At 73.2% G+C, this 111956-nt stretch carries 105 protein-coding genes, 7 tRNA genes and 1 pseudogene (2 of these 113 cut by a window edge); 31 read left to right on the top strand and 82 right to left on the bottom strand.

What is annotated here, in order from left to right:
* From secF to pgsA, 13 genes are all read right to left on the bottom strand, one after another.
* Positions 1-1039, bottom strand: the 5' portion of a protein-coding gene (secF, locus tag IE316_RS23455) for a protein translocase subunit SecF (protein WP_190206416.1). The gene continues 83 nt to the left of window position 1, outside the view; the window shows 1039 of its 1122 coding nt (coding positions 1-1039); its start codon is at positions 1037-1039; its stop codon lies beyond the left edge, outside the window.
* Between the two features lie 3 nt (positions 1040-1042).
* On the bottom strand, positions 1043-2821 hold the full coding sequence (gene secD / locus IE316_RS23450; RefSeq protein ID WP_190206415.1) for a protein translocase subunit SecD: 1779 nt from the start codon (positions 2819-2821) through the stop codon (positions 1043-1045).
* A gap of 132 nt (positions 2822-2953) precedes the next feature.
* Positions 2954-3448, bottom strand: a complete 495-nt coding sequence (yajC, locus tag IE316_RS23445) for a preprotein translocase subunit YajC (protein ID WP_190206414.1) — start codon at positions 3446-3448, stop codon at positions 2954-2956.
* A gap of 176 nt (positions 3449-3624) precedes the next feature.
* Entirely contained in the window at positions 3625-4704 is a 1080-nt protein-coding gene (gene ruvB / locus IE316_RS23440) for a Holliday junction branch migration DNA helicase RuvB (RefSeq protein ID WP_190206413.1), read from the bottom strand.
* Between the two features lie 52 nt (positions 4705-4756).
* On the bottom strand, positions 4757-5362 hold the full coding sequence (ruvA, locus tag IE316_RS23435) for a Holliday junction branch migration protein RuvA (protein WP_190206412.1): 606 nt from the start codon (positions 5360-5362) through the stop codon (positions 4757-4759).
* Complete coding sequence (gene ruvC, locus IE316_RS23430) at positions 5359-5916, bottom strand: crossover junction endodeoxyribonuclease RuvC (protein WP_190206411.1); 558 nt, start codon at positions 5914-5916, stop codon at positions 5359-5361. Before ruvC ends, ruvA begins: the two co-directional genes overlap by 4 nt.
* Positions 5917-6019: 103 nt before the next feature.
* Positions 6020-6772 carry a YebC/PmpR family DNA-binding transcriptional regulator gene (locus tag IE316_RS23425; RefSeq protein ID WP_190206410.1) on the bottom strand — a complete coding sequence of 251 codons (753 nt, stop codon included), beginning with the start codon at positions 6770-6772 and terminating at the stop codon, positions 6020-6022.
* 49 nt (positions 6773-6821) lie between these two features.
* Positions 6822-7430, bottom strand: a complete 609-nt coding sequence (pdxT, locus tag IE316_RS23420; RefSeq protein ID WP_190206409.1) for a pyridoxal 5'-phosphate synthase glutaminase subunit PdxT — start codon at positions 7428-7430, stop codon at positions 6822-6824.
* 7 nt (positions 7431-7437) lie between these two features.
* Entirely contained in the window at positions 7438-8349 is a 912-nt protein-coding gene (gene pdxS / locus IE316_RS23415; protein ID WP_190206408.1) for a pyridoxal 5'-phosphate synthase lyase subunit PdxS, read from the bottom strand.
* 112 nt (positions 8350-8461) lie between these two features.
* A complete protein-coding gene (locus IE316_RS23410) occupies positions 8462-9004 on the bottom strand; it encodes a hypothetical protein (protein ID WP_190206407.1) in 543 nt (180 codons plus the stop codon).
* 357 nt (positions 9005-9361) lie between these two features.
* Entirely contained in the window at positions 9362-10525 is a 1164-nt protein-coding gene (locus IE316_RS23405; protein ID WP_190206406.1) for a glycosyltransferase family 4 protein, read from the bottom strand.
* Positions 10522-11430 carry a phosphatidylinositol mannoside acyltransferase gene (locus IE316_RS23400; RefSeq protein WP_190206405.1) on the bottom strand — a complete coding sequence of 303 codons (909 nt, stop codon included), beginning with the start codon at positions 11428-11430 and terminating at the stop codon, positions 10522-10524. The genes IE316_RS23405 and IE316_RS23400 overlap by 4 nt, the downstream gene beginning before the upstream one ends.
* Positions 11427-12098 carry a phosphatidylinositol phosphate synthase gene (pgsA, locus tag IE316_RS23395; RefSeq protein ID WP_190206404.1) on the bottom strand — a complete coding sequence of 224 codons (672 nt, stop codon included), beginning with the start codon at positions 12096-12098 and terminating at the stop codon, positions 11427-11429. The genes IE316_RS23400 and pgsA overlap by 4 nt, the downstream gene beginning before the upstream one ends.
* A 263-nt stretch (positions 12099-12361) precedes the next feature.
* Here pgsA and IE316_RS23390 point away from each other — a divergent pair, with 263 nt between their 5' ends.
* Both IE316_RS23390 and IE316_RS23385 read left to right on the top strand, forming a co-directional pair.
* Positions 12362-14569: an elongation factor G-like protein EF-G2 gene (locus tag IE316_RS23390; RefSeq protein WP_190206403.1), complete on the top strand. Its 2208-nt coding sequence runs from the start codon at positions 12362-12364 to the stop codon at positions 14567-14569.
* Positions 14570-14732: 163 nt separating this feature from the next.
* The gene (locus tag IE316_RS23385; protein ID WP_190206402.1) at positions 14733-16394 is read left to right on the top strand and encodes an AbeC-like domain-containing protein; all 1662 of its coding nucleotides are present in this window, start codon (positions 14733-14735) and stop codon (positions 16392-16394) included.
* 6 nt (positions 16395-16400) lie between these two features.
* Here the strand turns inward: IE316_RS23385 and IE316_RS23380 are convergent, their stop codons facing one another.
* Positions 16401-16946, bottom strand: a complete 546-nt coding sequence (locus IE316_RS23380) for an HIT family protein (RefSeq protein ID WP_190206401.1) — start codon at positions 16944-16946, stop codon at positions 16401-16403.
* A 77-nt stretch (positions 16947-17023) separates the two neighbouring features.
* Positions 17024-19003: a threonine--tRNA ligase gene (gene thrS, locus IE316_RS23375; protein WP_190206400.1), complete on the bottom strand. Its 1980-nt coding sequence runs from the start codon at positions 19001-19003 to the stop codon at positions 17024-17026.
* Between the two features lie 294 nt (positions 19004-19297).
* Between thrS and IE316_RS23370 the strand changes: the two genes are divergently transcribed.
* Positions 19298-20023, top strand: a complete 726-nt coding sequence (locus IE316_RS23370) for a 3'-5' exonuclease (RefSeq protein ID WP_190206399.1) — start codon at positions 19298-19300, stop codon at positions 20021-20023.
* Between the two features lie 64 nt (positions 20024-20087).
* Here IE316_RS23370 and IE316_RS23365 read toward each other — a convergent pair.
* The 9 genes from IE316_RS23365 to IE316_RS23325 all read right to left on the bottom strand — a co-directional run bounded on the left by IE316_RS23365 (position 20088) and on the right by IE316_RS23325 (position 28316).
* Positions 20088-20162, bottom strand: a tRNA-Val gene (locus tag IE316_RS23365).
* 39 nt (positions 20163-20201) lie between these two features.
* A complete protein-coding gene (locus tag IE316_RS23360) occupies positions 20202-20648 on the bottom strand; it encodes an SRPBCC family protein (protein WP_190206398.1) in 447 nt (148 codons plus the stop codon).
* Between the two features lie 28 nt (positions 20649-20676).
* Positions 20677-23415 carry an exo-rhamnogalacturonan lyase family protein gene (locus tag IE316_RS23355; RefSeq protein ID WP_190206397.1) on the bottom strand — a complete coding sequence of 913 codons (2739 nt, stop codon included), beginning with the start codon at positions 23413-23415 and terminating at the stop codon, positions 20677-20679.
* A gap of 109 nt (positions 23416-23524) precedes the next feature.
* On the bottom strand, positions 23525-24124 hold the full coding sequence (locus IE316_RS23350; protein WP_190206396.1) for a hypothetical protein: 600 nt from the start codon (positions 24122-24124) through the stop codon (positions 23525-23527).
* A gap of 10 nt (positions 24125-24134) precedes the next feature.
* A complete protein-coding gene (locus tag IE316_RS23345; RefSeq protein ID WP_190206395.1) occupies positions 24135-25028 on the bottom strand; it encodes a carbohydrate ABC transporter permease in 894 nt (297 codons plus the stop codon).
* Positions 25025-26026 carry a carbohydrate ABC transporter permease gene (locus IE316_RS23340; protein ID WP_190206394.1) on the bottom strand — a complete coding sequence of 334 codons (1002 nt, stop codon included), beginning with the start codon at positions 26024-26026 and terminating at the stop codon, positions 25025-25027. Before IE316_RS23340 ends, IE316_RS23345 begins: the two co-directional genes overlap by 4 nt.
* Entirely contained in the window at positions 26026-27315 is a 1290-nt protein-coding gene (locus tag IE316_RS23335; protein ID WP_190206393.1) for an ABC transporter substrate-binding protein, read from the bottom strand. Before IE316_RS23335 ends, IE316_RS23340 begins: the two co-directional genes overlap by 1 nt.
* A gap of 414 nt (positions 27316-27729) precedes the next feature.
* Positions 27730-27801: transfer RNA gene (locus IE316_RS23330), tRNA-Val, on the bottom strand.
* A 59-nt stretch (positions 27802-27860) separates the two neighbouring features.
* Complete coding sequence (locus tag IE316_RS23325) at positions 27861-28316, bottom strand: TIGR02611 family protein (RefSeq protein ID WP_190206392.1); 456 nt, start codon at positions 28314-28316, stop codon at positions 27861-27863.
* A gap of 191 nt (positions 28317-28507) precedes the next feature.
* Here IE316_RS23325 and IE316_RS23320 point away from each other — a divergent pair, with 191 nt between their 5' ends.
* Together IE316_RS23320 and IE316_RS23315 are read left to right on the top strand one after the other, a co-directional pair.
* Positions 28508-28921 carry an SsgA family sporulation/cell division regulator gene (locus IE316_RS23320; RefSeq protein ID WP_004002642.1) on the top strand — a complete coding sequence of 138 codons (414 nt, stop codon included), beginning with the start codon at positions 28508-28510 and terminating at the stop codon, positions 28919-28921.
* A gap of 426 nt (positions 28922-29347) precedes the next feature.
* The gene (locus tag IE316_RS23315) at positions 29348-29908 is read left to right on the top strand and encodes a CGNR zinc finger domain-containing protein (RefSeq protein ID WP_190206391.1); all 561 of its coding nucleotides are present in this window, start codon (positions 29348-29350) and stop codon (positions 29906-29908) included.
* A 66-nt stretch (positions 29909-29974) separates the two neighbouring features.
* Here IE316_RS23315 and IE316_RS23310 read toward each other — a convergent pair whose 3' ends face one another.
* The gene (locus tag IE316_RS23310; protein WP_190206390.1) at positions 29975-30142 is read right to left on the bottom strand and encodes a hypothetical protein; all 168 of its coding nucleotides are present in this window, start codon (positions 30140-30142) and stop codon (positions 29975-29977) included.
* 109 nt (positions 30143-30251) lie between these two features.
* A complete protein-coding gene (locus IE316_RS23305; RefSeq protein ID WP_190206530.1) occupies positions 30252-30695 on the bottom strand; it encodes a hypothetical protein in 444 nt (147 codons plus the stop codon).
* A 232-nt stretch (positions 30696-30927) separates the two neighbouring features.
* Between IE316_RS23305 and IE316_RS23300 the strand changes: the two genes are divergently transcribed.
* On the top strand, positions 30928-31443 hold the full coding sequence (locus tag IE316_RS23300) for a DsbA family protein (protein ID WP_190206389.1): 516 nt from the start codon (positions 30928-30930) through the stop codon (positions 31441-31443).
* 120 nt (positions 31444-31563) lie between these two features.
* Here IE316_RS23300 and IE316_RS23295 read toward each other — a convergent pair whose 3' ends face one another.
* The 3 genes from IE316_RS23295 to IE316_RS23285 form a co-directional block, all read right to left on the bottom strand.
* Entirely contained in the window at positions 31564-32388 is an 825-nt protein-coding gene (locus IE316_RS23295; RefSeq protein ID WP_190206388.1) for a GNAT family N-acetyltransferase, read from the bottom strand.
* A gap of 72 nt (positions 32389-32460) precedes the next feature.
* Positions 32461-33282: an aminotransferase class IV gene (locus IE316_RS23290; RefSeq protein ID WP_190206387.1), complete on the bottom strand. Its 822-nt coding sequence runs from the start codon at positions 33280-33282 to the stop codon at positions 32461-32463.
* Positions 33279-34331 (bottom strand): chorismate-binding protein, encoded by a 1053-nt coding sequence (locus tag IE316_RS23285; protein ID WP_190206386.1) that lies wholly within the window; start codon positions 34329-34331, stop codon positions 33279-33281. Before IE316_RS23285 ends, IE316_RS23290 begins: the two co-directional genes overlap by 4 nt.
* 200 nt (positions 34332-34531) lie before the next feature.
* On the opposite strand from IE316_RS23285, the gene IE316_RS23280 reads away from it, so the two are divergent.
* The 5 genes from IE316_RS23280 (at position 34532) to IE316_RS23260 (ending at position 34992) form a co-directional block, all read left to right on the top strand.
* Positions 34532-34604 (top strand) — tRNA-Gly (locus tag IE316_RS23280).
* Positions 34605-34641: 37 nt separating this feature from the next.
* A tRNA-Cys gene (locus IE316_RS23275) sits at positions 34642-34715 on the top strand.
* 1 nt (position 34716) lies between these two features.
* Positions 34717-34788 (top strand) — tRNA-Val (locus tag IE316_RS23270).
* Between the two features lie 23 nt (positions 34789-34811).
* Positions 34812-34883, top strand: a tRNA-Val gene (locus IE316_RS23265).
* A gap of 34 nt (positions 34884-34917) precedes the next feature.
* Positions 34918-34992, top strand: a tRNA-Val gene (locus IE316_RS23260).
* Positions 34993-35060: 68 nt separating this feature from the next.
* Here IE316_RS23260 and IE316_RS23255 read toward each other — a convergent pair.
* The 4 genes from IE316_RS23255 to IE316_RS23240 form a co-directional block, all read right to left on the bottom strand.
* Positions 35061-35342, bottom strand: coding sequence for a TFIIB-type zinc ribbon-containing protein (locus tag IE316_RS23255; RefSeq protein WP_190206385.1), 282 nt, complete (start codon positions 35340-35342; stop codon positions 35061-35063).
* Positions 35343-35421: 79 nt separating this feature from the next.
* Positions 35422-36417: an aminoglycoside phosphotransferase family protein gene (locus IE316_RS23250; RefSeq protein WP_190206384.1), complete on the bottom strand. Its 996-nt coding sequence runs from the start codon at positions 36415-36417 to the stop codon at positions 35422-35424.
* Between the two features lie 689 nt (positions 36418-37106).
* Entirely contained in the window at positions 37107-37274 is a 168-nt protein-coding gene (locus IE316_RS23245) for a hypothetical protein (RefSeq protein WP_190206383.1), read from the bottom strand.
* 202 nt (positions 37275-37476) lie between these two features.
* On the bottom strand, positions 37477-37752 hold the full coding sequence (locus tag IE316_RS23240) for a DUF8836 family protein (RefSeq protein ID WP_190206382.1): 276 nt from the start codon (positions 37750-37752) through the stop codon (positions 37477-37479).
* 197 nt (positions 37753-37949) lie between these two features.
* On the opposite strand from IE316_RS23240, the gene IE316_RS23235 reads away from it, so the two are divergent.
* Complete coding sequence (locus IE316_RS23235) at positions 37950-39467, top strand: serine/threonine-protein kinase (protein WP_190206381.1); 1518 nt, start codon at positions 37950-37952, stop codon at positions 39465-39467.
* An 18-nt stretch (positions 39468-39485) separates the two neighbouring features.
* Here the strand turns inward: IE316_RS23235 and IE316_RS23230 are convergent, their stop codons facing one another.
* From IE316_RS23230 to IE316_RS23190, 9 genes are all read right to left on the bottom strand, one after another.
* Positions 39486-40304, bottom strand: a complete 819-nt coding sequence (locus IE316_RS23230; protein WP_190206380.1) for a TrmH family RNA methyltransferase — start codon at positions 40302-40304, stop codon at positions 39486-39488.
* On the bottom strand, positions 40304-41536 hold the full coding sequence (cobA, locus tag IE316_RS23225) for a uroporphyrinogen-III C-methyltransferase (protein WP_190206379.1): 1233 nt from the start codon (positions 41534-41536) through the stop codon (positions 40304-40306). Before cobA ends, IE316_RS23230 begins: the two co-directional genes overlap by 1 nt.
* A gap of 292 nt (positions 41537-41828) precedes the next feature.
* A complete protein-coding gene (cobT, locus tag IE316_RS23220) occupies positions 41829-45203 on the bottom strand; it encodes a nicotinate-nucleotide--dimethylbenzimidazole phosphoribosyltransferase (protein ID WP_190206378.1) in 3375 nt (1124 codons plus the stop codon).
* A 281-nt stretch (positions 45204-45484) separates the two neighbouring features.
* Positions 45485-46714: a precorrin-6y C5,15-methyltransferase (decarboxylating) subunit CbiE gene (gene cbiE, locus IE316_RS23215; protein WP_190206377.1), complete on the bottom strand. Its 1230-nt coding sequence runs from the start codon at positions 46712-46714 to the stop codon at positions 45485-45487.
* 116 nt (positions 46715-46830) lie between these two features.
* A complete protein-coding gene (locus IE316_RS23210; protein WP_190206376.1) occupies positions 46831-47466 on the bottom strand; it encodes a GNAT family N-acetyltransferase in 636 nt (211 codons plus the stop codon).
* Between the two features lie 142 nt (positions 47467-47608).
* Entirely contained in the window at positions 47609-48436 is an 828-nt protein-coding gene (locus tag IE316_RS23205) for a MetQ/NlpA family ABC transporter substrate-binding protein (protein ID WP_190206375.1), read from the bottom strand.
* Positions 48437-48529: 93 nt separating this feature from the next.
* Complete coding sequence (locus IE316_RS23200) at positions 48530-49267, bottom strand: methionine ABC transporter permease (protein WP_190206374.1); 738 nt, start codon at positions 49265-49267, stop codon at positions 48530-48532.
* Entirely contained in the window at positions 49264-50307 is a 1044-nt protein-coding gene (locus IE316_RS23195; RefSeq protein WP_190206373.1) for a methionine ABC transporter ATP-binding protein, read from the bottom strand. Before IE316_RS23195 ends, IE316_RS23200 begins: the two co-directional genes overlap by 4 nt.
* A gap of 382 nt (positions 50308-50689) precedes the next feature.
* A complete protein-coding gene (locus tag IE316_RS23190; protein ID WP_190206372.1) occupies positions 50690-51340 on the bottom strand; it encodes an HAD family hydrolase in 651 nt (216 codons plus the stop codon).
* 70 nt (positions 51341-51410) lie between these two features.
* Between IE316_RS23190 and IE316_RS23185 the strand changes: the two genes are divergently transcribed.
* Together IE316_RS23185 and IE316_RS23180 are read left to right on the top strand one after the other, a co-directional pair.
* Positions 51411-51770, top strand: coding sequence for a hypothetical protein (locus IE316_RS23185; RefSeq protein ID WP_190206371.1), 360 nt, complete (start codon positions 51411-51413; stop codon positions 51768-51770).
* Position 51771: 1 nt separating this feature from the next.
* Positions 51772-52200 carry a hypothetical protein gene (locus tag IE316_RS23180; RefSeq protein ID WP_190206370.1) on the top strand — a complete coding sequence of 143 codons (429 nt, stop codon included), beginning with the start codon at positions 51772-51774 and terminating at the stop codon, positions 52198-52200.
* Positions 52201-52203: 3 nt separating this feature from the next.
* On the opposite strand, the gene IE316_RS23175 is transcribed toward IE316_RS23180, so the two are convergent.
* From IE316_RS23175 to IE316_RS23165, 3 genes are all read right to left on the bottom strand, one after another.
* Positions 52204-52701, bottom strand: coding sequence for a GNAT family N-acetyltransferase (locus tag IE316_RS23175; protein ID WP_190206369.1), 498 nt, complete (start codon positions 52699-52701; stop codon positions 52204-52206).
* Between the two features lie 58 nt (positions 52702-52759).
* Positions 52760-53260 (bottom strand): sigma-70 family RNA polymerase sigma factor, encoded by a 501-nt coding sequence (locus tag IE316_RS23170; protein WP_190206368.1) that lies wholly within the window; start codon positions 53258-53260, stop codon positions 52760-52762.
* 75 nt (positions 53261-53335) lie between these two features.
* A complete protein-coding gene (locus IE316_RS23165) occupies positions 53336-54505 on the bottom strand; it encodes a glycerophosphodiester phosphodiesterase (RefSeq protein WP_190206367.1) in 1170 nt (389 codons plus the stop codon).
* Positions 54506-54897: 392 nt separating this feature from the next.
* On the opposite strand from IE316_RS23165, the gene IE316_RS23160 reads away from it, so the two are divergent.
* Positions 54898-55572 carry a lysophospholipid acyltransferase family protein gene (locus tag IE316_RS23160; protein ID WP_190206366.1) on the top strand — a complete coding sequence of 225 codons (675 nt, stop codon included), beginning with the start codon at positions 54898-54900 and terminating at the stop codon, positions 55570-55572.
* Positions 55573-55707: 135 nt separating this feature from the next.
* Here the strand turns inward: IE316_RS23160 and IE316_RS23155 are convergent, their stop codons facing one another.
* The 4 genes from IE316_RS23155 to argH form a co-directional block, all read right to left on the bottom strand.
* Entirely contained in the window at positions 55708-57234 is a 1527-nt protein-coding gene (locus tag IE316_RS23155) for an MFS transporter (protein WP_190206365.1), read from the bottom strand.
* Entirely contained in the window at positions 57231-57782 is a 552-nt protein-coding gene (locus tag IE316_RS23150) for a TetR/AcrR family transcriptional regulator (protein WP_190206364.1), read from the bottom strand. Before IE316_RS23150 ends, IE316_RS23155 begins: the two co-directional genes overlap by 4 nt.
* A gap of 79 nt (positions 57783-57861) precedes the next feature.
* On the bottom strand, positions 57862-58812 hold the full coding sequence (locus IE316_RS23145) for an aldo/keto reductase (protein WP_190206363.1): 951 nt from the start codon (positions 58810-58812) through the stop codon (positions 57862-57864).
* Positions 58813-58941: 129 nt separating this feature from the next.
* On the bottom strand, positions 58942-60366 hold the full coding sequence (gene argH, locus IE316_RS23140) for an argininosuccinate lyase (RefSeq protein ID WP_190206362.1): 1425 nt from the start codon (positions 60364-60366) through the stop codon (positions 58942-58944).
* Between the two features lie 169 nt (positions 60367-60535).
* Here argH and IE316_RS23135 point away from each other — a divergent pair, with 169 nt between their 5' ends.
* Positions 60536-61231, top strand: coding sequence for a L,D-transpeptidase family protein (locus IE316_RS23135; RefSeq protein ID WP_190206361.1), 696 nt, complete (start codon positions 60536-60538; stop codon positions 61229-61231).
* A gap of 61 nt (positions 61232-61292) precedes the next feature.
* A pseudogene (locus IE316_RS23130) lies at positions 61293-61631 on the top strand (hypothetical protein); the annotation flags it as partial.
* A 156-nt stretch (positions 61632-61787) separates the two neighbouring features.
* On the opposite strand, the gene IE316_RS23125 reads toward IE316_RS23130, so the two are convergent.
* The 6 genes from IE316_RS23125 to IE316_RS23100 form a co-directional block, all read right to left on the bottom strand.
* Complete coding sequence (locus tag IE316_RS23125) at positions 61788-62330, bottom strand: arginine repressor (protein ID WP_190206360.1); 543 nt, start codon at positions 62328-62330, stop codon at positions 61788-61790.
* A 7-nt stretch (positions 62331-62337) separates the two neighbouring features.
* On the bottom strand, positions 62338-63537 hold the full coding sequence (locus IE316_RS23120; protein ID WP_190206359.1) for an acetylornithine transaminase: 1200 nt from the start codon (positions 63535-63537) through the stop codon (positions 62338-62340).
* Positions 63534-64445, bottom strand: a complete 912-nt coding sequence (gene argB / locus IE316_RS23115; RefSeq protein WP_190206358.1) for an acetylglutamate kinase — start codon at positions 64443-64445, stop codon at positions 63534-63536. Before argB ends, IE316_RS23120 begins: the two co-directional genes overlap by 4 nt.
* A complete protein-coding gene (argJ, locus tag IE316_RS23110) occupies positions 64442-65593 on the bottom strand; it encodes a bifunctional glutamate N-acetyltransferase/amino-acid acetyltransferase ArgJ (RefSeq protein WP_190206357.1) in 1152 nt (383 codons plus the stop codon). Before argJ ends, argB begins: the two co-directional genes overlap by 4 nt.
* Positions 65590-66618 carry an N-acetyl-gamma-glutamyl-phosphate reductase gene (argC, locus tag IE316_RS23105; RefSeq protein WP_190206356.1) on the bottom strand — a complete coding sequence of 343 codons (1029 nt, stop codon included), beginning with the start codon at positions 66616-66618 and terminating at the stop codon, positions 65590-65592. The genes argJ and argC overlap by 4 nt, the downstream gene beginning before the upstream one ends.
* Positions 66619-66714: 96 nt before the next feature.
* Positions 66715-69198, bottom strand: a complete 2484-nt coding sequence (locus tag IE316_RS23100; protein WP_190206355.1) for an alpha-L-arabinofuranosidase family protein — start codon at positions 69196-69198, stop codon at positions 66715-66717.
* 148 nt (positions 69199-69346) lie between these two features.
* Here IE316_RS23100 and IE316_RS23095 point away from each other — a divergent pair, with 148 nt between their 5' ends.
* A complete protein-coding gene (locus IE316_RS23095) occupies positions 69347-69790 on the top strand; it encodes a DUF6314 family protein (RefSeq protein ID WP_190206354.1) in 444 nt (147 codons plus the stop codon).
* Between the two features lie 160 nt (positions 69791-69950).
* Here the strand turns inward: IE316_RS23095 and IE316_RS23090 are convergent, their stop codons facing one another.
* A complete protein-coding gene (locus tag IE316_RS23090; protein ID WP_190206353.1) occupies positions 69951-71402 on the bottom strand; it encodes an aminotransferase-like domain-containing protein in 1452 nt (483 codons plus the stop codon).
* On the opposite strand from IE316_RS23090, the gene IE316_RS23085 reads away from it, so the two are divergent.
* Together IE316_RS23085 and IE316_RS23080 are read left to right on the top strand one after the other, a co-directional pair.
* Positions 71401-72315: a DMT family transporter gene (locus tag IE316_RS23085; RefSeq protein WP_190206352.1), complete on the top strand. Its 915-nt coding sequence runs from the start codon at positions 71401-71403 to the stop codon at positions 72313-72315. The two genes, IE316_RS23090 and IE316_RS23085, sit on opposite strands and share 2 nt — an antisense overlap.
* Positions 72316-72405: 90 nt before the next feature.
* A complete protein-coding gene (locus IE316_RS23080; protein ID WP_190206351.1) occupies positions 72406-72600 on the top strand; it encodes a DUF1918 domain-containing protein in 195 nt (64 codons plus the stop codon).
* 19 nt (positions 72601-72619) lie between these two features.
* Here the strand turns inward: IE316_RS23080 and IE316_RS23075 are convergent, their stop codons facing one another.
* A complete protein-coding gene (locus IE316_RS23075; protein ID WP_229910527.1) occupies positions 72620-73903 on the bottom strand; it encodes a glycoside hydrolase family 10-like protein in 1284 nt (427 codons plus the stop codon).
* A 169-nt stretch (positions 73904-74072) separates the two neighbouring features.
* Here IE316_RS23075 and IE316_RS23070 point away from each other — a divergent pair, with 169 nt between their 5' ends.
* Both IE316_RS23070 and IE316_RS23065 read left to right on the top strand, forming a co-directional pair.
* On the top strand, positions 74073-74945 hold the full coding sequence (locus IE316_RS23070; RefSeq protein WP_190206350.1) for a 3-hydroxybutyryl-CoA dehydrogenase: 873 nt from the start codon (positions 74073-74075) through the stop codon (positions 74943-74945).
* 195 nt (positions 74946-75140) lie between these two features.
* Positions 75141-75398, top strand: a complete 258-nt coding sequence (locus IE316_RS23065; protein ID WP_190206349.1) for a hypothetical protein — start codon at positions 75141-75143, stop codon at positions 75396-75398.
* A 28-nt stretch (positions 75399-75426) separates the two neighbouring features.
* On the opposite strand, the gene IE316_RS23060 is transcribed toward IE316_RS23065, so the two are convergent.
* The 10 genes from IE316_RS23060 to infC all read right to left on the bottom strand — a co-directional run bounded on the left by IE316_RS23060 (position 75427) and on the right by infC (position 86346).
* A complete protein-coding gene (locus IE316_RS23060; protein WP_190206348.1) occupies positions 75427-75972 on the bottom strand; it encodes an NUDIX hydrolase in 546 nt (181 codons plus the stop codon).
* 142 nt (positions 75973-76114) lie between these two features.
* On the bottom strand, positions 76115-77455 hold the full coding sequence (locus IE316_RS23055) for an NsdA family TPR-like regulatory protein (protein WP_190206347.1): 1341 nt from the start codon (positions 77453-77455) through the stop codon (positions 76115-76117).
* Positions 77456-77707: 252 nt separating this feature from the next.
* On the bottom strand, positions 77708-78694 hold the full coding sequence (locus IE316_RS23050; RefSeq protein WP_229910525.1) for a PP2C family protein-serine/threonine phosphatase: 987 nt from the start codon (positions 78692-78694) through the stop codon (positions 77708-77710).
* Between the two features lie 192 nt (positions 78695-78886).
* Positions 78887-81454 (bottom strand): phenylalanine--tRNA ligase subunit beta, encoded by a 2568-nt coding sequence (gene pheT / locus IE316_RS23045; RefSeq protein ID WP_190206345.1) that lies wholly within the window; start codon positions 81452-81454, stop codon positions 78887-78889.
* A complete protein-coding gene (gene pheS, locus IE316_RS23040; RefSeq protein ID WP_190206344.1) occupies positions 81454-82575 on the bottom strand; it encodes a phenylalanine--tRNA ligase subunit alpha in 1122 nt (373 codons plus the stop codon). The genes pheT and pheS overlap by 1 nt, the downstream gene beginning before the upstream one ends.
* Before the next feature lie 128 nt (positions 82576-82703).
* Entirely contained in the window at positions 82704-83840 is a 1137-nt protein-coding gene (locus tag IE316_RS23035) for a sensor histidine kinase (protein ID WP_190206343.1), read from the bottom strand.
* A 50-nt stretch (positions 83841-83890) separates the two neighbouring features.
* Complete coding sequence (locus tag IE316_RS23030) at positions 83891-84736, bottom strand: TrmH family RNA methyltransferase (protein WP_190206342.1); 846 nt, start codon at positions 84734-84736, stop codon at positions 83891-83893.
* 143 nt (positions 84737-84879) lie between these two features.
* Positions 84880-85263 carry a 50S ribosomal protein L20 gene (gene rplT, locus IE316_RS23025; RefSeq protein WP_004002577.1) on the bottom strand — a complete coding sequence of 128 codons (384 nt, stop codon included), beginning with the start codon at positions 85261-85263 and terminating at the stop codon, positions 84880-84882.
* Positions 85264-85363: 100 nt separating this feature from the next.
* Complete coding sequence (gene rpmI / locus IE316_RS23020) at positions 85364-85558, bottom strand: 50S ribosomal protein L35 (RefSeq protein WP_004933563.1); 195 nt, start codon at positions 85556-85558, stop codon at positions 85364-85366.
* Positions 85559-85668: 110 nt separating this feature from the next.
* Positions 85669-86346, bottom strand: coding sequence for a translation initiation factor IF-3 (infC, locus tag IE316_RS23015; protein ID WP_190206341.1), 678 nt, complete (start codon positions 86344-86346; stop codon positions 85669-85671).
* 344 nt (positions 86347-86690) lie between these two features.
* Here infC and IE316_RS23010 point away from each other — a divergent pair, with 344 nt between their 5' ends.
* The gene (locus tag IE316_RS23010) at positions 86691-87056 is read left to right on the top strand and encodes a DUF1844 domain-containing protein (protein ID WP_190206340.1); all 366 of its coding nucleotides are present in this window, start codon (positions 86691-86693) and stop codon (positions 87054-87056) included.
* Between the two features lie 3 nt (positions 87057-87059).
* On the opposite strand, the gene IE316_RS23005 is transcribed toward IE316_RS23010, so the two are convergent.
* The gene (locus tag IE316_RS23005; protein WP_190206339.1) at positions 87060-87791 is read right to left on the bottom strand and encodes an SseB family protein; all 732 of its coding nucleotides are present in this window, start codon (positions 87789-87791) and stop codon (positions 87060-87062) included.
* A gap of 149 nt (positions 87792-87940) precedes the next feature.
* Between IE316_RS23005 and IE316_RS23000 the strand changes: the two genes are divergently transcribed.
* Positions 87941-88930 carry a serine hydrolase gene (locus IE316_RS23000; protein WP_190206338.1) on the top strand — a complete coding sequence of 330 codons (990 nt, stop codon included), beginning with the start codon at positions 87941-87943 and terminating at the stop codon, positions 88928-88930.
* Here the strand turns inward: IE316_RS23000 and mycP are convergent.
* Positions 88915-90090 carry a type VII secretion-associated serine protease mycosin gene (mycP, locus tag IE316_RS22995; RefSeq protein ID WP_190206337.1) on the bottom strand — a complete coding sequence of 392 codons (1176 nt, stop codon included), beginning with the start codon at positions 90088-90090 and terminating at the stop codon, positions 88915-88917. The genes IE316_RS23000 and mycP overlap by 16 nt on opposite strands.
* The gene (locus IE316_RS22990; protein WP_373311266.1) at positions 90087-91082 is read right to left on the bottom strand and encodes a hypothetical protein; all 996 of its coding nucleotides are present in this window, start codon (positions 91080-91082) and stop codon (positions 90087-90089) included. Before IE316_RS22990 ends, mycP begins: the two co-directional genes overlap by 4 nt.
* A 381-nt stretch (positions 91083-91463) precedes the next feature.
* Here IE316_RS22990 and IE316_RS22985 point away from each other — a divergent pair, with 381 nt between their 5' ends.
* The gene (locus tag IE316_RS22985; protein WP_190206336.1) at positions 91464-92666 is read left to right on the top strand and encodes an amino acid deaminase/aldolase; all 1203 of its coding nucleotides are present in this window, start codon (positions 91464-91466) and stop codon (positions 92664-92666) included.
* Positions 92667-92704: 38 nt separating this feature from the next.
* Here the strand turns inward: IE316_RS22985 and IE316_RS22980 are convergent, their stop codons facing one another.
* Genes IE316_RS22980 through IE316_RS22965 form a run of 4 tightly spaced genes read right to left on the bottom strand, consistent with a single transcriptional unit; the run spans position 92705 to position 97089 of the window.
* Entirely contained in the window at positions 92705-93541 is an 837-nt protein-coding gene (locus IE316_RS22980; RefSeq protein ID WP_190206527.1) for a DUF2510 domain-containing protein, read from the bottom strand.
* Between the two features lie 26 nt (positions 93542-93567).
* The gene (locus tag IE316_RS22975) at positions 93568-94350 is read right to left on the bottom strand and encodes a 3-oxoacyl-ACP reductase (RefSeq protein WP_190206335.1); all 783 of its coding nucleotides are present in this window, start codon (positions 94348-94350) and stop codon (positions 93568-93570) included.
* The gene (locus tag IE316_RS22970; RefSeq protein WP_190206334.1) at positions 94347-95720 is read right to left on the bottom strand and encodes an aldehyde dehydrogenase family protein; all 1374 of its coding nucleotides are present in this window, start codon (positions 95718-95720) and stop codon (positions 94347-94349) included. The genes IE316_RS22975 and IE316_RS22970 overlap by 4 nt, the downstream gene beginning before the upstream one ends.
* Positions 95721-95727: 7 nt before the next feature.
* A complete protein-coding gene (locus tag IE316_RS22965) occupies positions 95728-97089 on the bottom strand; it encodes a glutamine synthetase family protein (protein ID WP_190206333.1) in 1362 nt (453 codons plus the stop codon).
* An 86-nt stretch (positions 97090-97175) separates the two neighbouring features.
* On the opposite strand from IE316_RS22965, the gene IE316_RS22960 reads away from it, so the two are divergent.
* Entirely contained in the window at positions 97176-97919 is a 744-nt protein-coding gene (locus IE316_RS22960; RefSeq protein ID WP_190206332.1) for a FadR/GntR family transcriptional regulator, read from the top strand.
* Between the two features lie 124 nt (positions 97920-98043).
* Positions 98044-98751, top strand: coding sequence for a gamma-glutamyl-gamma-aminobutyrate hydrolase family protein (locus IE316_RS22955; RefSeq protein ID WP_190206331.1), 708 nt, complete (start codon positions 98044-98046; stop codon positions 98749-98751).
* An 88-nt stretch (positions 98752-98839) separates the two neighbouring features.
* Here IE316_RS22955 and IE316_RS22950 read toward each other — a convergent pair whose 3' ends face one another.
* Positions 98840-99793 carry a LysR family transcriptional regulator gene (locus IE316_RS22950; RefSeq protein WP_190206330.1) on the bottom strand — a complete coding sequence of 318 codons (954 nt, stop codon included), beginning with the start codon at positions 99791-99793 and terminating at the stop codon, positions 98840-98842.
* 70 nt (positions 99794-99863) lie between these two features.
* On the opposite strand from IE316_RS22950, the gene IE316_RS22945 reads away from it, so the two are divergent.
* On the top strand, positions 99864-101015 hold the full coding sequence (locus IE316_RS22945) for a TDT family transporter (RefSeq protein WP_190206329.1): 1152 nt from the start codon (positions 99864-99866) through the stop codon (positions 101013-101015).
* Here IE316_RS22945 and IE316_RS22940 read toward each other — a convergent pair.
* The 4 genes from IE316_RS22940 to IE316_RS22925 form a co-directional block, all read right to left on the bottom strand.
* Positions 100942-101673, bottom strand: a complete 732-nt coding sequence (locus tag IE316_RS22940) for a helical backbone metal receptor (RefSeq protein ID WP_190206328.1) — start codon at positions 101671-101673, stop codon at positions 100942-100944. The genes IE316_RS22945 and IE316_RS22940 overlap by 74 nt on opposite strands.
* The gene (locus IE316_RS22935) at positions 101670-102239 is read right to left on the bottom strand and encodes a helix-turn-helix domain-containing protein (RefSeq protein ID WP_190206327.1); all 570 of its coding nucleotides are present in this window, start codon (positions 102237-102239) and stop codon (positions 101670-101672) included. The genes IE316_RS22940 and IE316_RS22935 overlap by 4 nt, the downstream gene beginning before the upstream one ends.
* 408 nt (positions 102240-102647) lie before the next feature.
* A complete protein-coding gene (locus tag IE316_RS22930) occupies positions 102648-105263 on the bottom strand; it encodes an ABC transporter permease/substrate binding protein (RefSeq protein WP_190206326.1) in 2616 nt (871 codons plus the stop codon).
* Positions 105256-106341 carry a quaternary amine ABC transporter ATP-binding protein gene (locus IE316_RS22925; RefSeq protein WP_190206325.1) on the bottom strand — a complete coding sequence of 362 codons (1086 nt, stop codon included), beginning with the start codon at positions 106339-106341 and terminating at the stop codon, positions 105256-105258. The genes IE316_RS22930 and IE316_RS22925 overlap by 8 nt, the downstream gene beginning before the upstream one ends.
* 169 nt (positions 106342-106510) lie before the next feature.
* Between IE316_RS22925 and IE316_RS22920 the strand changes: the two genes are divergently transcribed.
* A complete protein-coding gene (locus IE316_RS22920; RefSeq protein WP_229910535.1) occupies positions 106511-107440 on the top strand; it encodes a 5'-3' exonuclease in 930 nt (309 codons plus the stop codon).
* Positions 107441-107603: 163 nt separating this feature from the next.
* Positions 107604-108455 (top strand): siderophore-interacting protein, encoded by an 852-nt coding sequence (locus IE316_RS22915; protein ID WP_190206324.1) that lies wholly within the window; start codon positions 107604-107606, stop codon positions 108453-108455.
* A gap of 81 nt (positions 108456-108536) precedes the next feature.
* Here IE316_RS22915 and IE316_RS22910 read toward each other — a convergent pair whose 3' ends face one another.
* A complete protein-coding gene (locus tag IE316_RS22910) occupies positions 108537-109118 on the bottom strand; it encodes a GNAT family N-acetyltransferase (RefSeq protein ID WP_190206323.1) in 582 nt (193 codons plus the stop codon).
* A 78-nt stretch (positions 109119-109196) separates the two neighbouring features.
* On the opposite strand from IE316_RS22910, the gene IE316_RS22905 reads away from it, so the two are divergent.
* Entirely contained in the window at positions 109197-110159 is a 963-nt protein-coding gene (locus tag IE316_RS22905) for an RluA family pseudouridine synthase (protein ID WP_190206322.1), read from the top strand.
* Here IE316_RS22905 and IE316_RS22900 read toward each other — a convergent pair.
* Both IE316_RS22900 and IE316_RS22895 read right to left on the bottom strand, forming a co-directional pair.
* Positions 110153-111793 carry a cytochrome P450 gene (locus tag IE316_RS22900; protein ID WP_434094227.1) on the bottom strand — a complete coding sequence of 547 codons (1641 nt, stop codon included), beginning with the start codon at positions 111791-111793 and terminating at the stop codon, positions 110153-110155. The genes IE316_RS22905 and IE316_RS22900 overlap by 7 nt on opposite strands.
* Positions 111794-111854: 61 nt before the next feature.
* Positions 111855-111956, bottom strand: partial view of a GTP-binding protein gene (locus tag IE316_RS22895; RefSeq protein WP_190206320.1) — the 3' portion only. It continues 519 nt past the right edge of the window; the window shows 102 of its 621 coding nt (coding positions 520-621); its start codon lies beyond the right edge, outside the window — the gene reads right to left on this strand; it ends in the stop codon at positions 111855-111857.

Here is a 111956-nt window from a genome sequence, read left to right as displayed (position 1 = left end):
TGTCCTCGGGCTCCTCGCCGTGCGCCTCGCCGGTCTCGTCCGCGCTCTCCAGGGAGTCGCCCTTGGCGGCGGCCTGGGCGCGCTTGGCGAGGACGCGCTTCTTGAGCGCCTTCATCTGCGGCTCGCGCTCCTTGAGGTCGGCGACGAGCGGCGTGGCGATGAAGATCGAGGAGTACGCGCCGGCCGCGAGGCCGACGAACAGCGACAGCGAGATGTCGTTCAGCATGCCGGCGCCGAGCACACCGCCGCCGATGAACAGCAGGCCCGCCACCGGCAGCAGCGCGACCACCGTGGTGTTGATGGAACGGACCAGGGTGCTGTTGATCGACCGGTTGGCGATCTCGGCGTAGGTCCAGCGGGTCTGCTTGGTGATGTCCCGGGTCTGTTCCTTGAGGCTGTCGAAGACGACGACCGTGTCGTACAGCGAGTAGCCGAGGATGGTCAGCAGACCGATCACCGTGCCCGGGGTGACCTCGAAGCCGACCAGGGCGTAGATGCCGACGGTGATGGTGATGTCGTGGATCAGGGCGACGAACGCCGCGAGCGCCATCCGCCACTCGAAGGCGATCGCCAGGTAGATCACCACCAGGACCAGGAAGATCCCCAGGCCCTGCCACGCCTTGTTGGCGATCTGGTCACCCCAACTGGGGCCGACCAGTTCGGCGTTGATCTGCTCGGCGTCGATCTTCAGATCGCGGGAGAGCTTCTCCTTGATCTGGTCCGACTTGTCGGTGTCGATCCCGGAGATCTGGATGCGCAGGCTGCCGTCGCCGAGCTTCTGCACGATCGCGTCGTGGCCGGAGGCCCGCTCCGCGTCCTCCTCGGCCCGGGAGACCGAGGCGTTGGTGTTCTTCGGGGTGGTGAAGACGGCACCGCCCTGGAACTCGATGCCCATGTGCAGGCCGCGCACCGCCAGGCCGACGATGGCCGTGATGGTGATCAGGATCGAGATGCCGTACCAGATCTTGCGGTTCTTGACGAAGCCGTAACCGACCTCGCCGTGGTGCAGTCGGGCGCCGAGGCTGCCGAGTTTCGACATCTCTCACGCCTCCTTCGGGTCGACAGGGCCGGCGGGACGGGAGGGACGACGGGTGCGGCGCAGCGGCGGCTTGGCGCCCAGGCTCCGCGGGTCGAGACCGGACCACTTGTGGCCGCTCGCGAAGAACTTCCGGCGGGCCATCAGGGTCAGCAGCGGCTTGGTGAACAGGAACACCACGACCACGTCGAGGACGGTGGTCAGACCGAGCGTGAACGCGAAGCCCTGCACCTTGCCGACGGTGACGATGAAGAGCACCGCGGCGGCCAGGAACGACACGAAGTCGGAGACCAGGATGGTGCGCCGGGCGCGCGGCCAGGCCCGCTCCACGGCGGGGCGCAGCGAGCGGCCCTCGCGGATCTCGTCCCGGACCCGTTCGAAGTACACGATGAACGAGTCCGCGGTGATGCCGATGGCGACGATGGCACCGCAGACGGCCGGCAGGTTCAGCGCGAAGCCGATGGTCGGGCCGAGCAGCGACATGATCACGTAGGTGAGGGCCGCGGAGACCAGCAGCGAGGCCATGGCGATGAAGGACAGGCCGCGGTAGTAGACCAGCAGGTAGACCACGACCAGGGCGAGGCCGATCGCGCCGGCGATCAGACCGGCCCGGAGCTGGTCGCCGCCGAGCGCGGGGGTCACCGTGGTGACGCTGTCCTCCTTGAAGCTCAGCGGCAGCGCGCCGTAGGACAGCATGTTGGCGAGGCTCTGGGCCTCCTCCTGGGTGAAGCTGCCGGAGATCTCGGCGTTGCCGCCGGTCAGCGCCTGGCTGACGTACGGGTCGGAGACGACCTCGTTGTCCAGGACGATCGCGAACTGGTTCTGCGGGGACTGGTTCTTGGCCAGCTTGCCGGTGATGTCCGCGAACTTCTTGGCGCCGCCGTCGGTGAAGTCCATGGTGACGGTCCAGCCGGCGCCGGTCTGGGTGTTGAAGACGGCCTGGGCGTCGTCGACGTCGGTGCCGTCGACCGCGGCGGGGCCGAGGATGTACTTCTGCCACTGGCCCTGGGCGTTCTGCCCGCAGGCGACGGTGGACTCGGAGGGCTTCACGCCCTCGCCGGCCTTGGCGCGGGCCGCCTTGTCGGTGCAGTCGAGCTTGGTGTACGCGGCCTGGAGCTTGCTGTCCGCGTCGCTCGCGGAGGCGCTGGCGCTCGGGGACGCGGAGGCCGAGGCGCTCGCGGAGCCGGTCGCCGACGGGGTGGCGTCGGCCTTCAGGGCGTCGGTGACCGCGCGGCCCTGGGAGGTGGAGCTCGCCGACGGCGAGGCGGAGGCGGACTCGGAGGCGGAGGGCGAGGCGCTCTCGTCGGCGCTGCCACTGGCCTTGTCCGAGGCGCTGCTGGAGGCGCTCGGGGAGGGGCTGGCCGTCGCGTCGGCACCGGAGATCTCGGTGGTGAGGACGGGCCGGAAGTAGAGCTTGGCGGTGGTGCCGACCTGGTCCCGGGCTTCCCTGCTGTTGGTGCCCTTGGGGATGTTGACGATGATGTTCTTGTCGCCCTGGGTCTGGACCTCGGCCTCCGAGACACCCAGACCGTTGACCCGGCGCTCCATGATCTCGACCGCGGTGTCCATGTTGGTCTTGTTGATCGCGGACTCCTGGCCGGGCTCCGCGACGGCCCGGAGGGTGATGCTCGTCCCGCCGGCCAGGTCGATGCCGAGACGCGGAGTGTTGTGTCCGGAGGCGAACATTCCTCCGGTGAGCGCCACGATGGCGATCAGGATCAGGGCCAGCGAGCGCCCCGGCTTGCTCTGGGCGCTCGCGTTCCGGCCCTTTTTAGGTGCTGCCACCTTCTCGTACTCCCTCTCGGGCCGCCGCACGCCGTCTTGGCGTACCGGCGGCCATGACATGGTGTCGGAATCCCGTGGGAGCCGCGCATGTCCGACGGCACGCGGGTGCGGCCCGCGTGCCCCGGGGCACGGCTACTTCGCCTCGGTGTCGCCGTCGGACTTCTTCACCGGCTCCTCGGCGGCGGGCTCGGCGGGCGCGGCGTCGGCGGCGGACTCCCCGGCCGGGTCCTTCTTGCCCAGGTCGACGGGCGTGTCGTCGGAGGCGGCGGCGTCGGGGGCGTCGGTCCCGGTGAGGGAGGAGGCGTCGTCCGGGACGAGGTCCCCGTCGGTCTTCAGGTCGTGCTCGACGCCGTGGACGATGCGGTTGTACTCGTCGTCGGTGAGGACGGCGCCGATCGAGTTCTTGGCGAAGAGCAGTTCGACGCCCGGGCCGGCGTCGAGGAGGACCGTGTCCTCGTTGACCTCCTTGACCGTCGCGTACATGCCCCCGATGGTGCGGACGCCGGAACCGGGCTGCATCTGGTTCCGCATGTCGGCGGCCTGCTGCTGCTTCTTCTTCGCCGACCGGGTCATCAGGAACATGGCCCCGATGAGCACGATGAACGGGAGGAGGGTCACGAGACTCACGGGTCGGTACTTCCTTCACACGACCGCGATGTGAGCGGCCTGATGGTTGGGGGTTGTCGTGCGCCGCTGACAAGGGCGGCATCGGCGGAGTCTAAGCGAGTCCGCGCGCATGGAACAACGCTCAGCATGGCACCGGGGTTCCTCCTCCGGCCAATGCGCTCGCCGACGGTGTGCCGTCACGCCCCGAACAGGTCCCCTTGTCCGTTTCCCGGGGTGTGCGCGCGGGGCGGGGTGAGGCCGAGGTGGGCCCAGGCGGCGGGGGTGGCGACCCGGCCGCGCGGGGTGCGGGCCAGCAGTCCCTCGCGGACCAGGAAGGGTTCGGCCACCTCCTCGACGGTCTCCCGCTCCTCCCCCACCGCGACGGCGAGGGTGGACAGGCCGACCGGGCCGCCGCCGAACAGCTTCAGCAGGGCGTCCAGCACGGCCCGGTCCAGGCGGTCCAGGCCGCGGGCGTCGACCTCGTAGACGGCGAGGGCCGCCGCGGCGATCTCCCGGGTGATCACGCCGTCGGCCTTGACCTGGGCGTAGTCGCGGACCCGGCGCAGCAGCCGGTTGGCGATGCGGGGGGTGCCGCGGGAGCGGCCGGCGATCTCGGCGGCGCCGGCGGTGTCGATCTCGACGTCGAGCAGGCCGGCCGAGCGGTGCACGACCCGCTCCAGCTCGGTGGGCTCGTAGAACTCCATGTGGGCGGTGAAGCCGAACCGGTCGCGCAGCGGGGGCGGCAGCAGGCCGGCCCGGGTGGTGGCGCCGACCAGGGTGAACGGGGGCAGCTCCAGGGGGATGGCGGTGGCGCCGGGGCCCTTGCCGACGATGACGTCGACGCGGAAGTCCTCCATCGCCATGTAGAGCATCTCCTCGGCGGGGCGGGACATGCGGTGGATCTCGTCGAGGAAGAGGACCTCGCCCTCCTGGAGGGAGGAGAGGATCGCGGCGAGGTCGCCGGCGTGCTGGATGGCGGGGCCGGAGGTGATGCGGATGGGGGCGCCCATCTCGGCCGCGATGATCATCGACAGGGTGGTCTTGCCGAGGCCGGGGGCGCCGGAGAGCAGCACGTGGTCGGCGGTGGCGCCGCGGGCGCGGGCGGCGCGCAGGACGAGGTCCAACTGCTCGCGGACCTTCTCCTGCCCGATGAACTCGCCGAGGTCCTTGGGGCGCAGGGCGGCCTCGACGGCCTGGTCCTCGCGGTCGGCGACCGGGCCGACCAGCCGCTCGCCGGCGGCGTCGGTGTCGGGGTCGGTCGTGTCGTCCCAGTTCATGAGTGGTCTGCCTCGGTTCTCGCTACGGACGGGCGGGCGCGGTGACCGCTGCCTATCGGGTGCGGTTCAGCGTCTGGAGGGCCGCCTTGAGCAACTGGCCCACCGGGGGCGGGCCGCCGGCGGCCTCCGCCTGCGGGGCGACGGCGGTCACGGCCTCGTCGGCCTCCCGGGTGGCGTACCCGAGGCCGATCAGGGCGGCGTGCAACTGGTCGCGCCATCCGGTGCTGACCGAGGCGCCGACGGCGGGGGCGCCGACCGGCTCGCCGAGCCGGTCCTTCAGTTCGAGCAGGAGCTTCTGGGCGCCCTTCTTGCCGATGCCGGGGACGGCGGTCAGGGCCTTCTCGTCGCCGGTGGAGACGGCTCTGCGCAGGGCGTCGGGGCTGTGCACGGCCAGCATGGCCTGGGCGAGGCGGGGGCCGACGCCGCTGGCGGTCTGGAGCAACTGGAAGACCTGGCGCTCGTCGTCGTCGGCGAAGCCGTACAGGGTGAGGGAGTCCTCGCGGACCACCAGGGAGGTGGCGAGCCTGGCGGGCTTGCCGACGCGCAGCCCGGAGAGGGTGTTCGGCGTGCACTGGACGGCCATGCCGACGCCGCCGACCTCGATCACCGCGGCGTCGGGGGCGAGGGCGGCGACGGTGCCGCTGACGAAGGCGATCATGCGGGGCGGCCTTTCGGTACTTCGCGTACGGGCGGTACGGAGCGGGCGTGCAGGGCGGCGGCCTGCTGGAGGCGGTTCTGCGCGGGGGCGCGCCAGATGTGGCAGATGGCGAGGGCGAGGGCGTCGGCGGCGTCCGCGGGCTTCGGGGGCGCGGCCAGCCGCAGCAGCCGGGTGACCATGGCGCCGACCTGGGCCTTGTCGGCGCGTCCGGAGCCGGTGACGGCGGCCTTGACCTCGCTGGGGGTGTGCAGGGCGACGGGCAGGCCGCGCCGGGAGGCGCACAGGATGGCGACGGCGCTGGCCTGGGCGGTGCCCATCACGGTGCGCACGTTGTGCTGGCTGAAGACGCGCTCCACGGCGACGTACTCCGGGCGGTGCTCGTCCAGCCAGCGCTCGATGCCCTCCTCGACGGCGACCAGGCGCCGGCCGAGGTCGGCGTCGGCGGGGGTGCGCACGACGCCGACGCCGAGCATGGTCAGCGGCCGGCCCGCCACGCCCTCGACCACGCCGACCCCGCAGCGGGTCAGCCCCGGGTCGACCCCCAGTACGCGCACGCGGCCCCTCCCATCGATCACCTGTTTGTGCAGGCTATCGGGTGGCACTGACAAAGCGACGGGCCGACGGGTGTGTCCCGTCGGCCCGTGGAGTCCGTACGCGCTAGGCGTCGACCTTCTCCATGACCTCGTCGCTGACGTCGAAGTTGGCGAAGACGTTCTGCACGTCGTCGCTGTCCTCCAGCGCGTCGATCAGCTTGAAGATCTTCCGGGCGCCCTCCTCGTCCAGCTCGACCTGCATGGTCGGGACGAAGTTGGCGTCCGCCGACTCGTAGTCGATGCCGGCGTCCTGCAGGGCGGTGCGGACCGCGACCAGGTCGGTGGCCTCGCTGATCACCTCGAAGGTCTCGCCGAGGTCGTTGACCTCCTCGGCGCCCGCGTCCAGCACGGCGGCCAGGACGTCGTCCTCGGTCAGCTCGCCCTTGGGGACGATCACCACGCCCTTGCGGTTGAACAGGTACGACACCGAACCGGGGTCGGCCATGGAACCGCCGTTGCGGGTCATGGCGACGCGCACGTCGGAGGCGGCGCGGTTGCGGTTGTCGGTGAGGCACTCGATGAGCACCGCGACGCCGTTCGGCCCGTAGCCCTCGTACATGATCGTCTCGTAGTCGGCGCCGCCGGCTTCGAGACCGGCGCCGCGCTTGACCGCGGAGTCGATGTTCTTGTTCGGGACCGACTGCTTCTTGGCCTTCTGGATGGCGTCGTACAGCGTCGGGTTGCCGTCGACATCGGCGCCGCCCATCCGGGCCGCCACCTCGATGTTCTTGATCAGCTTCGCGAAGAGCTTGCCGCGCTTGGCATCGATGACGGCCTTCTTGTGCTTCGTCGTGGCCCATTTAGAGTGGCCGGACATCTGCCTGTCTCCTTCGCGTAACCCATCTACTGAACGAACCCCAGAGATCCTACAAGGACTCCGCCGTCCGGTCGGCGCGCACCATGTCGACGAACAGGGCGTGCACGCGGTGGTCGCCGGTCAGCTCCGGGTGGAAGGACGTGGCCAGCGCGTTGCCCTGGCGGACGGCGACGATGTGCCCGTCGTGCTCGGCCAGCACCTCGGCGTCCGCGCCCACGGACTCCACCCAGGGGGCGCGGATGAAGACGCCCTCCACAGGATCGCCCGCGACGCCCTTGACGTCGAGGGCCGCCTCGAAGGACTCGTTCTGCCGGCCGAAGGCGTTGCGGCGCACGATCATGTCGATGCCGCCGATGGTCTCCTGGCCGGAGCGCGGGTCGAGGATCTTGTCGGCGAGCAGGATCATGCCGGCGCAGGTGCCGTAGACGGGCATGCCGTCCCGCACGCGCGCGCGGAGGGGGTCCATCACCCCGAAGAGGACGGCCAGCTTGGAGATGGTGGTGGACTCGCCGCCGGGGACGACCAGGCCGTCCAGCCCGGCGAGTTCGTCGGGGCGCCGGACCGGCCTGGCCACGGCGTCGGCCGCGGCCAGGGCGACGAGGTGCTCCCGTACGTCGCCCTGGAGGGCCAGGACGCCGATCACTGGGGTGTCGCTCATGGGGTGGTCACCAGCCGCGGTTGGCGTAGCGCTCGGTCTCGGGGAGGGTGTCGCAGTTGATGCCGACCATGGCCTCGCCGAGGTTGCGGGACGCGTCCGCGATGATCTTCGGGTCGTCGTAGAAGGTGGTCGCCTTGACGATGGCGGCGGCGCGCTTGGCGGGGTCGCCGGACTTGAAGATGCCGGAGCCGACGAAGACGCCCTCGGCGCCGAGCTGGCGCATCAGGGCCGCGTCGGCGGGGGTGGCCACGCCGCCCGCGGAGAACAGCACCACCGGGAGCTTGCCCAGCTCGGCGACCTCCTTGACCAGCTCGTAGGGGGCGCGCAGTTCCTTGGCGGCGGCGTACAGCTCGTGGTTGTCGTAGCCGCGCAGCCGGGCGATCTCGTTCTTGATCTGGCGCAGGTGGCGGACGGCCTCGACGACGTTGCCGGTGCCGGCCTCGCCCTTGGAGCGGATCATCGCGGCGCCCTCGGCGATGCGGCGCAGGGCCTCGCCCAGGTTGGTGGCGCCGCAGACGAAGGGGGTGGTGAACGCCCACTTGTCGGAGTGGTTGACCTCGTCGGCCGGGGTGAGCACCTCGGACTCGTCGATGTAGTCCACGCCGAGCGACTGCAGCACCTGGGCCTCGACGAAATGGCCGATGCGGGACTTGGCCATGACCGGGATCGAGACGGCCTCGATGATGCCCTCGATCATGTCCGGGTCGGACATCCGGGCCACCCCGCCGTCCTTGCGGATGTCGGCCGGGACGCGCTCCAGGGCCATCACGGCAACGGCGCCGGCGTCCTCGGCGATCTTCGCCTGCTCCGGGGTGACGACGTCCATGATCACGCCGCCCTTGAGCTGCTCGGCCATGCCGCGCTTCACGCGCGCGGTGCCGGTCTCGGGGGCCTGGTTGTCGGGAAGCGTGCTCGCCACGGGTACCTCACTGGTGGGGAAAGAGGATTCTTCGGCCTTGAGGAAACGTGACGGGACCAGGCCACAGCAAGGGCCAATGAGGAGCCGGTGGCTCGTTTTCGAACGGGGTCGGCTAGTTGCCCCGGTCGACCAGGGCCGCCGGGGGCTCGTCGTCCATCTCGAAGGCCAGCGGGAACGGGGCGTGGCCGGCCAGCCGGAACCAGCGGACCTTGCGGTGCTCGCGCAGCCGGCGGGCGGCGCCGACGGCGTCGTTGTGGAAGCGGCGGGCCATCGGCACCCGGCGGACCGCCTCGGTCAGCTCGCCGGCCGCCTCCTCGCCGCCGGGCGCCTCGCGGATCACCTCCACCTGGTGCCGGTCCCCGAACACGGCCCGCAGCGCCTGGCTCAGCTCACTCTCAGCGACCTCCCGCTGCTCCTCCTCGGCCTGCCGGGCGGCGTGCGCGGCCTCGTACAGGACGATCGAGGCGGCCGGGTCCAGGACGCCGGAGGTGGCCAGCTCCTGGGCGACGGAGGCCCGTCGCAGCAACTGGGCGTCCAGCGCGGCGCGGGCGGCGTCGATCCGGGCGTGCAGCCGGTCCAGGCGGCCCGCCGTCCAGCTCAGGTAGAGGCCGACGGCGACGAGGGCGACGAGGATCCAGATCAGGGTTGCGGTCACGCTGCGCCAACTTACCGGGCGGCCCCGGCGCCGTGCCCCGCGGTGCGCACCGGTGCGGCCCGCGCGGGCCGTACCGGCTCAGCCCCGCACAGGCCCGCACCCCGCCCGCTCAGCCCCGCACGAGCCCGAACCGCACCCGCTCAACCCCGCGCCAGCCCGAACCGCACCCGCTCAGCCCCGCACGAGCCCGCCCCGCACCCGCTCAGCCCTCCACGAGCCCGCCCCGCACCCGCTCAACCCCGCGCCAGCCCGAACCGCACCCGCTCAGCCCCGCACGAGCCCGCCCCGCACCCGCTCAACCCCGCGCCAGCCCGAACCGCACCCGCTCGGTCCCGCGCCAGCCCGAACCGCACCCGCTCAGTCCCGCGCCAGCCCGAACCGTGCCCGCAGCCCCGTGGCCCGCTCGTCCGTGGCGACCGCCGCCGCGCCCGCGGTCACCGTCTCGTACACCGACAGGATGTCCGCACCGACCGTCGACCAGTCGAAGCGGCGGACGTGGGCGCTGCCCCGCTCCCGCAGTTCCGCGCGCCGGGCCGGGTCCTCCAGCAGGCGTACGGCCGCGGTGGCGAGGGCGTCGGCGTCCTCGTTGGGGAACAGCTCCCCCGCCGCCCCCCGGTCCAGGACCTGGGCGAAGGCGTCCAGGTCGGAGGCGAGCACCGGCGCCCCCGCCGACATCGCCTCGACGAGGATGATGCCGAAGCTCTCGCCGCCGGTGTTGGGAGCCACGTACAGGTCGACGCTGCGCAGGAAGCGGGCCTTGTCCTCGTCGCTGACCATGCCGAGGAACTCCACCCGGGAGCGCAGGTCGGCGGGGAGCGGGGCGACCGCCTCCTCCTCGTCGCCGCGCCCGGCCACCAGCAGCCGGGTGTCCGGGCGGGCGGCGAGGATCGAGGGCAGGGCCCGCATCAGCACCGGCAGGCCCTTGCGGGGCTCGTCGATGCGCCCGATGAAGCCGATGGTGCCGCCCTGCCACTCGGGGCGGGGCGCGGCCTTGGCGAAGAAGTCGACGTCGACGCCGTTGGGGATGACCACCGCGTCGCCGCCGAGGTGCTCGACCAGGGTGCGGCGGGCGTACTCGCTGACCGCGATGCGGGCGCTGATCTTCTCCAGCGCGGCCTGCAGGATGGAGTACGCGGCGATCATCGCGCGGGAGCGCGGGTTGGACGTGTGGAAGGTCGCCACGATCGGGCCCTGCGCCGCCCAGCAGGCCAGCAGGCCCAGCGAGGGCGAGGTCGGCTCGTGGATGTGGATGACGTCGAAGGCGCCCTCGTGCAGCCACCGCCGTACCCGGGCGGCGCTCAGGAAGCCGAAGTTCAGCCGGGCCACCGAGCCGTTGTACGGCACCGGCACCGCGCGGCCGGCCGAGACGACGTAGGGCGGCAGCGGGGTGTCGTCGTCGGCCGGGGCGAGGACGGACACCTCGTGGCCGAGCCGGATGAAGTACTCGGCCAGGTCACGGATGTGGAACTGGACCCCGCCGGGGACGTCCCACGAGTACGGGCAGACGATGCCGATCCTCACGAGGGCCCCTTCGCGGGGTCGAGGTCGGCGAGCCACAAGCGCTGGAGCATGTGCCAGTCCTCCGGATGGTCGGCGATCCCCGTGGCGAAGGCGTCGGCCAGCGCCTGTGTCATCACAGACGTCTTCTCCCGCCGGGTGCCTGACTCGGGCACCTCGACGGGCGGATGGACCCGGCCGCGCATCACGGGCGTCTCGTCGTACCACAGGGTGACCGGCAGCAGTGCCGCGCCGGTCTGCTGGGCGAGCAGGGCGGGTCCGGCGGGCATCCGGGCCGGCTCGCCGAAGAAGCCGACCTCGACGCCGGAGGCGGACAGGTCCCGGTCGGCGACCAGGCAGACCAGGCCGCCGGCGCGCAGCCGCCGGGCGAGGGTGCCGAAGGCGGCGCCGCCGCTGTGCGGCAGGACCTCCATGCCGAGGCCCTCGCGGTAGGCGACGAACCGGTCGTAGAGCGTCTCGGGCCTGAGGCGCTCGGCGACCGTCGTGAAGGGGATGCCCAGGTGGGTGGTGACCCAGGCGCCGGCGAGGTCCCAGTTGGCCAGGTGCGGCAGGGCGAGGACCACGCCCCGGCCGGCGTCCATGCCCTCGGTCAGGTGGTGCAGGCCCTTGGGGTCGAAGGCCGCCGCGATGCGCTCCCGGCTCCAGACCGGCAGCCGGAACGACTCCATCCAGTACCGCAGATAGGACCGCATGCCCGCGCGGGAGAGCGCGGCGAGCCGCTCGGGGCCCGCGCCGGGCACCACGCGCGCGTAGTTGCCCTCCAGCCGCAGCACGCCCTTGCCGCGCCGCTTCCAGGCGAGGTCGGCGATGGTCCGGCCGAGCCGGGCGGCGACGGGCTCGGGCAGCTTCTTCACGGTGCCCCAGCCGGCGCCGTACAGCGCGTCGGTCAGGCGCTCCTGGGCGCTCACTGGGCCGCCTCGCTCCCCTGCGTCTCCCGGTCCGCGGCGGCCTCCGCCTCGGCGGACTCCCGGCGCACCGTGACCACCCGCTGGACCAGCGTCACCAGGCTGCCGACGGCGACGATCCACAGGGCCACCGGCAGCAGGTACTGGATGCCGGGCACACCGAACTTGTGCAGACCCGCGAAACCGGCCGCGACCAGCGAGATCACCAGCCGCTCGGCCCGCTCCACCAGTCCGTTGACGGCGACCGGCAGCCCGATCGACTCGCCCCGCGCCTTGGTGTACGACACCACCTGGCCGCTGGCCAGGCAGAAGATCGACACCGCGCACAGCACATTGTCGTCGCCGCCGCCCGCGTACCAGAGCGCGAAGCCGCCGAAGATCGCCCCGTCGGCGACCCGGTCCAGCGTGGAGTCCAGGAAGGCCCCCCAGCGGCTGGAGCGCCCCAACTGGCGGGCCATGTTGCCGTCGACCAGGTCCGAGAAGACGAACAGCGTGATCACGACGGTGCCCCAGAAGAACTCGCCCATGGGGTAGAAGACCAGCGCGCCCGCGACCACCCCGGCGGTGCCGATCAGCGTGACCGTGTCCGGGCTCACGCCCCGGCGGATGAGAAACGCGGCGAACGGTGTGAGGACACGCGTGAAAAATGCACGCGCGTACTTGTTCAGCATGGCCTTCCCGACGGTCGGTGTCGCCGCGTGGCCCCGCTGGCCACCGGCTGGCCCATCGTAGCCACGCGCGCGCGTGGGCGACGGCCGGGCACCCGGACCGCCCTCGCGGGCCCGGGCGGAGTCCGGGGAACGGTCCTTCGTATGGACGCGGCGTGACACCAGTGGAAAGCTCGAAGGACCGCGGGCGTCGCCGGAGCCGCCAGTGCACGCGGTCCCGCGCGTCCGCGCCCCCAGTGACCTCACCGTGCACGGGAGGCAGAGACATGGGCGACAAGGCACACACCCACCCCGGAGCCGCCGGCAGGGCACAGGCGGCCGACCATCCCGCGTCCGTACGGAATGTGGTGCTGGTCGGCCACTCCGGTTCGGGCAAGACGACTCTGGTGGAGGCCCTCGCGCTGACCGCGGGGGCCCTGAACCGGGCCGGCCGCGTCGAGGACGGCGGCTGCGTCTCGGACTACGACGAGATGGAGCACCGGCAGCAGCGCTCCGTACAGCTCTCCCTGGTGCCCGTCGAATGGGACGGCATCAAGGTCAACCTCCTGGACACGCCCGGGTACGCCGACTTCGTCGGTGAGCTGAGGGCCGGTCTGCGGGCGGCGGACGCGGCCCTCTTCGTCGTCTCGGCCGCGGACGGCGTGGACGGCTCGACCCGCATGGTCTGGGAGGAGTGCGCGGCCGTCGGCATGCCCCGCGCCCTGGTGATCACCCACCTGGAGGCCGCCCGCGCCGACTTCGAGGAGATGACCCGGATCTGCGCCGAGGCGTTCGGCGGCGACGACCCCGACGCGGTGCTGCCGCTCTACCTCCCGCTGCACGGACCACGGGCCGCCGACGGGCACGCGCCCGTGACGGGACTGATCGGCCTGCTCACCCAGAAGCTGTTCGACTACTCGACCGGCGAGCGCAAGGAGTCCGAGCCGGGCGCCGACGAGCTGCCGCTGATCGAGGAGGCCCGCAACCGGCTGATCGAGGGGATCATCGCGGAGAGCGAGGACGAGACCCTCATGGACCGCTACCTCGGCGGCGAGCAGATCGACGTCAAGACCCTGATCCAGGACCTGGAACGGGCCGTGGCCCGCGGGTCCTTCTTCCCCGTGCTGGCCGCCGCCCCCGCGGCCGAGGGCGCCCGGCAGGGACTGGGCACGGTCGAGCTGCTGGAGCTGGTCGTGCGCGGCTTCCCGACCCCGCTGGAGCGCGAGGCACCCCGGGTGACCACCCCGGACGGCCGGCCGCGCGAGCTGAACCGGTGCGACCCCGACGCGCCCCTGGTCGCCGAGGTCGTGAAGACCTCCTCCGACCCCTACGTCGGCCGGGTCTCCCTGGTCCGCGTCTTCTCCGGCACCCTCCGCGCCGACCAGACGGTGCACGTCTCCGGGCACGGACTGGCCGACCGCGGCCACGAGGGCCGCGCCCTCCACGAAGCGGACGAGCGCATCGGCGCGCTGTCCACGCCCTTCGGCAAGCAGCAGCGGCCGGTCACCCACGTCATCGCGGGCGACCTGGCGTGCGTGGCGAAGCTCTCCCGCGCGGAGACCGGCGACACCCTCTCCGCCAAGGACGACCCGCTGCTGATGGAGCCGTGGGACATGCCCGACCCGCTGCTGCCGCTCGCCATCCAGGCGCACAGCAAACCGGACGAGGACAAGCTCTCCCAGGGGCTGGCCCGGCTGGTCGCCGAGGACCCCACCATGCGGCTGGAGCAGAACCCGGACACCCACCAGGTCGTCCTGTGGTGCCTGGGCGAGGCCCACGCGGACGTCGCCCTGGAGCGGCTGCGCAGCCGGTACGGCGTCCAGGTCGACGTCGTCCCCCACAAGGTCTCCCTGCGCGAGACCTTCGGCGGGAAGGCCGGCGGGCGCGGCCGGCACGTCAAGCAGTCCGGCGGGCACGGCCAGTACGCGATCTGCGAGATCGAGGTGGAGCCGCTGCCGGGCGGCTCCGGCATCGAGTTCGTGGACAAGGTGGTCGGCGGCGCGGTGCCCCGGCAGTTCATCCCCTCGGTCGAGAAGGGGGTGCGGGCGCAGGCCGCCAAGGGCGTCGCCGCGGGCCATCCGCTGATCGACGTCCGGGTGACGCTGCTGGACGGCAAGGCGCACTCGGTGGACTCCTCCGACGCCGCCTTCCAGACGGCCGGCGCGCTGGCGCTGCGGGAGGCCGCCGCCGGCGCCCGCATCCATCTGCTGGAGCCCGTCGCCGAGGTCAGCGTGCTGGTCGGCGACGACTACGTGGGCGCCGTGATGAGCGACCTGTCCGGGCGGCGCGGCCGGGTGCTCGGCACCGAGCAGACCACCGGCGGACGCACCCTGATCCGGGCCGAGGTACCGGAGATCGAGATCGGCCGGTACGCGGTGGACCTGCGGTCCCTGTCGCACGGCACGGCCCGGTTCAACCGCCGCTACGCCCGGCACGAACCGATGCCGCCGCAGCTCGCCGAACGGCTCCGCGAGGAGGCGCGCGCCGGAGCGTGAACGGCGCGCCGGGAGCGCGGAGCGGCATGTCGGCGGGCGGCTTGAGCCGTCCGCCGACGCGGCCCGGCACCGGGCGATACGCTGATGACCTGATCAACAGGTGTGCGCAGGACGGAAGTCGGGAAGGCCGCTTGAGCGAGAGCGGCTTCGATCGGGGGCGGTAATGACCGTTGACGGCGGTTACGCGGATTTCTTCGGGCCTCAGGTGCCCCGGACGGGAGACGCGAGCCAGACGGCCACCTACGCGCTGGCGTCGGCCGCCTACCGGGACAACCCGGTCGAGGAGATCAAGAAGGCCGACAACGAGTGGCACCAGACCACCGTGAAACCCGGCCGCTCCTGGGCCAAGATCTTCCGGCCCAACCTCGGCGAAGCCTTCGCCGCCGCCGTGGTCGCCCGGATGCTGGGCCCCGGCCGCAAGCCGCTCATCCAGTCCTTCGGCACCGAGCCGCAGGTCGTCGTCGAGCACTGCCTGGCCGCCAACCGCATCCGCAGGATCCGCGACCTGCGGCTGACCGCCGTCATGGCGATCTGCGGCCTGGTCTTCCTGCCCGGGATGCTGGTCTGGCTGCTCGCCTTCATCATCCGCAGCGCCGTCGCCAAGACGGAGAACCAGCGGGCCGGCGCGCTCGCCACCGCCGTCCTGGTCGGCGTCGGGGCGCTGGCCGCGCTGTTCCTGGTCAAGATGCCCTTCGGCGGCTTCTGGGGCTGGTACGCGCGAGCCGCGGTGGTCATGCCGGTGGTCGGCTGGTTCTGGGCCAAGCGGATCTGCGAGCAGACCGCCAAGGACCTGCGGGACCGCTGGAGCGGCCTGCTGGCGGGCGCCGGCATCGGCGCCAAGGTCCCCGAGGCGGTGCCCAGCAACCCCAGCGAGACCGCCGCCGAGCAGTTGCGCCAGTCCCTGGCCAAGCTGGGCGCCGAACAGCAGTCCAATTCGGTCTTCTACGCCGGCCCCAAGGGCATACTCGGCATGGGCACCCGCTGGGGAAGCTGGCAGCTCGCCGAGGAGCTGGTGCCCGCCGACCCGACCCGGGAGATCCACCCGTTCCGCGCCTGGGACGTCGTCCGCTCCATCCACGACCAGTTGCGGATGCTGGAGCGCGGCCCGCTGAACACCGGCGGCTTCCCCAAGCCCTCCATACGGCACTGGATCGTCACCCCGATCGGGGAGAACGCCTCGGCGGTCTCCCGCCCCGAGGGCACCGACGTCGAGGCGTACCAGGTCAAGCCGCACGCCGTGCAGGAGATCTGCAACAAGCAGCAGTTCGGCGCGGGCGACCGGCACTACCTGGGCGTGCAGTGGACGCTGTGGGACGGCCAGTTGGTCCTCACCATGATGATCACGGTGACGGTGCTGCACGCCACACTGCGCATCGAGGTCACCGGCCATGCCCTGGGCCCGGTGAACTCGCTGTTCACCGGTGGGCCGACGGCACCGTCCAAGGAGGTCGCCAAGTCGTTCAAGCCCTGGGAGACCCGCAAGGTGATGCTCCCGCTGGTCCCCACCGACGAGGTGGTGCGGCTCGCCGTCCGCGCCCCGCTCACCGTCTACCCGCCGCTGCTGAACTGGCTCGGCGGCACCATCGCCCTGCCCGAGCCGTTCGGCCTGCGGCACGCCTGGGCGGACCAGCCCTGGCGGCACCGCTTCATGGCCGACGACGCGCTGCGGGCGGCCACGCCGGTGCTGCGGGTGGTCCACCAGGCCGCGATCAAGGTGCTGGCGGAGAACGGCGTGGACACGGAGAAGTTCGGCGCCCGGTCGGCGTTCCTGAGCGGCGCGGTCCAGGACCCCTCCCCCAGGAAGGCCGACCTCTACGACGCGTGATCCGCGTTACGCGGGCCACGCCTCCGCGAGCATCTTGCGGGTGTCGCCCAGCAACTGCGGCAGCACCTTCGTGTGGCCGACCACCGGCATGAAGTTGGTGTCGCCGCCCCAGCGGGGCACGATGTGCTGGTGCAGGTGGGCGGCGATGCCCGCGCCGGCCACCGAGCCCTGGTTCATGCCGATGTTGAAGCCATGGGCGCCGGAGGCGGTGCGCAGCGCCGTCATCGCCTGCTTGGTCAGCTCGGCCAGCTCCGCGGTCTCCGCGCCGGTCAGCTCGGTGTAGTCGGCGACGTGCCGGTAGGGCACGGCCATGAGGTGGCCGCCGTTGTACGGGTAGAGGTTGAGCACCGCGTACACGTGCTCGCCGCGCCGGACGACGAGACCGTCCTCGTCGGAGCCCGCCGGGATCGAGCAGAAGGGACAGCCGTCGCCGGCCCCGGGGCCGCTCGGCTTGTTCTCCCCCTGGATGTAGGCCATCCGGTGGGGCGTCCACAGGCGCTGGAACGCGTCCGGCGTCCCCACTCCCAACTGCTGCTCCGGCTCACTCGTCATGCGTGCAGCATATGGCGTCGACCTGCGGACGCGGGAAAGGCCCCCGGGTTCTCCCCGGGGGCCCGCCGGGCGTCCGGTCAGACCTGCGCCCGCTCCTCGACCACCTTGGCGATCTTGGCGATGGCCTCGTCGACCGGGATGCCGTTCTCCTGGGAGCCGTCGCGGTAGCGGAACGAGACGGCACCGGCCGCCATGTCCTCGTCCCCGGCGATGACCATGAAGGGCACCTTCTGCTTCTGGGCGTTCCTGATCTTCTTCTGCATCCGGTCCGAGGACGCGTCCACGTCCACCCGCAGCCCCGCCGCCCGCGCCCGCTCCGCGAACTGCTGGAGGTAGGGCACGTGCGCGTCGCCGATCGGGATGCCCAGCGCCTGGACCGGCGCGAGCCAGGCCGGGAAGGCGCCGGCGTAGTGCTCCAGGAGGACGCCGAAGAACCGCTCGATGGAGCCGAACAGCGCCCGGTGGATCATGACGGGCTGCCGGCGGGAGCCGTCCGCGGCGGTGTACTCCAGGCCGAACCGCTTGGGCTGGTTGAAGTCGACCTGGATGGTCGACATCTGCCAGGACCGGCCGATGGCGTCCTTGGCCTGCACGGAGATCTTCGGCCCGTAGTACGCGGCGCCGCCCGGGTCCGGGACCAGCGGCAGGTTCTGCTTCTCGGCGGCCTGGCGGAGCGCCTCGGTGGCCTCCTGCCAGTCCTCGTCCGAGCCGATGAACTTGTCGGAGTCGTCGCGGGTGGACAGCTCCAGCTCGAACTCGGTCAGGCCGTAGTCGCGCAGCAGGTCGAGCACGAAGGTGAGGAGGGTGTCCAGCTCCTCGGGCATCTGCTCGGTGGTGCAGTAGATGTGCGAGTCGTCCTGGGTGAAGCCGCGCGAGCGGGTCAGGCCGTGCACCACGCCCGACTTCTCGTACCGGTACACGGTCCCGAACTCGAACAGGCGCAGCGGCAGCTCCCGGTAGGACCGGCCGCGCGACTTGAAGATCAGGTTGTGCATCGGGCAGTTCATCGCCTTGAGGCGGTAGTTCTGCTCGTCGAACTGGATGGGCGGGAACATGCCCTCCGCGTAGTGCGGCAGGTGCCCGGAGATCTCGAAGAGGTGCTCCTTCGAGATGTGCGGGGTGTTGACGAACTCGTACCCCGACACCTCGTGGCGACGGCGCGAGTAGTCCTCCATGACCTTGCGGATCACTCCGCCCTTGGGGTGGAAGACTGCGAGGCCGGGGCCCAGCTCGTCGGGGAAGGAGAACAGGTCCAGCTCGGCGCCGAGCTTGCGGTGGTCGCGCTTCTCGGCCTCGGCGAGGAAGTCCAGGTGGGCCTTGAGCTCGTCCTTGGACGGCCAGGCGGTGCCGTAGATCCGCTGGAGCTGGGGGTTCTTCTCGCTGCCGCGCCAGTAGGCGGCGGCGGAGCGCATCAGCTTGAACGCCGGGATGTTCCGGGTGGTCGGCAGGTGCGGGCCGCGGCAGAGGTCCTTCCAGCACAGCTCGCCGGTCTTGGCGTCGAGGTTGTCGTAGATGGTCAGCTCGCCGCCGCCGACCTCGGCGTCGGCGCCGTCGGCGGCCTGCGCGGCGTTGCCCTTGAGGCCGATCAGCTCCAGCTTGTACGGCTCGTCCGCCAGCTCCTCGCGGGCGGCGTCGTCGCTGGTGACGCGGCGGGAGAAGCGCTGGCCCCGCTTCTGGATCTCCTGCATCTTCTTCTCGATGCGCTTGAGGTCCTCGGGGGTGAAGGGCTCCTTGACGTCGAAGTCGTAGTAGAAGCCGTCCCGGATGGGCGGGCCGATGCCCAGCTTGGCCTCGGGGAAGAGCTCCTGCACGGCCTGTGCCATGACGTGCGCGGTGGAGTGGCGCAGGATGTTCAGGCCGTCCTCGGAGGAGATCTCGACGCCCTCGACGGTCTCGCCGTCCTGGAGCTGGTAGGCGAGGTCCTTCAGCTCGCCGCCGACGCGGGCGGCCACGATCGAGCGTTCCCCGGCGAAGAGGTCGGCGGCCGTGGTGCCCGTCGTCACCACGCGTTCTTCCCGCTCGGAATCGCGTTGGATGATCACACGGACGTCTGACACCGGTCTCTCCTGACTGAAGGCGAAGTGCGGCGCCATACCGGAGCGCACGCATGAGCCCGATCGTACCGACCCGCCCGGGTCCCCCGCGAAATCAGTCCCCGGCGGCGGGGGCGGCCCCGCCCGCGCCGGCCGCCGTCCGGAACCGGAGGGTCCGCCTGCCGGGCCGCCGGACCGCAAAGACCCGTCCTCATGTGGTGCCCTTCCGGCGTACGGGGCGAACCGCCCGGGTATCACCGGATCGGGCAGTGGACGGGGCGTCAACCGCCGGGCTGGGACGAGGGGTTGTGATGCGCTATGACGTGCTGGTACGAGGGTCCCCTGGCCGCGTTCGACACGGGGGCCACGGGTGCGGACGCCGAGACCGACCGGATCGTGTCGGCCGCGGTCGTCGTCCAGGACGCCGAGGGGCTCCGGCCCCGGATCACCCGCTGGCTGGTGAACCCGGGGGTGCCGGTGCCCGCTCCGGCGGTGGAGGCGCACGGGCTGACCGAGGAGCGCCTGCAGCGGTACGGCCGCTGGCCGGCGCCGGTGATGTACGAGGTGGCGGAGGCGCTGGCGGAGCAGGCGCGGGCCGGGCGCCCGCTGGTGGTGATGGACGCGCCGTTCGGTCTGACGCTGCTCGACCGGGAGCTGCGGCGGCACCGCGCCTCGTCGCTGGCCCGCTGGCTGGAGCGGACGCCGCTGCACGTGCTGGACCCGAGGGTGCTCGACAGGCACCTGGACCGCTACCGCAAGGGCCCGCGGACGCTCACCGATCTGTGCGAGCACTACGGCGTGGCCCTGGAGGGGGCGCGGGACGCGGCGGTGGACGCGCAGGCGGCGCTGGAGGTGGTCCGGGCGGTGGGGCGGCGCTTCGCGGGCCGGCTGGACCGGGTCTCCCCCGCCGAGCTGCACACCTTGCAGGCGGTGTGGCACGCGGGGCAGGCGCGGGGCCAGCAGACGTGGTTCGCGCCGAACGGCGACGAGCAGCCGGTGGACCCGGCGTGGCCGCTGCGCCCGGACCTCCCGGCGGCGGCGTAGCCGTCGGCATGTCCGTATACGAAGAAGCCGGTCCGTCAATTTTCGACGGACCGGCTTTCCCGGGTGGTGGGCGATACTGGGTTCGAACCAGTGACCTCTTCGGTGTGAACGAAGCGCTCTCCCACTGAGCTAATCGCCCGGGAACGCACTGAACCATACAGGCCCCGGCCCGCTTCCTTCAAACCGCTTCCAGGTGGGCGGCCAGTCCGCGCCGCCCGGCGCGCATCATCAGGGTGTGGTTGGCGCGGAAGAAGGGCCGTCCGGGCACGGCGAGCCGGCGCAGCAGCGGCTTGCGGACGTCGACCTCCTGGTCGTAGCGGACCAGGGTGCCGGTGCCGCGCGGGGTGACCGTCCAGCGGGACCAGCCCTCGATGTCGCCGGTGAGGACGGCCCGCAGGACGCCCGCCGCCGGGTCGCGCCGCTCCTCCCGCACCGTCTGGGTCAGGTCGTACGGGAGGAGGGAGCGGATGCGCAGGATGCCGGTGGCGTCGTCGAGGCGGGTGACCTCGCGGACCTGGGGCCACCAGCGGGGGTAGTCCTCGACGCGTTCCAGGGCGCGGTAGACGGCCGGGGCGGGGGCGGGCAGCTCCCACAGGCTGCGGAAGCGGTAATGGTTCCAGTCCACGCGGGTTTTCTGCCCGCCCGGGAGCGGGTTACGGCATCCGGTCCCCCAGCAGCGCGAGGTTCTCGATGGCGGCGAGGCCGTAGAGGGCGGTGTCGTTGGTGGAGACCCAGCTCGCCTCGGTGCCGGGGACGAGGGCGAGCGGGCCGCCGATCTTCTCCGTGGTCCAGGGGGCCGATTCCTTGTAGCCGTCGGAGTCGTAGAACTTCTCCCAGGCCCGCGCGGCGAGTTTCGCGTCGCCGGTGCGTACGGCGGCGTAGGCGTCGAGGCGGGAGTGGCCCTGGAAGAGGATCAGGCTGCCGAAGTCGCTGCCGTAGCGCGCCTTCTGCTCGGCCTTGGTGGCGTTGAAGTAGCGGCAGTAGTCGTAGTACGCCTCCTCGAAGGCGGGCATGTCGACGAGGTCGATCAGTTCGGCGCAGAGTTCGTTGAGGCCGAAGACGGCCGAGAGGTGGGAGACGGACACCGCGGGCGTGTCCGCGACGGCGAACCTGCCGGTGTCCAGGTCGTACAGGCCGCTGCCCTGGACGAAGCCGTTGGGCTGGGCGGCGATGGTCTCCATGGTGGACAGCACGCGCGCGCGTGCCTTCTCCCACTGGGGGCCCTTGCGTTCCCACTCGGTGAGCCAGGCCGACACCAGGCCGCTCCAGTCGGTGCCGAAGCCGATGGACAGGGCGTGCGGGTCGGGCCGGTAGTCGGGGTCGGGGCGGACCTTGCGCTGGGGGTCGAGGACGAGGAAGGTCTCGTCGGAGTCGACGTTGGCGCGCATGAGGTCGCCGACGCGTTCGTCGCCGGTGAGGAAGTAGTAGAAGCGGCGGTAGGTGGTGTTGGCGATGCGCTGCTGCTTGGCGCTGTCGGCGTAGTGCTGGACGCCGTGCCGGGTGCCCAGGCCGGCCCACTGGCCGAGGTGGTAGACGTCGACCTCGCCGGTGTGCCGGGTCATCGCCTCGGCGAAGCGGAAGATGTCGGCGCGGCCGCTTCTGAGGTACGCGTACCAGAGCCACAGGTCGGGCGAGAGTTCGGAGTTGTCCCAGGCGTAGCCGCCGATGTCGTAGCGCCACTGGTGCCGGGCGGTGTCGTAGGTGTGCATGATGTCGCCGTAGTCCCAGAAGCCGTACCAGCGGCGCTGTTCCACCTGGTCGCGGTAGTAGGTGAAGAGGAAGTCCAGGTGGTCCTCGATCTTCGCCTTGGCCGGGGTGGAGCGGTCGGGCTCGGAGTACAGGCCGGGGCCGAAGACCTTGGCCTTGATGAGCTGCGCGGGCGGCGCGGCGAGCTGCGGCGGGACGCGGACGGCCTCGATCTGCCGGGCGAGTGCCTCGGCGGCGGGGGTCGAGGCGTTGGCCCAGAAGAGGAGTTCGCTGGTGCGGGCGATGCCGTAGGGGGTGCCGAAGCCGGGTTCGTAGTCCTCGTAGGTGATGTTGAGTCCTTCGAGCTGTTCGGCGTAGCTGTCCTGGCCCATGCCGTCGTGGTAGAAGCGCAGGTCCATGGGCTGGGCCTCGGGTGACCAGAGCCAGAGGGTGACCTCGGCGGCGTCGGTGTGGGCGTCGCGGATGTCGAGCTGGGCGGGGTGCTTCTCCCAGAAGTCGCGCAGGCCGAAGGAGAGTCCGCCGCTCGCCCCGCCGACGTAGCCGAAGCCGGAGGCGCGCCGGCCGCCGCCCGCGCCGACCCAGCCGTACCCCTTCTTGGTGCGCTTGCGCAGGGTGAAGCCGTCGGCGGAGAGCTGGGAGAGGGTGTAGTCGCCCCATTCGGGGATGTACTGGAGGCGGCTGGTGACGCGCTGGTCCCAGGTGGCGGGGTCGGGCAGTTTCCGCCCCTCGAACTGGGCGGCCTGGACGGCCGCGCCGGGGTCGCGGCGCAGTCCGGTGATGCCCTTGACGGCCTCGCGGAGCAGGCCGGTGCCCTCGCCGCCGATGCGGATGTGGCGGTCGTAGGAGGCGTCGCGCATCGGCACGGTGAAGCGGACGCCGAGGCCCCGGACGAAATCGCCGCTCGCCTTCCCGGGTTCCTGCGTGCCGTCGAAGGTGATGGTGTGCACCATGCGGAAGGAGTCGGCGCCCGCGTAGAAGTACAGGCGCAGCGAGAACGGCAGCCAGCTCCGGTCGCCCTTGCGGTGCTTGCCGTCGACGCGGACGACCGCGCGGACCGGTCCCCGCTGTTCCACCTCGGCCCCGGTGATCGCGCCGTCGAACCGCTCGGTGCGCACCGTGCCCTGGTCGCCGTCCTCGATCTCGGGCTGGCGGAGCAGGACCAGCCGGCCGTTGCGGGCAATCTCGGTGGCGCCGCGGGTGACGGACTTGACGACGGTGGTGCCGGAGGTGCCGATCCGGGCGGTGATGACGCCGGTCGCTATGTCGATGCTGCCGCCGTGCCGGGTGACGGTGACCTCGTGCTCGGGGGCGGCGGGCGGGCCGGCGGTGAGGGTGAGCCTGCCGGATCCGGAGGCGACGGCGTGCGCGGTCCACTTGAGGGAGCCGTCCGGCCAGTACGCGAGCGGCCAGGACTGGGTGGGTACGGACCGGCCGGCGGCGTCGGTGAGGGCGAAGGTCCGGTCCGGCCGGTGGGCGCCCTTGGGCCAGGGCACGCCGACGGTGGTGCCGGGGGCGGCGCCGAGGCCGCCGTCCTCCAGCCAGTCCAGGGTGACGGTGGCGTCGGAGGCGGCGGAGGCGGCGGGGGCGGCGTCGGCCGGGCGGGCGCCGAGGGCCCAGCTCGCCTGGGTGGCGGCGCCGGCGACGGCGGCAGCCTTCAGCAGGGACCTGCGGGGGATGGGGGACATGGCCTTCCTTTCCGTACGTACGGATGCGGGGTGTGGAGCGGGAGCAGGGCATGTCAAGGGCATGACAGAACAGGGGTGGCGCCGGGTCCGGCCGCGGTGGCCGGGTGGGTCAGCGGTGCCCGTGGCGGCGCTCCACGGCGACGGCGGCCGCCGCGACCGCCCCGAGGACGGGGAGGGCCAGCGGCGCGCTGAACCAGGCGGAGCAGACCACCACGGCCAGCCCGCCGACGATCAGGAAGGACCCGGCGGGGTCGAGCACGGTGCGCCGGGCGGCGCCCGCGAGCAGCGACCGCCAGGAGGCGCCGGGCCGCCACACCGCCGCCGCGCGCAGTCCGGCCACCACGGCGCCGATCAGGGCGAGCACCCCGACGGCGCCCACCAGCGGGCCGCCCGGCAGGCCCGCCCGGACCGCCCGCACGTCCAGCCAGACCACGGCGAGGGCGGCCCAGCCCGCCAGCCCGACCAGCCAGCCCCGGCGCACCGCCGCCCGGAAGTCGGCGGCGAACTCGCGCAGCCCGCCCCGCTCATGGGCGAGCCGGCGCCCCAGGTGCCGGGACCCGGCGGCGAAGGCGGCCGGGCCGGTCACCAGCGGCAGCGCGGCCACCGCGATCCACACCCCGGTCAGCAGGCACTCGGCGAACAGCGCGAACCCCTCGGCGAGCCGTGACCCGCCCCGCTCCGTGCCCGCCCCGGCGCGCGCGTCCGTCATCGTCGTCACCTCAGCCCTTCAGACCGGAGGTCGCCATGCCGTCGATCAGATAGCGCTGGAAGGCCAGGAAGAAGGCGAGGACGGGCAGCAGCGCCACCAGCGACATGGCGATCATGCCGCCGTAGTCGGCGAGGCCCTCCTGGTCGACGAACATCTTCAGGCCCAGGGAGACGGTGTACTTCTCGGGGTCGTTGAGGTAGATCAACGGGCCCATGAAGTCGTTCCAGGAGTTGATGAAGGTGAAGATGGCGCTGGTGATCAGGGCGGGCCGGCACAGCGGCAGCACGATCGACCAGTAGATCCTCAGGTGCCCGCAGCCGTCGAGCCGGGCGGCCTCGTCCAGCTCCCTGGGCAGGTTGCGCATGAACTGCACCATGAGGAAGACGAAGAACGCCTCGGTGGCGAGGTACTTGCCCAGCAGCAGCGGCGTGTACGTGTTGATCATGTCGAGGTTGCGGAACAGCACGTACTGCGGGATCAGCAGCACGTGGTACGGCAGCAGCAGGGTGCCGATCATCAGCGTGAAGAGCAGATTGCGGCCCGCGAACCGGATCTTGGCGAAGGCGTACGCGGTCAGCGAGCAGGACAGCAGGATGCCGGCCACCGAACCCACCGCGAGGAGCAGCGAGTTGACGAAGAAGGTGGAGATCGGGATGTCCGCGATGCCCTCGGTCAGCCGGGTGTAGTTGCCGGTGATCGGATCGGACGGGAACAGGTCCAGGCTGCCGACGATGTCCTCGCCCCGCTTGAAGGAACCGCCGATCACCCAGACCACCGGGTAGAGGATCACGGCGAGGACCGCCAGCGAGCCGAGGTGCCAGGCGAGCGAGCCGGGCAGCCTCCGCCGCCGGGCCGTGGTCCTGGCCGGCGTGACGGGTGTGACGTCGGTGGCCCGCGCGCTCATCGGCCGCCCTCCTCGTAGTGCACCCAGCGCTTCTGGGACCAGAACAGCACCGCGGTGACCAGGGCGACGGCGACCAGCAGCATCCAGGCCATGGCGGAGGCCAGGCCCATGCGGCTGTTCTCGAAGCCCTGGACGTACAGATAACAGGTGTAGACCATCGAGCCGTCCGCCGGTCCGCAGGCGTTGCCGCCCGCGCCGCCGCCGACGATGTAGGCGGAGCTGAAGATCTGGAACGAGTGGATGGTCTCCAGCAGGACGTTGAAGAAGAGGACCGGCGAGATCATCGGCAGCGTGATGTTCCAGAACTGCCGCAGCTTCCCCGCCCCGTCGACGTCGGCCGCCTCGTACAGCTCGCGCGGCACCTGCTTCAGACCGGCCAGGAAGATGACCATCGGGGCGCCGAACTGCCAGACGGTGAGCGCCACCAGGCTGTAGATGATCAGGTCCGGGTCGCCGGTCCAGCCGCCGGCGTGGACCCCGAAGAGTTTCTGGGTACGGTCCACGACCGCGTCGTCCGAGAAGATCGCCTTCCAGACGATGGCCACCGAGACGCTCGCGCCGATCAGCGAGGGCGCGTAGAACGCGGCCCGGTAGAACGCCTGGCCGCGCCGCTTCTGGGCGAGCAGCAGGGCGACGCCGAGCGCGGCGAGCAGCTTGATCGGGGTGCCGACGACGACGTACCACAGGGTGACCTGGACCGAGTGGCGCCAGCGCGGGTCGCCGAACATCTCGGCGAAGTTGTCCAGGCCGATCCACTTCGGGGCGTCGAAGAGGTTGTAGTCGGTGAAGGCGTAGTACAGCGAGGCGATCATCGGTCCCGCGGTCAGCAGCAGGAAACCGGCGATCCAGGGCGACATGAAGAGGTAGCCGGCCAGATTGTCCCGGCGGCGCCGCCGCTTGAGGGCGGCGGGGCGCGGGGACCTCGCCGGACCGTGCCGCGGCTCGGAGGCCGCGGCGCGGTCCGCCGTCGCGGGGGCGTGTGTCACGGCGTGTCCCATCAGCCGGCCAGAGCGGTCTTCGACTCGGTGAAGAACTGCTTGACGGCGTCCTCGACGGACCGCTTGCCCAGCGCCATCTCCTCGGCGATGCGCAGGAACGCGGCCTCGCAGACATCGGCGCCGCTCGGGTGCGGGGTGATGGTCTCCAGCACGCCCGACTCGACGAGGGAGGTCTCATAGGCGGCGATCGCCTTGTTGACCTCGTCGTCCGGCTGGAAGGCGTCGAACTGGGCCTGGGTGGCGGGCACGCCCCGGTCATAGCCCATGATCTTGGCGACCTCGGGGTCGTGGACCATGAAGTCGATGAACTGGGCGACCTCCTTGGGGTGCTGGGTGCGCTTGGAGGCGCTGAGCATCAGCGAGCCCAGGTACTGGCCGGTCTTCTTGCCGTCCGTGGTGGGGATGGGCGCGAGGCCGTACTCGCTCTTGCCCTCGGAGGTGTAGCGGACGGTGAAGTTGTCCCAGGTGAACTCGGAGCCCGCGAGCTCCGCGGAGACCGCCGACTTGGGCTTGACCTGGACGACCTTCTTGGCATCGGCGTAGACGCCCTCCTTCACGCCCCGCTCGGCCTTGGTCCACCAGTCGGTGAGGTCGGCCTCGGTGAAGCCGAGCGCGTCCTCGGTGAAGAACGCCTTGCCGTGCTGGCGCAGATACAGGTCGTAGAGGTACATGACCCCGTACATGCCGCTGTCCCCGGCCCGGCCCGTGCGGTCGCGGATCCGCTTCATCGCCGCGTCGAAGTCGTCCCAGGTCCAGCCCGGTTCGGGGGTGACGCCGGCCCGGGTGTAGACGGGCTTGTCGATGACCAGCGCCATCGAATTCGAACCGACGGGCACGCCGAGGAGTTTGCCGTCGACCTCGCCGAACTTCTCCAGGCCCGCGCGGAATCCGTCCATGGACAGATTCCCGGCCTTCACCTGCTCACCGAGGTCGAGCAGAACGTTCTTCGCGTCGTATTTGCGCAGAAATCCGATGGCATTCTGGAACACGTCCGGCGGATTCCCGCCGGACGCCTGGGTGTTGAACTTCTTCCAGAAGTCGGCGTACTGCTGGAAGTCGGTCTTCACCTTGATCTTCGGATACTTCTTCTCGAAGAGCGCGATGGTCTTGTTGATGCGCTGGGCCCGGTCCTCCGCACCCCACCAGGAGTAACGGATCGTCACCGTCCCGTCCCCCGACCCGCTGCCCGAGCCGCAGGCGGTGGCCGTCGCCCCGAGCCCCGCGACGGCCAGCGAGGCCCCCGCAGCTTTGAGGATCGTCCGCCTCTCCATGCTTCCGCCCTGCCGCATATGAGCCTCCCCGCGATGTGGTGTGCGCGTGCATGAATCGTTTCAAGTAAGCGCTTGCTGGCACAAGTTACGGAGGGGCTCCGGGCGCGTCAATAATCCGGACAGGAATTCATAGGCGCACGGGCCGGTCGGGGCCGGCGGGCGGTCCGGGGGCGGGCGGCGCGCGGGGCACGAACCCCCAGTTCGCCGCGGGTGCGCTCGACGGACCGAACGGCGAGGGGGTGGCGGCGGGGCGGGCGGCGGAAGGTCACGGTTGGGTGAACGCGGACCGGTGCGGGGCGCCGCGCGGCCCTGTCCGGGACGGCACGGGGCCCTGTCCCGGAGCGGCACGCAGCTCTGTCCGGATACTCCCCGGCGTACGACGACACAGCGGCCCGGCTCACGGATGGTGAGCCGGGCCGCTGTGGATCCCGGTGGGCGATACTGGGTTCGAACCAGTGACCTCTTCGGTGTGAACGAAGCGCTCTCCCACTGAGCTAATCGCCCGGGCGCAGGAAGAACATTACCGCATGTCAGCGGGTGCCTGTGACCGCGCCGGGATCACCTCACTGATCTTCGATCTCCCACGGCATCACCAGGCCGAACTTCCACAGGTAGAAGCCCGCGATCGCCGCGATGATCACCAGGCCGACCGAGGTGAGGACGATGTTGCGCCGGCGCACCCTCGGGTCGAGCGCGCGCTGCGCCGCCTCGGTGACTTTCCGTTTGGTCCAGCGCAGGGCGAGCTGGGCCCAGACGAACTCGGTGGCCCAGATCGCCATGCCGGCGAAGATGACGACCCAGCCGGGTCCCGGCAGCGGCAGCATGATGATGCCCGCGACGACCACCGCGAGGCCGACCACGAAGACCCCGACCTGCCAGCTCAGATGCAGCATCCGGCGCGCCTTGACGAACTCGGGCGCACGCGAGCCGAGCGCCTGCTCGCCTTGCGCTCCGTCCGCTTTCGCCCTGTCCGGCACCATGGCCGCCGCCTCGCCCGACTCGCTACTCCCCGTGTTCATACGGCCAAACCCTACCGGAGCGAAACGAGTCACCGGAATGGCCGCACCTCGCCCGTGATCTCTCGGCCAGAAGAGTTACATAAACGCACGCAAACCGCTCAGAGGGGTTTACAACGACACCGTAGGTGGCATGTCGATTTCGCCGACGTGCGAATCCCCGAGCGCACACTGAGCGAAAGGCCCTGGCGCTTATGAACACCACGGTCAGCTGCGAGCTGCACCTGCGCCTCGTTGTGTCGAGCGAGTCCTCCCTGCCTGTCCCCGCAGGACTGCGGTACGACACGGCCGACCCCTACGCCGTGCACGCCACCTTCCACACCGGAGCCGAGGAGACCGTCGAGTGGGTGTTCGCCCGCGACCTCCTCGCCGAGGGGCTGCACCGCCCCACCGGCACCGGCGACGTCCGTGTCTGGCCGTCGCGCAGCCACGGTCAGGGCGTCGTCTGCATCGCCCTCAGCTCCCCGGAGGGGGAGGCCCTGCTGGAGGCCCCGGCGCGGGCCCTGGAGTCCTTCCTGAAGCGCACCGACGCCGCCGTGCCCCCCGGTACGGAACACCGGCACTTCGACCTCGACCAGGAGCTGTCGCACATCCTGGCGGAAAGCTAGGGCGAGGCGGCTCCGTCAAGCCGCCCGACGCCGTCGACTCGGGGTGACGGCTCGGGCCGGGACAACCGCATACGGCACACACACCGGCGTCGTCGCCGCGGGCCCGCCCGCGGTGTACGGCGCCGGTGTGCGTGGCGCGGGGAGGCTTCGGGGTGCGGCGTCGGTGTGTGTGGCGCGGGGTGGGCTTCGGCGTGCAGCGCCGGTGTGCGTGGCGCGGCGGGGTGGGCCTCGGTGGAGCGGGGCCGTACGGGACGGGGCCGGGGCCGGGTGCCTCGGGGCCGTTCTCCGGTGGCGCCCGGGGAGCCCGGACGGGCCGTCGGTGATGTACGTCGTGGCACCGGGACCGGTGCGTCGGGCGCGGATGCCACTACGATCGGCCAGCATCGGCGGGCGGCCGCCGCCCACCCCCAGGCCAGGGAGCGAAACGTGCTGATCACCCACGACACCCGGTGCGCCCTAGAGGCCGTGGTGGATCTGGTCAACACCGCGCCGGAGGACGAGTCGGCGCCGGACGGGCTGCCGGATGTCGCCGCCCTCACGGATTTCGTACGAAGCCACCAGATCAGCGATGTCGGAACGCTCTCGGAGTTCGACCTCTCGGCGGTGCGCAAGGTGCGCGGGCGGTTCGCCGCGGTCTTCTCCGCCGCGGAGGCCCGGATCGCCGCCGGGCTGATCAACGAGCTGATCGCCGCCGCGGGCACCACGCCCCGGCTCACCGACCACGACGGTTACGACTGGCATGTGCACTACTTCGCGCCCGGGGCGTCCGTCGCCGACCACCTGGCGGCTGACTGCGGGATGGCGCTGGCGTTCTTCGTGGTCGCCGGGGAACGGGAGCGGCTGCGGCGCTGCGAGGCACCGGACTGCCGGCGGGCCTTCGTGGACCTCTCGCGCAACCGGTCACGGCGCTACTGCGACAGCCGTACCTGCGGTAACCGGCTGCATGTGGCGGCGTACCGGGCGCGGCGCAAAGAGGCCGCGGGCTGACTCCCGGGGGCGGACGACCGGCCCGACGCGCCCCCGGCGGGTGGCGCCGGGGAACGCGGGTACGGCTCAGAGCAGCAGCAGATCGTGCAGCGCGCCCACGAGCAGCAGACACCCGATCACCGCAAGGAAGATCATCAGCGGTGGCTGGGAAAGGGCGAAGAGACAGCCGCGGGGCTCTTCCCGGCCGGGCGCGGCGTCACTCTCTGTCGGGTCCAGACGTGTCGTGTCCAGCATCTCGCGGCGATGATGGCGCAGGACCCGCCCCGCACGCGATCAACACGCTAGCACGGCACCGGAGTTCGCCGGTATCCATGATCTTCCGGTCAGGTTGTGATCGTTTCCGTCAGATGCCGTGCTTCTTCAGGATCGCCTCGATGTCGCTGAAATCGTCCTCGCCCCGGGGCTTGGCCGCGGGACGGGCCGCCGGACGGGCGGCGGCGGGGGCGCCGCCCAGGGAGGGGGCCGAGGCCGCCGGGGCCACCGCGTCGCGCGCGGCGGCGCGGGCCGCCCGGCGTTCCTTGCGGGTGCCGCCGCGCCGGCGCTCCACGGCGCGCGTGGTCAGGAACAGCAGCCAGGCGGCGCCGAGCACCCCGAAGCCCGCCCAGGCCGTGGGGCTGAAGGCGGTGTCGGACACCCAGTCGACGACGCCGGTCATCACCAGGCCGACCGGGATCAGCGAGTAGGCGGCTATGCGTACCGCGGCCAGGAAGCGCCTGCGGTACGCGGTGACCGCCGCGATGCCCAGGCCGGCCGCGGACACGGCGGAGCAGACGGTCTCGGCAATCATCCGGTCCTCCAGGCTGGGCGGCGGTCGGGAGTCGGGCAGGGGGTACTTCGTCCCTTCCATTCCATCCTGCACCGTCCCCGCCCGCCGGGGCCATCCTCCGGCCGGACCTCAGGGACATCTCCGGGTCGGCTCCTCCCCAGGTGCCGTGCCGGGCGCCGGGCAGCGGACGGCGGGCGGTGGACGGCGGGGTTCCGGATTGGGCCGCCGGAGCCGGGGCTGGGAGACTGGTCCCATGAGTGACTCCTCCCCCGCCGTCCCCGTCCTCGACGTCTGGTGCGAGCTGCAGTGCCCGGACTGCCGTACCGCCCTGGACGACCTCCGCGCCCTGCGCGCCCGCTACGGCGACCGCCTGGAGGTGCGGCTGCGGCACTTCCCGCTGGACAAGCACCGGCACGCCTTCGCCGCCGCCCAGGCCGCCGAGGAGGCGTTCGCGCAGGGTCAGGGCTGGCCGTACGTCGAGGCGGTGCTGGGCCGGGTCGAGGAGCTGGACCGCGCGGGCGAGGCGTTCCTCGTCGAGGCGGCCCGGGAACTCGGCCTGGACGCCGAGGAGTTCGACACCGCGCTGATCGACGGCCGGCACATCCTGATCGTCGACGCCGACCAGGCCGAGGGCAAGGCCATCGGCGTGACCGGCACCCCGACGTACGTCATCGGCGGCGAGCGCCTGGACGGCGGCAAGAGCCAGGAGGGGCTGCGCGAGCGGGTCGAGGAGATCGCCGACCGGCTGCTGGCCGGGGAGCGGGCCTGATCCGGTCCGCCGACGAGCCGGTGGCCGGGCGGCGGGCTTGCCGGTGGCCGGGCGGCGGCCTTGCCCGATCCGCCGACGGGCCGCTGGCCGGAGCCGGCCCGCCCGGCCCGGACCGGGCCGTTACAGCAGCGGCTTGTAGAAGCCGTACCGCGTCGTCTCGTAGCCGAGTGACTCGTACAGTCGTTCGGCCGGGGTGTTGTCCGCGAAGACGTTGAGGCCGAGGAGGCGCCGGCCCGAGGCGATCGTCTGGGCCTCTGCCACGAGCATCAGGGTGCGGCCGTGGCCCCGGCCGCGGTGGGCGGCGTACACCTCCACGTCGTAGATGAAGGCGTCCTGGGGGCGGAGTGCCAGCCAGAGGGTGCCGACCGGTCGGTCCTCGTGTTCCACCACGGTGAACAGCATGTCCGCGGTGTCGGGTCCCTGCGGCAGCAGGATCTCGTTGTCGCGCCGGGACCGTGCGCGCGCGACCTCCTCGGGTATGCCGCGCTCCGCCCAGGCGCGCGCGAACTCCTCGGTGCCGTACTCCCGCCACGCGGCGAACTCCTCCCGGGTCATGGGCCGCGGGCGGCTCCCGGCGGGCAGGGCGGGCGGGGTGTCGCCGAGCCGCTTCGCCATGTTCCGGTTGCGCGGCACATAGCCGAGCGCGGCGACCAGGCGCAGGGCCGCCTCGGCGTCGGCGGGCACGGTGACGGCGAGCTGCCGGCAGCCCCAGGTGCGCGCCACCTCCTCCGCGGCGAGCGCGGCGACCGTGGCGCGGCCCCGGCGGCGGTCGGCCTCGTCGATGCGCAGGTCGTGGATGGCGGCGACCGTGTCGCCGAAGCCGGGCAGGGTGCCGAGGTGGATCGTGCCGACGGGACGGCTGTTCACACACACCTGGTAGTGCCGTGAACGGGTCCCGTCGGCGGCGCGCTGGAGCGGCTCGGTCGGCCGCAGGGTCGTGGTCATCAGGGTGTTCTACCCGTACCGGGGCCCCGGGAGCAGCCGAATATCGCGGGCGCCCGGGGCCGGCGGGGACCGTCAGGGGTCGAGGTCGTCCGCGGCGCGCTCCGCGAAGATCCGCATGGCCTTGGCGGTCACCGGGCCCGGGGCGCCGGGCAGTTCGCGGTCGTCGATCCGGTGCACGGCCTGGACGTCGCGCAGGGTGGAGGTCAGGAAGATCTCGTCGGCCCGGGTCAGGACGTCCAGCGGGAGGTCGGTCTCCTGGGCGCCGGTCCACTCGGCGACCAGGGCGCGGGTGACACCGGCCAGGCAGCCGGAGGTGAGCGGCGGGGTGTGGATCTCGCCGTCCAGCACGACGAAGACGTTGGAGCCGGTGCCCTCGCACAGGTCGCCCGCCGTGTTGCCGAACAGCGCCTCGGAGGCGCCGCGTTCCCGGGCGCGGGCCAGGGCGACGACGTTCTCGGCGTACGAGGTGGTCTTCAGGCCGGTGAGCGCGCCGCGTTCGTTGCGGGTCCAGGGCACGGTGACCACGGCCGTGGTGTCCGGGCGGGGCGCGGTCTCGCCGAGGGCGACGACCAGGGTCGTGCCGTGCGCGCCGCGGTCGGAGCCGAGCGGGCCGTGGCCGCCGGTGTAGGTGATCCGCAGCCGGCCGAGCGGCATCGGGTTGGCCTCCAGTACGGCGGCGCAGGCGCGGCGGACCTCGTCGGGGTCCGGGTCGGGCAGGCCGAGGCCGCGGGCGGAGCGGGTCAGCCGGTCCAGGTGCCGGGTGAGCGCGAACGGCCGGCCGTGCACCGCCTTCACCGTCTCGAAGATGCCGTCGCCCACGGTCAGCCCGTGGTCGAAGACGGAGACACGGGCGGTCTCGGGGTCCGTCAGCCCGCCGTCGAGCCAGATCTTCACGTCGTCAGTGCCTCTCCGCTTCCGTCCACCTCGTACGTCCCCGACGCTACCGCGAGCAGCCGGGACGCCTTCAGCTCGGTCTCCCGCCACTCCCGCTCGGGGTCGGAGCCCCAGGTGATCCCGGCGCCGGTGCCGAAGCGCAGCAGCCCTTCGGCGCGGTCGATCCAGAAGGTACGTATCCCGACGGCCAGCTCGCCGGTGCCCCGGTCGGCGTCGACCCAGCCGACGGCCCCGCAGTACGGGCCCCGGGGCACCGGCTCCAGCGCCGCGATGATCTCCAGGGCGCTCGGTTTGGGGGCGCCGGTGACCGAGCCGGGCGGGAAGGCGGCGGCGAGCAGCTCCGGCCAGCCCGCCCCGGTACGCAACCGGCCGCGCACCGTCGACACCAGGTGCACCAGGCCCGGGTGCTTCTCGACGGCGCACAGGTCGGGGACGGTGACGGTGCCGGTGGCGCAGACCCGGCCGAGGTCGTTGCGGACCAGGTCCACGATCATCACGTTCTCGGCGTGGTCCTTGTCCAGGAGGTCCGCCTCGGTGCGCCCGGTGCCCTTGATCGGGCCCGACTCGACGATCCGGCCGGTGCGGCGCAGGAACAGTTCCGGCGAGGCGGTGGCGATCTCCACGCCGTGCCGGGGCAGCCGGACCGTGCCGCCGTACGGCGCCGGGTTGCCGCGGGCCAGCAGTGCGGTGAGGGCGTCCACGTCGGCGTCCGGCGGGACGGGCGCGGACAGGACCCGGCAGAGGTTGGCCTGATAGACCTCGCCGACCGCGATGTGGGCGCGGATCCGCCGTACCGCCGCCGTGTACGCAGCACGGTCAAGCGATGACGCCCAGTCACCGGCGACCGGGCCCCGCCACCGGCCCGGAACGGGCGCGGGGACCGGCGCGGTGCGGACCTCGGCGAAGCGGGCGCAGGTCAGACGGCCCTCGAAGTCGGCGCCGACCGCCCAGAAGCCCGCGGAGTCCAGGGCGGCCGGATCGCTCGTGACATCGAGGAGGCCGGTGGCGAGACGGTCGCCGAAACGGGCGAGAGGGGGCAGGTCGAGCACACGGCCGAGTGTAGGCGGGGGGAGCGGGAGGTGGCCCGGAGGCGACCTTTCGCCGCCTGACCTGGCCCCTGAGCAGGTCAGTGTGCGGGTCCGTGATCAGGTACAGCGCAGCACGCTGCGCAAACGCGTTTTTGTCCTGGCAGCGGAATCCGCTAGAGTTCAACACGTCGCCGGGACGCGGAAGCGGACCGAAACGACAGGCGGACGTAGCTCAGTTGGTAGAGCGCAACCTTGCCAAGGTTGAGGTCGCGAGTTCGAGCCTCGTCGTCCGCTCGCAGGAACAGGGGGCCACGCGGTCCCCTACACTCCTGGTGGAGTGGCCGAGAGGCGAGGCAACGGCCTGCAAAGCCGTCTACACGGGTTCAAATCCCGTCTCCACCTCCAAGGACGATTAGCTCAGCGGGAGAGCGCTTCCCTGACACGGAAGAGGTCACTGGTTCAATCCCAGTATCGTCCACTGAAGCCCTTGGGCTTCGACCCGCGCGATTAGCTCAGCGGGAGAGCGCTTCCCTGACACGGAAGAGGTCACTGGTTCAATCCCAGTATCGCGCACGCAGTGCCCATGATCCGCGGATCGTGGTCCCGAGGACGATTAGCTCAGCGGGAGAGCGCTTCCCTGACACGGAAGAGGTCACTGGTTCAATCCCAGTATCGTCCACCATCAGCCGAAGCCCCCGGCCGTCTCGTACGGCCGGGGGCTTTGTCGTGGGCCCTGCGCCCGGGGCTCGGTCAGCTTGAGAAGAGCATGCGGCCGAAGCCGCGCTGGTGGTGACCGTGGTGGCCGTGGTGGCCGCCGTGCGGGGCGCCCCAGGCGGGGGCGGGCGGGGCCGGGTACGCCTGCGGGGCGGCCGGGGGCGGCGGGGCCGGCTGGGACCACTGGGCCTCCAGGCGGGTCAGGGCCTCCAGCTCGCCGTAGTCGAGGAAGATGCCCCGGCAGTTGCTGCACTGCTCGATCTGGACACCGTTGCGGTTGTACGTGTGCATCGCCGCGTGGCACTTCGGACACTGCATGTCGGCTCAACTCCTCGCCGGTCGGACCTGCTTCGCGTTCCACCAGGACAGACTCCGTCCGGCTGCCCTCGGTTTCACCCTACGTCGGAGATGGGTTCCCCAGATCGGCGGGTACGAAGGCCATGCGGGCGCAGGCGTCGATCAGCAGGCGGTCCACCTCGTCGGGCTCCCGGCCGGCGGCGATCGCCTTGGTGAGGGAACGGGCGGCGGTCTGGACGGTGAGGGCGCGGGCGGGCACGTCCAGCGCGGGCCAGGGGTCGCCGTCCGGGGGGACGGCCGGGCCGCCGGCGGCGCGGTAGGCGGTGAGGAAGCGGGACCAGTCCTCGGGCGGGAGCAGACCGCAGGCGTACCAGGCGGCGGGGCGGGCGAGGTCCCAGGCGGGGACGCCGACGCCGAGGTCGTCCACGTCTATCAGCAGCCACGGGCCGTCCGGGGCGGGGTGGCGGACGAGCTGGCCGAGGTGGAGGTCGCCGTGGCAGAGGGTGGCGGTGTCCGGCATGGGGGCCTCGGCGCGGGCCCAGGGGGGCAGGGTGGCCCAGGCGCGGAGGATGTGGGCGGTGACGGTGGCGGTGGCGGTGGTGGCTGGGTGGGGGTGGCGTCGCGTCGTCTCGTGGAGGGCGGTGATCGCCGCGGCGGCCTTCTGCGGGCCGCGCATCGGGGGGAGGTTCGGGGGCCGCTTCCGGGGGGTGGTGAGGTGTGTGCGGTGGAGGCGGGCGAGGAGGGTGCCGGCCGCCTCCCAGGGGGCGGCGGTGGGGTCGTCGGGGTCGACGGGGGTGCCGTACGGCCAGAAGGTGACGAGGCGGTCGTGCGGGGGGACGTGGACGGGGGTGGGGGTGGGGTCGAGCGGGGGGAGGAAGACGCCGGGGAGGGCGGCGGCGGTGGTGACGCGGTGGGTGAGGGTGGTGGGGTCGGTGCCGGGGGCGTGGGCCTTGGCGACGGTGCCGGCGTGACGGACGACGGTGGCGTCGGGGCGGTGGGCGAGGGTGACCGCGTCGCAGGGGCAGGTGGGGGTGCGGGTGTGGGCCCTCGCCTTCGCTCGGGCGGTCAGGGTGGGGAGGAGGGCGTCGGGGGTCACGGGGTGAGGGTACGGGGGTGGTGGTCGGTGTTGGCTGGGTGGCGGTGCGCTGGGCTGGACGGGGGTGTGGCAGGGCCCGGCGTCAGCGGGGTGCCGCCGGGGTCCCGAGGGGGCGTGGCACAACCCGGCGTCAGCGGGGTGCCGCTGGTTCCCCGGGGGCGTGGCGCAACCCGGCGCTAGCGGGGTGCCGCCCGCGCCCACCCGTGCCGCCCCAGGCGGCACGACTGCCCGCGGCTGGGCGGGCCCGGCGCCCGCGGCTGGGCGGGCCCGGAACCCGCGGCTGGGCGGGCCCGGAACCCGCGGCTGGGTGGGCCCGGCCGCCTGCGGCCACCCGTGCCGCCCCAGGCGGCACGACTGCCCGCGGCTGGGCGGGCCCGGCGCCCGCGGCTGGGCGGGCCCGGCGCCCGCGGGTGAGTGGGCCCGGCGCCCGCGGGTGAGTGGGCCCGGAACCCGCGGCTGGGTGGGCCCGGCGTCCGTGGGGGGCGGGTCCGGCCGCGTGGAATGGTGGCTCGTGGTTGGGGGCGCTGGGGTTGGCCGGAGAGTCTGAAGTCGCCGGAGGTGGACGTGGCGATGCCGGCGTAGCTCCCCAGCTACGCCGGCATTCTGCCGTCCGCCGCACCCCCGTCCCCACGGGGTTTCATGGGTGGATGTCCCCGCCCGGACCGCTCTTCCGGGCCTGGGGTCGCCGCTCAGCGCCCCAGCATCACACCCACGGACGACGCTTGTGTGGCCACTGTCTCCCAGCCGTCGAAGACGAGCAGGAGCAGGACCGCCAGGGGAAGGGCCATCAGCGTCGCCACCAGTGGGTGACGGCGGCGCTGTGTGCGGGTCAGCGTGCGCGGTGCCGTCTGCGCCATGGTCCCTCTCCTGACCTTCCGATGTGTCGTGCCGTTGACAGCGGCGGGCGTCTGACCTCGGGGGACGAGTGCTGCACCCGCCGCTTGACTTCAAATCTAGGCGTCCGGCCCGCGCCGGACGTCATGCCCTCGTACCGATTGCCGGGCCTCCCGGAGGATGAGCCATGACCTGCTGAGTACTCCCCTGGGTGGAGACGGCGGCCTAGGTCTCGGGGTGTTCCCGGAGGGGGCGTCCGCTCTGCCCCGCTTTCTCTGAGCCGTCCTCCCGGGGAACGGGCTGCTCCACCAGTGCCAGCACCCGGTTCGCCATGAAACGGGCCGTGCGGACGACGGTGCCGCTGCGGGTGACTTCGCTCACTTCGACGACTCCCCGTCGCACCGCCGTCTCCACCCGGCGGCCCGCTCGGCTCGCCACCACCTCGTACGTCCTGGTCGTGTCGCCGGCGTCGACGACTATCTCCACTCGATCGCCCTTCACGGAGTCAATCCCCCTTCCCAGGCGGCCGGTTGGGGCCCCGGACGGCACCGAATCCGGCCGGTTCGCCCCTTTCCTGACCACTCCTCAATTGTCGCACCGGGCACTGACAATCCATCGTCCCGAGAGGGCGCGGCCTCTGCGCGCGGGCGGCCGGGGAAACGTAAGCTGTGGCTCGTCACAGGGACCGGGCAGCGGGGATGAACATGGCGATGATGCGCCTGAGGCGCGAGGACCCGCGCGTCGTCGGCTCGTTCAGGCTTCACAGGCGGCTCGGCGCGGGCGGAATGGGCGTGGTCTACCTCGGCTCCGACAAGAAGGGGCAGCGGGTCGCGCTCAAGGTCATCCGGCCGGATCTGGCGGAGGATCAGGAGTTCCGCTCACGGTTCGCCCGTGAGGTCTCGGCGGCACGACGGATCAGGGGCGGGTGCACCGCGCGGCTGGTGGCGGCGGACCTGGAGGCGGACCGGCCGTGGTTCGCCACCCAGTACGTGCCCGGTCCGTCGCTGCACGACAAGGTCGCCGACGAGGGGCCGCTGAGCGCGGCCGACGTCGCCGCGGTGGGTGCCGCGCTCTCCGAGGGGCTCGTCGCCGTGCACGAGGCCGGGGTCGTGCACCGGGACCTGAAGCCGTCCAACATCCTGCTCTCCCCCAAGGGCCCCCGGATCATCGACTTCGGCATCGCCTGGGCGACCGGCGCCTCCACGCTGACGCACGTCGGTACGGCGGTCGGCTCCCCCGGGTTCCTGGCGCCGGAGCAGGTGCGCGGCGCGGCGGTCACCCCGGCCACGGACGTGTTCTCGCTCGGCGCCACCCTGGCGTACGCGGCGACCGGCGACTCCCCGTTCGGGCACGGCAGTTCCGAGGTGATGCTGTACCGCGTGGTGCACGAGGAGGCGCAGTTGCAGGGCGTCCCCGACGCGCTCGCCCCGCTGGTGCGGGCCTGCCTCGCCAAGGACCCCGAGGAGCGGCCCAGCACCCTCCAACTGTCGCTGCGGCTCAAGGAGATCGCCGCCCGCGAGGCCCACGGCCTGTCCGACGTACGGCCCCCGGCGCCCCGCTCGGCGGAGGCGGACCGGCCCACCGGGCGGCTCGCCGACACCTACCCGGACCGGGAGCGGAGCCGGGAGCGGGGCTTGGACCGGGAGCGGGAGCGGCGGCGTCCGCAGGGCGGCACCCCCGCGCCCCGGAGCCAGGGGCCGTCCGGGTCCCGCGGGGTGCCCGGTCCGGCGGCGCGCGGGGCGGCTCCTTCGCGCGGTGGTGGTACGGGGGCGCGCGCACGCGGTGGGGGCGCTCCCGGAGCGCGGGGGCCCGCCCCCTCGCGCGGCGGCGGTACGGGGGCACGGCCCACGCCCGCCTCGCGCGCCACGGGGCGCAACGGCACGCGTCCGGGCAGCGGCGGCCGGCCCGTGCCGCGCGGCCGGACCCGGCCGGGGCCGCGCACCACGGGGACCGGGCGGCGGCCCGCCAATCCGAGGCTGCTGCGGCAGCGGTTGTTCGTGTTCGTCGTGGTGACGCTGCTGGTGGCCCTCGGCATCGCCGCGGCCCAGGGCTGCCAGGGGCCCTCGCGCGGCCTCGGCGGCGATCACGGCGGGGGCGTACGGGCGGAGCGGGTGCTGCGGATCGACGTACCGGATGTACCGGATGTGCCGGATGTGCTGGACCTGACGGACGTATCGGGTGAGTCCGGTGTATCAGGCGGGTCCTCGGCCGGGTGAGGGCGGGCTTCCAGGGGGTTACGTCTGCGGGCGGCCCGCTGTGACCGCGTAGAAGGCGACCGCCGCCGCCGCGCCGACGTTGAGGGAGTCGACGCCGTGGGACATGGGGATACGGACCCATGCGTCGGCGGTGGACAGGGCGCGGGCGGAGAGGCCGTCGCCCTCGGCGCCGAGCATCAGGGCCACCCGGTCCATGCGGTGCGGGGCGGTCTCGTCGAGGGTCTTGGCCCGCTCGTCGGGGGTGAGGGCGAGCAGCGTGAAACCGGCCTCGCGGACCGCGTCCAGTCCCCTCGGCCAGGTCTCCAGGCGGGCGTACGGCACCGAGAAGACGGCGCCCATCGAGACCTTGACGCTGCGCCGGTAGAGGGGGTCGGCGCAGTCCGGGGAGAGCAGGACGGCGTCCATGCCGAGGGCGGCGGCGGAGCGGAAGATGGCGCCGATGTTGGTGTGGTCGTTGACCGACTCCATGACGGCCACCCGGCGGGCCGCGCCGAGCAGTCCGGCGGCCGTGGGCAGGGGCTTGCGGGCCATGGAGGCGAGGGCGCCGCGGTGCACGTGGTAGCCGGTGACCCGCTCGGCGAGTTCGGGGCTGACCACGTAGACGGGCGCGTCGAGCCGGTCGATCAGGTCGCGCAGGGGGTCGACCCACTTGGCGGACAGCAGCAGCGACCGCGGGGCGTAGCCGGCCTGGGCCGCGCGGCGGATGACCTTCTCGCCCTCGGCGATGAACAGGCCCTCGGCGGGTTCCCGGCGGCGGCGCAGTTCCACGTCGGTCAGGTCGGTGTAGTCGGCCAGGCGCGGGTCCTCGGGGTCCTCGACGGTGACGAGGCCGGCCATCACTCGGCGCTCCGCGGGCCGACGTGGACGACCTCGCCGACGACGATGACCGCGGGGGGCCTGACCTCCTCGGCGGCGACCGTCGCGGCGACCGTGGCGAGGGTGGCGTCGACGCGGCGCTGGGCGGCGGTGGTGCCCTCCTGGACGAGGGCGACCGGGGTGTCGGGGGACCTGCCGTGCGCGATCAGCGTCTCGGCGATCTTCCCGATCTTGTCGACGCCCATCAGGATCACGAGGGTGCCGGTGAGCCTGGCCAGCGCCGGCCAGTCCACCAGGGAGCGCTCGTCGTCGGGGGCGACATGGCCGCTGACCACGGTGAACTCATGGGCCACGCCGCGGTGGGTGACCGGGATGCCGGCCGCGCCCGGCACCGAGATGGAACTGGAGATGCCGGGGACGACCGTGCAGGGGATGCCCGCCTCGGCGAGCGCCTGGAGCTCCTCCATGCCGCGTCCGAAGACGTACGGGTCGCCGCCCTTGAGGCGGACCACGGCCTTGCCCTGCTTGGCGTGCTCGATCAGGGCGTTGTTGATGGCCTCCTGGGCCATGAACCGCCCGTAGGGGATCTTCGCCGCGTCGATCACCTCGACGTGCGGCGGCAGTTCGGCGAGCAGGTCGCGGGGGCCGAGGCGGTCGGCGATGACGACGTCGGCCTCGGCGAGCAGCCGGCGGCCGCGCACGGTGATCAGGTCCGGGTCGCCGGGGCCGCCGCCGACCAGGGCGACGCCCGCGGTGCGGGTGCGGTGGTGCGGGGCGACGAGGGTGCCGTCGCGCAGGCCCTCGACGACCGCGTCGCGGATGGCGGCGGTGCGGCGCGGGTCGCGGCCCCGGGCGTCGGTGGTGAGGACGGCGACCGTGACGCCCTCGCTGTGGCCGGTGGCCGGGGTCCAGGCGGTGGCCAGGTCGGCGTCGTCCGAGCGGACGCACCAGACGCGGTGCCGTTCGGCCTCGGCGGACGCGGCGGCGTTGGCCTCCGGGTCGCTGGTGGCGATCAGGGCGTACCAGGCGTCGGCGAGGTCGCCGTCCGCGTACGGCCGGCGCTCCCAGCGGATCTCGCCCGCGTCCGCCATCGCCTCGACCGACGGGGTCGCCCCCGGGGAGACGAGCAGGACGTCGGCGCCCGCCGCGATGAGGGCGGGGAGGCGGCGCTGGGCGACCTGGCCGCCGCCGAGGACGACCACGCGGCGGCCGGTCAGACGGAGACCTACGGGGTAGGCGGGGTGTTCGGCCATGCGGGTGCGGCTCCTCGTCCTGGCGGGGTCCTGGCGGGGGCCCGGCAGGTTCCGGGTGGGTCCTGGCGGGGTGCGGTGGGGCAGGGGGCTTGGCGGGGTGCGCCGGGCGTGCTGCGGCTCTGGAGCTGCCCTGACGTGCGCACACGTACGCATACGTACACATACGTACGCATACGAACACGATTGCGTACACGATTGCGCATGCGATCACGTACGCGAATACGTGCGGATTTTACGCAGTCGGCCGGGGCGGCGGCGAGTGCGTGCCGCCGCCGCCCCGGTCCGCGCGGGGCTACTTCTCGGTGACGCCCGCCGAGTCGAACGTCGCCACCTCGTGCATGGCCCGGGCCGTGCTCTGCACCATCGGCAGCGCGAGCAGCGCGCCGGTGCCCTCGCCGAGGCGGAGGTCGAGGTCGACCAGGGGGCGCAGGCCCAGCTTGTTGAGCGCGGCGACATGGCCGGGCTCGGCGCTGCGGTGACCGGCGATGCAGGCCGCCAGCACCTCGGGGGCGATGGCGCGGGCGACCAGCGCGGCGGCGCCGGCGCTGACGCCGTCCAGGATCACCGGCGTCCGCAGGGACGCGCCGCCGAGCAGCAGGCCGACCATGGCGGCGTGCTCCAGGCCGCCGACCGCCGCGAGCACGCCGATCGGGTCGGCCGGGTCGGGCCGGTGCACCTCCAGGGCGCGGCGGACCACCTCGGTCTTGCGGGCGAGGGTCTCGTCGTTGATGCCGGTGCCGCGGCCGGTGACCTCGGCCGGGTCGGCGCCGGTGAAGACGGAGATCAGCGCGGCGGACGCGGTGGTGTTGGCGATGCCCATCTCCCCGGTGAGCAGCGCCTTGTTGCCGGCGGCGACCAGGTCGCGGGCGGTCTCGATGCCGACCTCGATGGCCTGCTTGGCCTCCTCGCGGGTCATCGCGGGGCCGGTCGTCATGTCGGAGGTGCCCGGGCGGATCTTGCGGGGCAGCAGGCCGGGGGTGGCGGGGAGGTCGGCGGCGACACCGACGTCCACGATGCACACCTCGGCGCCGACCTGGGTGGCGAACGCGTTGCACACCGCTCCCCCGCCCAGGAAGTTGGCCACCATCTGGGCGGTGACCTCCTGCGGCCAGGGGGTGACGCCCTGGGCGTGCACCCCGTGGTCGCCGGCGAAGATCGCAACGGCGGCGGGTTCCGGGATCGGCGGCGGGCACTGGCGGGACAGACCGGACAACTGCGCGGAGATGATCTCCAGCATGCCGAGCGCCCCGGCCGGCTTGGTCATCCGCTTCTGCCGCTCCCACGCCTCGCCGAGCGCCTTGGCGTCCAGCGGGCGGATCTGGGCGACGGTCTCCGCGAGGAGGTCGTGCGGCTCCTCGCCGGGCAGCGCGCGGCGGCCGTACGTCTCCTCGTGCACGACCCAGGAGAGCGGACGGCGCTTGGACCAGCCGGCCTGCATCAGCTCGGGCTCGTCCGGGAACTCGTCGACGTACCCGACGCACAGGTAGGCGATGACCTCCAGGTGCTCGGGCAGGCCGAGGGCGCGGACCATCTCCCGCTCGTCGAAGAAGCTGACCCAGCCGACGCCGAGGCCCTCGGCGCGGGCGGCGAGCCACAGGTTCTCCACGGCGAGCGCGGCGGAGTACGGGGCCATCTGGGGCTGCGTGTGGCGGCCGAGGGTGTGCCGGCCGCCGCGGGTGGGGTCGGCGGTGACGACGATGTTGACCGGGGTGTCGAGGATCGCCTCGATCTTCAGTTCCTTGAACTGCTTCGCCCGGCCCTTGGGCAGCGACTTGGCGTACGCCTCGCGCTGGCGCGTCGCCAGTTCGTGCATCGTGCGGCGGGTCTCCGCGGACCGGATGACCACGAAGTCCCAGGGCTGGGAGTGGCCGACGGACGGGGCGGTGTGCGCGGCCTCCAGGACGCGGAGCAGCACCTCGTGCGGGATGGGGTCGCCGCGGAAGCCGTTGCGGATGTCCCGGCGCTCGCGCATCACCTTCAGGACGGCCTCGCGCTCGGCGTCGTCGTAGCCGGGCGCGGCCGGACCGGCGGACCGGCGCCCCGCCTCGGGCGCAGCGCTCGCCTCCGGTACGTCGTCCTGCTCGGCGGCGGCCCGGGTGTCCAGGTCGTCGGCGTTCTGTACGAGGCCGGGGGCGGCGTCGTGCGGGGGCGCGGGGACGGGGACGGCGACGGGTGGCGCTTGGTCCTCGTGGCCCTCGTCTCCCTCGACCGGCACGAACTGGGCCACGGGGGTCGTGGACTGGGGGCCCTGGGCGGCGAGGGGCTGGGCGGGGGCGGGCTGCTCCGCCTCCGCCGAGGGCTCGGGCTCTGCCGGGGCGGCTTCGGGGAGCTGGGCGGGCTGCGCGATCGGGGCTTCTTCGACGGGCGGGGTGACGGGGGCCTCGGGGGCGGCCTCGGCGACCTCCGCGAGCGGGGCGGGCGGGGCCTCGTCGACGGGAGGGGCGGCCGGAACCTCGGGAGCCACCACGGCCTCGGGAGCGACCGGCGCTTCCTCAGCAGCGGGGCCCACCGGCGCCTCGGGAGCCACCGGCACCTCATCGACCGGCGGAGCCACGGGCACCTCGGGGGCCACGGGGACCACGGGCGCCTCGGGGGCCACGGGCACCTCGGGGGCCACGGGCACCTCGGCGGAGACCACGGCCTCGGGAGCCACCGGCGCCTCCTCAACAGGCGCAGCCACCGGCACCTCAACGACAACCGGCGCCTCAGGGGCGACGGGCACCTCAGAGACGACCGGCGCCTCAGGGGCAACGGGCACCTCAGCGACAACCGGCGTCTCCGGAACAGCAGCCGCCTCAGCAACAACCGCCGCCTCAGCCACCGTCGCCTCTACCGCCACCGGCGTCTCAGACGCACTAGGCGTCCCGGAAGCGACCGGCTGAGCCTCCCCCTCCTCCCCAGCCAGGGCCTCCACCGGCTGCGGAGCGGGCGTCGGCTCGGTGACCGGAGGTGTCTGGGGGTCGTGCATCTCGCGTGTTTCTGGCGTTTCTGTCGTTTCGGGCGCTTCAGCGGCCTGGTCCTCCTGAGGCGCGGCCTCGGCATGCTGCTGCGGCGCAGTCTCAGGATGCTGCTGCGGCACGACCGGTTCCGCACCCTGCGGCCCCGGCCCGTCCGGCACCGGGAACTCCCCCGCCGCCGGCCCGGCGGGCACCGGCTCCGCCGGACGCGGGGTCGGGACAACCGTTTCGGCAGGGCTGGGCCCCCAGGGCGCCGCGCCCTGCGGGGGCGCCGCGGTGGGCTGGGGGGCGGCGTCGAGGTACTCCGGGCCGGCGGGTCGCGACGGCGCGTCCGCGGGGCCGCGGTCGGCGAGGGAGCGGACCGGGCTCGCCGAGGTGTCGGGGATCGGCGGACCGAGGTGCAGCGGGCGGCGCGGCGGCGCGGCCGGGCCCGGCGGGCGGACGCCGGTCAGGTCGACCGAGCCGCTGTCCCGTCCGGACGTCTCGTGCGGCTCCGGCTCGTGCACGGCCTCGACGACCGGCTCGGGCGGGGGCGGGGCGACCTCGTTGCCCCAGGCGCTCTGCGCGCCCGGCAGCAGCAACAGGTCCTCGTCCTCGGCGGTGGTCTCGGAGAGGTAGGTGTACGCGCCGGGCGCGGGGGCCCCCGGCTGCTCCACCATGCCTGCGTTCTCCGGCAGCCCCTCGCCCGGGATCTGGCCGGTGTCGGTCATGCGTACCCCTCGCCCATCGGTTAGTGCTCCTACGACCAGCTCACCCGGAACGGCGCACCGACCGCCCCGCAGTGAAGAACGAGCGTGCGTGCCCAGCGGCACGAACGACCCGCCGGTAAAAGGCGACAAAGCCATTGAGTGGCATTCTTCCGGTCGTTCGCCCGCCACGACAGCTTGATCCGCGACGGTCCCCTGTGGACTGCGCCACGTTGCGCGCCGTCAGGTTCTGCCGTACCGGTACAACGATCGGCCAGCCTACCGCGCGCGGTACGACAACCGGATCACGGGGCGGGGTCCTCGCGGTCCGGCAGCACGCCGCTGAGCAGGAACGCGACGCTCCGTTCCGTCTCCGTCCAGGCCCTGGTGTCGAGTGCGACGGACTGGAGCAGGGCGCACTCGACGCGGTAGCCGTGCTCGGTCAGTTCGCGGCCGACGAGTTCGGCGTCGTCGCGGGTCGCGGCGTGGGTGACGATGCGCTGCGGGCGGCGGTCGGCGACGGCGGAGACGACGGCGGTGGAGCCGCCGCCGACGCGCACCACGTCGGGTTCAGGGAGGTCCTCCAGGACGTGCGGGGCGGTGCCGTGCACGATCTGCACCTGGACGCCGTGGCGGCGGGCGGCGGTCTCGGCGCGCACGCAGGCGGCCAGGTCGCGGTCGACGGCGAGGACGGCGGCGCCGGCCCGGGCGGCCTCGGTGGCGAAGGCGCCGCTGCCGCAGCCGATGTCCCAGACCAGGTCGCCGAGGCGCGGTCCGAGCCGGGCGAGTTGGGCGGCGCGCAGCAGGTCGGTCTCGCCCTCGCCGAGGCCGCCGCCGTACTCCTCGGCGGGCAGGCACCAGCCGCGCGGGCCGGCGGCCGGGCCGCGGCCGGCGATCCAGTCGCCGCTGTCGCCCGGGGTGCCGGGTCCGGCGGGGCCGCCGATGACGATGACGACGTTGGGGTCGCGCCAGGTGTGGTCGGCGGCCTTGTCGGAGGTGACGACGGTGACCCGTTCGCGGTCGGTGCCGAGTTCCTCGCAGATGACGAAGGTGCGGTGGACGCCCTCCAGCAGCAGGCCGAGTTCGGCGGGGCCGGCGCCGGGGGCGGTGAGGACGGCGACCTTGCTGTGGGCCCGGCAGACGTTGACCGCGCGGCGCAGGGTGCGGGGGTGGGCGACGACCACGTGGGCGTCGTCCCAGGGCATGCCGGCCCGGGCGAAGGCGGTGGCGACGGAGGAGACCGCGGGGACCACCTCGACCTCCAGGCCGAACTCGGGCGCCCGCAGCGTCCGTACGACGCCGAAGAAGCCGGGGTCGCCGTCGGCGAGCACGACCGCCGTGCCGCGGTGGGCGGCGATGCGGCGGGCGGCGAGGGCGACGCTGCCGAGGCGGATGCGCTCGGCGGCGGGCGGTACTTCGGGCAGTGCCAGGTGGTGGGCGGCGCCGGCCACCAGTGTGGCGGCGCCCAGGGCGGCGCGTGCCGCCTCGGTCAGCGGCGAACCGTCCCAGCCGATCACCGTGACCCGGTCGGCCATCGTCGTCAGTCTCCTGAGGTTTGCGCAGGTCGTCGTGGGGTCGGGGCCCGTGGGCGGGCGTGGTGAGCGTACCCGGTGCGGCCTCGGTCCATGACGGTGGTGCCGGGGCCCGCGGGTCAGCTCCAGTCGCTGAAGGCGGTGAAGCCGTCGCCGCCGGCGAGCTGCTCGGCGCCTTCGAGGTCCTCGGGGAGCAGGCTCCACACGATGAAGTCGGTGCGTACGTCGGTCCAGGTCCCGTCGTCGGCCCGGACGTGCGCTATGCAGGCGTTGCGCAGGACGCCCTCGCTGATGCAGCCGATCTTCTGGGCGACCTGCTGGGAGGCGGTGTTGTCGGCGGCGGTGCGCAGCTCGATGCGCTCGAACTTCTGGTCGCCGAACAGCCATTGGGCGGTGGCGAGCGCGGCCTCGGAGGCGTAGCCCTCGCCGCGGGCCCAGGGGGCGACGATGTACGACAGTTCGGTGGACCGGACGTGCCAGTTGGTCCGGGTGAGCCGGACCACGCCGACCAGGCGCTGGGTGAGGAACTCGGTGACGGCGAGGTCGAGTCCGCGGCCGGCCGCGCGGTCGGCGGGGGCGTGCTGGGTGATCCAGGCGCGGGCGGCGTCCTCGGTGAAGGGCTGGGGGACGTCGGTCCAGGCGCCGACCTGCTCGTCGTTCATCATGGCGGCGAGGGCGGGCACGTCGTCCTCGTCGAGGGGGCGCAGCACCAACCGCTCCGTGCTGATGGAGATGTTGGGGAAGGTGCTCGTCATGCGCCGCTCCGTAACCTTCGTACCGTCGTGGCCGTCGGGGCCCTGCCTGCTGAACTGCCCAGCATGCAGCATGGCGGGCTCGGACCGCACCACGGGGTCCGCTCCGGTCGGGAGCGGACCCCGGGGGCGGCGGGCGGTGTGATCAGAAGGAGGGGATCACGGAACCGGCGTACTTGTCCTCGATGAACTTCTTCACCTCGGGGGAGGTGAGGAGCTTGGCGAGCTTCTTGACGCGCGGGTCGTCCTCCTGGCCCTCCTTGACGACGAGGAGGTTGACGTTGGGGTTGTTCTTCGCGGACTCCAGGACGAGGGCGTCCTCGGCGGGCTTGAGGTCGGCTTCGAGGGCGTAGTTGCCGTTGATGACCGCCGCGTCCACGTCGTTCAGGGAGCGCGGGGTCTGGGCCGCCTCCAGCTCCTTGAACTTGAGGTTCTTGGGGTTCTTGGTGATGTCGGCGGTGGTGGCCGCGGTGCCGACGCCGTCCTTGAGGGTGATCAGCCCGTTGGCGGCGAGCAACTGCAGGGCGCGGGCCTCGGTGACGCTGTCGTTGGGGACGGCGACGGTCGCACCGTTCTTCAGGTCCTCCGCCTTGTCGGCCTTGTTGCTGTAGAGGCCGAGGGGCTCCAGGTGCACCGAGGCGACGGACTTCAGGTGGGTGCCGTTCTTCTTGTTGAAGTCCTCGAGGTAGGGCTCGGTCTGGAAGTAGTTGGCGCCCACCGAGCCGTCCTCGGTCGCCGTGTTCGGCGTGACGTAGTCGGTGAACTCCTTGACCTCCAGGTCGAGGCCCTCCTTCTTCGCCAGGTTGTCCTTGACGTAGGTGAGGATCTCGGCGTGCGGCACGGGCGTCGCGGCGACGACCAGCGGGCCGGAGGTGTCGGAGGCGGCGTCCTTGTCCGAGCCGCAGGCGCTGAGCCCGAGGGTGAGGGCTCCGGCGGCGAGGACAGCGGTGGTGATCTTGGCGGTGTTACGCACGAAAAGTGCCTTTCCTGAATGGGTGGTGCGACCCCGTCTCGGGTGGTACGGGGGAGTCTTGGGGTTCTGCTCGACTCTGCGGAGTCTGAGGTTTTACGCGACCTTGCTGATGTCGGCCGCGGCGGGTTCCTTGGCCTTCAGCAGCCGCAGCCTGGGCGCCGCGCCGGAGCGTCCGCCGCGCCGGTGCAGGGCGCGGGCGGCGTAGTCGCCGGCGAACTGGATGACGGAGATGACCACGGCGAGGATCGCCACGGTGACCCACATCAGGCCGGTCTCGAAGCGGTTGTAGCCGTAGCGGACGGCGAGGTCGCCGAGGCCGCCGCCGCCGACCGTGCCGGCCATGGCGGAGTAGCCGATCAGGGCGATGATCGTGGTCGTGGTGGAGGCGATCAGGGACGGCAGCGCCTCGGGGACGAGGACCTTGCGGACGACGGTCCAGGTGTTGCCGCCCATGGCCTGCACGGCCTCGACCAGTCCGCCGTCGACCTCGCGCACGGCCGTCTCGACCAGCCGCGCGAAGAAGGGGATGCCGCCGATGGCGAGCGGCACGATCGCGGCGGTGGAGCCGATGGTGGTGCCGGTGATCCAGCGCGTGAAGTTCATCAGCGCGACCATCAGGATGATGAACGGCATCGAGCGGGCGATGTTGACGATCTGCCCGAGCACCTTGTTGACCACGGTGTTCTGGAGCAGACCGCCGGTGTCGGTGAGGACGAGCAGGACGCCGATGGGCAGGCCGCCGACGACGGCGATCAGGGTGGACCAGCCGACCATGACCAGCGTCTCGGTACACGCCTGCTCCAGCAGGGGCTGCATCTCGGACCAGGTCACCGGGCACCTTCCTTCACGAGTTCCGGACCGTCCTCGTTCGCGTTGACCACGTCGATCTGGAGTCCCTGCTCGCGCAGGAAGCCGACCGGCACGACGTTGTCCTCGTAGCGGCCGGGCAGTTCGATGCGCATCCGGCCGACCTGGAGGCCGCCGACGGTGTCGATGGCGGCGCCGAGGATCGATATGTCGATGTTGTAGGTGCGCGAGAGCTGGGAGATGACCGGCTGGGTGGCGGCCTCGCCCTGGAAGGTGACGTCGAGGACGGTGCGGTCCTCGGCCGAGGCGTCGCCGGTGACCGGGAACAGGGCGGCGGCCAGCTCGGAGCCGGGGGTGGCGAGCAGTTCGCCGACCGTGCCGGACTCCACGATGCGGCCGGAGTCCATCAGGGCGGCCGAGTCGCAGATGCTCTTGACCACGTCCATCTCGTGGGTGATCAGCAGCACCGTCAGGCCGAGCTGCCGGTTGAGGTCGCGCAGCAACTGGAGGATGGAGCGGGTGGTCTCCGGGTCCAGGGCGCTGGTGGCCTCGTCGGAGAGCAGCACCTTGGGGTCGCCGGCCAGGGCGCGGGCGATGCCGACCCGCTGCTTCTGGCCGCCGGAGAGCTGGGCCGGGTACGCCTTGGCCTTGTCGGCGAGGCCGACCAGGTCGAGCAGTTCCAGCGCCTTGCGGGACCGTTCCCTGCCCGACCTGCCGAGGATCTCCAGCGGCAGTTCCACGTTGTCCTGCACGGTCCGGGTGGAGAGCAGGTTGAAGTGCTGGAAGACCATGCCGATGCGGCTGCGCGCCTGCCGCAGTTCCCGGCCGGCCCGGGGGCCGCGCCCGGCCAGTGCGGTGAGGTCCTGTCCGGCGACGGTGACCGTGCCGGAGGTGGGGCGCTCCAGGAGGTTGATGCAGCGGATGAGCGAGGACTTGCCGGCGCCGGACTGGCCGATGACGCCGTAGACCTCGCCTTCGCGGACGTGCAGGTCGACCCCGTCGAGGGCGGTGACCTCGCGGCCGCGTGAGCGGTAGACCTTGGTGAGGCCCGAGGTGGTGATCACTGTGTTTCCGTCACTGTCGAGTGCGCGGGCGCAGGTCTGCCCGGCACGGGTGCATTCGGTCAGGACGCGGCACGGTTCTCGCGGTGGCGAGGTGACCGGGGAGAAGCGTGTGCGCGGGGGCGGTGGCCCTCTCGCCGCGGGGGCTGAGGGAGCCGGCTCTCGCTTCGGGGCGCGAGGCTCAGATGCTGCGGGGGCCCTCTAGCAGGCGCACATTCGACGCATACACAGACAACGAGCACCGGGCGTCAAGGTCGCCTCGGTCGCAGGGGTGCGTGCGCTCGTCGTGGTCATGCGCTCAGTAAAGCAGACGTATGGTCCGGACCGGACGCCGCTGTCCGCATTCTGGACAGCGGTGGGACGGCCGTGCCCGGCGGGCCCCGGGTCAGTCCCGGCGGGCGATCTCCACTCCCCCGTCGGTGACCTGTACGGACAGCGCGGAGAGGTCCTCGACCACCAGGTCGGCGTCGAGTTCGGCGGCCCGGTGGGTTGTGGTCAACGCCACGGTGGTCATGCCGGCGGCACGGCCGGAGCGCAGTCCGGCGGGGGCGTCCTCGAAGACGACGCAGTCGGCCGGGTCGACGCCCAGGGCGCGGGCGCCGAGCAGATAGGGCTCGGGGTCGGGCTTGCCGCGGGTGATGTCGTCGGCGGCGATCAGGGTCTTGGGCAGGATGCCGACGGCGGCCAGCCGGGCCTCGGCCAGCCGCCGGGTGGCGGAGGTGACGACGGCCCAGCGGTCGGCCGGGAGCGCGTCGAGCAGGGCGCGGGTGCCGGGCAGCAGGTGCACGCCCCCGTTGGGCACGTCCTCGACCTCCAGGTCCTCGATCCGCGCGACGGCCTCCGGCACGATCTCGGCGGGCAGCAGGTCGGCGGCTATCTCGGCGGCCGGCCGCCCGTGCAGCTCGACCTTCCCGAACTGCTCGGCGGTGATCCCGTACTCCTCGGCCCACCGGGCCCAGCAGCGGTCGACGGACTCCAGGGAGGAGACGAGGGTGCCGTCGTTGTCGAACAGCAGGGCGGTGGCGCGGATCTTCATGCCACCGACCCTACGGTGTACGCCGGGGTCGGCCGCATCGGGCCTTTTCCGCCGTAATAAGGTCACTGCCATGCTCGACGTCCTGACGCTGGTGACCGCGGTCGCCGCGCTGCTGCTCGCCGCCTGGTGCGGCTGGGCCGCGTACCGGGGCCAGCCGACCAAGGACTGGCACTTCATCGGCATGGCCGTGGTGACGGTGCTGACGCTGGCGCAGTTGGTGATCGGCGTCGTCAAGCTGGCGCAGGGGCAGGACCCGGAGCAGGGTACGACGATCTTCGTGGCGTATCTGCTGGGGGCCTTCGCCTGTATCCCGGCGGCGGGGTTCATGTCGCTGGCCGAACGCACCCGCTGGGGCTCGGTGACGGTGGCCGCCGGCGGCGTCGTCCTGGCCGTCCTCCAGGTGCGGCTGTACGACATCTGGGGAGGCTGAGGTGGCGGTGACCGAGGAGAAGAAGCCGAGGACCCGGCTGATCGCCGGCCCCGGCATCCTGCTGGTGTGGCTGTACGGGGTGATGGTGGTCGGCGCGGTGTCGCGCTCGGCGTACCAGATCGCCACCGAGTTCGACCGGGCGCCGCTGGCCTACACGCTCTCCGCGCTGGCCGGCGTGGTCTACGGCTTCATCACGTACACGCTGGTGCGCGGCGGGGAGACGGCCCGCCGGGCGGCGCGGGTCTGCTGCGCGGTGGAGCTGGCGGGGGTGCTGACCGTGGGCACCTGGACGCTGATCGAGCCGTCCGCGTTCCCGGACGCGACCGTGTGGTCGGACTACGGGATGGGCTATCTCTTCATCCCGGTCCTGCTGCCGGTCTCCGCGCTGTACTGGCTGCGCGGGTCCCGGCAGCAGGCTGCCGCCGGCTGACGGTCAGGCCGTCTTGACGTACGCCCCGGCCTGCTTCTCCAGGACGATCATCGGGACGCCGTCGGCGCCCTCCAGGGTGCCGACCCGCTCGTAGCCGACCCGGCGGTACAGCCGCAGGTTGCCCTCGCTGCGGTGGCCGGTGTGCAGCCGGAAGCGGGTGGCGCCGCGCTCCTCGGCGAGGGCGCACTCGGCCGCCTTCAGCAGGCGGGCGCCGATGCCGTGGCCCTGGAGCCGGGGGTGGACGCAGAGCTTGCCGATGGAGGCGGCGCCGTCCTCGGTGATCCGGCCGCGTACCGAGCCGACCACCTCGTCGCCGAGCCGGGCCACGAAGACGCAGTCCTGGGCGACCTCCTCGCGCACCGAGTCGAGGGTCTGGACCAGCGGGTCGATGCGGTAGTTGCCGTACAGTGCGGCCTCGCTCTGGAAGCAGAGGTACTGCAACCGGAAGATCTGCTCGGCGTCCCGTTCGGTCGCCGCCGCGATGGTCACGCTCATGCCCATGTGCGCATGCCTCCCGCTCACCTGATCGGCCTGTGGTCCCTCACTCCTATCCCCGTCCTCAGCGGGCCGCAACCTCCGGTGTGAGCAATCGGCGCAGACAACCCAGGCATCTGGAACGTTCCGGCCCAAGACTGCCCTGTGAGATACCCAACTCCCCCGCGATCTCCCGGTATGTCAGGTCCGCCGGGGAGAGCAGGGCGGCCATCAGCCGGGGGCAGCGGCCGGGGAGTTTGCGGACGGCCTCGTGCAGCGCCCGGTGCCGGGCGGCGGTGAGCACGAGCTGTTCCGGGATGCGGTCGTCGGTGTCGGCGGGCTCGTCCCCGCTCTCGTACGGTCGTTCGTGCCGGGCGGTGCGGCGGGTGCGGCGGGCCTCGGTGCGGACCACGCTGCGCAGCCAGCGGTGCGGGTCGAGGGGCGGACCGTCGGCCTCCAGGCGTTCCAGGAGGCGGAGCCAGACGGTCTGCTCCAGGTCGCCCGGCTCGGTTCCGGTCGCATATGCCTCGGCCGTGGCCTCGGCGGTGAGCAGCGGGCGTAAGGTGATGAGCAGATCCTCCGTCATATGCAGCACGACGCGACCGCCCGGGCGGCGGGTTGCCCGGGCGGTCGAAGCTCCCCCTACCGGGGGGTGTGTCGCTCAGTTGTTGACGAAGTCCTCGCGGGCCAGCAGCCCGGTGTCCGGCTGGTCGGTGAAGATCCCGTCGATGCCGGTGGCGAAGTACGCCCGGTAGGCGCCGAAGACATCGCCGTAGCCGTCGGCGTCGGTGCCCCGGCGGAACTCGGCGGGCAGGAAGGGATTCTCGTTGCGCAGGGTGTAGGGGTGCAGGATCAGGCCCGCGCGGTGGGCGTCGCGGACCAGGGTGGTCGGCGCGGTGAGGCGGCCCGCGGCGTCGCGCGGGATGATCAGGTCCAGGGTGGGGCCGATGCCCTGGGCGTAGGAGGCGATCTCCTTCAGCCCCGCGGGCGTGATGAGGTCGGCGGTGGTGCGGGGGTCGCCGCCGGCGACGAAGTCCCAGGGGCGGCTGGTGGCGCCGGAGAGCAGGACGGCGAGCGGGTTGCCGACCAGCGCGCTCATCCGCCGGATGCTGGTGGGCTCGAAGGACTGGATGACGACCGGCGCGTGCTTGCCGTCCTTGCCGTGCTTGCGCAGCAGCCTGGCCAGGCGCTCCTCGGTGGGCAGGCCGAGCCCGCGGAAGTAGGTGGGGTGCTTCAGCTCGGGGTAGATCCAGACCTGCTTGCCGCGCTTGCGGGTCTGCTCGTCCTGCCAGCGCAGGACCTCCTCGAAGGTGGGGATCTCCCAGCGGCCGTCGTAGAGGGTGTTGTGCGGGCGGTTGGCGGGGATGCGCTCGGTGGCGCGGAGCGTCTTCAGCTCGGCGAGGGTGAAGTCCTCGGTGAACCAGCCGGTGGTGGGGACGCCGTCCAGCACCTTGGTGCGCTTGCGGCCGGCGAACTCGGGGTGGTCGGCGACGTCCGTGGTGCCGCCGATCTCCGGCTCGTGCCGGCAGACGAGGTGACCGTCCTTGGTGGGCACCAGGTCGCCGGCCTCGACGATGTCCGCGCCCATGTCCAGGGCGAGCTGGTAGGAGCCGAGGGTGTGCTCGGGGCGGTAGCCGCTGGCGCCGCGGTGTCCGATGATCGTCGGGACCGGGAGGCCCTTGAGCCCCTTGCCGCCGCCGTGGCCGCGACCGGCGGCGGACGCCGTGCCGGGCAGGCCGAGTACCGCGCCGCCCGCGCCGAGGACCGCGGCGCCGAGCAGCGCCCGCCGTCCGGTGCCGCTCGCCCGCTCGTTCGACTCCTGCGTTGCCATGAGCGCCCTTTCGCCGTCGCCTGTTCGAGTGCGGGGCGATCGTAGGGGCGCGGACATGACGGACGGGAGGCCCCGGACCGAACAGGGGGGTGACGCCGGATGTCGTGTGCGGGGCGGGAACTGACCGTCCGTCGGCTTGGCCCGGCGCGGCCCGGGTACCCGGTCGGCGACCGGTGCCGCCGGGCGGCCGGGGCCCCGCCGGACGCGACCTGCCTCACATCGTGCCGGGCGGGTTTCCGGGACGCTACGCGGTTGCGCCCCAGGTGAACCCACGTCAACACGGCGTAAGACCCGGTGAACCCGACGTGCGCGACCCCCCGGGCCGCGAGTAATGTCCTCACCTGCACAGACTCATACCGCATCCCTCGACACTTCTCCTACCGGAGGGCACGTTGTCCCGCTTCGCGCTCATCAAGGCAGTGCTCGGTCCGATCATGCGCCTGATGTTCCGCCCACAGGTGGAGGGCGCGGAGCACATCCCCGGCGACGGCCCGGTGATCCTGGCCGGCAACCACCTGACGTTCATCGACTCGATCGTGCTGCCGCTGGTGACCAGGCGGCAGGTGGTCTTCATCGGCAAGGACGAGTACGTCACCGGCAAGGGCCTCAAGGGCCGGCTGATGGCCTGGTTCTTCACCGGCGTCGGCATGATCCCGGTGGACCGGGACGGGGCCAACGGCGGGGTCGCGGCGCTGATGACCGGCCGCCGGGTGCTGGAGGAGGGCCGGATCTTCGGGATCTACCCCGAGGGCACCCGCTCCCCCGACGGCCGTCTGTACCGCGGCCGGACCGGCATCGCCCGGCTCACGCTGATGACGGGCGCGCCCGTGGTGCCGTTCGCGATGATCGGCACCGACAAGCTCCAGCCGGGCGGCAACGGCATCCCGCGGCCGGGCCGGGTGACGGTCCGCTTCGGCGAGCCGATGGAGTTCTCCCGGTACGAGGGCATGGACCGCGACCGGTACGTGCTGCGGGCGGTGACCGACTCGGTGATGACCGAGGTCATGCGGCTCTCCGGCCAGGAGTACGTGGACATGTACGCCACGAAGGCGAAGAAGGCGGCGTGACGCGCCGCGGGTGAAGAAGGTCGAGGCCGCGCGACGGCGCGGCGGGTGAAGAAGGCCGACGCCGCCTGACGCGCGGCGGGTACGGGAACGGCGGGTCGCTCCGGGGAGTGGCCCGCCGTTCGCGCGTACGCCGGCTCACTCGGCCGTGTCCTCCAGCTTCTGGCCGCGCAGCAGGAACCAGGCGGCGACCGCGGCGGCCAGGAGTATCGCCGCGCCGACGCCCGCGGCGAGCGTCAGCCCGTCGACGAAGGACTGCCGGGCGGCGTCCAGCAGCGCCGAGGCGGTGTCGGCGGGCAGGTGGGCGGCGCTCTCCACGGCCCCGCCGAGCGACTCGTGGGCCGCCTCGGGGGTGCCGGGCGGGCCGGTGAAGCCCCGGTAGACGCCGGTCACCACGGAACCGAGCAGGGCGATGCCGAGCGCGGCGCCGAGTTCGTACGCCGTCTCGGAGACCGCGGAGGCGGCGCCCGCCTGCTCCTTGGGGACGCTGGAGAGGATCACGTCGGCGGTGACGGTGAACGAGAACCCGGCGCCGACGCCGACGACCAGCAGGGCCGTGCCGAGCAGCGGGTAGCCGGTGGACTGCCCGATGACGGTGAGCGCGGCGAGGGCCAGCCCCACGGCGGCGAGCCCGCCGGAGACGACGGCGCGCACCGAGAACCGGCGGGCCGCGCGCCCGGCGATCAGACCGGCCGCCACCGCGCCGATCGCGGCGGGCAGTTCGGCCAGGCCCGCCTCCAACGGCCGCCTGCCCTGCACCAGTTGCAGGTACTGCGAGAGGAAGAAGACCAGCCCGGACAGGCCGAGGACGGTCATCAGGTCGGCCAGCACCGCCCCGCTGAAGCCCCGGCCGCGGAACAGCCGCATGTCCAGCAGCGGGGTCGGCAGCGTCAACTGGCGCCGGACGAACCCGTACAGCGCGGCGGCGCCGAGCAGGCCCGCGGCGAGCGTGGCCCAGGCGAAGCCGTGCGCGGCCGTCTCCTTGACGGCGTACACGACACCGACCATGCCGACCAGGGACAGGACGACACTGGTCAGGTCCCAGGGGCCGGGGCTGGGGTTGCGGGACTCCGGCAGCAGCCTGGCGCCGACGACGACCAGGACGGCCATCACGGGCAGGTTGATCAGGAAGACCGAGCCCCACCAGAAGTGCTCCAGCAGGAACCCGCCCACGATCGGTCCGACCGCGGTGCCGGCCGAGGCGGTGGCGCCCCAGATGCCGACGGCGAGGCTGCGCTCGCGCGGGTCGTGGAAGAGGTTGCGGATCAGGGCGAGGGTGGCCGGCATCAGGGTGGCGCCGGCGACACCGAGCAGGGCCCGGGCCAGGATCAGCAGCTCGGGCGAGGTGGCGTAGGCGTTGAGCACGGAGACCGCGCCGAACGCCGTGGCGCCCACGAGCAGGACGCGCTTGCGTCCGACGCGGTCGCCGAGGCTGCCCATGGAGACGAGCAGTCCGGCGATGACGAACGAGTACACGTCGCCGATCCACAGCAACTGGGTGCCCGAGGGCCGCAGGTCCTCGCTGATGTACGGGGTGGCGAGACCGAGGACGGTCGCGTCGACGGCCACCAGCAGCACGGCCAGGACGAGGACGGCGAGTGCCAGCCAGCGGCCGGGGCGCCTCACCGCCCCGGTCGGGTCGGCCGGCCGCAGGGTGCTGGTCATGGTTCCTCTCTTCGGACGGCGCCGCCGAGCAGCAGCTCGGCGATCATGTGGGTGAAGTCGTTGCGGGCCACGCGGCCCTCGCTGACCGCCCAGGCGCCGGAGGCCAGCAGGCCGTACAGCGCCTCGGTGAGCCAGGCCGGGGTCAGGTCGATGCGGAACTCGCCGCTTTCCTGGCCCCGCCGGAACAGCGCGGCGAGCCGGGCGTCGATGCGGGACCAGCCCTCGTTCTGCTGCTCGCCCTCGAAGAGCTGGTTCTCCGTGTAGAGGAAGGCGAGCAGCCCGGCGGAGGGCTCGATCGCGCGGATCAGCCGGCGCACCGCGTCGGCGGCCGGCCCCTCGTCCGGGCGGGCCGCGTCCAGCGCGGCCTCGCACTCGGCGATGCCGAGGGCCTCCAGGGCGCGGACGAGGGCGTCCCGTCCGGCGAAGTGCCGGTGCAGCGTGGCCCGGCTGATCCCGGCGGCCCGGGCGACCTCGTCCATGGTCGCGGTGGCTTTGCGGGTCAGCAGGGCCGCGGCGGTGCGCAGCACGTGGTCACGATCGACAGCCATGAGACAAGCGTAACCCATGTGAGACGTTGATGTCTCATGATGGGCATGGCTGACTCACGGCGTGGGTCGTCCGGTGGGTTCAGTGCCAGGGCAGGCGTCCGCGCCGCTCCCAGTACGCGCGGGGTTCCTCGGCGAGCGCGGCGAGGGCGGCCACCTGGTCGTCGTCGAGGCGGGCGGTCGCGGCGCTCAGGTTGGAGGCGAGCTGGGCGCGGGTGGCCGCGCCGGAGAGCACGACGTCGGCCCAGGGCTGCCGCAGGATCAGCGCGAGGGCGACGGCGTCGCAGGTCAGGCCGGTCTCCTCGGCGACGGTCCGGAGGGCGGCCGGGGCGTGCGGTCCGGCGAGCCGGCCGTTGGCCATGCCCTCCTTGACGATCACCGTGAGCCCGGCGTCGTGCGCCTCGGCGAGCGCGGGCCCGGCGGAGGTCTCCAGCGCGTTGTACGTGGACTGCACGGTACGGAAGAGGGGCTCGCCGTCGACGGTCACGGCGAGGGCGGCGCGGATGGCGTCGGCCTGGGCGGGGCCGCTGGTGGAGAAGCCCACGGTGAGGCCCCCGGCGGCGGCCTCGGCGAGCCGGGCGTGCAGCTTCCGGTCGGTGAGGGCCGGGCTGCCGGGGGTGACCGAGTGGATCTGGTAGAGGCCGAGCCGGTCGCCGAGCAGGGCGTCCGTCTCGGCGCGCTGCCGCTCGTAGGTGGCCAGACCGTGGTCCTTGACCTCGTGCCGCTCGGCGTGGACGGCCCAGTTGGCGGTGTACGTGTAGCCCCACTTGCTGCCGACGACCACGTCGTCGGCGTCGGGCCGGGCGGCGAGCCAGTCGGCGAGGAACTCCTCGGCGCGGCCGTAGGAGCGGGCGGCGTCGATGTAGCGCACGCCCTGCGCGTAGGCGGCGTCGAGGAGGTCGTGGGTGCGGGTGCGCAGCGCCTCGACGCCGCGGTCCTCTCCGAGGTCCTCGTCACGGCCGAGGGTGATGTAGCCGGGGCGGGCGACGGCGGCGAGGCCGAAGCCGAGGCCGTGGGGGAGGGTGAGGGGCATCGCGGGTCCGTTCGGTCGGCCTTTTGGCGACCAACGTAACCCGCGGTGACCTTCGCCTCGGGGGCGGGTGGCGCGGCGGTCGGGTGGGTGCGGGCGCGTCGTGGCCCGTCACGCGGTTCCGCGCGCCGCTCAGTGCTTGGCGTCCGCCCAGAGGTGCTGCTGTTCCACGTTCGCCTTCAGCTCCGCCAGTTGGACCGCCACCGCGCTCGGGGCCGTGCCGCCCCGCGCGTCCCGGGAGGCCAGGGCACCCGGCACATCGAGGACGGTGCGGACCTCGGGGGTGAGGTGGGGGGAGATCTTGGCGAACTGCTCGTCGGTGAGGTCGGCCAGCTCCTTGCCCTCGGCCTCGGCGGCCTTGACGCACTCGCCGGCCACCTCGTGCGCGACGCGGAACGGCACGCCCTGCTTGACCAGCCACTCGGCGATGTCGGTGGCGAGCGAGAAGCCGGCCGGGGCCAGCTCCTCCAGGCGCTCGCGGTGCACGGTGAGGGTGGCCATCATGCCGGTGAAGGCGGGGAGCAGCACCTCCAACTGGTCGATGGAGTCGAAGACCGGCTCCTTGTCCTCCTGGAGGTCGCGGTTGTACGCCAGCGGCAGCGCCTTGAGGGTGGCCATCAGGCCGGTGAGGTTGCCGATCAGGCGGCCGGACTTGCCGCGGGCCAGCTCGGCGATGTCCGGGTTCTTCTTCTGCGGCATGATCGACGAGCCGGTGGAGAAGGCGTCGTGCAGGGTGACGAAGGAGAACTCCTTCGTGTTCCAGATGATGATCTCCTCCGCGATCCGGGAGAGGTTCACCCCGATCATCGCGGTGACGAAGGCGAACTCGGCGGCGAAGTCGCGGGAGGCCGTGCCGTCGATGGAGTTGCCGGCGCTGCCGTGCTCGAAGCCCAGCTCCTTGGCGACCGCCTCCGGGTCCAGGCCGAGGCTGCTGCCGGCGAGCGCGCCCGAGCCGTACGGCGACACGGCCGTCCGCTCGTCCCACTGGCGCAGCCGCTCGGCGTCCCGGGAGAGCGCCTGGACATGGGCGAGGACGTGGTGGGCGAAGAGGACGGGCTGGGCGTGCTGGAGGTGGGTGCGGCCGGGCATCGCCACGTCCGGGTGGGCCTCGGCGAGGCCGATCAGGGCGTCCTGGAGGTCGGCGATCAGACCGCCGATGATCCGGGCGTGGTCCCGCAGGTACATCCGGAACAGCGTCGCCACCTGGTCGTTGCGCGAGCGGCCGGCCCGGAGCTTGCCGCCGAGGTCGGGGCCGAGGCGCTCCAGCAGGCCCCGCTCCAGGGCGGTGTGCACGTCCTCGTCGGCGACGGTGCCGGTGAAGGAGCCGTCGGCGACATCGGCTTCCAGCCGGTCGAGGCCGGCGATCATGCGGGTCAGCTCGTCGTCGGTGAGCAGACCCGCCCGGTGCAGCACGCGCGCGTGGGCGCGGGAGCCGGCGATGTCGTAGGGGGCGAGCCGCCAGTCGAAGTGGACGGACGCGGACAGTTTCGCCAGGGCCTCGGCGGGCCCGTCGGCGAACCGGCCGCCCCAGAGTCGTACGTCACCGCTGCTGCTCACTCGAAGCTCCTCACCGTGCCAACGCTGCTATGCATGAGTATGCAGACCTCTGCATGACTCGTCAATTTCCCGGGCCGGGCGGGGCGGTTTCCCGGACGGCGGCTCCCGAGGGCGCCCGGACGGACGCCCCGGGCTGCCGCCGCCGCTGCCGCGCCCTACCGTCTGAGCCATGCGCCCCGGTGCCGTCGCCGTCCTGCTCGCCGCGTCCCTCCTGCTGCCGGCCTTCGCCACGCCGCCCGCCCCGCTGCCGGAGCGGATGGCGGACACCGGGGGCGGCGCCCAGTTGATCACCGCCGTCGCCCCGGACACCGGCTCCACGACGGGCACGGTCACCTGGTGGGACCGCCGGGGCGGGAGCTGGGTGCGGGCCGGGTCGGCGCCCGCCCGGTTCGGGGCCCGGGGGCTGGCCGACGGCCGGACCCGACGGCAGGGCACGAACACCACTCCCACGGGCCTGTACGGGCTCCCGTACGCCTTCGGTGTCGAGCGGGCGCCGCGCGGGACGGCGTACCCCTACCGGCCGGTGCGCGAGGACTCCTGGTGGTGCCAGGACAACGGCTCCCGGTCCTACAACCGCTGGACCGAGCCCCGCCCCGCCGACTGCGCCGCCGCGGAGGCCGAACACCTGATCACCTACGGCCGGCAGTACGCGCACGCGCTGGTCGTGGCGTTCAACTACGCGCGTCCGGTGCGGGGGCGCGGCGCGGGCATCTTCCTGCACGTGAACGGGGCCGGGGCGACCGCCGGGTGCGTGTCGGTGCCGAAGGGCGCGATGCGGCGGATCCTCGCCTGGGCGGAACCGGCCGCCCGGCCGCACCTGGCGATCGGCACGGCGAGCGGGGCGACGGCCGTCACCCGGTACTGAACATCCCGCGGTCGCGGCACGTACGGGTGGGCCAAGGGTCCCGCCCCCCGACGGAGGAACCGTGACCACCACACTCGCCGGCGGCCGTGCCGCCCGCCGCCGGACGATGCGCCGCATCCGGCCGCGCCGGTCCCCCGCCGTCCCCCTGCTGCTCGCCGCGTGGGCGGGCACGGCGGGCGTGTCGCGGCTGTGGTGGCGCGACACGCCCGCCATCTCCGGCGCCGCGGACCGGCTGCTGGGCACGGGCCGGCACCGGATCGGCACCGGCGCCGTCCTCGCCGACGACCCGCTCGCCCGGACCGCCTGGTACGGGCTGTACGGCTCGGTCAGCGCGCTGGTGCTCCGGTATCGGGTGCTGACCCCGCTGCGGCTGAACCCGCGGCACCGGATGCGGGTCGAGGGCTGAGACCCCGTAGGGGCCCGTGCGGGCGCCCGAGGGCGGTCGCGGCGACGAGATCACCGCCGACGCCGCTGAAGCGCCCCCCGAAGGGGCGCGGGGAACTGCGCGGCCAGCCACGACGGACCCGCACCCGGCGCCCCACCCCAGGCCCCTTCTTCAGTGGCCGTTCTGCGCCAACCGCAGCAGATGATCCGCCAGCGCCTGCCCACCCGTAGGATCCCGGCTGATCAACAGCAGCGTGTCGTCCCCCGCGATCGTCCCGAGGATGTCCTGCAACTCCGCCTGATCGATCGCCGACGCCAGGAACTGCGCCGCCCCCGGCGGCGTCCGCAGCACCACCAGGTTCGCCGACGCCTCCGCCGAGATGAGCAGCTCCTGCGACAGCCGCCGCATCCGCTCCTCCTTCGCCGACTCCCCCAGCGGCGCCCGCGGCGTCCGGAACCCCCCCTCGCTCGGCACCGCGTAGATCAGGTCACCGTCGTTGTTCCGGATCTTGACCGCGTTCAGCTCGTCCAGGTCCCGGGAGAGCGTCGCCTGGGTGACGCTCAGCCCGTCGTCGGCGAGCAGCTTCGCCAGTTGGCTCTGGGAGCGGACCGCCTGCCGGTTGAGGATGTCCACGATCCTGCGGTGCCGGGCGGTGCGGGTCTGCGGCACGGCGGGCCCGGCCCCCGCGCTGTCCTGGTCCTGCGCCTGGCTCATCGTCGTCTCATTCTCCGGATCGTCCGTCCCCGCCTGCCTCGTCGAGGATGCCGGGCAGCGCCCCGAGGAACGCGTCCACCGCGTCGTCGCCGAGGTTCAGCGGCGGCATCAGCCGTACGACATCGGGTGCGGGCGCGTTCACGAGGATCCCGGCGTCCTGAGCCGCCTGCTGCACCTGGGGCGCGAGCGGCTCGGTGAGCACGATACCCAGGAGCAGGCCCGCGCCCCTGACGTGGGCGACCAGCGGGTGGCCGAGCCCCTCGACGCCCTCGCGCAGCGCGGCGCCCTGCCGCTTGACGTTCTCCAGCAGTCCCTCGTCGGCGAGGGTGTCCAGGACGGCGAGTCCGGCGGCGCAGGCGACGGGATTGCCGCCGAACGTGGTGCCGTGGTGACCGGGCCCGAGCAGGTCGGCGGCGCGGCCGAAGGCGACGGTGGCGCCGAGCGGCAGTCCGCCGCCCAGGCCCTTGGCGAGGGTGACGACGTCGGGCAGCACGCCGTCGTGGGCCTGGTACTCGAACCAGTGCCCGGTCCGTCCGATGCCGGTCTGGACCTCGTCCAGGACCAGCAGCGCCCCGGTCGCGGCGGTGATCGCGCGGGCCGCCTTCAGATAGCCGGGCGGCGGCACGACCACGCCGTTCTCGCCCTGGATCGGCTCGATGATCACCAGGGCGGTGTCCTCGGTGACCGCCGCGGCCAGCGCCTGGGCGTCGCCGTACGGCACGTGGGTGACGTCACCGGGCAGCGGCAGGAACGGCTCGCGCTTGCCGGGCTGCCCGGTCAGGGCCAGCGCGCCCATGGTCCGGCCGTGGAAGCCGCCGTCGGTGGCGACCATGCGGGGCCGCCCGGTGAGCCGCCCGATCTTGAACGCGGCCTCGTTGGCCTCCGCGCCGGAGTTGCAGAAGAAGACCTTGCCGTCCCGGCCGAAGCGCTGCAGCAGTTGCTCGGCGAGGGCGACCGGCGGCTCGGCGACGAACAGGTTGGAGACGTGCCCCAGCGAGGCGATCTGCCGGCCGACCGCCTCGACGACGGCGGGGTGGGCGTGGCCGAGGGCGTTGACCGCGATACCGCCGACGAAGTCCAGGTACTCCTTGCCGTCGGCGTCCCAGAGCCGCTCGCCCGCGCCGCGCACCAGGGGGAGCCTCGGGGTGCCGTAGTTGTTCATGAGCGCGCCCTGCCACCGCGCGGTCAGGTCCTGGTTCGCGGTCATGACTGGTCCCCCTCGGACTCGTCGGGCACGACCATGGTGCCGATGCCCTCGTCGGTGAAGATCTCCAGCAGGATCGAGTGCTGGACCCGGCCGTCGATGACCCGGGCGGTGGTGACGCCGTTGCGGACGGCGTGCAGACAGCCCTCCATCTTCGGCACCATGCCGGAACTCAGCTCCGGCAGCAGCTTCTCCAGTTGGGAAGCGGTGAGGCGGCTGATCACCTCGTCGGAGTGCGGCCAGTCCTCGTAGAGGCCCTCGACGTCGGTGAGGACCATGAGAGTCTCGGCGCCGAGCGCCGCAGCGAGTGCCGCAGCCGCCGTATCAGCATTGACGTTGTAGACATGGTGGTCGTCCTGGGAGCGGGCGATCGAGGAGACGACCGGGATGCGGCCGTCGGCGAGCAGGGCCTCGATGGCGCCGGTGTCGATGTCGGTGATCTCGCCGACCCGGCCGATGTCGACGCGCTCGCCGTCGATCTCGGGCCGGTGCCGGACGGCGGTGATGGTGTGCGCGTCCTCGCCGGTGAGGCCGACGGCGAGCGGGCCGTGCCGGTTGAGCAGCCCGACCAGCTCCCGCTGGACCTGCCCGGCCAGCACCATCCGTACGACGTCCATGGCGTCCTCGGTGGTGACGCGCAGGCCCGCCCTGAACTCGCTGACGATGCCGTGCCGGTCGAGGGCGGCGCTGATCTGGGGGCCGCCGCCGTGCACCACGACGGGCTTGAGGCCGGCCTGGTGCAGGAACACGATGTCCTGGGCGAACGCGGCCTTCAGGTCCTCGTCGACCATGGCGTTGCCGCCGAACTTGATGACGACGGTCTTGCCGTTGTGCCGGACCAGCCAGGGCAGCGCCTCGATGAGGATCTGTGCCTTGGGGAGCGCGGTGTGCTTCCGCGTGGGAGTGCTCATGAGGAGTAGGCGCTGTTCTCGTGGACGTAGTCGGCGGTGAGGTCGTTGGTCCAGATGGTGGCGGTCTCGGTGCCGGCCGCGAGGTCGGCGACGATGTGGACCTCGCGGTAGCGCATGTCGACCTTCTCGCGGTCCTCGCCGACGCCGCCGTTCTTGCACACCCAGACGCCGTTGATGGCCACGTTGAGCCGGTCCGGTTCGAAGGCCGCCTTGGTGGTGCCGATGGCGGACAGCACCCGGCCCCAGTTGGGGTCCTCGCCGTGGATGGCGCACTTCAGGAGGTTGTTGCGGGCGATGGAGCGGCCCACCTCCACGGCGTCGTCCTCGGTCGCGGCGTTCACCACCTCCACCTTGATGTCCTTGCTGGCGCCCTCGGCGTCCCGGACGAGCTGCTGCCCGAGGTCGTCGCAGACGGCCCGGACGGCCTCGGCGAACGCGTCGTACTCCGGGGTGACCCCGGAGGCGCCGGAGGCCAGCAGCAGCACGGTGTCGTTGGTGGACATGCAGCCGTCGGAGTCCACCCGGTCGAAGGTGACCCGGGTGGCCGCGCGCAGCGCCTTGTCCAGGGTGGCGCCGTCCAGGTCGGCGTCGGTGGTGAGGACGACGAGCATGGTGGCCAGGCCGGGGGCGAGCATGCCGGCGCCCTTGGCCATGCCGCCGACGGTCCAGCCGTCCTTGCTGACGACGGACGTCTTGTGCACGGTGTCGGTGGTCTTGATGGCGATGGCGGCCTTCTCGCCGCCGTGCTCGGACAACTGGCCGGCGGCGCGCTCCACGCCGGGCAGCAGCTTGTCCATGGGCAGCAGCACGCCGATCAGCCCGGTGGAGCAGACGGCGACCTCGCCGGCGCCGATCCCCAGCACCTCGGCGGCCTTCTCGGCGGTGGCGTGCGTGTCCTGGAAGCCCTTCGGACCGGTACAGGCGTTGGCGCCGCCGGAGTTGAGGACCACCGCGGTCAGCTCACCGCTCTTGAGCACCTGCTCCGACCAGAGCACCGGCGCGGCCTTGACCCGGTTGGAGGTGAAGACGCCCGCGGCGGCGCGGCGGGGGCCGGTGTTGACCACGAGGGCCAGGTCCGGGTTGCCGTTCTCCTTGATCCCGGCGGCGACCCCCGCCGCCGTGAATCCCTTGGCTGCCGTCACACTCACGGCGCGACTCCGATCGTCGTCAGTCCGGTGGTCTCATCCAGGCCCAGGGCGATGTTCATGCTCTGGACGGCACCGCCCGCGGTGCCCTTGGTCAGGTTGTCGATGGCGCTGATGGCGATGATGCGGCCGGCGGCGGCGTCGTACGCGACCTGGATCTGAACGGCGTTGGAACCCTGGACGGACCCGGTGGCCGGCCACTGCCCCTCGGGCAGCAGGTGGACGAAGGGCTCGTCGGCGAACGCCTTCTCGTACGCGGCGCGCACCGACTCGGCGGTGGCACCGGGCCGCGCCTTCGCGCTGCACGTGGCGAGGATGCCCCGGGGCATCGGCGCCAGCGTCGGCGTGAAGGAGACGGAGACCCGCTCCCCGGCCGCCGCCGAGAGGTTCTGGATCATCTCGGGGGTGTGCCGGTGGACACCGCCGACGCCGTACGGGGACATCGAGCCCATGACCTCGCTGCCCAGCAGGTGCGGCTTGGGCGCCTTGCCCGCGCCCGAGGTGCCGGAGGAGGCGACGATCACCGCCTCGGGCTCGGCGAGGCCGGCCGCGTACGCCGGGAAGAGGGCCAGCGAGACGGCGGTCGGGTAGCAACCGGGCACCGCGACGCGCCTGGACCCCTCCAGCGCGTCGCGGCCGCCCGGCAGTTCGGGCAGGCCGTAGGGCCAGGTGCCGGCGTGCGGGGAGCCGTAGAACGCCTCCCAGTCGCCGGGGTCCTTCAGCCGGAAGTCGGCGCCCATGTCGATGACGAGCACGTCCGGGCCGAGCTGCTCGGCGACCGCGGCGGACTGCCCGTGCGGCAGCGCGAGGAAGACCACGTCGTGCCCGGCGAGCGCCTCGGCGGTGGTCGGCTCCAGCACCCGGTCGGCCAGCGGCAGCAGATGCGACTGGAGCGCGCCGAGGCGCTGCCCGGCGTTGGAGTTGCCGGTCAGGGCGCCGATCCGGGCCTCGGGGTGGGCCAGCAGCAGACGCAGCAGTTCCCCGCCCGCGTATCCGCTCGCTCCGGCCACCGCCACACGTACCACCATGGAAACCTCCTCCTGGATGGCATGACTATACGTATCGATGCACGTTTATGCAATCTAGATGCGTACGCCATCCAGGAGGAGGTCCGCTGCGGGGGCCTACCGCTGCTTGATCCGCAGGAAGGTCACCGAGTTCGCCGGGAAGGTGTACGAGAATCTCGGTGCGACGCCCGAGAAGGTGGAGGTGACCGGGGTCACCGGGGTGTCCGTCTCGGTGTTCACCGCGTCCGGGTCGGCGGCGAGGGTGGTGACCCGGGCCCGGGAGGCGGTGCGGGCGCCGCCGAGGTCGATCGCGGTGCGGGCGGCGGTGTCCTGGGCGTTGACCACCTTGACGATCAGGTCGCCGGTGCGGGTGTCCTCGGTGACGACCTGGCGGAACGGCTCGGCCGGCTTGTCGTCGGTGAAGGAGCCCCACTCCTGGCCGTCGAGGTAGAGGGTGACCTGGCGGCCCCGGACCTTGATGTCGATGTCGTAGGCCCGGCCGGTCTCGATCGACCCGGCCTTGGACAGCAGGGTCGACTTGCCGCCGTCGACGGCCCGCTCGACGGCGGACTGGGTGTTGTTCCAGCCGCCCAGGTTCCACCAGTAGTAATTGCCGGTGTCCTTGACGCCGAAGGCGACCAGGAAGCCCTCCTTGCCGGACTTCTTGGTGGCCTTCACGTGCAGGTCGTAGTTCTTCCAGGCCGGGTCGCCGGCCGTGACCAGGGTGTTCTCGGCGGCCTCGTCGGTCTGCAGGTACTGCCCGTCCCGCACGGTCCAGGCGCCGGCCCCGCGGTGCGTCCACTGCGCGGCGTCACCGGAGAAGTCGTCGCTGAGCAGGGTGGCCCCGTCCGCCGAGGTCACCTTCACGTCGTCGTACGCGGCGCTGGTCGCCCAGGTGGACAGGCCGACGGCGCCGGTGATGGGGCCGCTGACGGCGGGGGTGGTGGTGGCCGTGGAGGGCACGACCCGGTCGCCGGTGTTGGTCATGAACAGCTTCTGGACCTCGTAGTTCGCCGAGTTCCAGGACGCCCGGTTGTTGAACCAGATCAGGTCCGGGCGCCACTGCACATAGTCCTCGTTGGCGAGCAGCGGCGCGTACGAGGCGAGCTTGACGACGTCCGCGTTGCGTTCCAGACCGGTCATGTACGCGGCCTCGGCCAGGCCGTTCTTCCAGGCGTTGCCCTGGGAGGCGTACTCGCCGAGGAAGACCTTCGGTCCCTGGCGGTCGTAGGAGTCGTAGCGGTCGTTGTTCTGGAGGAACCACTGGGGGCTGTTGTAGTAGTGCTCGTCGACCATGTCGACGCCGCCCTCGCGGTTGAGCTGCCAGGCGGTGTCGAAGACGGTGCCGGAGTCGTCGGGGCCGGAGTTGGAGATGACGGTGATGTCCGGGTGCTCCGCCTCGATGGCGGCACGGAACTTCTCGAAGCGGGCGTAGAACTCGCGGGGGAGGTTCTCCTCGTTGCCGACTTCGAGGTGGGTGAGGCCGAACGGCTTCGGGTGGCCCATCCGGGCGCGGACCTTGCCCCAGGTGGAGGTGGCGGGGCCGTTGGCGAACTCGATGAGGTCCAGGGTGTCCTGGATGTGCCGCTTGAGCAGCGCCTCGTCGTCGACCGCCTTGTTCTGGCCGCAGCCGGTGACCAGGGCGGGGACGACGGGCAGTGGCATGGCGCCGATGTCCTCGGCGAAGCGGAAGTACTCGTAGTAGCCGAGGCCATAACTCTGGTTGTAGCCCCAGAAGTTGGCGTTGGTGGCGCGCTCCTCGACCGGGCCGACGGTGTCCTTCCACTGGTAGGCGCGCTTGCGCTGGTAGCCACTGGCCGCGCTGTAGTCCGCCATGGAGCCGGTGTTGACCAGGCAGCCGCCGGGGAAGCGGACGAAGCCGGGGCGCAGGGCCTCGATCTTCTCGGCGAGGTCCTTGCGCAGACCGCCCGGCTGGTGCTTGTAGGTGTCGCGCGGGAAGAGGGAGACCATGTCGAGGGCGGTCGCGGCGGTGGCGGCGACGGTGAACCGGCCGCGGTTGCTGGTGCGGGTGGCGGTGAAGGACGCGGTGTACTTGCGCCAGTCGCCCTTCGCGGCCACCTGGCGGGCGGTGGCCAGCGGGCCGGCCGCGTCCTTCAGGCCGACGGTGAGGGTGGTGCCGGACCCGGCGCGGGCCCACACCGAGAAGTCGTACCGCTTGCCCTGCTCGACGCGGATGCCGGTGTTGTAGCCGGCGTTGGTGACGGACGAACCGGCGCCCAGCTTCAGGTAGGTGCGGTTGCGTTCGTTGAGCCGGCCGGCGTCGTCGGCCACCTCGGCGGTGCCGTCCACCGTCCAGGAGGTCAGCGGGGTGTAGGCGGCGTTGTCGGCGGTGGAGTACTCGAAGGACCGGTTCTGCACCAGCTCGGCGTAGAGACCGCCGTCGGCCGCCCGGTTGATGTCCTCGAAGAAGACGCCGTACATCGTGTCGGCGATGGCGGCGCCCTTCGCCGCCGGGTCGAGGGTGATGGCGTAGTCGGCCACCGGCTCGGCGTGCGCGGGGGACGGGAGCAGGGCGGTGGCGGTCAGGAGGGACGTCGCCGTCAGCGCGACTCTCAGCCGGGTGCGGGGCGTGCGTGACATGGATACTCCGCGGCTCTGGCTGGACAGGACACATCCAGCACTGTTCGAAATATCGGACGTTGATCAGCACTTCGAACGGCAAGATAGGGAGGTGACCGAAGGTCGTCAATGGGTCGCGCAGCGACGCGTGCGGTGCGGGGAGAGACGGATGGACGAGTTCTGGCCGGTGGCCGATGTCCTGGCCTATCTGGCCGGGCGCTGGCGGGTGGAGCGGACAGTGCGGGATCTGGCGACGGGCGAGGAGGGCCGGTTCACCGGCACCACCGGCTTCGACCCGCTGCCCGGGGGCGGGCTGCTGCACCGGGAGGCCGGGACGTTCACCTGGCGGGGCGTGACCCGGCCGGCCGAGCGGACGCTGCGCTTCCTGCCGGGCGCGGCGCCGGGCACGGCGGACGTGCGGTTCGCCGACGGGCGGCCCTTCCACGACCTGGACCTGACCTCGGGGCGGTACGTCGCCGACCATCCGTGCGCGGCCGACCTGTACCGCGGCGAGTTCACCGTCCGGGACGCCGGTCACTGGCGGACGGTGTGGCGGGTGGGCGGCCCGGCCAAGGACCTGCGGCTGACCACGGAGTACACCCGCGCGTCCTGACGCCCGGCCCGACCGCCGGGCGCCGGGGACGCGCGCACGGCCGGGCCGGGTTCAGCCCCCCCCCGCCGCGCACCTCGTCCCGGGCCGCGTTCAGTCCCCGCCGCGCACCTCGACCCGGGCCGCGTTCAGCCCCCGCCGCGCACCTCGACCCGGGCCGGGTTCAGCCCTCGCCGCGCACCTCGTCCCGGGCCGCCCGGAGTTTCCGTACGCCCTCGGTGATCTCGCCCGTGCCGGCGACCGCCGCGAAGCTTAGCCGGAGGTGACCGGCCGGGGGTTCGGCGCTGAAGTAGGGGCGGCCGGGGGTGACCGCGACGCCCGCGCGCAGGGCGGCGGCGCTCAGCGCGGCCTCCCCGGTGTCGTCGGGCAGCCTCAGCCACAGGTGGTAGCCGCCGGACGGGACGTGCGGCAGGGCGAGTTCGGGCAGGTGCAGCGCCAGGGCGCCGGTCATCGCCTCCCGGCGGGTGCGCAACGCCGCGGAGATCGCCCGCAGATGGCGCGGCCAGGCCGGGGAGCCGACCAGTTCCAGCGCCGCCTCCTGCAGCGGGCGGGGCACGAAGAAGCTGTCCACCACCTGGATCGCGCGCAGCCGCTGGAGCACCGGGCCCCGCGCGGCCAGCGCGCTGACCCGGAAGCTCGGCGAGGTCGCCTTGGTCAGCGAGCAGACGTGCACCACCACCCCGTCGGGGTCCTCGGCGGCCAGCGGACGCGGCAGCGGCCCCGCGTCCTCGTGCACCAGCCGGCGCACGAAGTCGTCCTCGACGACGAACGCCCCGGCCGCGCGGGCGATCCGCAGCACCTCCGCGCGCCGGTCGGCGGCGAGCACCGCGCCGGTCGGGTTCTGGAACAGCGGCTGGCAGACGAAGACCCGGGCGCCACTGGCCCGGAAGGCGTCGGCGAGCAGCGCGGGCCGCACCCCGTCCGCGTCCACCGGGACCGGCACCGGACGCAGCCCGGCCGCGCGGGCGATGGCCAGCATCCCGGGGTACGTCGGTGACTCGACGAGGACGGGGGCGCCGGGCGGCGCGAGCGCGCGCAGCGCGGTGGTGAGCGCGGACTGGCCGCCCGCGGTGACCAGGATCTCGGCGGCGGTGACCGCCCCGCCGGGTCCGCCGATGCTGCGGGCGAACCATTCGCGCAGCTCCGGCAGTCCCTCCATGGGCGGCCGGCCCCACGCTCCGGGCCGGCGTCCGGCCCGGGACAGGGCCGCCGCGAGCGCCCGTTCCGGTTGCAGCGAGGGGTGCAGATAGCCGCCGTTGAACTCGATCACGCCGGGCGGCGGCGCGGCCAGCGACACCAGCACCCCGGAGGCGTCCACCGAGCGCGGCACCAGGTCACCGGCGCTGTCCGCGCTGAGGGCGACCTCCTGCCAGGAGGTGTCCCCGGCCGGGGAGCCGGCGGTGTGCGGGGCGGCGCGGAAGGCCCCCGCGCCCGGCCGGGTCACCACCAGCCCCTCGGCGGCGAGCTGCGCCAGGGCCCGGGAGACGGTCACCGGGCTGACCCGGAACCGTTCGACCAGCGCCCGGCTCGACGGCAGCTTTCCCCCGGGTGAGTAGCGGTTCAGCTCCTGCCGCAGGCGATCGGCCAGTTCGGCGACACTGCTACGCTCATGCATGAGAGCACAGAGTAGCGCTACCCTCCCGACCGCGATAGCGGTGCCCGCGCCCGGCGGCGCCTGGTCCGGCACCCTCCAGGCCGCGCTGGGCGTCGTCGCCTTCTCCCTCACCTTCCCCGCCACCGCCTGGGGGCTGGAGGGCTTCGGCCCCTGGACCCTGGTCGCTGTGCGCTGCGTCCTGGCGGCGGCGATCGCGGGTGGCTGTCTGCTGGCGCTGCGCGTCCCGCCGCCCGAACGGCGGCACTGGGCCGGGCTGGCGGTGGTCGCCGCCGGGGTGGTGGTCGGCTTCCCGCTGCTGACCACGCTGGCGTTGCAGACCTCCACGACCGCGCACGCCGCCGTCGTGGTCGGCCTGCTGCCGCTGACCACCGCGCTGCTGTCCGCGCTGCGGACGGGCACCCGCCCCTCGCGCACCTTCTGGGCGGCGGCGCTGGCGGGCGCGGCGGCCGTGGTCGCCTTCACCGTGCGGCAGAGCGGGGGCGCGCTGACGGCGGCCGACGCCTGTCTGTTCGCGGCGCTGCTGGTGTGCGCGGCCGGGTACACCGAGGGCGGGCGGCTGGCCCGGGTGATGCCGGGCTGGCAGGTCATCGGGTGGGCGCTGGTGCTCTGCCTGCCGCTGGCCGTGCCGGGGGCCGCGCTGGCGCTGGCGTACGAGCCGGCCCGGCTGACCGCGCACAGCGTGACCGGGCTGCTGTGGGTGGCGGCGGGCTCGCAGTTCCTCGGCCTGGTCGTCTGGTACCGGGGCATGGCGGCCATCGGCATCCCCAAGGCCAGCCAGTTGCAGTTGGCGCAGCCGCTGCTCACCCTGGTCTGGTCGGTGCTGCTGCTGGGCGAACACCTCACCCCGGCCGCCCCGCTCACCGCCGCCGCGGTGCTGGTCTGCATCGCCGTCACCCAGCGGGCCCGGGGCTGAGCCCGCCCCGTACGGGCAGGCCCCGACCCGGCCCGGCGCCGTAGACTCGACAGGGACCGCTGCTTCCGCGACGTGGAGGAGGCTCCGCTGATGCGTGCGACCGTGGGCGACCGGCTTGTCCAGCACGGCAGGGTGGTCGGTCAACACGACAAGGTGGCCGAGATCATCGAGGTACTGGGCCGGGAGGGCACTCCCCCGTACCGCGTCCGTTTCGAGGACGGGCACGAGGCGGTGTGCTACCCCGGCCCGGACACCGAGATCCGGCACCCGGAGAGCCAGTACTGAGCCGTCCCGCGCGGACGGATCAGGGCGCGGTGCGGGCGGGCCGCCCGTAGTGGTCGGCGGCCACCCGCGCCATCGCGCCGATCCGGTTGGCCCGCACGTCCCGGGCGCCGAAGAAGACGTGCCCGCGCACCTGCGGATGGGCCGCGGCCAGGGACAGGTGCCGGGAGAGTTCGTCGGCCCGCTGCCACGGCTTCGCCTGCGCCGGGTCGCCCGCCTTGTAGAGCGCCTCCCCGATGTACAGCTCGGTGCGGCTGCCCTCGGCGACCTTCGCCCACCAGGGCAGCAGCTTCGCGTAGTCGGCGGCCTCCTGCCCGATGTGCCAGTAGAGCTGCGGCACGATGTAGTCCAGCCAGCCCTCCCGCACCCACTTGCGGGTGTCCGCGTGCAGGTCGTCGTAGGTCTGGACACCCGCCCGGGTGGCCGAGCCGCGCCGGTCGGTGGCGGCGTTGCGCCACACCCCGAACGGGCTGACGCCGAACCGGGCGCCGGGCCGGACCCGCCGGACGCCGGCGGCCGTCTCCCGCACCAGCTTGTCGATGTTGTCGCGGCGCCAAGCGGCCTTGCTCTTGAACCTGCCGCCGTGGGCGCGGTAGGCCGCGTCGTCGGCGAAGCTCTGCCCGGCCACCGGATAGGGGTAGAAGTAGTCGTCGAAGTGGACGCCGTCCACCGGGTATCTGCGCACCGCGTCCAGCATCGCCGTCTGCACGAAGGCGCGGACCTCGGGCAGCCCCGGGTTGTAGTACAGCTTCCCGCCGTACGGCACCACCCACTGCGGGTGCCGACGGGCCGGGTGGCCGGCGGTCAGCTTCGCCCGGTCGGTGTGGACGGCGACCCGGTACGGGTTGAACCAGGCGTGCAGGCGCAGTCCGCGCGCGTGCGCCTCGGCCACGGCCGTGCCCAGCGGGTCCCAGCCCGGGTCCCGGCCCTGCACCCCGGTCAGATACTCCGACCAGGGCTCGTACGGTGACGGCCACAGGGCGTCGGCCGTGGGCCGGACCTGGAAGAACACCGTGTTCAGTCCGTACCGGACCGCCGTGTCGAGGTGGGCGATCAGGTCCCGGCGCTGTTCGTCCGCGGACAGGCCGGGCCGGGACGGCCAGTCGCGGTTGGCCACGGTGGCCAGCCACATGCCGCGCACCCGGGGCGGCTGGGCACCGCCCCCGGGCGCCCCGGCGGACGCCCCGGCGTCCCGGCGGCCGGGTGCCGCGGAGGCGCCCGGCGCCATGGCCAGCGCCGACAGCGCGGCGACCGCGAACGCCCGGCGCGACATCCGGCTGCCGGGCACCCTGATGGGAAGACTCATGGGACAGACCCCAAACGCTCCGGATCCGCTCGGTCACGGATCGTCTCCGGGGCACAGCATGCCCGACCCGGACGACCGATCGGCGCCGCCTCGGGGGTAACGTGCACGATCGGAGCAGACGCCGGCGATCCCGGCGCTGCCACAGCCGTAGATCAGCGAAAGGGACGATGTGACCGGCTTCTCGGGAGATATCGCGCGCGTCGGAGTGGTCGGCTGCGGTCAGATGGGAGCGGGCATCGCCGAGGTGTGCGCCCGGGCCGGCCTGGAGGTCATGGTCGCCGAGACCACCGGTGAGGCCCTGGAGATAGGGCGTACCCGGCTGTTCAACTCGCTGGCCAAGGCCGCCGAGCGCGGAAAGATCACCGAGGACGAGCGGGAGGCCACCCAGGCCCGGCTCGGTTTCACCACCGATCTGGGCGAGTTCGCCGACCGGGATCTGGTGATCGAGGCCGTCGTGGAGAACGAGCAGGTCAAGACCGAGATCTTCCAGGTGCTCGACCAGGTCGTCACCCGTCCGGACGCGATCCTGGCCTCCAACACCTCCTCCATCCCGCTGGTGAAGCTGGCGGTCGCCACCTCGCGGCCCGACCACGTCATCGGCATCCACTTCTTCAACCCGGCCCCGGTGCAGCAACTGGTCGAGCTGATCCCGGCGCTGACCACGTCCGAGGGGACGCTGAGCAGGGCGCAGTTGTTCACCGAGAAGGTGCTGGGCAAGCACGCCATCCGGGCCCAGGACCGCTCGGGCTTCGTGGTCAACGCGCTGCTGATCCCGTACCTGCTCTCCGCTATCCGCATGTTCGAGTCGGGCATCGCCAGCCGCGAGGACATCGACAACGGCATGGAGATGGGCTGCGCCCACCCGATGGGCCCCCTGAAGCTCTCCGACCTGATCGGCCTGGACACGGTCGCCTCGGTCGCCCACTCGATGTACGAGGAGTACAAGGAGCCGCTGTACGCCGCTCCCCCGCTGCTCCAGCGCATGGTCGACGCCGGGCGGCTGGGCCGCAAGACCGGCTCGGGGTTCTACACCTACGCCTGATCACACTCCGTCACTTCCCGGTGAGCCCGGCCCCCTCGCGGGTGCCGGGCTCACTGGGTTCACACGGTGTGTGCGAGGCGGGCTCGCATATGCCCGTCGCACACTCTCCCCACCTGCCCACCAGGCGAGTTGACTCATCGGACGTACGAAAGGAAGAAGTTCCACTTCCCCATACGATCAGAAAGGAGCGCATTCGTGAGCGCCGCACCCGGGCATTCCGTGGTCGATGGAGAACTCGCGGAGTTACGGCGCCGCCTCGATGTCGCCCACGCGCGCGTCGAAGGCGGGCTGGCCCTGCTCAGTCACCGCACCGAGGAGACGGCCAAGACGCTGGACGAGCTGAGCGCCCGTCTCGTCGCCCTGGAACACGCGCGCTGGCCGCTGCGGTCGATCGCGGTCGTGACGGCCGTGGGCACGCTCGTCGTGGCGGTCTGGCAGGTGCTCGGCCGGTAGGGAGATCCGGGCACGGGCGCCGGGGGGATCAGGACGGGGCGTCCTGCCCGAGTTTGAGATGGTGCAGCAGGAGTAACGCGGCCGCCATGTTGGCGGCCGGGACCTCCCCCCGGGCGACCAGGTCGGGCACGAGTTTCAGCGGGACCCATTCCCGGCGGTCCGATTCGAAGTCGTCCACGGGGTGTCCGAGGTACTCGCCCTCGTCGGCCCAGTAGATGTGGTGCCGGGCGTCGGTGAGGCCGTTGGACGGCTCCACGCTCATCAGGTGGCGCAGGGGTCCCGGTCGCCAGCCGGTCTCCTCCTCCAGTTCCCGGGCCGCGGCGACGGCGATGTCCTCGCCGTCCTCGACGACTCCGGCGGCGAGTTCCCAGCCGTAGCTGTCGGTGATGAAGCGGTGCCGCCACAGCAGCAGCACCTCGTTGGCGTCGTTGACCACCGTGGCCACGGCGACCGGCCGCAGCCGGATGAGGAAGTGGTCCAGGTGCCGCCCGTCGGGCAGCTCGACGTCCGCGAGATTGACGCTGAACCAGCGATTTGAGTACACGGTCTGTTCGTTCTTTTTCGTCCACTGCACGGTTCTGCCACCTTCCGTTGAGTAGATGGCAATATCGCAGCCGGAATCAACCGGCAGCAGGCGCACAGCGGCCGTCGGCGGAGCAGTGGCAGGCGTAGGGACACGGACGTGCGGGCGCGGTGGCGGTGCCGGGGGCCCGGGATCACAGCGGGACGCGCAGCGCCCCGTCGATCAGCTCGGCGGCCTCGGTGGTGCCCGCGCAGCCGCTGCTCACCAGGTGCTCGCGGACCGCGCGGAGTCTGTCCCGCAGGCGCTGCGACTCCATTCCCCTGGCCTGTTCGGCCATCCGCACCGCGGTGGCCACGGCCTTGTCGGCGTGGCCCTGGCGCAGTTCGATGGTGCTCAGCATGGCCAGCCGGTGCACCCGGCCCCGGTCGTGGGCGGGGGTGTCGACGGCCGCCGTGGCGTGCTCGGCGGCGGCGGCCACCTCACCGAGGCTGAGCAGGGCCTCGGCCACCTGCACATTGACCAGGCCGGGCTGGACGTAGCCGGTCTCGTCGGGCTCGTACCCGCGCCGGATCCGCTCGGCGGACTGCTCGGCCCGCCGGATGCAGGACAGCGCGCTGGTGCCGTCGCCGAGATGGGCGTACGCCTTGGCCTGCATCGCGTACAGGTCGGAGGCGAGGGCCGGGGTGATGTGCCGGCCGGCGGCGCGCAGCGCGGCCTCCGCAAAGGCCACGGACTGGCGGTACTCCCGCAGGTAGAGCGCCTGGTTGACGAGGAGCGCGATGACGTACGCGCCCAGGCCCCGGTCGCCGCTGGCCTTGGCCAGCCGCAGCGCCTGGTGGAAGTAGCGCTGGGCCAGGCCGTGCGCGTCGGAGTCGTAGGCGCAGATGCCGGCGACGGCCACCAGGCCGCCGGTGGCGCGGTGCAGATGGCGGCCGGTGGCGTCGGTGTAGCCGCCGCGCAGCAGCGGGGCGGCCTCGGCGTTGAGGAAGCCGACGATCCGGGCGCGGGTCGCCACCCCGCCGGCCTTGCGGTACATCTGCTCGTAGTGGGCCCGCGCCGAGCGCAGCATCTCCAGGTCGGCGGGGGTGACCCGGTGCCGGCCGCCCCGGGAGACGTCCACGTCCTCGGGCGGGTTCTCCCACTCCCACACCGGCATCACGGCGGGGGTGCCGGTGAGCGCGGGCGCGCCCAGGATGTGCGGGCGCTGCTGCTGGTCGGAGCGCCACAGCGCGGTGGCGCGCTCCACGAACCCGGAGAGCGAGCCGGTGTGCGCGGCGGCCGGTTCGCCGGGCACGCCGAGGCCGATGTCGTCCAGGGTGACCGGGCGGTGCAGCCGGGCCGCCAGCACCTCGCAGATCAGGTCGGGGACCTGGCCGCGGGGCCGCTGCCCCTTCAGCCACCGCGCGACGGCGGTGTGCTCGTACCGCAGGGCGAGCCCGCGGACGCGTCCGGCCTGGTTGACATGGGCGGCGAGTCCCGCGTGGGAGATGCCCGCCTCGTCGAGGATCGCGTCGAGCAGGGTGTTGGGCTGCATGGGAGCCTCCGGTGGCTCGTTGTCGTGAAGCGTAGTCCGGGTGTCTTCGCACGGGGTGTGAACGGAGTACGCGAATCCGCACCGTGTGCGCGCTGTCGCGGAGCGTGCCGGGGCGGTTGACTTGGTCGCCTCGCAAGAGGCCGGCCGGGCCACTGGCTCCCCCTCGTACAGTGCGGTGGCCCGTCGTCGCCGTCCGCCCCGCCGCCTGCCCGAACTCCATGGCGGGGCGGGCGGCACGCCGGCGAGCGGGGGTCACGGGCGGGACGCCGGTACGAACGGGTGGACGGGTGTCCGGATGCCGAACGGGGCGTTCTCCTTCTGGAGGACGAGCACGGACACGTCGTCGTCCGGTGGCCCGTCCGTGTGCCGCAGCAGCGCGGCGAGGGTGCGCCGCAGCAGGTCGCGGGCGCACAGCGGCTGGTCGCCGACGGCCTCGGCCAGCACCTGGCGCAGCGGGAAGAACCGGCCGCGGGCGTCCCGGACGTCCTTCGCCCCGTCCGTGTGCAGGAACAGGGCCTCGCCGGGCAGCAGATGACGGAAGCGCAGGGCCGGGATGTCCTCCGGCAGCGGGAGCGCCCCGAGGGGCGGCAGCGGACCGGCCCGGGCCAGCGGCACGATGTCGGTGCCGCTGATCAAGTAGGGCCAGGGGTGCCCGCAGTTGAGGGCGTGGACATCGCCGCCGACGCCGATCTCCAGCAGCAGTACGGTGACGAACTCCTCGGCGGCCGTGTCGTCGAAGGGGCGCTCGCGCAGATGCCGGGCGAGGGTGCGCTCCAGCCGGCGCAGCACGTCGGCGAGGTCCTTCTCGTCGTGCACGGCCTCCCGGAAGCCGCCGAGCACGGCGGCGGCCGTCGCCCTCGCGGCGAGGCCGTGGCCCCGGGCGTCGCCGATCACCACCCGGACCCCGTGCTCGGTGCCGACCACGTCGTACAGATCGCCGCCGAGCACGGTGTCCCGGTCGGCACAGAGCTGGACGGCGGCCACGTCGAGGCCGTCGACGCGGGCGGGCGGCGGACGCAGCGGCGCGTCCGGTACGGCCCGGACCATCCGGCGGGCCCGGCGCGGCCGCCGCAGCAGCCGCTGCCGCATGCGCAGGACCAGTCCGGTGCCCGCGGTGACGACGACGACGGAGGAGACCAGCCGGGCGCCGAGCCCCTCGTCCTCGGCGAGCGGGCAGGCCAGCCGGTACACGAGCGGAGTGATGCCCCACGCCGCCGTGGGCAGGCCGAGGGCGCGCACCCCACGGGGAGCTCCCGTCTTGACACGGTTCATCCCGGTGGCCCCCAAGGCCCAGACAGCATCGGACCGGCTCCGAGGAGCCGGTCCGATTCTGTCGACGGCATGGCCTGAAGGAACCAGGCGGCCAGGGATAGTCACCCATATGAGTGATGGTGTCGTGACCGTCCCGAGCAGGCGCGGGGAACGGCGCGGCTAGCCGCGCAGTACCGCCCCCGTCCGCTCGCCGGCCAGGGCCACCGCCGCGTCCCGGGCGGCCGACGCCTCGTCGACGGTGAGCGTCCGGTCACCGGCGCGGAACCGCAGCGCGAACGCCAGGGACCTGCGGCCCTCGCCGAGCTGCTCGGCGTTGTCGTACACGTCGAACAGCCGGATGGACTCCAGCAGTTCGCCCGCGCCCTCGCGCAGCGCCGCCTCGACCTCGGCGGCCGGCACGGAGGCGTCGACGACCAGGGCGACGTCCTGCGTGGCGACCGGGAAGGTGGAGATGCGCGGCGCCTGCGGGGTGTCGTCGCCCACCCGGGCCACGGTGTCGAGGTCCAGCTCCATCGCGCAGGTGCGCGCGGGCAGGCCGAACGCCTTCAGCACCCGGGGGTGCAGCTCGCCGGCGTGGCCGACGACGCGCTCGGTGCCGTCGGCGGTGACGACCAGCTCGGCGCAGCGGCCGGGGTGCCACGGCCCGTACTGGCCCTTGCGGACGGTGAGCTCGGCGCCGGCCTCGCGGGCGACGGTCCGGGCGGCCTCGACCGCGTCGGCCCAGTCGGCCGGGCGGCCCGGGCCCCACCAGCCGGCCTGCTCCCGGGTGCCGGCCAGGACGACGGCGACGTGCCGGGGCTGGTCGGGCAGCGCGGCGTCCAGCGCGGCGAGGTCGTCCGGGCTGGGGCGCCGGTCGACGGGGAGCCGGGCGGCGGTGCGCTGCTCCTCGCGCGGCCGGAAGACCAGGCCGGTCTCGAACAGCGCGAGGTCGTGGCTGCCCCGGCCGTCGTTGCGGCGCAGCGCGCCGAGCAGGCCCGGCAGCAGCGAGGTCCGCAGCGCGGGCTCCTCGTCGCTGAGCGGGTTGACCAGCTTCACCACCCGGCGGGCCGGGTCACCGGCGTCCAGGCCGAGCTGGTCGAAGACCTGCTCGCCGACGAACGGGTAGTTCGGCGCCTCGACGTAGCCGGCGCCGGCCAGGGCCCGGCCGACGCGGCGGTGCAGCCGCTGCCGGCGGGTCAGGCCGCGGCCGGCGGGCGGCTTGGGCAGGGTGGCGGGCAGGTTCTCGTAGCCCTCCAGCCGGATGACCTCTTCGGCGAGGTCGTTGGGGTCGGTCAGGTCGGGCCGCCAGGACGGCACGGTGACGATCAGCTCGTCCTGCCCGCCCGTCGCCCGACCACCGCCCCCCAACGACGCGTTCCACGCGGCAGCATTGCCATATACGTCGCAGCCGATCTCCTGGAGCCGCCGCACGACGGTCTCGCGGCCGTAGGCCACGCCCGCGACCCGGTCCGGGTGGTCGGCGCGGAGCGTGATGGTGCGCGGCGCGTGCGGGGCGCTGATCTCGGTGACACCGGCCTCGGCGGTGCCCCCGGCGAGCAGCACCAGCAGGTCGACGGTGCGCTGCGCGGCGGCGGCGGCAGCCTGCGGGTCGACGCCGCGCTCGAAGCGGCGGGACGCCTCGGAGGAGAGCTTGTGGCGGCGGGCGGTGCGGGCGATGGAGACCGCGTCGAAGTGGGCGGCCTCGATGACCACCTCGCTCGTCGCCTGCTGTGCGTCGGCGTGGTCGGCGATCTCGGTGTCGGCGCCGCCCATGACCCCGGCGAGGCCGATCGGGCCCCGCTCGTCGGTGATCACCAGGTCCTCGGCGGACAGGGTGCGCTCGACGCCGTCGAGGGTGGTGAGCTTCTCGCCCGCCGCCGCGCGGCGCACGCCGATGGTGCCCTGGACCCGGCCGCGGTCGTAGGCGTGCAGGGGCTGGCCCAGCTCCATCATCACGTAGTTGGTGACGTCGACGGCGAGGGAGATCGGGCGCATGCCGACCTTCTGGAGCCGGCGCTGCAGCCAGATCGGCGAGCGCGCCTCGGGGCTGAGGCCGGTCACCGTACGGGCGGTGAAGCGGTCGCAGCCCAGAGGGTCGGCGATCTTCACCGGGTAGCCGTAGGCGTTGGGGCCGGGTACGTCGAGGAGGGCCGGGTCGCGCAGCGGCAGGCCGTAGGCGATGGCGGTCTCGCGGGCGACGCCGCGGATGGACAGGCAGTCGCCGCGGTTGGCGGTGACGGCGATGTCCAGCACCTCGTCGACCAGTTCCAGCAGCTCGATGGCGTCCCTGCCGACCTCGGTCTCGGGCGGCAGCACGATGATGCCGTGGGTGCCGTCGTCGCCCATGCCCAGCTCGTCGCTGGAGCAGATCATGCCGTGCGAGACCTTGCCGTAGGTCTTGCGCGCGGAGATCGAGAAGCCGCCGGGCAGCGTGGCGCCGGGCAGCACCACGACGACCTTGTCGCCGACGGAGAAGTTCCGGGCGCCGCAGACGATCTCCTGCGGCTCGCCGGTGCCGTTGGCCGCCCCGACGTCGACGGTGCAGAAGCGGATCGGCTTCTTGAAGCCCTCCAGCTCCTCGATGGTCAGCACCTGGCCGACCACCAGCGGGCCCTTGAGGTCGGCGCCGAGGTGCTCGACGGTCTCGACCTCCAGACCGGCCGAAATCAGCTTGGCCTGTACGTCACGGCCGGTCTCGGTGGCCGGCAGGTCGACGTACTCCCGCAGCCAGGAAAGCGGGACCCGCATCAGATCTCCATCCCGAACGGCCGGGTGAACCGGATGTCACCCTCGACCATGTCTCGCATGTCCTCGACGTTGTGGCGGAACATCAGCATCCGCTCGATGCCGAAGCCGAAGGCGAACCCGCTGTACTTCTCCGGGTCGACGCCGCAGGCGGTCAGCACCTTGGGGTTGACCATGCCGCAGCCGCCCAGCTCGATCCAGCCCTCGCTGGAGCAGGTGCGGCAGGGCCGGTCGGGGTTGCCGACGGAGGCGCCCTTGCAGACGTAGCAGAGCATGTCCATCTCGGCACTGGGCTCGGTGAACGGGAAGAAGTTCGGCCGCAGCCGGGTCTTCATCTCCGCGCCGAACAGCGACTGCACCATGTGGTCCAGGGTGCCCTTGAGGTCCGCCATGGTCAGGCCCTCGTCCACGGCGAGCAGCTCGACCTGGTGGAAGACGGGGGTGTGGGTGGCGTCCAGCTCGTCGGTGCGGTACACCCGGCCGGGGCAGATCACGTACACCGGCAGTTCGCGGTCGAGCAGCGAGCGGACCTGCACCGGGGAGGTGTGGGTGCGCAGCACGGTGCCGGAGTCGGTGCCACCGTCGGGGCCGGCCACGAAGAAGGTGTCGGCCTCGCCGCGGGCCGGGTGGTCCGGGCCGATGTTCAGGGCGTCGAAGTTGAACCACTCGGTCTCGATCTCGGGGCCCTCGGCGACCTCGTAGCCCATGGCGACGAAGACGTCCTCGATCCGCTCCGAGAGCGTGGTCAGCGGGTGGCGGGCGCCGGCCGGGATCCGGTCGTAGGGCAGGGTGACGTCCACCGCCTCCTCGACCAGGACCCGGGCGTCGCGCTCGGCCTCCAGCTCGGCCTGGCGGGCGGCGAGGGCCTTGTTCACCGCGGCGCGGGCCTGGCCGACGCGCTTGCCGGCCTCGGCCTTGGCGTGCGGGGGCAGGGCGCCGATCTCCCGGTTGGCGAGCGCCAGCGGGGAGGTGCCCCCGGTGTGGGCGACCTTGGCCTCCTGGAGCGCGTCGAGGGAGTCCGCGGCGGCGAACGCGGCGAGCGCCTCGTCCCGCCTGCGCTCGATCTCTTCCGGTTTCAACGCCTCGACCTCGACAGGGTCGTACGACTTATTCGGTGCCGACATCTCTTCCCGTGCTTCCGATTGGCTGGCTGGAGGTCCCCGTCGCCGACCGGAGGGGCCGCGGACAGGACGCAAAGGTGCCAAAGGCCGAGTCTAACGGGGTGGGGCTGGACGGATGCGCCCGCGGTCGCTCAGGCCAGATAGGCCGGGGCCGCCACGGGCAGGGTAAATCGGAACTCGGCGCCGCCGCCGGGGGCGCGGCCGACGGTGATGGTGCCGCCGTGGGCCTCGACGATGCCCTTGACGATGTAGAGCCCGAGGCCGGTGCCGCCGCGCTTGCTGCCCCGCCAGAAGCGGGTGAAGACGCGGTTCATGGACTCCTCCGGGATGCCGGGCCCCTCGTCGCTCACCGTGACCGACGTGCCGGTCTCCTCGCCCTCGCGGGGGGACGCCGTGGCCGTGATGTCGATGGTGACAGTTCCCTCGCCGTGCCGCACCGCGTTTTCGATGAGGTTGCTGAGCACCTGGTCGATCTTGTCGGGGTCGGCCCACAGGTCGGGCAGCGGCTGGACGAGGCGGAGCAGGAAGCGGTCGGCGGGCAGGCCGGCGGCGACGTACGCCTGGATGTGGCGGCCGACGGCGGCGCCGATGTCGACGGGCTGGCGGCGGACCTCCAGGCGGCCGGAGTCGATGCGGGAGATGTCGAGGAGTTCGGCGATCAGCCGGGTGACGCGGTCGGCGTCGGCGTCGACGGTCTCCAGCATCAGCCGTTTCTGGTCGTCGGTGAAGCGCTCCCACTTGGCGAGCAGGGTGGCGGTGAACCCCTTGACGGAGGTGAGCGGGGAGCGCAGTTCGTGGGCGACGGTGGCGATCAGCTCGGCGTGGCTGCGCTCGGTGCGGCGGCGGGCCTCGGTGTCGCGCAGGGTGACCAGGACGCGGCGGACCGGGCCGGTGGGGGCGGCGCGCACGTAGCGGGCGGTGACCAGGACCTCCCGGCCGCCCGGCAGCAGCAGGTTGCGCTCGGGCTGGCGGCTGCGGATGGCGAGTCCGCCGTAGGGGTCGGTGAGCTGCCACCAGCGCCGGCCCTCCAGGTCCTCTAACGGCAGGGCCCGCTCCAGGCTCTGGCCGAGGGCGTCGGCGGCCCGGCGGGCGGTGATCCGCTCGGCGGCGGCGTTGAAGCAGATCACCCGTCCGTGCTCGTCGGCGACGACCAGACCGTCGGGCAGTTCGTCGGGGTCGACTCCGGGGCCGGCGAGGTCACCGGGCCGGGGCGCGGGCGGCCGCCCGGCCTCGCGTGCTCCCGGTGCGCTGCTCGTGCCGACGCTCATCCCCGTACCCCACCTTCCGAATGCGCAGGGGTCCCGAGTGGGTCACCCTACTAGCTCTCGGTGACGGAGCGGCACCCTCCGGCGGCGCGCTGTGCACGCGCCGACGCGTAAAGACATACGGCGGCGGCGGTCGCGAGGTTCAGGCTCTCGGCCTTTCCGTGGATCGGGACCCGGACGACGGCGTCGGCCAGCGCGCGGGTCTCCTCGGGCAGGCCCCACGCCTCGTTGCCGAAGACCCAGGCGGTGGGGCCGCCCATGGTGCCCCGGTCCAGTTCGGCGTCGAGGTCGTGCTCGCCCGCCCCGTCGGCGGCCAGCACCCGGACGCCGGTCTCCCGCAGCCCGGCCACGGCCCGCTCGACGGGGACGCCGACGGCGACCGGCAGGTGGAACAGGGAGCCGACGGAGGCCCGTACGGCCTTGGGGTTGTACAGGTCGACGGAGGCGTCGGTGAGGACGACGGCCTCGGCGCCGGCGGCGTCGGCGCAGCGCAGCACGGTGCCGGCGTTGCCGGGGTCGCGGACGTGGGCGAGGACGGCGACCAGCTTGGGGCGGGCGGCGAGGATCTCCTCGAACGGCGTGTCCACGAACCGGCAGACCCCGACCAGGCCCTGCGGGGTGACGGTGGTGGAGATGTCGGCGATCACCTGCTCGTCGGCGAGGTGGACGCGGGCGCCGGCGGCGCGGGCCTCACCGACGATGTCGGCGTACCGCTCGGCCGCCTCGACGGTGGCGAACAGCTCGACGAGGGTCTTTCCGTACCCCGCCGCCTCCCGCACCGCCTGCGGCCCCTCGGCCAGGAACAGCCGCTCCTTCCCCCGGAAGTTCCGCTTCCCCAGCCGCCGCGCGGCGGAGACCCGGGGCGACCGAGGGGAAATCAAATCAGGAGCAGCAACCATGCGACGTACCTTCAGGGAGAGACACCTAGGGGCGCGGGGAACTGCGCGCTGAGCCACAGCGAACCCGCGGACGACAACAACAGGACCCGCAGACCGAAGCCTGCGGGTCCGTAAAGTCACGTCGGCTCAGAGCCAGCGCGGCGTCACGCGGCCTTGGGCGCGTTGACGTCGCTCGGCAGCGCCTTCTGCGCCACCTCGACGAGCGCGGCGAACGCACCCGCGTCGTTGACGGCCAGCTCGGCGAGGATCTTGCGGTCCACCTCGACGTTGGCGGCCTTCAGACCCTGGATGAAGCGGTTGTACGTGATGCCGTTCGCACGGGCAGCGGCGTTGATGCGCTGGATCCAGAGCTGGCGGAAGTCGCCCTTGCGCTTCTTGCGGTCGTTGTAGTTGTAGACCAGCGAGTGGGTGACCTGCTCCTTGGCCTTGCGGTACAGGCGCGAACGCTGACCGCGGTAGCCGGAAGCCTGCTCGAGGATCGCCCGGCGCTTCTTGTGGGCGTTGACTGCCCGCTTGACGCGTGCCACTTGTTAACTCCTTGTAGCGGGGCCGTGGTGGTCGTCACACGGCCCGAAAACGACTGGGTCCCGGTCCTGACGTGCGGCGCTCAGTGGAGGCGCCGGGGCGTCACTTGCCGAGAAGCTTCTTGATCTTCGCGGCGTCGCCCGGGGCCATCTCGGCGTTGCCGGTGAGGCGGCGCGTCACGCGGGACGACTTGTGCTCGAGCAGGTGGCGCTTGCCGGCGCGCTCGCGGAGCACCTTGCCGGAGCCGGTGACCTTGAAGCGCTTGCTGGCACCGCTGTGCGACTTGTTCTTCGGCATGGCGCCGTCTTCTCCTCGTCGGTGGCGCTCCGATGCCCGGTCGCGAAAACCGGGCACGGTGGAGCGTCGCTCTTGTTTCGGTTGCATCCTGGGACTCGCGTCCCGGGAGGTCACGCCTCGGCGGATGCCTCGGCAGGGGCCTCGGCGTTGGCGGCGTCGGGGTCCGCGGCGTTCATCGAACGGCCGGGGTTGGCCTTCGCCTCGGCCTTGCGGGCCTCCTGCGCCTGGCGGGCCTCGGCCATCGCCTCGGTCTTCTTCTTGTGCGGACCGAGGACCATGATCATGTTGCGGCCGTCCTGCTTCGGGTTCGACTCCACGAACCCGAGGTCGGCCACGTCCTCCGCGAGGCGCTGCAGCAGCCGGTAGCCGAGTTCCGGCCGGGACTGCTCGCGACCACGGAACATGATCGTGATCTTGACCTTGTCGCCCTGCTTGAGGAACCGGACGACGTGACCCTTCTTGGTGTCATAGTCGTGCGGGTCGATCTTCGGCCGGAGCTTCATCTCCTTGATGACCGTGTGCGCCTGGTTCTTGCGCGCCTCACGGGCCTTCATGGCCGACTCGTACTTGAACTTCCCGTAGTCCATGAGCTTGCACACGGGCGGACGGGCGTTCGCCGCGACCTCGACGAGGTCGAGGTCGTACTCCTGCGCAAGCTCCAGGGCCTTGGCAAGCGGGACAATCCCGACCTGCTCGCCGCTGGGACCGACAAGTCGCACCTCGGGAACGCGAATCCGGTCGTTGATGCGGGGCTCGGCGCTGATGGATCCTCCTCGGTAGCACCACACGACTGCCTGGGGGGCAGCCGCGTAACGTCTCTTTTCGATAGACCTAACCGCGCCGGCGCATGAAAAATGCCCCGGACGATCACGAGCGGGGCTCCTCGAACTGCTACCGGAGCACCGCCGCGATGGCCGCGGGGCGCGCTTTCGGGCTGGTGCCCGCCGCTGGGACGGGACCGCCTGACCGGTGACCCGCCGTCCCGGAGGACGGCCAGGTGGGAGTTCGAAAGCCTCCACTTGTGGGCCGGGCCCGTCGCCGCGAGGCATACGTGTCCGACCGGTCGTTACACAAGGTTAGCAGCTCCGGCCCGGCAGGTGCCAACCGAGGCGGTGCGCCTATCGTGTGCGGCATGAGTGAGACCCCTGCCGCCAGTCCCGAGAATCCCGACTTCGACGCCATGACCCGCGACATCGCCGAGGTCCCGGCGGTCGAGGTGATCGTGACGGTCGCCGTCAACCTGATGAGCGCCGCCGCCGTGAAGCTCGGTCTGACCGAGGAGGGGGACGCGCACAAGGACCTGGACGAGGCCCGCAAGCTGATCCACGCGCTGGCCGGGCTGCTGGACGGCAGCGCGACCGAGATCAGCTCGTTCCACGCGGCGCCGCTGCGGGACGGGCTGAAGTCGCTGCAGCTCGCCTTCCGCGAGGCGTCCCTGGTCGCGGACGAGCCGGGCAAGGGTCCGGGCGAGAAGTACACGGGCCCGGTGTACGGCTAGACGTCACCGCTTAACGTAGAGGGGCTCGCCCGGCGGGGTGGTCCCGGCCGGCAGGAGTGCCAGGTCGAGGCCGCGGACCAGGCGGGCCCGCAGGGTCTCGTCGGCGGCGAGGCGTCCGGCGACGGACCGGGCGGTCTCGGCGGGCGCGGCGGCCGGGTCGAGGACGAGGGCGAGGGTGCCGTCGGCCCGCCCCGGCCCGAGGTGGGCGCGGAGCACGGCGGGCTCGGCGGCCACGGCGCCGCGTACGGCGTCGACGACGGCCGGGTCGGCGAGCGGGTCGGTGGTGGTCCGGCCCTCGGCCAGCGCCCGCAGCGCGGGCCCGGTCAGTTCGAACGGCACCGGTCCGGCCAGGTCGAGGACGACCGTGTCGGCCCGCTCGTGCGCGGCGGCCTGGAGCGCCTGGTGCAGGGGGACGGCGACGGGGCGGGCCGCCGGGTCCCAGCGGGCGAGGGCGTCGGTGGAGGTGAAGGCGGGCAGCGCGGTCCGGCCGCCGGCCTTGAGCGTGGGCACCGCCATGTCACTGGTCTTCTCGCGGCGCAGCCCGGTCGCGTCCTCCTCGACCTCGCCGAGGACGGCCACCACCGGCACGAGCAGCCGGGCGCCCTTGAGCGCCTCCAGGACGGGGGCCAGGGCGGTGCGGTCCTCGGCCCAGGCGGCCAGCGCGGCGCTCAGCCGGGGGTCGGCGGAGCCGTCGTCGTCGGAGAAGCCGGGGTCGGGAATGTTCTTGTTCGCCACGGTCCCCGACCCTATCGGGGGGTTGCCGCTGGGCTTGTGCGGGCCCTGAAACCTCGGTGTGACCGTTTCTCAGGAGTTCCTCAGGGAAACTCATCGGATTTTCATCCCCGTCCCACACACGGTTCAGCCGCCGCCCCAAACATCGCGGCATGGGGTCCTCCAGATTACGGCTGACGTTCCTGACCCTGGCCTGTGCCACTGTTCTCGGTGGGGCGGCGGGGACGGTGTACCTGAACGCGCACGCGAGCACGTCCACCGCGTCGTCGCCGTCGAGCGCGCCGGCCTCCGCGTCGGCCACGTCACCGGCGACGGCCTCGGCGCCGTCGTCGTCGGCGCCCGCGGACGGGGAGGCATCGGTGGAACCTTCGGCGGAACCGTCCGTCGACCGGGACGCGCTGCTGGCGAAGGCCGTGGCGGCGGTGCCCAGGACGGACGACACCGAGGTGGCGGTCTCGGTACTGGACACGGAGACCGGGCAGAAGGCGGCGTACGGCGACGGGGCGTTCGCCACGGCGAGCATCGTGAAGGTCGACATCCTGGCGACGCTGCTGCTCCAGGCACAGGAGGCGGGGCGGAGACTGACGGCGACGGAGCGGACGTACGCCACCGCGATGATCCAGAACAGTGACAACGCCTCGACGACGGCCCTGTGGCGGGTGATCGGGCGGGCGGAGGGGCTCGACGCCGCCAACGAGCGGTTCGGGCTGACGGAGACCGAGGGCGGGGACGGGGAGCTGTGGGGGCTGACCCGGACCACCGCCGCCGACCAGATCGCCCTGCTGCGCCAGGTGTTCGAGGCGGAGGGCTCGGAGCTGAGCACGGCCTCGCGGGCGTACGTCCAGGGGCTGATGGGGCGGATAGCGGCCGGTCAGGACTGGGGGGTGTCGGCGGCGGGGTCGTCGTCCGCGCTGAAGAACGGGTGGCTACCGCGGAGCACGACCGGGCTGTGGGTGATCAACAGCATCGGGCGGGTGGTGTCCGGCGGCCACGCCTACCTGGTGGCCGCGCTGTCCCAGGGCAACGCCACGCAGACGGCGGGCATCTCGCTGGTCGAGGCGATGGCGAAGGCGGCGGTGTCGGTGTGCGGGGAGTCCGGGGAGACCGGTGCCGCGGCCGCCGGGGCTCAGTCCTCGTCGTAGCGGGTGCGGCGGCCGCGCCGCAGCAGCACCGAGGCGATGAGCAGGACGCCGCCGGCGCCGCCCGCGAGCGGGGCCGGCCAGGCGGACGCGTCCTCGGCGGCGGCGGTGGTGTCCGGGCCGGGGCCGAAGTACTCGCCGCCGTGGGCCGCCGCCTTGCGGTGCTCGGGCCGCAGCTTGCCGGCCGCCTCGATCGCGGCGGCGGGGTCGATGAAGCCGAAGCCCCGGGAGTCGTCGCGTCCGTCGGCCGGGGCGTTGCGGGCGGTGTCCTCCAGGAGGTTCTTGATCTGCGCGGGGATGAGGCCGGGATGGGCGGCCCGGACCAGGGCGACGGCGGCGGAGACGAACGCGGCGGCGGCGCTGGTGCCCCAGCCCTCGTAGTACTTGCGGTCCGGGTCGGCGATGATCACGTCGACGCCGGGGGCGCTGACCGTGGCGTACCAGCGGCGGGTGGAGAAGGAGGCGCGGGTGCCGTAGCGGTCGACGGCGGTCGCGGCGACGACGCCCGGGTAGGCGGCCGGGTAGGAGACGTGGTCGCCCTTCTCGCCGCCGTTGCCGGCCGAGGCGACGACGACGACGTTCTTCTCCAGGGCGTACTGGATGGCCTCGTCCTCGGCGGCCTCGGGGTGGGCGGAGGCGGAGTCGTCGCCGAGGGAGAGGTTGATGACGTCGGCGCCGTGGTCGGCGGCCCAGCGGATGCCCTCGGCCAGCGCGTTGCCCCGGGTCTCGCGGGCGCGGGCGCGGGAGGGGTCGCCGTCCTCCAGGATGACGCGGACGGGGAGGATCTTCGCCTCGGGGGCGATGCCCATGACGCCCTCGGTGCCCGCCGTGCCGTGTCCGTGCCCGGCGATGATCCCGGCCATGGCGGTGCCGTGCCGGGCCCAGGAGCGGTCGCCCCGGGCGGCGCCGAAGCCGACCAGGTCCTTGCCGGGGAGGACGTTGCCGATGAGGTCGGGGTGGTCGGCGTCGACGCCGGTGTCCAGGACGGCGACGGTGACGCCGGCGCCCTTGGTGGTGCGCCACGCCTGCGCGGTGTGCAGGGCGTCCAGGCCCCACTGCCGGGCGCGGATGCCGTCGGCGTGCGCGGCGGTGGCCGGGACCAGGGTCAGACAGGCGGCGAGCAGCAGGCCGAGGGCGGCGCGGCGGGACGGTACGGCGGTCACGAGGGCTGCTCCGTGGCCGGGCGGGCGTGGGCGCGCAGGGCGCGTTCGACGCGGTCGGCGAGGCCCTGGGCCTCGTGGCCGAGGCCGGCCTGGGCGACGGCCGAGGCGGCGCCGGGGGCCATGGCCGCCTCGGCGGGCTGCGGCTCGGCGACGGTGCGGGCGTCGGCCCAGCCGGAGACGGCGTAGACCACGACGGGGGCGTCGGTGAGGACGGAGACGGTCCAGGCGGCGCGCTGGCGGGCGCCGAACCCGGCGGCGACGGTGCCCTCGGCGGCGTAGGGCAGCGGCATCAGGTCGGTGCGGCTGCCGAGGTGCTCGCGCTCGAACCGGGCGGCCAGGTCGGCCATGGCGGGCGCGTCGGCCTCGGTGAACAGCAGGCCGACGGTGGTGACGTGACTGCGTGTGGCGTCCGTGTAGGTGGCGCGCAGCAGGCGGGCGCAGCCGACCGGGGCGAGGGTCTTGCGCAGCAGGGGGTCGAAGGCGCCGGCGCAGGAGGCGTCCGGGGCGACCGCGATACGGGTCCAGGTGCGGTCGGCGCCGCCGGGTCCGGCGCCGACGCCCTCGACGGTGGGCGGGAAGAGCTGGTCGACGGGCGCGCTGTGCCACAGCTCCCCGGCGGCGGCGAAGGCGTTCCGGGCGCCGCCGGCCCCCGCGTCCCCGGCCAGCCAGCTCCCGGTGACGGCGCCGGTGACCAGGCCGAGGCCGAGCACCAGGCAGACGGCGGCGGCAACCGTCCGGGCCCGCAGCCGCCGGCCGAGCCGCCGGGGGCGGGCCAGGCCGTCGTAGCCCTCGGGCTCCCCGAGCGACACGTACGGGCGCGCGGGCGCGGCCCAGGACGGTGCGGGGTCGGGCCCGTCGCTCCGGCGGCCGGACGGCGCCGCGTCGCGGTCCGGCGCGGTCTGCGGCCGCGGCTTCGGCTGGTGTTCCGGTTCCGGCTCCCCGGCGAGGGGCGGGCGCTCGGTGCCGGGTTCCCCGGCCGTCCGGGGCGGCACGGGCGGGGGTGTGTCCGGGAAGCGGGCGGACGCGGGCGGCGGGGGTGCCTGGCCGGCCGGGCGGGCGGCGGGCGCGGCCGGGGGCCGGGGCGGTGAGGTGCGGGGCGGTGTCACAGGGGCGGGTGGGGGTTCCGTGGGGCGGGGCGGCGCGGACGGGCGTGGTGGAGGGGCCGTGGGCGGGGGCGGGGAGTGGGAGGCGCGTCGCGCTTCCGTGCTCATGCGCCCCCCGTTCCGTCCATGCCCGGGCCGTCCGCTGGCCCTGGGCCGTGCCCGTCACTCTACGGCGTGACCCGGTGGGAGGGGGAACCCGTCGGCGGGCCCGGGGCATTGGCCCGGAACATCCCCCTACCCTGCGGTAATCAGGTCTGGCAGGCTGCGTCCATGACTGCGCGCTCCGCCGACCGGGCCCGTTACGACCGGGCCACCGCCCATCTGGACGCCCCCGTCGCGATCGTGGACCTGGACGCCTTCGACGCCAACGCCGAGGACCTGGTGCGCCGGGCGGGCGGCAAGCCGGTGCGGGTCGCCACCAAGTCCGTACGCTGCCGGGCGCTGCTCGAACGCGTCCTGGCCCGGGACGGGTTCGCGGGCGTCATGTCGTTCACGCTGGCCGAGTCGCTGTGGCTGGCCCGGTCCGGTGTCGAGGACGTGCTGCTGGCCTATCCGTCGGCGGACCGCGCCGGGTACGCGGAGCTGACCGCCGACCCCAAGCTCGCCGCCGCGGTGACCGTCATGGTCGACGACGTGGCGCAGTTGGGGTTCATCGACGCGGCGCGGGACGGCGGCCGTGAGGTGGTCCGGGTCTGCCTGGAACTGGACACCTCCCTGCGGCTGCTGGGCGGGCGGGTCCGGGTCGGTGCCCGGCGCTCGCCGCTGCACTCCCCCGCCGAGGTCGCCGAGCTGGCCCGCGCGGTGGCCCGGCGGCCCGGGTTCCGGGTGGTCGGGATCATGGCGTACGAGGGTCATGTGGCCGGGGTCGGGGACGCGGTGGCGGGGCGTCCGCTGCGCTCGCGGGCGGTGCGGCTGATGCAGGCCGCCGCGAGGCGGGAGCTGGCCGAGCGGCGGGCGGCGGTGGTGCGGGCGGTCCGCGCGGTCGTGCCGGACCTGGAGTTCGTCAACGGCGGCGGCACGGGCAGCGTGCAGCACACCGCCGCCGAGGACGCGGTCACGGAGATAGCCGCCGGGTCGGGGCTGTACGTGCCGAGGCTGTTCGACAACTACACGTCGTTCCGGGGCCGTCCGGCGGCCCTGTTCGCCCAGCCCGTGGTCCGGCGCCCCGGGGTCGGGGTGGTGACGGTGCTCGGCGGCGGCTACCCGGCCTCCGGCGCGGCCGGCCCGGACCGGCTGCCGGTGCCGTATCTGCCCGAGGGGCTGCGGTACGACCCCCAGGAGGGCGCCGGCGAGGTGCAGACGCCACTGCTCGGGCCGCCCGCCGACGATCTGCTGATCGGCGACAAGGTGTGGTTCCGGCACGCCAAGGCCGGGGAGCTGTGCGAGCGGTTCGACGCGCTGCACCTGGTGGCGGGGGACCGGGTGACGGCGACGGTGCCGACGTACCGGGGCGAGGGGCGCACCTTCCTCTAGGGCGTCTCTGAAAGGGACCTCCCGGAAAGGACGTTCCGTTACGGGTCGGCCGTCCCGCCGCCGGTCGGGCGGATGCCCTCGGTGATGCGGTCCATGTCGGCGAGCGGCGGGCCGTCCGCCCCGGCGTCGAAGACGTAGCGGACCACGACCGGGGACCCGGTGCCGACGGCGGACGGGAAGACCAGCGACTGCACGTAGCCGCCGGGCCCCTCGGCGGTCGTCACCCGCCAGCGGACGTAGTACCCGGCGCGGCCGGCCACCGCGACCGCCCCGGAGCCGACCACCCGGTGGGACTCGATGCCGCCGAAGGGCCGGGCGCCGACCGGGTCGCGGTCGTAGGCGTCGCCGGCCGCGTCCTCGATGTCCCGTTCGGCGAGGGTCTTGGGGGACCGCTCGGCGGTGGCGGTCACCGTGCGGGAGATGACGAGGCCGTGCCGACAGACGCCGCCGTCGCCGGGGCACTCGTAGGTGCCCTCGGTGGTCATCATGACGTCGTCCTCGGCGACGTTCCGCGGCCGGACCCAGTTGTCGAGCAGCGGGAAGGTGATGCCGTTGAGCTGGTCCTCGACCACGGCGGGGCCGGCGGCGGACGGGTCCGGCGACGGCGACGACGTGACCGGGGCGGGCACCCCGGGGGCCGGGGGCCGGGCCGCGGGGCCGGCGCCGTCCTCGCCCAGCACCAGCGCGCCGGTCACGATGGCGGTGACGAGGACCGCCGCGGCGGCCGTGAGGGCGATGGCCCGGCCCCGCCCGCCGCCCGGCGGCACGGCGGGCAGCGGGGCGGCCCGCGCGTGCTCGGTCCAGGCCGTGCCGTCCCACCAGCGTTCCTGGTACGGCGCCGACGGGTCGGGATACCAGCCGGGCGGGGGCGTCATGCTCATGCGGGCACTGTAGGGCCCGGCTACAGCGGTGTGACGTAGGCCCCGGAGATCCCGCCGTCCACCAGGAAGTCGGTGGCGTTGACGAAGGAGGAGTCGTCGCTGGCCAGGAAGGCGACGGCGGCGGCGATCTCGTCGGCCTCGGCAAACCGGCCGACCGGGATGTGCACCAGCCGGCGGGCGGCGCGCTCCGGGTCCTTGGCGAACAGCTCCCGCAGCAGCGGGGTGTTGACCGGGCCGGGGCACAGGGCGTTGACGCGGATGCCCTCCCGGGCGAACTGCACGCCCAGTTCCCGGGAGAGCGCCAGCACCCCGCCCTTGGAGGCCGTGTACGAGATCTGGGAAGTGGCGGCGCCCATCCGGGCCACGAAGGACGCGGTGTTGATGATGGAGCCCTTCCCCTGGCGCCGCATGTAGGGCAGGGCGGCCTTGCAGCACAGGTAGACGGAGGTGAGGTTGACCTCCTGGACGCGCCGCCACGCCTCCAGTCCGGTCTCCAGGATCGAGTCGTCGTCGGGCGGGGAGATACCGGCGTTGTTGAAGGCCACGTCGACACTGCCGTAGGTGTCGTACGCCGTCTTGAACAGCGCCTCGACCTGGTCGGGGTCGGTGACGTCGACCTCGGCGAAGGTGCCGCCGGTCTCCTCGGCGGCGGCCTTGCCGCGGGTCCGGTCGATGTCGCCGCAGACCACGTGGGCGCCCTCGGCGGCGAGCCGGCGGGCGGCGGCGAGGCCGATGCCGCTGCCGGCGCCGGTGATGACGGCGGTGCGGCCGACGAGCCGCCTGCAGATGTTGTCCGGAGTCACTGAGCGGGGCCCTCCGTGCTGATGAAGACGTTCTTGGTCTCGGTGAAGGCGGTCAGCGCGTCCGGGCCGAGTTCGCGGCCGATCCCGGACTGCTTGAAGCCGCCGAACGGGGTCCAGTAGCGGACGCTGGCATGGGAGTTGACGGACAGGTTGCCGGCCCGGACGGCGCCCGCGACCCGCAGGGCGCGGCCCACGTCCCGGGTCCACAGGGAGCCGGACAGGCCGTAGTCGGTGGCGTTGGCGAGCCGGACGGCGTCCGCCTCGTCGTCGAAGGGCAGCACCACGGCGACGGGCCCGAAGACCTCCTCGACGGCCACGCGCGCGTGGGGGTCGACGCCGGTGAGGACGGTGGGCGGGTACCAGAAGCCGGGGCCCTCGGGGGCCTTGCCGCGGATGCCGGGCGCGTCGGCGGGGACGTAGGAGCGGACCCGGTCGCGCTGGGCGGCGGAGATCAGCGGGCCCATGTCGGTGCGCTCGTCGGCCGGGTCGCCGACGGTGACCGCCTCGATGGCGGGGGCGAGCAGGTCGAGGAAGCGGTCGTGGACGGTGCGCTGGACCAGGATGCGGGTGCGGGCGCAGCAGTCCTGGCCGGCGTTGTCGAGGAAGGACAGGGGGGCGGCCGCGGCGGCGGCTTCCAGGTCGGCGTCGGCGAAGACGATGTTGGGGCTCTTGCCGCCCAGTTCCAGGGTGACGCGCTTGAGCCGGGCGGAGCCGCGGGCCAGGACGTCCTTGCCGACGGCGGTGGACCCGGTGAAGACGATCTTCGCCACGTCCGGGTGGTCGACCAGGGCCCGTCCGGCGACCGGGCCGTGGCCGGGCAGCACCTGGAAGAGGTGCTCGGGCAGGCCCGCGTCGAGGGCGAGGTCGGCGAGGCGGAGCGCGGTGAGCGGGGTGGTCTCGGCGGGCTTGAGCAGGACCGCGTTGCCGGCGGCGAGGGCGGGGGCGGTGCCCCAGGCGGCGATCGGCATGGGGAAGTTCCAGGGGGCGATCACGCCGACCACGCCCAGCGGTTCGAGGACCGTCACGTCCAGGCCGCCGGGCACCGGGATCTGCCGGCCGGTGAGCCGCTCCACTCCCCCGGCCGCGTAGTCGAGCAGGTCGCGGACGTTGCCCGCCTCCCAGCGGGCGTTGCCGAGGGTGTGCCCGGCCTCGGTGACCTCCAGGAGGGCCAGTTCCTCCAGGTGCTCGTCGACGGCGGTGGCGAACCGGCGCAGCAGCCGGGCACGGTCGCCGGGCGCCAGGGCGGCCCAGCTCGCCTGCGCGCGGACGGCGCGGGCGACGGCGGTGTCGATGTCGGCGGCGGAGGCGGCCGGGACGGTGGCGACGGTCTCCTCGGTGGCGGGGTTGAGCACCCGCAGCGCGTCGGTCAACGGGACCTCACATGCGTTCGAAGGAGCGGCGCAGCTCCCAGTCGGTGACGGCGGCGTCGAAGGCGTCGAGTTCGACCCGGGCCATGGTGCGGTAGTGGGCGACCACCTCGTCCCCGAAGGCGGCCCCGGCCAGCGCGCTGCGCTCCCAGAGCCCGGCGGCCTCGCGGAGGGTGGTGGGGACGTGCGGGAAGCCGGCGGTGTAGGCGTTGCCGGGGCAGGGGTCGGGCAGCTCCAGCTTCTGTTCGATGCCGTGCAGGCCGGCCGCCACCATCGCGGCGACCGCCAGGTACGGGTTGACGTCGCCGCCGGGGAGCCGGTTCTCGAAGCGCAGGGAGGGGCCGTGACCGACCACGCGCAGCGCGCAGGTGCGGTTGTCGTGGCCCCAGGCGACGGCGGTCGGCGCGAAGGAGCCGGGCTGGAACCGCTTGTAGGAGTTGATGTTCGGCGCGTACAGCAGCGAGAAGTCGCGCAGCGCGGCCAGTTGCCCGGCGAGGAAGTGCCGCATCAGCGGGGACATCCCGCCGTCGGGTCCGGCCATGGCGCTCTCGCCGTCGGGACCGGCCAGGGAGAGGTGGATGTGGCAGGAGTTGCCCTCGCGCTGGTTGTACTTGGCCATGAAGGTGAGGGAGACGCCCTCCTGGGCGGCGATCTCCTTGGCGCCGGTCTTGTAGATCGCGTGCTGGTCGCAGGTGACCAGGGCGTCGTCGTAGCGGAAGACGATCTCGTGCTGGCCGGGGTTGCACTCGCCCTTGGCGGACTCGACGGTGAGGCCGGCGCCGGCCATCTCGTTGCGGATGCGGCGCAGCAGGGGCTCGATGCGGCCGGTGCCGAGGATGGAGTAGTCGACGTTGTACTGGTTGGCCGGGGTGAGGCCGCGGTAGTCCGCCTCCCAGGCCCGTTCGTAGGAGTCCTTGAAGACGATGAACTCCAGCTCGGTGCCGGCCCGCGCGGTCAGGCCGTGCTCGGCGAGGCGCTCCAGTTGGCGGCGGAGGATCTGCCGGGGCGCGGCCACCACCGGGGAGCCGTCGGCCCAGGCGAGGTCGGCGACGAGCAGCGCGGTGCCCTCGTGCCAGGGGACGCGGCGCAGGGTGGTCAGGTCGGGGCGCATCGCGAAGTCCCCGTAGCCGCGGTCCCAGGACGACATGGCGTATCCGTCCACGGGGTTCATCTCGGCGTCGACGGCGAGGAGGTAGGCGCAGCCCTCGGTGCCGTGGTGCAGGACCTCGTCGAGGAAGAACGGGGCGGCGAACCGCTTGCCCTGGAGGCGTCCCTGCATGTCGGGGAAGGCGAGGACGACGGTGTCGATCCGGCCGTCCGCGACCAGGCGGCGCAGTTCCTCGACGGGGAGCGGGGGTGTGCGGTCTGCCACGGGTCGGCCTCCTGGGGGCTTCTTCGGTCAGCCGGGAGCCATAAGGTATGGCCCGGGACCATTGCCTGGGAAGGGGGCACGGGCGGATGCCGGAGGAGAGCGGGGGCCCGGCGGCGGACCGGCTGGCGCCGGTGCTGCGGCCCGTCCGGGCGGGCAACGGGTTCGAGGAGGCGCTGGAGCGGATCCTGCAGATCGTCCGGCTGGGCCTGGTGCCGGCGGGCGGGAGGCTGCCGCCCGAGCGGGAGCTGGCCGGGAGGCTGGGCGTCAGCCGGGTCACGCTGCGCGAGGTGCTGAAGGTGCTTCAGGAGCAGGGCCTGGTGGAGGCGCGGCGCGGGCGGTACGGCGGAACGTTTGTGCTGCCCCGGCGGCCGGACCCCGCGGCGGGCGACGGGGCCGAGCTGCGGCGCCGGGTGGCGGGGGTCGACCTGGAGGACGTGCTGCGGTTCCGTGCGGTGCTGGAGGTGGGCGCGGCGGACCTGTGCGCCACGCACGGGCTGCCGGCCCGGGGCGCCGAGCGGCTGCGGGCGGCGCTGGCCGGCACGCGGGACGCGCCCCCGGCCGACTACCGGCGCCGGGACACCCTGCTCCACCTCGCCCTCGCCGAGCTGTCCGGCTCGCCGACGCTGGCCGCGCGGTACGCGGCGGTCCGGGCCGCGCTGAACGACCTGCTGGACTGCATACCGCTGCTGGTACGGAACCTGGAGCACTCCGAGCGCCAGCACACCGCGCTGGTCGAGGCGGTGCTCGCGGGGGACGCGGAGGCGGCGCGGGAGACGATGCGGGAGCACTGCGCGGGGACGGCGGCGCTGCTGCGGGGGTTCCTGGCGTGAGGCGGCGGCGCTGCTGCGGGGCTTCCTGGCGTGAGGCGGCGGGCGCGGCGGTGCGCGGGTCCGTTCGGGGCCGCGAGGGTAGGGGTACGGGCGTGAGCCGGGGCGGGAGGGGCGGGAGGGGCGGATGACGGGCAGGCCGCTGATCGGGGTCAGTACGTATCTGGAGACCGGGACGCGCTGGGGGGTGTGGCATCTGGAGGCGGCGCTGCTGCCCGCCGGGTACCCCCTGCTGGTGCGGCGGGCGGGCGGGATCTGCGCGATGCTCCCGCCGGACGCGCCGGAGCACGCCGCGGCGGCGGTGGCCCGGCTCGACGGTCTGGTGATCGCGGGCGGCCCGGACGTGGAGCCGGTCCGCTACGGCGCCGAACCCGACCCGCGCACCGGCCCGCCCGCCCGGGCCCGGGACGCGTGGGAGCTGGCGCTGATCGAGGCCGCGCTGGCCGCCCGGGTCCCGCTGCTCGGGATCTGCCGGGGCATGCAGCTCCTCAACGTGGCCCTGGGCGGCACGCTCGTCCAGCACCTCGACGGCCACGCCGAGACGGTGGGCGTCTTCGGCGGCCACCCGGTGGTGCCGGTGCCGGGCACGGTGTACGCCGGGCTGGTCCCGGAGGAGACGCTGGTGCCGACGTACCACCACCAGGCGGTGGACCGGCTCGGCCGGGGCCTGGTCCCGTCGGCCCACGCGGCGGACGGCACGATCGAGGCGATCGAGCTGCCCGACGCCGACACGTGGGCCCTCGGTGTCCAGTGGCATCCGGAGATGGGCGACGACGACCGGGTGATGCGGGGCCTGATCGCGGCGACCGGCACCGACGCGACGCCGCGCGGGTGACGTGCCCGGCGCGCGGCGTCCAGGCCGGCGCCCACACCGGGGACGCGGCGCCCGGCGGGAACGAGGCGTACCGGGCCCGTCGGTCCCCCTAGCTCCGCTGTGACCGCGTCAGCGACAGCAGATGGCGGGCCGGTCCCGTCGGGCGGTGGCCCGTGGGCCAGACCGCGCGGAGGTCGCGGGCGAGGGAGACGTCGGCGACCGGGACGCGGACCAGGCGCCGCATGGAGAGTTCCTCGCCGACGGCGAGTTCGCTGAGGACGGCGGGGCCGGCGCCGCCGACGGCCGCGGCCTTGACCGCCGTGGTCGAGGACAGCTCGATCAGCGGCCGGGCCAGCCCGCCCAGCGCGGCGTCGAGGACCTGCCGGGTGCCGGACCCCTTCTCGCGCAGGATCAGCGGCGTCTCGGCCAGCTCGCGGGCGGCCAGCGGGGTGCGGCGGCGGGCCCAGGGGTGGCCGGGGGCGGTGACGACGATCAGCCGGTCGTGGGCGATGACCGCGCTGTCCAGGCCGGCCGGCACGCTGACGCCCTCCACGAACCCGAGGTCGGCCTCGCCGGACAGCAGCCGCCGGGCCACCGCCGAGGAGTTCCCGGCGAGCAGGGAGACCGCCGTGTCCGGCCGCTGGGCGCGCAGCGCGAGCAGCCAGCCGGGCAGCAGGTACTCGGCGATGGTCATGCTGGCCGCCACCCGCAGCCGGGAGTCCCGCCGGTCGCGCAGCGCCTGCGCCCCCGCGTCGAACGCCTCCGCCGCCTCCACGATCCGCCGCGCCCAGTCGGTGACCAGTGCCCCGGCGTCGGTGAGCCGGGAGCCGCGCGGGGAGCGGTCCACCAGGGCGACCCCGAGCTGGCGTTCCATGGACCGGATACGGCTGCTGGCGGCCGGCTGGCTGATGCCCAGGTGCCGGGCGGCCCCGCCGAGGCTGCCCAGTCTGGCCACCGCCAGCAGCAGTTCCAGGGCTCCGAGTTCCGGCACCCGGTGGGCCAGCGACCCGGTGTGCGTCCGCCCGCCCGGCTCGCCGTCTCCCGTCTCCTCCGCGCTGCTCATAACTCCAGCTTATGTGCTCATAGGGACATGCTCCCTGGTCAGCGCCGCCCGCCCCGGCGACGGTAGAGGCATGGTCACCGCAGTCCCGCCCACCGGCACCGCCGGCCGCCTTCCCGGCGCGGCCTTCCGCCCGCCCCGCGTCCCCGCCCTCCGGCACCTCGGCCCCAACTGGTACGCGTGTGTCATGGGCACCGCCATCGTGGCCACCGCCGGGGCCGCGCTCCCCTGGCGGATTCCCGGACTGCGCGCCGTCTGCGCCGCCGTCTGGGCGCTCTCCCTGGTCCTGCTGGCGGTCCTGCTGGTCGCGCGGTCCCTGCACTGGCGGTACCACCGGGACCAGGCCCGCGCCCATCTGCTGGACCCGGCGGCGGCCCCGTTCTACGGCTGCCTGGCCATGGCGCTGCTCTCCGTCGGCGGCGGCGCGCTCGCCGCCGGCCGGGACCTGCTCGGCGTACGGGCGGCGGTGGCGCTGGACGCCGTGCTGTTCACCGCCGGTACGGCCGTCGCGGTGACCGCGGCCGTCGCCGTGCCGTACCTCATGGCCGTACACCACCGGATCGAACCGGGGCAGGCCGGGCCGGTGTGGCTGCTGCCGCTGGTCGCGCCGATGGTGTCCGCCGCGCAGGGGCCGCCGCTGGCGGCGCATCTGCCGGCCGGGCAGCCCCGGGCGACCCTGCTGCTGGCCTGTCTCGGACTGTTCGGGGCGAGTCTGCTGGCGACGCTGCTGACGCTGCCGCTGGTCCTGGCCCGGCTGCTCACCGCCGGTCCGCTGCCGCTCGCCCTCACCCCGACGCTGTTCCTGGTGCTGGGCCCGCTGGGCCAGTCCACCACCGCCGCCGGCCACCTCGCGGACGCCGCCCCGCCCGGGTACGCCGTGCTCGCCGTCCTGTACGGGGTGCCCGTGACGGGCTTCGCGCTGCTGTGGCTGGCGCTGGCCTCGGCGCACGTGGTGCGGGCCCGGCGGTGCGGCATGGGCTTCTCGATGACCTGGTGGTCGTTCACCTTCCCGGTCGGCACCTGTGTCACCGGCGCGGCTTCCCTGACCCGGCACACCTCCCTGGCCGTCTGCGCCGGGCTGACGGCCGTGCTGTACGCCGTCCTGGTCGCCGCCTGGGGGGTCGCGGCGGTGCGGACGGTGCGCGGCCTGGTCAGCGGTGCGCTGCTCGCAGCGCCTCGCCCAGCACCCGGGGCGCCTCGGCCAGCGACGGTCCGTACCAGGTGAGGTGCCGTCCGCTCACCAGGGCGCAGGGCAGCCCGGGGAAGGCTTCGGGTCCGTCGCCGGCGGTGAAGCGGTACGGCTCGTCGGGCAGCACCACCAGGTCGGGGCGGGCGGCCCGCAGCTCCTGGAGCGGCACCCTGGGGTAGCGCTCGGCATGGCGGGCGTAGAGGTGGTCGACGCCGAGGCGGGCGAGCACGTCCCCGGCGAAGGTGTCCCGGCCGAGCACCATCCAGGGCCGCCGCCACACCGGCACCACGGCGGTCCGGCGGGCTCCGGGCGGCGGCGGGGACGCCCAGGCGGCCTCCGCCTCGTCCAGCCACCGGGGCCGGGAGCGGGCACCGCAGGCCGCCAGCGCCCGGGCCAGCTCGGTGAACGCCTCCGGCACCGACCGCACCTCGGTGACCAGCACCTCGACGCCCGCCGCGCGCAGGGCGGCCAGGTCGTCGGCGCGGTTCTCCTCCTCGTTGGCGAGCACCAGGTCGGGGGCGAGGGCGGCGATCCGCGCGGTGTCCGGGTTCTTGGTGCCGCCGAACCGCGGCACGTCCAGGTCGGCCGGGTGGGTGCACCAGTCGGTGGCGCCGGCCAGGGCGCCGGGCACGGTCCGGGCCACCGACTCGGTCAGCGAGGGCACCAGCGAGACCACCCGGGGCGGGGCGCTCACCGGCCCGGCCGGTCCCGGACCGCCTCGATGTGCTCGGCGACGGCGACCACGAGCAGCCGGGTGTCCGCCACCGTCGCCCGCCAGCGGTGCCGTACGCCACCGGTCAGGTACAGGGTGTCGCCGCGGCCCAGCCGGTAGGCGCGGCCCTCGGCCTCGATCTCCACGGCGCCCTCGGCCACGTACATCAACTGGTCGTTGCGGTACTGCAGTTCCCGGCCCGCGTCGTGGTCGCCGGTGAACTCCAGGGCGTGCATCTGGTGGTGGCCGCGGACCAGGGACCGCACCCGGGGTTCGGGGCCGGGTGCGCCGTCCTCGGCCCGGACCACGTCCACGCTGCACGCCGGGTCGGCGGCGGCCAGCAGCTCCACGGCGGTGGTGCGCAGCGCGTCGGCCACCTTCTCCAGGGAGCCGGTGCTGGGCCGGGCCCGGTCGTTCTCGATCTGGCTCAGGAAGGGCACGGACAGGCCGCTGCGCTCGGCCACGACGGCGAGCGTGAGCTCCAGCGCGCGACGCCGCCGGCGGACGGCCGCGCCCACCCGGAGGGGCTGTTCTTTGTGGTCGCCCATCGCTCCGGCTCCCTCCTTCGCTGGTCGTCGTGGAGTCGCGGTGCCCGGACCCCGGGCGCGAACCCTTTCGGGCTTTCCTGCACCCTACGCATGTTCGGCAAACCGTTTCATGCGCCCGTCACATGGACGTAAACGCTCCGATGGCATGGACCTACGGTTCTCGCCACCGGTCCGGCCCGTCCACCGCCCGGCCGGCCCGCCCCCGCGGAGGACGCCCGGCCCTCCTCCCGTGTTCCCGCCCGCGTGCGGTATCCGACACGCGTGCGGCTCGGGCGGAGGCTTGGCCCTCCGTGGTTGTCCGGATCCTTACGGTACTTCGCCGGGCCCGGTCCGGGAACGCCCGAGGGGCGGGCCCGTCCGCGCGATCGGTGCGGCGGGGCCCGCCCCTCGGGGCGCGACGGCGGCGGGTCAGGCCGGGGTCATCCGGGCGGCGACCTCCGGGTTCTCCTTCAGCCAGGCGGCCACCGCGTCCTCCTCGTGGCCCTGGCCGCGGTCCTTGATCTCGCTCTCCAGGCTGCCCAGCTCCTCCTCGCTCATCCGGAAGTTCTTGATCCACTCGGTGAGCCGGGGGTACCGCTCGGGGAACTCCTTGTTGGCGATCGTGTGGATCGTGTTGTTCTCGCCCCAGAGCTTCTTGGGGTCCTTGAGCTTGGTCAGCTCGTAGTCGCTGTACGCCCAGTGCGGCGACCAGAGCACCACGGCGATCGGCTCCTCCTTGGCGAGGGCGCGCTTGAGCTCGGCGAGCATCGCGGGCGTGGAGCCGTCGACGACTTCGTACTCGCCGTCCAGGCCGTAGCCCGGCAGGACCTTGGTCTTCAGCAGGTTCATCTCGCCGGTGCCGGGCTCGATGCCGATGATCTTGCCGTCGAAGCGGTCGGCCTTGCCCTTGAGGTCCGCCATGGACTTCACGTCCTTGACATAGGCGGGGACGGCGATCTCCAGCGATGTCGGCTGGTACCAGGTGCCGAGGTCGGTGAGGTCGTCCTTGCTCTTCTCCCAGTAGTTGGACTGGGCGTGCGGCAGCCAGGCGTCGAAGTTGAGGTCGATGTCACCGGAGGCCAGGCCGGTGTAGACCGGGCCGACGTCCATCTGCTTGAGGTTCAGCTCGTAGCCGCGCTCCTCCAGGACGTGCTTCCACAGGTAGGTGACCGCGATGTCCTCGTCCCACGGGAACCAGGCCACGTCCAGCGCCCGCTTGGCCTCCGCGGGCCGGTCCGCCGAGCCGGCGGCGACCGGGGCGAGCTTGTCGACGACGCCCCGGTTGGCCTTCAGCCAGGTGCGGACGGCCTCCTGCTGCCTGCCCTTGCCGGACTTGTTGATCTCGGCTTCCAGGCTGGTGAGCTGCTTCTCGGTGAGCCGGAAGTCCTTCAGCCACCCGGCGGCGGTGGGGTCGTCGTCCGCGAAGCCCTGACGGGAGAGGGTGTGCACACCGTCGCCCTCGCCCCAGGCGCCCTTGGGGTCCTCGAGCTTCTTCAGGTCGTAGTCGTTGTACGCCCAGTGCGGTGACCAGAGCGGGACGACGATCGGTTCCTTCTTGCCGATCGCTCGCTTCAGCTCGGCCAGCATCGCCGGGGTGGAGCTGTCGACGACCTTGTACTCCTTCTCCAGGCCGTACGCCTTCAGCACCTTGCTCTTCAGCAGGGCCGTCTCACCGGCGCTGGACTCGATGCCGGTGATCTTCCCGCCGAAGAGGCCGGCCTTGCCCTTGAGGTCGGCCAGGGTGTCGACGTCGTCCAGGTAGGCGGGGACGGTCAGCTCCAGGGAGGTCTTGTCGTACCAGGCGCCGAGGTCGTCCAGTCGCCCGCCGTACTTCTTCCAGTACTGCTCGTGGGTGGTGGGCAGCCAGGCGTTGGTGAAGACGTCGATGTCGCCCTGGGCGAGGGAGGTGTAGAGCGGCCCGGCGTCGAACTGCCTGGCCTCCACCTGGTAGCCGCGCTGTTCGAGGATCTCCTTCCACAGGAAGGTGGAGGCGACGCCCTCGTCCCAGGGGATGTAGCCGAGGCTGATCTTCTTGCCCTGGCCGACGTTCGTGCCGTCGGCGGTGCTCTCGGTGTCGCCGGAGCCGCCGAACAGGCCCATGCCGCCGGCCACCAGGGCCAGCACCACCACGCCGATCACGGCGACCTGCGGGCGGGGCCGGTACGACCAGATCCGCAGACCGCCCGCCGCGCGGGCCCGGGCGGCGGCGCGCCGGCCCAGCGGGGAGACCTGGGTGCCCAGGGCGCTGGTCATCCGGTCCAGGTAGATCGCGAGGATCACGATGGCGACGCCGGCCTCGGAGCCGAGGCCCACGTTGAGCTGGCCGATGGCCTCGTTGACGTCGCCGCCGAGGCCGCCGGTGCCGACCATGCCGGCGATCGCGGCCATGGACAGGCCGAGCATGATGACCTGGTTGACGCCCGCCATCACGGTGGGCAGGGCCAGCGGCAACTGCACCCGCAGCAGGGTGTTGCGGGGCGTGGTGCCGAACGCCTCGGCCGCCTCGACCAGTTCCTTGTCGACCTGCCGGATGCCCAGCTCGGTCATGCGCACGCCGGGGGCGAGCGCGAAGATCAGGGTGGCGACGATGCCCGCGGAGGCGCCGGTGCCGAAGAACAGGATGGCCGGGATGAGGTAGATCATCGCGGGCAGCGTCTGCATGAAGTCCAGCACCGGCCGGACCAGGCCGCTGACCCGGTCGGAGCGGGCCGCCCAGATGCCCACCGGGACGGCGACGACCAGCGCGATGAGGGTGGCGACCAGCACCAGCGACAGGGTGATCATCGCGTTCTCCCACAGTTCGAGGGAGACGATGAAGGCGAATCCCGCGAAGGTGAGGACACCGGCGAGGGCGCCGCGCAGCCAGAAGGCGATCACCGCGAAGATGCCGGCCAGCAGCAGCGGCTCGGGGGCCTGGAGGACGGCGTCGATGCCGTCGTACGTACCGGTGAAGACGGTCTTGCAGAAGTCGAACAGCCAGGACACATGGTCCAGCAGCCAGTCGACGGCGCTGTTGACCCAGTCGCCGAGCGGGATCCTAGGCACGGGCCATCACCTTCTCGCCGCCCTTGTCCCGGCGGGTGTCGCAGGTGCCGGGGCCGGTCTGCTCATCGCCGAGGAAGCCGATCAGGCGCTGCCGGGGGACGACCCCGACCAGGCGTTCGCCGTCCAGCACGGCCACGGCGTGCGGCACCCGGGCGCTGATCGCGCACAGCTCGGTGAACGGGGTGCCGGGCGTCGCGGTCTCGCAGTCGCAGTCGGCCTCGTCGCCGCGCGTCGCGGTGTCCATCACGGCGCCGGCGGTCAGGACCCGGGAGCGGTCGACGTCCTGGGTGAAGGAGGCGACGTAGTCGTTGGCGGGCCGGAGCAGGATGTCCTGCGCGCTGCCTATCTGCACGATGCGGCCGTCGCGCATCACCGCGATGCGGTCGCCCAGGCGCATGGCCTCGTTGAGGTCGTGGGTGATGAAGACGATGGTCTTCTTCAGGGTCTTCTGCAGCTCCAGCAACTGGTCCTGCATGTCCCGGCGGATCAGCGGGTCCAGCGCGCTGAACGACTCGTCCATCAGCAGCAGGTCGGCGTCGGTGGCGAGGGCGCGGGCCAGGCCCACGCGCTGCTGCATGCCGCCGGACAGCTCGTCGGGCCAGGACTTCTCCCAGCCGGCCAGGCCGCACAGGGCGAGCGCCTCGTCGGCGCGGCGTACGCGCTCGGCGCGGGGCACGCCCTGCACTTCCAGACCGTAGGCGGCGTTGTCGCGGACACTGCGGTGCGGGAAGAGCGCGAAGTGCTGGAAGACCATGCTGATCTTCCGGGAGCGGACCTCGCGCAGCCCCCGGTCGCCGAGTTCGGTCAGGTCCTGGCCGCCGAACCGGACGTGTCCGGCGGTCGGCTCCAGCAACCCGTTGAGCATGCGCAGCAGCGTGGACTTGCCGGACCCGGACAGGCCCATGACGACGAAGATCTCGCCGGGTTCCACGGTGAAGGAGGCGTCGATGACCGCGGCCGTGATGCCGTCGGCGCGCAGCTCCTCCCGGTCGGTTCCCTCGCGCAGTCGTTCGACTGCCTGATCCGGTTTTCTGCCGAACACCTTGTACAGGTGCTCGGCCTCAAGCCTGGCTGACACACTGACCTCTTGGCTCGGGGACAAGGACGGGGCCCGGAGACCGACTGACACCGGTAACAAAGTTGAACGAATCAACCAGCGCTGGCCCGGCTCGGCGCCTGCCCCGATCCCCCTCACCCAAACACAACAGTGACCTGGTTCACATCCAGCCCCCGCGAGCTGCGGCATGATGCGGAGCGTGACCGGACGACTGATGCTCCTCGACACCGCCTCCCTCTACTTCCGCGCCTACTTCGGCGTCCCCGAGTCGGTGAAGGCCCCCGACGGCACGCCGGTGAACGCCGTGCGCGGACTGCTGGACTTCATCGACCGCTTGGTGAAGGACCACCGGCCCGACCACCTGGTGGCCTGCATGGACGCCGACTGGCGCCCGGCCTGGCGGGTGGAGCTGATCCCCTCCTACAAGGCGCACCGGGTGGCCGAGGAGCGCCCGGCGGGACCGGACCGGGAGGAGGTGCCCGACACGCTGTCCCCGCAGGTCCCGGTCATCGAGGCGGTCCTGGACGCCGTCGGCATCGCCCGCGTCGGCGTGCCCGGGTACGAGGCCGACGACGTGATCGGCACGTACACCGCGCGGGCGGAGGGCCCGGTCGACATCGTCACCGGCGACCGCGACCTGTACCAACTGGTCGACGACGCCCGCGGGGTGCGGGTGCTGTACCCGGTCAAGGGCGTCGGCACCCTGGCCCTCACCGACGAGGCGGCCCTGCGCGAGAAGTACGGCGTTGACGGCCCCGGCTACGCCGATCTGGCGCTGCTGCGCGGCGACCCCAGCGACGGCCTGCCCGGTGTGCCGGGGGTCGGCGAGAAGACGGCGGCCAAGCTGCTCGCCGAGTTCGGGGACCTGGCCGGCATCCTGGCCGCGATCGACGACCCCGGCGCGAAACTCACCCCGGCGCAGCGCCGCAGGCTCGCCGAGGCGCGGCCGTATCTCGCGGTGGCCCCCAAGGTGGTCCGGGTCGCGGACGACGTGCCGCTGCCCGAGGTCGCCACCGAGCTGCCGAAGGCGCCGCGCGACCCCGGGGCGCTGGACGCGCTGACCGCCCGCTGGGGCCTGGGCGGATCGCTGGAGCGGCTGCTGACGACGCTGCGCTCCTGACCGTCCGCGGGTGCGCGGCGCATCACCGTGACGCCGGGGGGAAACCGTACGGTGCGGGTCCCGGTGGACACGGGGGAGGCCGGTGAGACGTCCGTCCATGAGGTGTCGACTGGGGAAGGGATGCTAACTTAGGTTTACCTAACTCAGGGACAGGGAGGCCGTCATGGCAGACCGACCGGGACGCAAGCCGCGGAAGCCGCATTCCGCACAGGTCGTCCGCACCGAGCGGCTCACCCCGCACATGCAGCGCGTCGTTCTCGGCGGTGAGGGACTCGCCGGCTTCTCCGCGGACACCTGCACCGACCACTATGTGAAGCTCCTCTTCCCCGCGGGGGGCGCGAGCTACCCGGACCCCTTCGACCTGGAGCGGATCCGCGCGGAGTTCCCCCGCGAGCAGTGGCCGGTGACCCGGACCTACACGGTCCGGCAGTGGGACGCCGAGCAGCGCGAGCTGACCCTGGACTTCGTGATCCACGGCGACGAGGGGCTGGCCGGTCCCTGGGCCCGGGACGCCCGGCCCGGCGAGACCATCCTCTTCCTGGGCCCCGGCGGCGCCTACGCCCCCGACCCGGCCGCCGACTGGCATCTGCTCGCCGGTGACGAGAGCGCGCTGCCCGCGATCGCGCGCTCCCTGGAGTCCCTTCCGGACGGCGCCCGCGCCTTCGCCTTCGTGGAGGTCGCCGGTCCGGAGGAGGAGCAGAAGATCGACTCCGATGTGGCGGTGGTCTGGCTGCACCGCGGGGACCGGCCGGTGGGCGAGGCCCTGGTCGAGGCCGTGCGGGGGCTGGACTTCCCCGAGGGCCGGGTGCACGCCTTCGTGCACGGCGAGGCGGGCTGCGTGAAGGAACTGCGCAGACTGCTCCGCGTGGAGCGCGGGATACCCCGCGAGGACCTCTCCATCTCCGGCTACTGGCGGCTCGGCCACAACGAGGACGGCTGGCAGGCGTCGAAGCGGGAGTGGAACGCCCGCGTCGAGGCCGAGCAGGAGGGCACGACTGCGGCACCGGCCGCGTGAGTCGCCTTTTCTGGACTTCTCTTCCGGGCCGGGCTGCTCTTGCGGGGCCTGCCGCGCGGTCCGGCGCGGGGGCCCGGGCGGTCAGTCGCCCCGGACGCGGGCGTGCAGGTGCATGTCGTGCCAGCCGTCGGGGTGCAGCAGGGCGCTGCGCTTGGTGCCCTCCAGGGTGAACCCGGTCCGGCGGGCCACCGCGCAGGACGCCTCGTTGGCCAGGGCGTGGGTCAGTTCCAGCCGGTGCAGGCCGACCTCGTCCAGGGCCCAGCGGACCAGCGCCGCCGTGGCCCGGGCGGCGACGCCCCGGCCGCGGGCCGCCGCCACCGTCCAGTAGGCCACCTCGGCCACCCCGTCGCCGAGCAGGATGTCGCGCAGGGCGACCCGGCCGAGCAGCCGGTCGGTGGCCGCGTCGGCGACCGCCCACTGCGCGGTCCGCTCCCCCGCCCAGCCCTGCCGCCACTCGGCGATCCAGGTCCGCACCTCGTCCACGGAGTCGGCGGTGCGGATGTGCCACTGGTGCATCGCCGGGTCCTGGAAGGCGTCGTGGACGGCGGGCGCGTCGTCGTCCCGCCAGGGCCGCAGCACCAGCCCGTCCCCGGTGGGCAGGGTGGGCTGGGGCATACCGGAGAGGGTGCCGGCGGGAAGCACCGGTCGCGTGAGGTAGGGCATGATCCGCATCCTGCCCGGGGCGCCCCTCCCAGGACAGCGGTTTTCGCCGCCGGACGCCCCGGCCTACCCTTGCGGTCGATGAGACGCCGCACCCCTCCCCCGCCCTCCCCGCTGCCCCAGCGCGACGGGGTGGACCCCGTACGGCTGCGGCTGCCCGCCCGCGGTCCCTGGGCCACCGTCGGCGACCACCTCGTGGAACGGCTCTCCGGCGCAGGACCCGGCGTCGTCGCGGCCCTCTTCGCCGAGGGCCGGGTGGTCGGTGCCGACGGCCGCCCGGTCGCCGCGGACGCGCCGTACGAACCCGGCCGGTACGTCTGGTTCCACCGCGCCCTGCCCACCGAGGTGCCCGTCCCCTTCCCCCTGGAGGTCCGCTACCGCGACGAGCACATCGTCGTCGCCGACAAGCCGCACTTCCTCGCCACCACCCCGCGCGGCGGCCACGTCGCCGAGACCGCCCTCGCCAGGCTCCGCCGGGACCTGGGCGTCCCCGCCCTCACCGCCGCCCACCGCCTCGACCGGCTCACCGCCGGCCTGGTGCTGTTCACCGTGCGGCCCGAGGAACGCGGCGCCTACCAGACCCTCTTCCGCGACCGCCTGGTCCACAAGGAGTACGAGGCCGTCGCCCCGTACGCCCCTGATCTCGCCCTGCCCCGGACCGTACGCAGCCGGATCGTCAAGGAGCGCGGGGTGCTGACCGCCCGCGAGGTCGAGGGCGAGCCCAACGCCGTCAGCCGCGTCGAACTGGTCGGCCACCGCCCGGGACCGGGCGCCGGCCTGGGCCGGTACCGCCTGGTGCCCGCCACCGGGCAGACACATCAGCTCCGCGTCCACATGACCGCGCTCGGCGTCCCGATCCTCGGCGATCCCCTCTACCCCGAGGTGAGCGCCGCCCGGCCGGCCGGTGACTTCCGGCGTCCGCTGCAACTGCTCGCCCGGACACTGGCGTTCACCGACCCCGTCACCGGACGGGAGCACCGCTTCCGCAGCGGACGCGCCCTGACCGCCTGGACCTCGTACGAGGACTGGGCCGCCGGTCACTGACCGCGCCACCACCGCAGGAACCGCTGCCAGGCGCCGCGCGGCCGCTCCGGCCCGTCGACGGCCACGGACGGCGGCACGGAATCGCCCGGCACCCGCACGCCCTGCCGCACGGGCCCCTCGCCCGGTTCGGACCGCTCGGCCGGGGCGGGCCACCTGCCCGGTTCGGGCTCCTCGGCCGGGGCGGGCCACTCGGGCCGCTCGGGCTCCCGCTCGGGCCGGTCCGGTGACGGCGCCTCCGGCCAGGCCGGCGTGGTGACCGTGCCGGCCGCCGGCCCGGCCGACAGCTCCGGCAGCGGGGCGCCCACGTGCCAGGGCGCCCGCGGCGGCGGCACCGGCGTATGGCTCGGCTGCTGCCGCACGTCCTGCGGCGGCCTGGGCTCGAACCGCACCGGCAGCCTCACCAGATGCCGGGAGGCGATCGAGGACCGCCAGGTCAACTCTTCTTCGGGCACCGCCAGTCGCACATCCGGCAGCCGCATCAGCAGCGCGTCCACACCGGCGTCGGCGATGGCCCGGCCGATGTCCTGCCCGGGGCACTCGTGCGGGCCGCCGCCGAAGGCGAGGTGGGCGCGGTTGCCCTGCATACCGGCCGAGAGGTCGGGCCGGATCCGCGGGTCGACGTTGCCCGGCGCGATACCGAACAGCAGCCCGTCGCCCTGCCGGATCCGCTGTCCGCCCAACTCGGTGTCCTGCTTGGCGAAGTAGGCGAAGATCGTGCTGAACGGCGGCTCGTCCCACAGCGACTGCTCGACCGCCTCGGGCACGGTCATCTGCCCGCCGTTCAACTGGGCGCGGAACCCGGGGTCGGTGAGAACCACGCGCAGCACGTTGGAGAGGAGGTTCGCGGTGTTCTCGTACCCCGCGAACAGCACCAGCCGCAGGTGCTCGCGGACCTCGTCGTCGGTGAGCCGGGCCGGGTGGTTGATGAGGTGGGTGGTGAAGTCCTCGGCGGGTTCGGCCCGGCGGCGCGCGGTGAGCCGGCTCAGCACCTCCATCACGTGGTCGTGGCTGGCGATCGCCGTCTCGGTGCCCTTCAGGGCGTCCCGCGCAGCCTCCACCAGCCGGTCGTCGTAGTCCCTCGCCATGCCGAGGATCTCGCACATCACTCCCATCGGCAGGTGCTCGGCGAACTGGCCGACCAGGTCGGCCCGCCCGGCCTCGCAGAACCGGTTGACCAGGCGCTGGGTGTGCCGCTGGATGTGGCGGCGCAGACTCCGGTAGTCGATCGTGGACAGGGCGCCCGAGACCGCGCCGCGCAGCCGCTTGTGCTCGTCGCCCTCGGTGTGCGAGGCGATGGGCTGCCAGGCGATGTGCGGCATCAGCGGATGGTCGGGCCTGACCATGCCCTCCTTCAGCGGGGTCCAGATCCGGCTGTCCCGGCAGAACTGCGAGGGCGAACTCACCATGAGCAGGTTCTCCGCGTGGCCGAGGACCACCCAGACCGGCACGTCGTCGTGGAGCAGCGCCGGCGCCACCGGCCCGTACCGCTCCCGGAGTTCCTCGTACAGTCCTTCCAGGTCGTCCGCTTCGGCGAGCCGGTGCAGTCCCCCGGGCCCGAGGCCGTGGGCGGGGCATCCGGGGGGCGGGCCGGTGGGGGGCTCTCCCGTGGCGGTCGGGGCGGGGGATTCAGGCATCACAGTGATCGCTCCGAGACTGAGGCGGGCCGGGTGGCACAGGGCGGGCGGGGATACGCGGTCAGGTGAGCGCGCCGGTCATGGCGAGGGAGTGCAGGAAGCGCATCAGGGTCATCAGCACGTCCCGGCTGGAGGCCCTGCGGCGCACGTCGCACTCGACGAT

Source organism: Streptomyces fumanus, from assembly GCF_014655295.1.
Lineage (GTDB): Bacteria > Actinomycetota > Actinomycetes > Streptomycetales > Streptomycetaceae > Streptomyces > Streptomyces fumanus.
Note: the sequence above shows the minus strand (reverse complement) of the source record. Positions and strands in the feature narration are given on the sequence as shown.

Excerpts from the sequence above, each read along its gene's own strand:
- ruvB (WP_190206413.1), bottom strand. The coding sequence starts at position 4,704 with ATGAACTGGGACGACACGACCGACCCCGACACCGACGCCGCCGGCGAG.
- ruvA (WP_190206412.1), bottom strand. The coding sequence starts at position 5,362 with ATGATCGCCTTCGTCAGCGGCACCGTCGCCGCCCTCGCCCCCGACGCC.
- IE316_RS23425 (WP_190206410.1), bottom strand. The coding sequence starts at position 6,772 with ATGTCCGGCCACTCTAAATGGGCCACGACGAAGCACAAGAAGGCCGTC.
- pdxT (WP_190206409.1), bottom strand. The coding sequence starts at position 7,430 with ATGAGCGACACCCCAGTGATCGGCGTCCTGGCCCTCCAGGGCGACGTA.
- pgsA (WP_190206404.1), bottom strand. The coding sequence starts at position 12,098 with ATGCTGAACAAGTACGCGCGTGCATTTTTCACGCGTGTCCTCACACCG.
- IE316_RS23390 (WP_190206403.1), top strand. The coding sequence starts at position 12,362 with ATGGGCGACAAGGCACACACCCACCCCGGAGCCGCCGGCAGGGCACAG.
- IE316_RS23385 (WP_190206402.1), top strand. The coding sequence starts at position 14,733 with ATGACCGTTGACGGCGGTTACGCGGATTTCTTCGGGCCTCAGGTGCCC.
- IE316_RS23380 (WP_190206401.1), bottom strand. The coding sequence starts at position 16,946 with ATGACGAGTGAGCCGGAGCAGCAGTTGGGAGTGGGGACGCCGGACGCG.
- IE316_RS23370 (WP_190206399.1), top strand. The coding sequence starts at position 19,298 with ATGACGTGCTGGTACGAGGGTCCCCTGGCCGCGTTCGACACGGGGGCC.
- IE316_RS23355 (WP_190206397.1), bottom strand. The coding sequence starts at position 23,415 with ATGTCCCCCATCCCCCGCAGGTCCCTGCTGAAGGCTGCCGCCGTCGCC.
- IE316_RS23350 (WP_190206396.1), bottom strand. The coding sequence starts at position 24,124 with ATGACGGACGCGCGCGCCGGGGCGGGCACGGAGCGGGGCGGGTCACGG.
- IE316_RS23345 (WP_190206395.1), bottom strand. The coding sequence starts at position 25,028 with ATGAGCGCGCGGGCCACCGACGTCACACCCGTCACGCCGGCCAGGACC.
- IE316_RS23340 (WP_190206394.1), bottom strand. The coding sequence starts at position 26,026 with ATGGGACACGCCGTGACACACGCCCCCGCGACGGCGGACCGCGCCGCG.
- IE316_RS23335 (WP_190206393.1), bottom strand. The coding sequence starts at position 27,315 with ATGCGGCAGGGCGGAAGCATGGAGAGGCGGACGATCCTCAAAGCTGCG.
- IE316_RS23325 (WP_190206392.1), bottom strand. The coding sequence starts at position 28,316 with ATGAACACGGGGAGTAGCGAGTCGGGCGAGGCGGCGGCCATGGTGCCG.
- IE316_RS23320 (WP_004002642.1), top strand. The coding sequence starts at position 28,508 with ATGAACACCACGGTCAGCTGCGAGCTGCACCTGCGCCTCGTTGTGTCG.
- IE316_RS23310 (WP_190206390.1), bottom strand. The coding sequence starts at position 30,142 with ATGCTGGACACGACACGTCTGGACCCGACAGAGAGTGACGCCGCGCCC.
- IE316_RS23305 (WP_190206530.1), bottom strand. The coding sequence starts at position 30,695 with ATGATTGCCGAGACCGTCTGCTCCGCCGTGTCCGCGGCCGGCCTGGGC.
- IE316_RS23300 (WP_190206389.1), top strand. The coding sequence starts at position 30,928 with ATGAGTGACTCCTCCCCCGCCGTCCCCGTCCTCGACGTCTGGTGCGAG.
- IE316_RS23295 (WP_190206388.1), bottom strand. The coding sequence starts at position 32,388 with ATGACCACGACCCTGCGGCCGACCGAGCCGCTCCAGCGCGCCGCCGAC.
- IE316_RS23255 (WP_190206385.1), bottom strand. The coding sequence starts at position 35,342 with ATGCAGTGTCCGAAGTGCCACGCGGCGATGCACACGTACAACCGCAAC.
- IE316_RS23245 (WP_190206383.1), bottom strand. The coding sequence starts at position 37,274 with ATGGCGCAGACGGCACCGCGCACGCTGACCCGCACACAGCGCCGCCGT.
- IE316_RS23235 (WP_190206381.1), top strand. The coding sequence starts at position 37,950 with ATGAACATGGCGATGATGCGCCTGAGGCGCGAGGACCCGCGCGTCGTC.
- IE316_RS23230 (WP_190206380.1), bottom strand. The coding sequence starts at position 40,304 with ATGGCCGGCCTCGTCACCGTCGAGGACCCCGAGGACCCGCGCCTGGCC.
- cobA (WP_190206379.1), bottom strand. The coding sequence starts at position 41,536 with ATGGCCGAACACCCCGCCTACCCCGTAGGTCTCCGTCTGACCGGCCGC.
- cobT (WP_190206378.1), bottom strand. The coding sequence starts at position 45,203 with ATGACCGACACCGGCCAGATCCCGGGCGAGGGGCTGCCGGAGAACGCA.
- cbiE (WP_190206377.1), bottom strand. The coding sequence starts at position 46,714 with ATGGCCGACCGGGTCACGGTGATCGGCTGGGACGGTTCGCCGCTGACC.
- IE316_RS23210 (WP_190206376.1), bottom strand. The coding sequence starts at position 47,466 with ATGACGAGCACCTTCCCCAACATCTCCATCAGCACGGAGCGGTTGGTG.
- IE316_RS23190 (WP_190206372.1), bottom strand. The coding sequence starts at position 51,340 with ATGAAGATCCGCGCCACCGCCCTGCTGTTCGACAACGACGGCACCCTC.
- IE316_RS23185 (WP_190206371.1), top strand. The coding sequence starts at position 51,411 with ATGCTCGACGTCCTGACGCTGGTGACCGCGGTCGCCGCGCTGCTGCTC.
- IE316_RS23175 (WP_190206369.1), bottom strand. The coding sequence starts at position 52,701 with ATGGGCATGAGCGTGACCATCGCGGCGGCGACCGAACGGGACGCCGAG.
- IE316_RS23170 (WP_190206368.1), bottom strand. The coding sequence starts at position 53,260 with ATGACGGAGGATCTGCTCATCACCTTACGCCCGCTGCTCACCGCCGAG.
- IE316_RS23165 (WP_190206367.1), bottom strand. The coding sequence starts at position 54,505 with ATGGCAACGCAGGAGTCGAACGAGCGGGCGAGCGGCACCGGACGGCGG.
- IE316_RS23155 (WP_190206365.1), bottom strand. The coding sequence starts at position 57,234 with ATGACCAGCACCCTGCGGCCGGCCGACCCGACCGGGGCGGTGAGGCGC.
- IE316_RS23150 (WP_190206364.1), bottom strand. The coding sequence starts at position 57,782 with ATGGCTGTCGATCGTGACCACGTGCTGCGCACCGCCGCGGCCCTGCTG.
- IE316_RS23145 (WP_190206363.1), bottom strand. The coding sequence starts at position 58,812 with ATGCCCCTCACCCTCCCCCACGGCCTCGGCTTCGGCCTCGCCGCCGTC.
- IE316_RS23135 (WP_190206361.1), top strand. The coding sequence starts at position 60,536 with ATGCGCCCCGGTGCCGTCGCCGTCCTGCTCGCCGCGTCCCTCCTGCTG.
- IE316_RS23125 (WP_190206360.1), bottom strand. The coding sequence starts at position 62,330 with ATGAGCCAGGCGCAGGACCAGGACAGCGCGGGGGCCGGGCCCGCCGTG.
- IE316_RS23120 (WP_190206359.1), bottom strand. The coding sequence starts at position 63,537 with ATGACCGCGAACCAGGACCTGACCGCGCGGTGGCAGGGCGCGCTCATG.
- argB (WP_190206358.1), bottom strand. The coding sequence starts at position 64,445 with ATGAGCACTCCCACGCGGAAGCACACCGCGCTCCCCAAGGCACAGATC.
- argC (WP_190206356.1), bottom strand. The coding sequence starts at position 66,618 with ATGGTGGTACGTGTGGCGGTGGCCGGAGCGAGCGGATACGCGGGCGGG.
- IE316_RS23100 (WP_190206355.1), bottom strand. The coding sequence starts at position 69,198 with ATGTCACGCACGCCCCGCACCCGGCTGAGAGTCGCGCTGACGGCGACG.
- IE316_RS23095 (WP_190206354.1), top strand. The coding sequence starts at position 69,347 with ATGGACGAGTTCTGGCCGGTGGCCGATGTCCTGGCCTATCTGGCCGGG.
- IE316_RS23085 (WP_190206352.1), top strand. The coding sequence starts at position 71,401 with ATGAGAGCACAGAGTAGCGCTACCCTCCCGACCGCGATAGCGGTGCCC.
- IE316_RS23090 (WP_190206353.1), bottom strand. The coding sequence starts at position 71,402 with ATGCATGAGCGTAGCAGTGTCGCCGAACTGGCCGATCGCCTGCGGCAG.
- IE316_RS23080 (WP_190206351.1), top strand. The coding sequence starts at position 72,406 with ATGCGTGCGACCGTGGGCGACCGGCTTGTCCAGCACGGCAGGGTGGTC.
- IE316_RS23075 (WP_229910527.1), bottom strand. The coding sequence starts at position 73,903 with ATGAGTCTTCCCATCAGGGTGCCCGGCAGCCGGATGTCGCGCCGGGCG.
- IE316_RS23055 (WP_190206347.1), bottom strand. The coding sequence starts at position 77,455 with ATGCAGCCCAACACCCTGCTCGACGCGATCCTCGACGAGGCGGGCATC.
- pheT (WP_190206345.1), bottom strand. The coding sequence starts at position 81,454 with ATGCGGGTCCCGCTTTCCTGGCTGCGGGAGTACGTCGACCTGCCGGCC.
- pheS (WP_190206344.1), bottom strand. The coding sequence starts at position 82,575 with ATGTCGGCACCGAATAAGTCGTACGACCCTGTCGAGGTCGAGGCGTTG.
- IE316_RS23035 (WP_190206343.1), bottom strand. The coding sequence starts at position 83,840 with ATGAGCGTCGGCACGAGCAGCGCACCGGGAGCACGCGAGGCCGGGCGG.
- IE316_RS23030 (WP_190206342.1), bottom strand. The coding sequence starts at position 84,736 with ATGGTTGCTGCTCCTGATTTGATTTCCCCTCGGTCGCCCCGGGTCTCC.
- rpmI (WP_004933563.1), bottom strand. The coding sequence starts at position 85,558 with ATGCCGAAGAACAAGTCGCACAGCGGTGCCAGCAAGCGCTTCAAGGTC.
- IE316_RS23010 (WP_190206340.1), top strand. The coding sequence starts at position 86,691 with ATGAGTGAGACCCCTGCCGCCAGTCCCGAGAATCCCGACTTCGACGCC.
- IE316_RS23000 (WP_190206338.1), top strand. The coding sequence starts at position 87,941 with ATGGGGTCCTCCAGATTACGGCTGACGTTCCTGACCCTGGCCTGTGCC.
- IE316_RS22985 (WP_190206336.1), top strand. The coding sequence starts at position 91,464 with ATGACTGCGCGCTCCGCCGACCGGGCCCGTTACGACCGGGCCACCGCC.
- IE316_RS22980 (WP_190206527.1), bottom strand. The coding sequence starts at position 93,541 with ATGACGCCCCCGCCCGGCTGGTATCCCGACCCGTCGGCGCCGTACCAG.
- IE316_RS22960 (WP_190206332.1), top strand. The coding sequence starts at position 97,176 with ATGCCGGAGGAGAGCGGGGGCCCGGCGGCGGACCGGCTGGCGCCGGTG.
- IE316_RS22955 (WP_190206331.1), top strand. The coding sequence starts at position 98,044 with ATGACGGGCAGGCCGCTGATCGGGGTCAGTACGTATCTGGAGACCGGG.
- IE316_RS22950 (WP_190206330.1), bottom strand. The coding sequence starts at position 99,793 with ATGAGCAGCGCGGAGGAGACGGGAGACGGCGAGCCGGGCGGGCGGACG.
- IE316_RS22945 (WP_190206329.1), top strand. The coding sequence starts at position 99,864 with ATGGTCACCGCAGTCCCGCCCACCGGCACCGCCGGCCGCCTTCCCGGC.
- IE316_RS22935 (WP_190206327.1), bottom strand. The coding sequence starts at position 102,239 with ATGGGCGACCACAAAGAACAGCCCCTCCGGGTGGGCGCGGCCGTCCGC.
- IE316_RS22920 (WP_229910535.1), top strand. The coding sequence starts at position 106,511 with ATGCGGAGCGTGACCGGACGACTGATGCTCCTCGACACCGCCTCCCTC.
- IE316_RS22915 (WP_190206324.1), top strand. The coding sequence starts at position 107,604 with ATGGCAGACCGACCGGGACGCAAGCCGCGGAAGCCGCATTCCGCACAG.
- IE316_RS22910 (WP_190206323.1), bottom strand. The coding sequence starts at position 109,118 with ATGCCCTACCTCACGCGACCGGTGCTTCCCGCCGGCACCCTCTCCGGT.
- IE316_RS22905 (WP_190206322.1), top strand. The coding sequence starts at position 109,197 with ATGAGACGCCGCACCCCTCCCCCGCCCTCCCCGCTGCCCCAGCGCGAC.
- IE316_RS22900 (WP_434094227.1), bottom strand. The coding sequence starts at position 111,793 with ATGCCTGAATCCCCCGCCCCGACCGCCACGGGAGAGCCCCCCACCGGC.